Source organism: Streptomyces sp. NBC_00876 (assembly GCF_045207435.1).
GTDB lineage: Bacteria > Actinomycetota > Actinomycetes > Streptomycetales > Streptomycetaceae > Streptomyces.
In genome coordinates this window covers 6,193,943-6,309,285 of record NZ_CP108800.1, presented here as the reverse complement: position 1 = coordinate 6,309,285, position 115,343 = coordinate 6,193,943, and the positions used below count along the sequence as shown (strand labels likewise).

94 protein-coding genes, 1 pseudogene and 1 riboswitch (2 of these 96 running past the window's edge) are annotated in these 115,343 nt (G+C 71.5%); of the genes and pseudogenes, 28 read left to right on the top strand and 67 right to left on the bottom strand.

Translation table 11 applies throughout. The features are described 5' to 3' along the window. The 6 genes from OG782_RS27865 to eccD form a co-directional block, all read right to left on the bottom strand. Window positions 1-175, bottom strand: the start of a protein-coding gene (locus tag OG782_RS27865; RefSeq protein ID WP_406455487.1) for a hypothetical protein. It extends 296 nt beyond the left edge of the window; only the first 175 of its 471 coding nucleotides appear in the window; it begins with the start codon at window positions 173-175; its stop codon lies beyond the left edge, outside the window. A gap of 13 nt (window positions 176-188) precedes the next feature. Next, on the bottom strand, window positions 189-941 hold the full coding sequence (dapB, locus tag OG782_RS27860) for a 4-hydroxy-tetrahydrodipicolinate reductase (protein ID WP_406455485.1): 753 nt from the start codon (window positions 939-941) through the stop codon (window positions 189-191). A gap of 34 nt (window positions 942-975) precedes the next feature. Beyond that, entirely contained in the window at window positions 976-2,355 is a 1,380-nt protein-coding gene (locus OG782_RS27855; RefSeq protein ID WP_406455483.1) for a M16 family metallopeptidase, read from the bottom strand. Continuing rightward, window positions 2,352-4,565 (bottom strand): polyribonucleotide nucleotidyltransferase, encoded by a 2,214-nt coding sequence (locus tag OG782_RS27850; RefSeq protein WP_406455481.1) that lies wholly within the window; start codon window positions 4,563-4,565, stop codon window positions 2,352-2,354. Before OG782_RS27850 ends, OG782_RS27855 begins: the two co-directional genes overlap by 4 nt. Window positions 4,566-4,835: 270 nt before the next feature. Continuing rightward, window positions 4,836-5,126, bottom strand: a complete 291-nt coding sequence (gene rpsO, locus OG782_RS27845) for a 30S ribosomal protein S15 (RefSeq protein WP_018551846.1) — start codon at window positions 5,124-5,126, stop codon at window positions 4,836-4,838. Window positions 5,127-5,302: 176 nt separating this feature from the next. After that, entirely contained in the window at window positions 5,303-6,802 is a 1,500-nt protein-coding gene (eccD, locus tag OG782_RS27840; RefSeq protein WP_406455479.1) for a type VII secretion integral membrane protein EccD, read from the bottom strand. Window positions 6,803-7,005: 203 nt separating this feature from the next. Between eccD and eccCa the strand changes: the two genes are divergently transcribed. Both eccCa and OG782_RS27830 read left to right on the top strand, forming a co-directional pair. Beyond that, window positions 7,006-10,971 carry a type VII secretion protein EccCa gene (gene eccCa, locus OG782_RS27835; RefSeq protein ID WP_406455477.1) on the top strand — a complete coding sequence of 1,322 codons (3,966 nt, stop codon included), beginning with the start codon at window positions 7,006-7,008 and terminating at the stop codon, window positions 10,969-10,971. A 162-nt stretch (window positions 10,972-11,133) separates the two neighbouring features. Beyond that, complete coding sequence (locus tag OG782_RS27830; protein ID WP_406455475.1) at window positions 11,134-11,367, top strand: DUF397 domain-containing protein; 234 nt, start codon at window positions 11,134-11,136, stop codon at window positions 11,365-11,367. A 102-nt stretch (window positions 11,368-11,469) separates the two neighbouring features. Here OG782_RS27830 and OG782_RS27825 read toward each other — a convergent pair whose 3' ends face one another. The 4 genes from OG782_RS27825 to eccB form a co-directional block, all read right to left on the bottom strand. Continuing rightward, a complete protein-coding gene (locus tag OG782_RS27825; RefSeq protein ID WP_406455473.1) occupies window positions 11,470-11,775 on the bottom strand; it encodes a WXG100 family type VII secretion target in 306 nt (101 codons plus the stop codon). Between the two features lie 79 nt (window positions 11,776-11,854). Beyond that, the gene (locus OG782_RS27820) at window positions 11,855-12,205 is read right to left on the bottom strand and encodes a WXG100 family type VII secretion target (RefSeq protein ID WP_406455471.1); all 351 of its coding nucleotides are present in this window, start codon (window positions 12,203-12,205) and stop codon (window positions 11,855-11,857) included. A 246-nt stretch (window positions 12,206-12,451) separates the two neighbouring features. Beyond that, window positions 12,452-13,669, bottom strand: a complete 1,218-nt coding sequence (gene mycP / locus OG782_RS27815) for a type VII secretion-associated serine protease mycosin (protein ID WP_406455469.1) — start codon at window positions 13,667-13,669, stop codon at window positions 12,452-12,454. A gap of 39 nt (window positions 13,670-13,708) precedes the next feature. After that, window positions 13,709-15,241: a type VII secretion protein EccB gene (eccB, locus tag OG782_RS27810; RefSeq protein ID WP_406455467.1), complete on the bottom strand. Its 1,533-nt coding sequence runs from the start codon at window positions 15,239-15,241 to the stop codon at window positions 13,709-13,711. Between the two features lie 215 nt (window positions 15,242-15,456). On the opposite strand from eccB, the gene eccE reads away from it, so the two are divergent. The 8 genes from eccE (at window position 15,457) to OG782_RS27770 (ending at window position 27,079) form a co-directional block, all read left to right on the top strand. After that, the gene (eccE, locus tag OG782_RS27805; RefSeq protein ID WP_406455465.1) at window positions 15,457-16,782 is read left to right on the top strand and encodes a type VII secretion protein EccE; all 1,326 of its coding nucleotides are present in this window, start codon (window positions 15,457-15,459) and stop codon (window positions 16,780-16,782) included. Beyond that, window positions 16,782-17,504 carry a hypothetical protein gene (locus OG782_RS27800; protein WP_406455463.1) on the top strand — a complete coding sequence of 241 codons (723 nt, stop codon included), beginning with the start codon at window positions 16,782-16,784 and terminating at the stop codon, window positions 17,502-17,504. Before eccE ends, OG782_RS27800 begins: the two co-directional genes overlap by 1 nt. Before the next feature lie 308 nt (window positions 17,505-17,812). After that, entirely contained in the window at window positions 17,813-20,872 is a 3,060-nt protein-coding gene (locus OG782_RS27795; protein WP_406455461.1) for an SCO5717 family growth-regulating ATPase, read from the top strand. Between the two features lie 197 nt (window positions 20,873-21,069). Then, window positions 21,070-22,947, top strand: a complete 1,878-nt coding sequence (locus tag OG782_RS27790; protein ID WP_406455459.1) for an ABC transporter substrate-binding protein — start codon at window positions 21,070-21,072, stop codon at window positions 22,945-22,947. Between the two features lie 97 nt (window positions 22,948-23,044). Further along, window positions 23,045-24,130 (top strand): ABC transporter permease, encoded by a 1,086-nt coding sequence (locus OG782_RS27785; protein ID WP_406455455.1) that lies wholly within the window; start codon window positions 23,045-23,047, stop codon window positions 24,128-24,130. Next, on the top strand, window positions 24,127-25,062 hold the full coding sequence (locus tag OG782_RS27780) for an ABC transporter permease (protein ID WP_406455453.1): 936 nt from the start codon (window positions 24,127-24,129) through the stop codon (window positions 25,060-25,062). The genes OG782_RS27785 and OG782_RS27780 overlap by 4 nt, the downstream gene beginning before the upstream one ends. Next, window positions 25,059-26,087 carry an ABC transporter ATP-binding protein gene (locus OG782_RS27775; RefSeq protein ID WP_406455451.1) on the top strand — a complete coding sequence of 343 codons (1,029 nt, stop codon included), beginning with the start codon at window positions 25,059-25,061 and terminating at the stop codon, window positions 26,085-26,087. The genes OG782_RS27780 and OG782_RS27775 overlap by 4 nt, the downstream gene beginning before the upstream one ends. Further along, window positions 26,084-27,079 (top strand): oligopeptide/dipeptide ABC transporter ATP-binding protein, encoded by a 996-nt coding sequence (locus tag OG782_RS27770; protein WP_406455449.1) that lies wholly within the window; start codon window positions 26,084-26,086, stop codon window positions 27,077-27,079. The genes OG782_RS27775 and OG782_RS27770 overlap by 4 nt, the downstream gene beginning before the upstream one ends. Window positions 27,080-27,158: 79 nt before the next feature. Here the strand turns inward: OG782_RS27770 and OG782_RS27765 are convergent, their stop codons facing one another. The 10 genes from OG782_RS27765 to rimP all read right to left on the bottom strand — a co-directional run bounded on the left by OG782_RS27765 (window position 27,159) and on the right by rimP (window position 40,391). Further along, complete coding sequence (locus tag OG782_RS27765; protein ID WP_406455447.1) at window positions 27,159-28,298, bottom strand: XdhC family protein; 1,140 nt, start codon at window positions 28,296-28,298, stop codon at window positions 27,159-27,161. 86 nt (window positions 28,299-28,384) lie between these two features. Continuing rightward, window positions 28,385-29,338, bottom strand: coding sequence for a bifunctional riboflavin kinase/FAD synthetase (locus OG782_RS27760; protein ID WP_406455445.1), 954 nt, complete (start codon window positions 29,336-29,338; stop codon window positions 28,385-28,387). Between the two features lie 43 nt (window positions 29,339-29,381). Continuing rightward, window positions 29,382-33,113, bottom strand: a complete 3,732-nt coding sequence (locus tag OG782_RS27755; protein WP_406455443.1) for a trypsin-like peptidase domain-containing protein — start codon at window positions 33,111-33,113, stop codon at window positions 29,382-29,384. A gap of 187 nt (window positions 33,114-33,300) precedes the next feature. Continuing rightward, complete coding sequence (truB, locus tag OG782_RS27750; protein ID WP_406455441.1) at window positions 33,301-34,200, bottom strand: tRNA pseudouridine(55) synthase TruB; 900 nt, start codon at window positions 34,198-34,200, stop codon at window positions 33,301-33,303. Next, window positions 34,197-34,649, bottom strand: coding sequence for a 30S ribosome-binding factor RbfA (gene rbfA, locus OG782_RS27745; RefSeq protein WP_406455439.1), 453 nt, complete (start codon window positions 34,647-34,649; stop codon window positions 34,197-34,199). The genes truB and rbfA overlap by 4 nt, the downstream gene beginning before the upstream one ends. A gap of 24 nt (window positions 34,650-34,673) precedes the next feature. Continuing rightward, a complete protein-coding gene (locus OG782_RS27740) occupies window positions 34,674-34,970 on the bottom strand; it encodes a DUF503 domain-containing protein (RefSeq protein WP_326739190.1) in 297 nt (98 codons plus the stop codon). 137 nt (window positions 34,971-35,107) lie between these two features. Beyond that, on the bottom strand, window positions 35,108-38,266 hold the full coding sequence (gene infB, locus OG782_RS27735) for a translation initiation factor IF-2 (RefSeq protein ID WP_406455437.1): 3,159 nt from the start codon (window positions 38,264-38,266) through the stop codon (window positions 35,108-35,110). A gap of 143 nt (window positions 38,267-38,409) precedes the next feature. Further along, complete coding sequence (locus OG782_RS27730) at window positions 38,410-38,691, bottom strand: YlxR family protein (RefSeq protein WP_406455435.1); 282 nt, start codon at window positions 38,689-38,691, stop codon at window positions 38,410-38,412. A 159-nt stretch (window positions 38,692-38,850) separates the two neighbouring features. Continuing rightward, entirely contained in the window at window positions 38,851-39,891 is a 1,041-nt protein-coding gene (gene nusA, locus OG782_RS27725) for a transcription termination factor NusA (RefSeq protein WP_406455433.1), read from the bottom strand. 2 nt (window positions 39,892-39,893) lie between these two features. Next, window positions 39,894-40,391: a ribosome maturation factor RimP gene (gene rimP, locus OG782_RS27720; RefSeq protein WP_406455431.1), complete on the bottom strand. Its 498-nt coding sequence runs from the start codon at window positions 40,389-40,391 to the stop codon at window positions 39,894-39,896. Between the two features lie 177 nt (window positions 40,392-40,568). On the opposite strand from rimP, the gene OG782_RS27715 reads away from it, so the two are divergent. From OG782_RS27715 to OG782_RS27705, 3 genes are read left to right on the top strand one after another with little or no spacing between them, the layout of a single operon-like run. Continuing rightward, window positions 40,569-41,108, top strand: coding sequence for a hypothetical protein (locus OG782_RS27715; RefSeq protein ID WP_406455429.1), 540 nt, complete (start codon window positions 40,569-40,571; stop codon window positions 41,106-41,108). Then, window positions 41,105-41,629 carry a ferritin-like domain-containing protein gene (locus OG782_RS27710; protein WP_406455428.1) on the top strand — a complete coding sequence of 175 codons (525 nt, stop codon included), beginning with the start codon at window positions 41,105-41,107 and terminating at the stop codon, window positions 41,627-41,629. The genes OG782_RS27715 and OG782_RS27710 overlap by 4 nt, the downstream gene beginning before the upstream one ends. Window positions 41,630-41,658: 29 nt before the next feature. Then, complete coding sequence (locus OG782_RS27705) at window positions 41,659-42,591, top strand: aminoglycoside phosphotransferase family protein (protein WP_406455426.1); 933 nt, start codon at window positions 41,659-41,661, stop codon at window positions 42,589-42,591. Window positions 42,592-42,657: 66 nt separating this feature from the next. Here OG782_RS27705 and OG782_RS27700 read toward each other — a convergent pair whose 3' ends face one another. The 14 genes from OG782_RS27700 to OG782_RS27635 form a co-directional block, all read right to left on the bottom strand. Next, window positions 42,658-44,358 carry a proline--tRNA ligase gene (locus tag OG782_RS27700; RefSeq protein WP_406455424.1) on the bottom strand — a complete coding sequence of 567 codons (1,701 nt, stop codon included), beginning with the start codon at window positions 44,356-44,358 and terminating at the stop codon, window positions 42,658-42,660. A 36-nt stretch (window positions 44,359-44,394) separates the two neighbouring features. Beyond that, window positions 44,395-45,018, bottom strand: coding sequence for a GNAT family N-acetyltransferase (locus OG782_RS27695; RefSeq protein WP_406455422.1), 624 nt, complete (start codon window positions 45,016-45,018; stop codon window positions 44,395-44,397). An 81-nt stretch (window positions 45,019-45,099) separates the two neighbouring features. Then, window positions 45,100-45,945 carry a GNAT family N-acetyltransferase gene (locus OG782_RS27690; RefSeq protein ID WP_406455420.1) on the bottom strand — a complete coding sequence of 282 codons (846 nt, stop codon included), beginning with the start codon at window positions 45,943-45,945 and terminating at the stop codon, window positions 45,100-45,102. 168 nt (window positions 45,946-46,113) lie between these two features. Then, window positions 46,114-47,268, bottom strand: a complete 1,155-nt coding sequence (ispG, locus tag OG782_RS27685) for a flavodoxin-dependent (E)-4-hydroxy-3-methylbut-2-enyl-diphosphate synthase (protein ID WP_406455418.1) — start codon at window positions 47,266-47,268, stop codon at window positions 46,114-46,116. A gap of 184 nt (window positions 47,269-47,452) precedes the next feature. Continuing rightward, the gene (locus OG782_RS27680) at window positions 47,453-48,763 is read right to left on the bottom strand and encodes a M50 family metallopeptidase (protein WP_406455416.1); all 1,311 of its coding nucleotides are present in this window, start codon (window positions 48,761-48,763) and stop codon (window positions 47,453-47,455) included. Then, entirely contained in the window at window positions 48,760-50,013 is a 1,254-nt protein-coding gene (gene dxr, locus OG782_RS27675; RefSeq protein WP_406455414.1) for a 1-deoxy-D-xylulose-5-phosphate reductoisomerase, read from the bottom strand. The genes OG782_RS27680 and dxr overlap by 4 nt, the downstream gene beginning before the upstream one ends. Before the next feature lie 97 nt (window positions 50,014-50,110). After that, the gene (gene aroA / locus OG782_RS27670; protein WP_406455412.1) at window positions 50,111-51,376 is read right to left on the bottom strand and encodes a 3-phosphoshikimate 1-carboxyvinyltransferase; all 1,266 of its coding nucleotides are present in this window, start codon (window positions 51,374-51,376) and stop codon (window positions 50,111-50,113) included. A 78-nt stretch (window positions 51,377-51,454) separates the two neighbouring features. Further along, entirely contained in the window at window positions 51,455-53,416 is a 1,962-nt protein-coding gene (locus OG782_RS27665; RefSeq protein ID WP_406455410.1) for an acyl-CoA dehydrogenase family protein, read from the bottom strand. A 225-nt stretch (window positions 53,417-53,641) separates the two neighbouring features. Further along, window positions 53,642-54,787 (bottom strand): PP2C family protein-serine/threonine phosphatase, encoded by a 1,146-nt coding sequence (locus OG782_RS27660; protein WP_406455408.1) that lies wholly within the window; start codon window positions 54,785-54,787, stop codon window positions 53,642-53,644. A 221-nt stretch (window positions 54,788-55,008) separates the two neighbouring features. Further along, complete coding sequence (locus OG782_RS27655; RefSeq protein ID WP_406455406.1) at window positions 55,009-58,398, bottom strand: S8 family serine peptidase; 3,390 nt, start codon at window positions 58,396-58,398, stop codon at window positions 55,009-55,011. 145 nt (window positions 58,399-58,543) lie between these two features. Further along, window positions 58,544-59,572: a helix-turn-helix domain-containing protein gene (locus tag OG782_RS27650; protein WP_406455404.1), complete on the bottom strand. Its 1,029-nt coding sequence runs from the start codon at window positions 59,570-59,572 to the stop codon at window positions 58,544-58,546. 220 nt (window positions 59,573-59,792) lie between these two features. Further along, the gene (locus tag OG782_RS27645) at window positions 59,793-61,238 is read right to left on the bottom strand and encodes an aldehyde dehydrogenase family protein (RefSeq protein ID WP_406455402.1); all 1,446 of its coding nucleotides are present in this window, start codon (window positions 61,236-61,238) and stop codon (window positions 59,793-59,795) included. Window positions 61,239-61,380: 142 nt separating this feature from the next. Next, window positions 61,381-62,949, bottom strand: coding sequence for a PucR family transcriptional regulator (locus tag OG782_RS27640; protein WP_406455400.1), 1,569 nt, complete (start codon window positions 62,947-62,949; stop codon window positions 61,381-61,383). A gap of 132 nt (window positions 62,950-63,081) precedes the next feature. Further along, window positions 63,082-65,574: an ATP/GTP-binding protein gene (locus OG782_RS27635; RefSeq protein ID WP_406455398.1), complete on the bottom strand. Its 2,493-nt coding sequence runs from the start codon at window positions 65,572-65,574 to the stop codon at window positions 63,082-63,084. Between the two features lie 225 nt (window positions 65,575-65,799). On the opposite strand from OG782_RS27635, the gene gabT reads away from it, so the two are divergent. Continuing rightward, a complete protein-coding gene (gene gabT, locus OG782_RS27630; RefSeq protein ID WP_406455396.1) occupies window positions 65,800-67,140 on the top strand; it encodes a 4-aminobutyrate--2-oxoglutarate transaminase in 1,341 nt (446 codons plus the stop codon). 168 nt (window positions 67,141-67,308) lie between these two features. Then, on the top strand, window positions 67,309-68,127 hold the full coding sequence (locus OG782_RS27625) for a phosphatase PAP2 family protein (protein ID WP_406455394.1): 819 nt from the start codon (window positions 67,309-67,311) through the stop codon (window positions 68,125-68,127). Here the strand turns inward: OG782_RS27625 and OG782_RS27620 are convergent. From OG782_RS27620 to OG782_RS27585, 8 genes are all read right to left on the bottom strand, one after another. Then, window positions 68,078-69,904: a chitinase gene (locus OG782_RS27620; RefSeq protein WP_406455392.1), complete on the bottom strand. Its 1,827-nt coding sequence runs from the start codon at window positions 69,902-69,904 to the stop codon at window positions 68,078-68,080. The genes OG782_RS27625 and OG782_RS27620 overlap by 50 nt on opposite strands. A 132-nt stretch (window positions 69,905-70,036) precedes the next feature. Next, window positions 70,037-70,492 (bottom strand): hypothetical protein, encoded by a 456-nt coding sequence (locus tag OG782_RS27615; RefSeq protein ID WP_406455391.1) that lies wholly within the window; start codon window positions 70,490-70,492, stop codon window positions 70,037-70,039. Window positions 70,493-70,632: 140 nt separating this feature from the next. Beyond that, window positions 70,633-72,048 (bottom strand): NAD(P)/FAD-dependent oxidoreductase, encoded by a 1,416-nt coding sequence (locus OG782_RS27610; RefSeq protein WP_406455389.1) that lies wholly within the window; start codon window positions 72,046-72,048, stop codon window positions 70,633-70,635. A 23-nt stretch (window positions 72,049-72,071) separates the two neighbouring features. Then, window positions 72,072-72,872, bottom strand: a complete 801-nt coding sequence (locus OG782_RS27605) for an ABC transporter permease (RefSeq protein WP_406455387.1) — start codon at window positions 72,870-72,872, stop codon at window positions 72,072-72,074. Beyond that, window positions 72,872-73,804 carry an ABC transporter permease gene (locus OG782_RS27600; protein WP_406455385.1) on the bottom strand — a complete coding sequence of 311 codons (933 nt, stop codon included), beginning with the start codon at window positions 73,802-73,804 and terminating at the stop codon, window positions 72,872-72,874. Before OG782_RS27600 ends, OG782_RS27605 begins: the two co-directional genes overlap by 1 nt. Beyond that, the gene (locus tag OG782_RS27595; protein WP_406455383.1) at window positions 73,801-74,949 is read right to left on the bottom strand and encodes an ABC transporter ATP-binding protein; all 1,149 of its coding nucleotides are present in this window, start codon (window positions 74,947-74,949) and stop codon (window positions 73,801-73,803) included. Before OG782_RS27595 ends, OG782_RS27600 begins: the two co-directional genes overlap by 4 nt. A gap of 53 nt (window positions 74,950-75,002) precedes the next feature. Next, window positions 75,003-76,253 carry a PotD/PotF family extracellular solute-binding protein gene (locus OG782_RS27590; protein ID WP_406455381.1) on the bottom strand — a complete coding sequence of 417 codons (1,251 nt, stop codon included), beginning with the start codon at window positions 76,251-76,253 and terminating at the stop codon, window positions 75,003-75,005. 43 nt (window positions 76,254-76,296) lie between these two features. Then, window positions 76,297-77,811 (bottom strand): gamma-aminobutyraldehyde dehydrogenase, encoded by a 1,515-nt coding sequence (locus tag OG782_RS27585; RefSeq protein WP_406455379.1) that lies wholly within the window; start codon window positions 77,809-77,811, stop codon window positions 76,297-76,299. Window positions 77,812-78,018: 207 nt separating this feature from the next. Between OG782_RS27585 and OG782_RS27580 the strand changes: the two genes are divergently transcribed. Then, window positions 78,019-78,588, top strand: coding sequence for an NADAR family protein (locus OG782_RS27580; protein WP_406455377.1), 570 nt, complete (start codon window positions 78,019-78,021; stop codon window positions 78,586-78,588). Window positions 78,589-78,691: 103 nt separating this feature from the next. On the opposite strand, the gene OG782_RS27575 is transcribed toward OG782_RS27580, so the two are convergent. Next, a complete protein-coding gene (locus OG782_RS27575; RefSeq protein WP_406455375.1) occupies window positions 78,692-79,486 on the bottom strand; it encodes a DUF4190 domain-containing protein in 795 nt (264 codons plus the stop codon). Window positions 79,487-79,609: 123 nt separating this feature from the next. On the opposite strand from OG782_RS27575, the gene OG782_RS27570 reads away from it, so the two are divergent. The 6 genes from OG782_RS27570 to OG782_RS27545 all read left to right on the top strand — a co-directional run bounded on the left by OG782_RS27570 (window position 79,610) and on the right by OG782_RS27545 (window position 85,475). Beyond that, window positions 79,610-80,644, top strand: a complete 1,035-nt coding sequence (locus OG782_RS27570) for an adenosine deaminase (protein ID WP_406455373.1) — start codon at window positions 79,610-79,612, stop codon at window positions 80,642-80,644. A gap of 24 nt (window positions 80,645-80,668) precedes the next feature. Further along, entirely contained in the window at window positions 80,669-81,373 is a 705-nt protein-coding gene (locus OG782_RS27565; protein WP_406455371.1) for a glycerophosphodiester phosphodiesterase, read from the top strand. A gap of 37 nt (window positions 81,374-81,410) precedes the next feature. Further along, window positions 81,411-82,244 (top strand): SAM-dependent methyltransferase, encoded by an 834-nt coding sequence (locus tag OG782_RS27560; protein WP_406459317.1) that lies wholly within the window; start codon window positions 81,411-81,413, stop codon window positions 82,242-82,244. Window positions 82,245-82,253: 9 nt separating this feature from the next. Then, on the top strand, window positions 82,254-83,459 hold the full coding sequence (locus tag OG782_RS27555; RefSeq protein ID WP_406455369.1) for a sensor histidine kinase: 1,206 nt from the start codon (window positions 82,254-82,256) through the stop codon (window positions 83,457-83,459). Continuing rightward, window positions 83,456-84,121: a response regulator gene (locus OG782_RS27550; RefSeq protein ID WP_406455367.1), complete on the top strand. Its 666-nt coding sequence runs from the start codon at window positions 83,456-83,458 to the stop codon at window positions 84,119-84,121. Before OG782_RS27555 ends, OG782_RS27550 begins: the two co-directional genes overlap by 4 nt. A 139-nt stretch (window positions 84,122-84,260) precedes the next feature. Then, window positions 84,261-85,475 carry a serine hydrolase domain-containing protein gene (locus tag OG782_RS27545; protein ID WP_406455365.1) on the top strand — a complete coding sequence of 405 codons (1,215 nt, stop codon included), beginning with the start codon at window positions 84,261-84,263 and terminating at the stop codon, window positions 85,473-85,475. Between the two features lies 1 nt (window position 85,476). Here OG782_RS27545 and OG782_RS27540 read toward each other — a convergent pair whose 3' ends face one another. From OG782_RS27540 to OG782_RS27530, 3 genes are all read right to left on the bottom strand, one after another. Further along, a complete protein-coding gene (locus OG782_RS27540; RefSeq protein ID WP_406455363.1) occupies window positions 85,477-86,022 on the bottom strand; it encodes a hypothetical protein in 546 nt (181 codons plus the stop codon). Between the two features lie 54 nt (window positions 86,023-86,076). Then, a complete protein-coding gene (locus OG782_RS27535; RefSeq protein WP_406459315.1) occupies window positions 86,077-87,240 on the bottom strand; it encodes a PotD/PotF family extracellular solute-binding protein in 1,164 nt (387 codons plus the stop codon). A gap of 196 nt (window positions 87,241-87,436) precedes the next feature. After that, window positions 87,437-88,876, bottom strand: coding sequence for a gamma-aminobutyraldehyde dehydrogenase (locus tag OG782_RS27530; RefSeq protein WP_406455361.1), 1,440 nt, complete (start codon window positions 88,874-88,876; stop codon window positions 87,437-87,439). Between the two features lie 178 nt (window positions 88,877-89,054). On the opposite strand from OG782_RS27530, the gene OG782_RS27525 reads away from it, so the two are divergent. The 5 genes from OG782_RS27525 to OG782_RS27505 all read left to right on the top strand — a co-directional run bounded on the left by OG782_RS27525 (window position 89,055) and on the right by OG782_RS27505 (window position 94,264). Then, window positions 89,055-89,546, top strand: coding sequence for an Lrp/AsnC family transcriptional regulator (locus OG782_RS27525; RefSeq protein ID WP_406455359.1), 492 nt, complete (start codon window positions 89,055-89,057; stop codon window positions 89,544-89,546). Further along, complete coding sequence (locus OG782_RS27520; RefSeq protein WP_406455357.1) at window positions 89,531-90,910, top strand: aspartate aminotransferase family protein; 1,380 nt, start codon at window positions 89,531-89,533, stop codon at window positions 90,908-90,910. The genes OG782_RS27525 and OG782_RS27520 overlap by 16 nt, the downstream gene beginning before the upstream one ends. A gap of 256 nt (window positions 90,911-91,166) precedes the next feature. Beyond that, window positions 91,167-91,904: an ABC transporter ATP-binding protein gene (locus OG782_RS27515; RefSeq protein WP_406455355.1), complete on the top strand. Its 738-nt coding sequence runs from the start codon at window positions 91,167-91,169 to the stop codon at window positions 91,902-91,904. After that, the gene (locus tag OG782_RS27510) at window positions 91,886-93,070 is read left to right on the top strand and encodes a hypothetical protein (RefSeq protein ID WP_406455353.1); all 1,185 of its coding nucleotides are present in this window, start codon (window positions 91,886-91,888) and stop codon (window positions 93,068-93,070) included. Before OG782_RS27515 ends, OG782_RS27510 begins: the two co-directional genes overlap by 19 nt. Before the next feature lie 72 nt (window positions 93,071-93,142). After that, window positions 93,143-94,264: an LOG family protein gene (locus OG782_RS27505; RefSeq protein WP_406455351.1), complete on the top strand. Its 1,122-nt coding sequence runs from the start codon at window positions 93,143-93,145 to the stop codon at window positions 94,262-94,264. Window positions 94,265-94,277: 13 nt separating this feature from the next. On the opposite strand, the gene OG782_RS27500 is transcribed toward OG782_RS27505, so the two are convergent. The 9 genes from OG782_RS27500 to rpsB form a co-directional block, all read right to left on the bottom strand. Then, window positions 94,278-95,303: an ABC transporter ATP-binding protein gene (locus OG782_RS27500; RefSeq protein WP_406455349.1), complete on the bottom strand. Its 1,026-nt coding sequence runs from the start codon at window positions 95,301-95,303 to the stop codon at window positions 94,278-94,280. Window positions 95,304-95,305: 2 nt separating this feature from the next. After that, window positions 95,306-96,919 (bottom strand): ABC transporter permease, encoded by a 1,614-nt coding sequence (locus tag OG782_RS27495; RefSeq protein WP_406459313.1) that lies wholly within the window; start codon window positions 96,917-96,919, stop codon window positions 95,306-95,308. 86 nt (window positions 96,920-97,005) lie between these two features. Next, window positions 97,006-98,109, bottom strand: coding sequence for a thiamine ABC transporter substrate binding subunit (locus OG782_RS27490; protein WP_406455347.1), 1,104 nt, complete (start codon window positions 98,107-98,109; stop codon window positions 97,006-97,008). An 80-nt stretch (window positions 98,110-98,189) separates the two neighbouring features. Next, window positions 98,190-98,306: riboswitch (TPP riboswitch) on the bottom strand. Between the two features lie 61 nt (window positions 98,307-98,367). Beyond that, entirely contained in the window at window positions 98,368-99,474 is a 1,107-nt protein-coding gene (gene rlmN / locus OG782_RS27485) for a 23S rRNA (adenine(2503)-C(2))-methyltransferase RlmN (RefSeq protein ID WP_406455345.1), read from the bottom strand. 104 nt (window positions 99,475-99,578) lie between these two features. Beyond that, on the bottom strand, window positions 99,579-100,664 hold the full coding sequence (locus tag OG782_RS27480) for a phosphatidate cytidylyltransferase (protein WP_406455343.1): 1,086 nt from the start codon (window positions 100,662-100,664) through the stop codon (window positions 99,579-99,581). Continuing rightward, a complete protein-coding gene (frr, locus tag OG782_RS27475; protein WP_037690170.1) occupies window positions 100,664-101,221 on the bottom strand; it encodes a ribosome recycling factor in 558 nt (185 codons plus the stop codon). The genes OG782_RS27480 and frr overlap by 1 nt, the downstream gene beginning before the upstream one ends. A 166-nt stretch (window positions 101,222-101,387) precedes the next feature. Continuing rightward, window positions 101,388-102,164 (bottom strand): UMP kinase, encoded by a 777-nt coding sequence (gene pyrH / locus OG782_RS27470; protein ID WP_406455341.1) that lies wholly within the window; start codon window positions 102,162-102,164, stop codon window positions 101,388-101,390. 158 nt (window positions 102,165-102,322) lie between these two features. Then, complete coding sequence (gene tsf / locus OG782_RS27465; protein ID WP_406455339.1) at window positions 102,323-103,159, bottom strand: translation elongation factor Ts; 837 nt, start codon at window positions 103,157-103,159, stop codon at window positions 102,323-102,325. A gap of 99 nt (window positions 103,160-103,258) precedes the next feature. Then, window positions 103,259-104,188 carry a 30S ribosomal protein S2 gene (rpsB, locus tag OG782_RS27460; RefSeq protein WP_406455337.1) on the bottom strand — a complete coding sequence of 310 codons (930 nt, stop codon included), beginning with the start codon at window positions 104,186-104,188 and terminating at the stop codon, window positions 103,259-103,261. 274 nt (window positions 104,189-104,462) lie between these two features. Between rpsB and OG782_RS27455 the strand changes: the two are divergent. Next, window positions 104,463-105,176: pseudogene (locus OG782_RS27455) on the top strand (murein hydrolase activator EnvC family protein); the annotation flags it as partial. Between the two features lie 95 nt (window positions 105,177-105,271). Here the strand turns inward: OG782_RS27455 and OG782_RS27450 are convergent. The 12 genes from OG782_RS27450 to lepB (OG782_RS27395) all read right to left on the bottom strand — a co-directional run. Then, window positions 105,272-105,847: a TetR/AcrR family transcriptional regulator gene (locus OG782_RS27450; protein ID WP_406459311.1), complete on the bottom strand. Its 576-nt coding sequence runs from the start codon at window positions 105,845-105,847 to the stop codon at window positions 105,272-105,274. Between the two features lie 117 nt (window positions 105,848-105,964). Next, a complete protein-coding gene (gene whiG, locus OG782_RS27445; RefSeq protein WP_406455335.1) occupies window positions 105,965-106,801 on the bottom strand; it encodes an RNA polymerase sigma factor WhiG in 837 nt (278 codons plus the stop codon). Window positions 106,802-107,092: 291 nt separating this feature from the next. Further along, complete coding sequence (dprA, locus tag OG782_RS27440) at window positions 107,093-108,358, bottom strand: DNA-processing protein DprA (protein ID WP_406455333.1); 1,266 nt, start codon at window positions 108,356-108,358, stop codon at window positions 107,093-107,095. Next, window positions 108,355-109,980 carry a YifB family Mg chelatase-like AAA ATPase gene (locus tag OG782_RS27435; RefSeq protein ID WP_406455331.1) on the bottom strand — a complete coding sequence of 542 codons (1,626 nt, stop codon included), beginning with the start codon at window positions 109,978-109,980 and terminating at the stop codon, window positions 108,355-108,357. The genes dprA and OG782_RS27435 overlap by 4 nt, the downstream gene beginning before the upstream one ends. Beyond that, window positions 109,980-110,339: a YraN family protein gene (locus OG782_RS27430; RefSeq protein WP_406455329.1), complete on the bottom strand. Its 360-nt coding sequence runs from the start codon at window positions 110,337-110,339 to the stop codon at window positions 109,980-109,982. The genes OG782_RS27435 and OG782_RS27430 overlap by 1 nt, the downstream gene beginning before the upstream one ends. An 84-nt stretch (window positions 110,340-110,423) precedes the next feature. Beyond that, the gene (locus tag OG782_RS27425) at window positions 110,424-110,732 is read right to left on the bottom strand and encodes a DUF2469 domain-containing protein (RefSeq protein WP_003965949.1); all 309 of its coding nucleotides are present in this window, start codon (window positions 110,730-110,732) and stop codon (window positions 110,424-110,426) included. A 63-nt stretch (window positions 110,733-110,795) separates the two neighbouring features. After that, entirely contained in the window at window positions 110,796-111,284 is a 489-nt protein-coding gene (locus OG782_RS27420; protein ID WP_406455327.1) for an NUDIX hydrolase, read from the bottom strand. After that, the gene (gene lepB / locus OG782_RS27415; RefSeq protein ID WP_406455325.1) at window positions 111,274-112,023 is read right to left on the bottom strand and encodes a signal peptidase I; all 750 of its coding nucleotides are present in this window, start codon (window positions 112,021-112,023) and stop codon (window positions 111,274-111,276) included. The genes OG782_RS27420 and lepB (OG782_RS27415) overlap by 11 nt, the downstream gene beginning before the upstream one ends. 49 nt (window positions 112,024-112,072) lie before the next feature. Then, entirely contained in the window at window positions 112,073-112,993 is a 921-nt protein-coding gene (lepB, locus tag OG782_RS27410; RefSeq protein ID WP_406455323.1) for a signal peptidase I, read from the bottom strand. A 205-nt stretch (window positions 112,994-113,198) separates the two neighbouring features. Then, window positions 113,199-114,143 carry a signal peptidase I gene (lepB, locus tag OG782_RS27405; protein WP_406459309.1) on the bottom strand — a complete coding sequence of 315 codons (945 nt, stop codon included), beginning with the start codon at window positions 114,141-114,143 and terminating at the stop codon, window positions 113,199-113,201. Next, entirely contained in the window at window positions 114,040-115,116 is a 1,077-nt protein-coding gene (lepB, locus tag OG782_RS27400; protein WP_406455321.1) for a signal peptidase I, read from the bottom strand. Before lepB (OG782_RS27400) ends, lepB (OG782_RS27405) begins: the two co-directional genes overlap by 104 nt. After that, window positions 115,109-115,343: the final stretch of a signal peptidase I gene (gene lepB / locus OG782_RS27395; protein ID WP_406455319.1), read on the bottom strand. It continues 536 nt past the right edge of the window; 235 of the gene's 771 nt are visible here — the last part of the coding sequence; its start codon lies off the right edge, out of view — the gene reads right to left on this strand; it ends in the stop codon at window positions 115,109-115,111. Before lepB (OG782_RS27395) ends, lepB (OG782_RS27400) begins: the two co-directional genes overlap by 8 nt.

Here is a 115,343-nt window from a genome sequence, read left to right as displayed (position 1 = left end):
GGGTGTTCTTCCAGAGGAACCAGATTCCGATGGCCGGCAGGATCAGCACGGCGACCCCGAAGGTCACCGTGAGCAGCGTGCCGTGCTCGATGAGCAGGACACCGCGGCTGCCGACCAGGACGAAGTAGAAGACCAGGACGGCAGCGGTGACGACGTAAGTGATCTTTGCGCGCATGGCGTGGGCTCAGTCAGTTCAGGTCGAGGAAGTTTTCCAGGCCGAACGTGAGGCCCGGAGTGGTCACCACGCGGCGTGCGCCGAGCAGGATGCCCGGCATGAAACTGCTGTGGTGCAGGGAGTCGTGCCGGATGGTGAGGGTCTCGCCCTCACCCCCGAGCAGTACCTCCTGGTGGGCCAGGAGGCCGCGGAGCCGGACCGAGTGGACCGGGATCCCGTCGACGTCGGCGCCGCGCGCCCCGTCCAGTGCCGTCGCCGTGGCGTCCGGCTGGGGTGCGCAGCCCGCCTCGCGGCGGGCCTCGGCGATCAGCTGGGCGGTGCGGGCGGCGGTGCCGGAGGGGGCGTCGGCCTTGTTGGGGTGGTGCAGCTCGATGACCTCGACCGACTCGAAGTAGCGGGCGGCCTGTTGCGCGAACTTCATCGTGAGGACCGCGCCGATCGAGAAGTTCGGCGCGATGAGCACACCGGTCCCCGGCGATGCGGAGAGCCAGGTGTTCAGCTGCGCGAGCCGTTCGTCGGTCCAGCCGGTGGTGCCGACCACGGCGTGGATGCCGTGCCCGGTGCAGAACTCGAGGTTCTCCATCACCGACGAGGGGGTGGTGAGCTCGACGACGACCTGGGCGCCGGTGTCCGTGAGGGTCTCCAGCTTGTCGCCGCGGCCGAGTGCGGCCACCAGCTCCAGGTCTTCGGCGGCCTCGACCGCTCGTACCGCTTCGGAGCCGATACGGCCCCGGGCACCGAGAACGGCCACGCGCAGCTTGCTCATGCTTGCTTCTTTCGGGTGACGAGTGACTGGGTGACTAGGCGACTGACTCGTGGAGGCGGTCGGCCTGCTTGTCCTTGAGCGGGCCGATGACGGAGAGCGAGGGGCGGTGTCCGAGGACCTCGCCCGCCACCGAGCGGACGTCGTCCGGGGTGACCTGTGCGATGCGGGCCAGCATGTCGTCGACCGACATCTGTTCGCCCCAGCACAGTTCGCTCTTGCCGATGCGGTTCATCAGCGCTCCCGTGTCCTCCAGGCCGAGGACCGTGGAGCCGGAGAGCTGGCCGATGGCCCGGCCGATCTCCTCGTCGCTCAGTCCGTCCGACGCGACGCGGTCGAGCTCGTCGCGGCAGATCTTGAGGACGTCATGGACCTGGCTGGGCCGGCAGCCCGCGTACACCCCGAAGAGCCCGCAGTCCGCGAAGCCCGAGGTGTACGAGTAGACGCTGTAGGCGAGGCCGCGCTTCTCCCGTACCTCCTGGAAGAGGCGGGAGCTCATACCGCCGCCGAGGGCGGTGTTGAGTACGCCGAGCGCCCAGCGGCGCTCGTCGGTGCGGGCCAGTCCCGGCATGCCGAGGACCACATGGGCCTGCTCGGTCTTGCGGTTCAGCAGTTCGACCCGGCCCGCGGTGCGCAGCGTGCGGGAGCCCTCGCGCGGCGCCATCGGGGCGGCGTCGGTGCGCGAGAGCGCTCCGGCGCGCTCGAAGGCCTTGCGGACCTGGCGTACGACCGTGGCGTGGTCGACGTTGCCGGCTGCCGCGACGACGAGGTGCGTGGGGTCGTAGTGCTTCTTGTAGAAGCGGGCGATCTGGCCGCGGTTCAGGGCGTTGATCGTGTCGACCGTGCCCAGGACCGGACGGCCGAGCGGGGTGTCGCCGAGCATCGTGTGCGCGAACAGGTCGTGCACGCAGTCGCCCGGGTCGTCCTCCGTCATCGCGATCTCCTCGAGGATGACACCGCGCTCGGCGTCGACGTCCTCGGAGGTGATCAGCGAGCCGGTCAGCATGTCGCAGACGACATCGATGGCCAGCGGCAGGTCCGTGTCGAGGACCCGCGCGTAGTAGCAGGTGTACTCCTTCGCCGTGAAGGCGTTCATCTCGCCGCCGACCGCGTCGATCGCGGAGGAGATGTCCAGGGCGCTGCGCTTGGCGGTGCCCTTGAAGAGGAGGTGCTCGAGGTAGTGCGTCGCGCCGTTCAGGGTCGGGGTCTCGTCGCGTGATCCGACGTTGGCCCAGATCCCGAAGGTGGCGGAGCGTACGGAGGGCAGGGTTTCGGTGACGATGCGCAGGCCGCCGGGGAGGACCGTGCGGCGGACCGTGCCGATGCCGTTGCTGCCCTTGAGAAGCGTTTGGGTACGGGCGACGGCCCGCCCCTCCGAAGAGGGGCGGGCCGTCGTCACGGAACTACGGGACGTCACTTGTCGGTGTCGTCCTTCTTCTCGTCCTCTTCACCCTCGATGACCGGGATCAGGGAGAGCTTGCCGCGGGAGTCGATCTCGGCGATCTCGACCTGGACCTTGGCACCGACGCCGAGCACGTCCTCGACGTTCTCCACGCGCTTGCCACCGGCGAGCTTGCGGATCTGCGAGATGTGCAGCAGGCCGTCCTTGCCGGGCATCAGGGAGACGAACGCACCGAAGGTGGTGGTCTTGACGACCGTACCCAGGTAACGCTCGCCGACCTCCGGCATGGTCGGGTTGGCGATCGCGTTGATCGTGGCGCGCGCGGCCTCGGCCTGCGAGCCCTGCTGGGCACCGATGTAGATGGTGCCGTCGTCCTCGATCGTGATGTCGGCGCCGGTGTCCTCCTGGATCTGGTTGATCATCTTGCCCTTGGGGCCGATGACCTCACCGATCTTGTCCACCGGGATCTTGACGGTGATGATCCGCGGGGCGTTCGGGGACATCTCGTCCGGGACGTCGATGGCCTCGTTCATCACATCGAGGATGTGGAGGCGTGCGTCACGGGCCTGCTTCAGCGCGGCGGCCAGGACCGAGGCGGGGATGCCGTCGAGCTTGGTGTCGAGCTGGAGCGCGGTCACGAACTGCTTCGTACCGGCGACCTTGAAGTCCATGTCACCGAACGCGTCCTCGGCGCCGAGGATGTCGGTGAGGGCGACGTAGTGGGTCTTGCCGTCGATCTCCTCGGAGATCAGACCCATGGCGATACCGGCGACGGCGGCCTTGAGGGGCACACCGGCGTTCAGCAGCGACATGGTGGAGGCGCAGACCGAGCCCATGGACGTCGAGCCGTTGGAGCCCAGCGCCTCGGAGACCTGGCGGATCGCGTACGGGAAGTCCTCGCGGGAGGGCAGCACCGGCACGATGGCGCGCTCGGCGAGCGCGCCGTGGCCGATCTCGCGGCGCTTGGGCGAGCCCACGCGGCCGGTCTCACCGACGGAGTACGGCGGGAAGTTGTAGTTGTGCATGTAGCGCTTGCGGGTCACCGGGGAGAGGGTGTCCAGCTGCTGCTCCATCCGGAGCATGTTGAGGGTGGTGACGCCCAGGATCTGGGTCTCGCCACGCTCGAAGAGCGCCGAGCCGTGCACGCGCGGGATGGCCTCGACCTCGGCGGCGAGCGTACGGATGTCCGTGACGCCGCGGCCGTCGATGCGGACCTTGTCCTTGATGACGCGCTCGCGGACCAGCTTCTTGGTCAGCGCGCGGTACGCACCGGAGATCTCCTTCTCGCGGCCCTCGAAGGCCGGGAGGAGCTTCTCGCCCGCGATCTCCTTGATGCGGTCCAGCTCCGCCTCGCGCTCCTGCTTGCCGGCGATGGTGAGCGCCTTGGCGAGCTCGGTGCTGACGGCCTTGGAGAGGGCCTCCAGGACGTCGTCCTGGTAGTCGAGGAAGACCGGGAACTCACCGGTGGGCTTGGCAGCCTTGGCGGCGAGGTCCGACTGGGCCTTGCAGAGCGCCTTGATGAAGGGCTTCGAGGCTTCCAGACCGGCGGCGACGACCTCTTCGGTCGGGGCCTCGGCACCGTCCTGGACGAGCTGGATGGTCTTCTCGGTGGCCTCGGCCTCGACCATCATGATCGCGACGTCGCCGTCCTCCAGGACGCGGCCCGCGACGACCATGTCGAAGACGGCGTCCTCGAGCTCGGTGTGCGTCGGGAAGGCGACCCACTGGCCCTTGATCAGGGCGACGCGGGTGGCGCCGATGGGGCCGGAGAAGGGCAGGCCCGCCAGGATCGTGGAAGCGGAGGCGGCGTTGATCGCGACCACGTCGTACAGGTGGTCGGGGTTGAGCGCCATGATCGTCTCGACGATCTGGATCTCGTTGCGCAGGCCCTTCTTGAAGGAGGGGCGCAGCGGGCGGTCGATCAGGCGGCAGGTGAGGATCGCGTCCTCGGAGGGGCGGCCCTCCCGGCGGAAGAAGGAGCCGGGGATCTTGCCGGCCGCGTACTGCCGCTCCTCGACGTCCACCGTGAGGGGGAAGAAGTCGAGCTGGTCCTTGGGCCGCTTGGAAGCGGTGGTGGCCGACAGCACCATGGTGTCGTCGTCCAGGTACGCGACGGCGGAGCCGGCGGCCTGCTTGGCCAGGCGGCCCGTCTCGAAGCGGATGGTGCGGGTGCCGAAGGTTCCGTTGTCGATAACGGCCTCGGCGTAGTGGGTCTCGTTCTCCACTAGTGATTTCTCCATACTCGTCGTCTTTCGTCCTGACGCCCGTGTGGCGCAGGACGGTGCGGAGAGGCGCACCTTGTGTGCGGGGCCGGTCTTCGATCGAAGCTCCCGGGCGTTGTCCCGGGGGCCACTACCGAGGACCGGCGGCGGCCGGAGGGCGCCTCTCCTCGTCTGTTGTCGTACGTCCAGGTTACTGAGGTTTCCCCCGGTACCGCACGTACGGCAAAGGGAGCGGCCCCCTAGAAGTGGGAACCGCTCCCTTTCACAGCGTCCTTACTTGGCGCCGCCGGCCGCGCCACGGCGGATGCCGAGGCGGTCGACGAGCGCACGGAAGCGCTGGATGTCCTTCTTGGCCAGGTACTGCAGGAGGCGGCGACGCTGGCCGACCAGGATCAGCAGACCACGACGGGAGTGGTGGTCGTGCTTGTGCGTCTTGAGGTGCTCCGTCAGGTCCGAGATGCGGCGCGAGAGCATGGCGACCTGGACCTCGGGGGATCCGGTGTCGCCCTCCTTCTGCGCGAACTCGGTCATGATCTGCTTCTTCGTAGCGGCGTCGAGCGGCACGCGTACTCCTCTTTGGTGTTCGATGCGCCCACGAGTGCCCCTGGTCTTGATCTCAGGGGAGCTTGTGTGACTCGGGAGCGAAGGTCCGATGAGCGCAGCCCCCAGAGTCAACCGGGAACGCGTACACAAACGGCCACAGCCAGACTACCAGCCGTTCGGAGCGGCCCCTACGGGCCTCAGCCGGTGAGGGCCCTGGCCCGGGCGAAGACGTCGAGGACCGCCAGGCAGAGCGGGACGAGGGAGAGCAGGAGCGCGCTCTCCGCCAGGTCCAGCGCCCGGCCCCAGAAGGGGGACAGCCCCTTGCGGGGAACGCTCAGGCCCGCCGCGGTGAGCAGGGCGGCACCTGCGGCGACGGCTGCGCAGAGCCAGATCGTACGGATGTCGGGGGAAGCGCCGTCGCCGTATCCGCCCGGCGCAGGGGAGGCGGGCGGGTTGAGCGCGAGGCCGAGGATCAGCAGGGCGACCGCGCCGATGCCCGCCGCGAGCACGCAGACGACCTGCGCGGTGTAGCGGAAGAGCCGGGCGCGCAGCAGCAGTGCGAGTCCTGCGGCGAGGGCCAGCAGCTGCGCCCAGGTGTTGCCGGAGAAGCCGAGTACGGCGGCGGCCGCGACGACGACGGCCGCGCATCCGCCGGCCAGGCCGAGCAGCAGCTCGTGGCCGCGGCGGGCCCGTTCCGCGACGAGGGCGGCGTCGACGGGGGTGGCAGGGGCGGCGCTGTCCGTGTCCGGTTCGGCGAAGGGGTCGCTGAGGGGGTCGGTGAACGGGTCGCCGTGGCCGCCCGTGGCGGTGCTCGGCGCCTCGTATCCGATGGGGATCCGGGCGAGGCGGGCCGACAGGCCGGGCAGGAAGGCGACGAGTCCGATGGCGGCCGGGGCGCAGACGGCGGCCGCGGCGGTGGCGGTGGCCTCGGTGAGGATCGCGGCGAAGCTCGCCAGGGTGCCCGTTGTGGCCAGGACGGCCGCCGCGACGAAGGGGGCGTCCTTGTGCGGGGTGAGGGCGACCAGGACGACGGAGGCGGTCAGCACGGCGACGCAGCCGAGCAGGAACTGGAGGCGGCCGGGGCCCTGGCCGGCGTCCGGTCCGATGACGCCGGAGCCCCCGATGAGAACGAGGGGCAGTGCGCCGAGGCCGAGGGCGAGGGCCGTGACCCGGTCCGCGTAGACCCGGGCGCGTACCCCCGCGAAGGCGGTCAGGAGCAGTCCCGCGGTGCCCGCGACGATGCCGGGCAGTCCGTGCATGTCGTGGCGGACCGGGTCGGCGGACCACAGGACGAGGGCCATCAGGACGAGCAGCAGGACACCGCCCGCCGGACCGGCTCCGCGCAGCAGGTCGTCGCTCCACAGGTGGCGCTCGCGCACGACGGCGGAGGCGATGGCGTCCGTGACGTCGTCGAAGACGGCGGGCGGCAGCGATTCGGCGAAGGGGCGCAGGCTGAGGAGTTCGCCGTCGAGCACCTGCTGGGCGGCGAGGGTGCGCGAGCCGTCCAGGACCGTGCCGTCGCGGCGTACGAGGTGGTACCCGGTGGGTGTGGCGACGGCCTGGGCCCGGCCGGTGAGGCGGAGGATCTCCGGCCAGACGTCGGCGACGGCGAGGTCCTGCGGCAGTGCGACGTCGGTCCTGCTGTCGGGCGCCACGACGGTGACACGGCAGAAGCCGCTCGCTGCGGTCGTACTCACGTGTCCGGTCCCCCTGTTTCCGCGCCGATCCGCGGTCGCGCACGATGCGCGGACAACCCTATCGGGAGCGGCGCAGCCGGGAGGGGGCCGTGGCCGCGGGCACTTAGGATCGCGGGGGCCGTCCGTGAGCCGGCCCTTCCCGGGGCGCCGGTGAGTATCCGCCCGGCCCTCCGCCCTTCCGTACTGAGGGAATTGATGCACCGGTGAGCCAGATCGTCGTGAAGCGACCGCCGCGGGCCATGCCGCCGGAAGTCCCCACGGACGAGGTGGTGCTGGAGTCTCCTCCCGCGCTGCCGCGCGCACAGCGGGAGGGTCTGCTGATGCAGGTCCTGCCGGTGCTGGGCATGGGTTCGTCGGTGGTCTTCTTCTTCTCCCCGCAGGCACCTTCGTTCCTGCGGGTCATGGGTGTTCTGATGCTGGTGTCGACCGTGGCCATGGTGGTCGCCCAGCTGGTGCGCCATCGCCGCGGTACGCAGGGGCGGACGGCGGACGTCCGGCGCGGCTACCTCGCGCATCTGGCGCAGGCGCGGCGTACGGTGCGGCGGACCGCGCGGGCCCAGCGTGATGCGCAGTGGTATCTGCACCCGGCTCCCGATCAGCTGTGGTCGGTGGTTGCCGGGGGCCGCCGGGTCTGGGAACGGCGGCCCCACGACCCGGACTTCGCTCTGGTGCGGATCGGGCTCGGGGCGCAGCGGCTGTCGACGCCCCTGCCGGCGCCGGACATCGCGGCTGCCGGCCTCGCGGCGGCGGACGAGCCGGATCCGGTGTGCGCGGACGCGGTGCGGCGGTTCGTCGCGGTGCACGGTTCGCTGGACGGGCTGCCGGTGACCGTTTCGATGCGGGCGTCCTACCGCGTCACGGTGTCCGGCCGGCCGGAGTCGGCGCAGTCGGCGGCGCGGGCGATGGTGGCCCAGCTGGTGACGCTGCACTCGCCCGAGGATCTGGTGGTCGCGGTCGTGGCGGGGCCCGGGGCGGTGGCGCGCTGGGACTGGACGAAGTGGCTGCCGCATGTGCAGGTGCCCGGCCAGGTCGACGGGGCCGGCACCAAACGGCTTTTCGCGAATGATCTGCGCGAGCTGGAGCCGTTGCTGGCGGGCCGGCTGGAGGGGCGTGGGCGGTTCGGCCGGGAGGCCGCTCCGCTGCTGGACCGGCCGCATGTGGTGGTGGTGCTGGACGGCGCCTCGGTGGGGCCGGATTCGCTGCTGGCGGCGCCCGAGGGGCTTCAGGGCGTGACGGTCCTCGAGGTGGTGCCGGGCGAGGCGGATGTACCGCGCGGCGGTCTGTCCTTGGTGGTGCGGCCCGGTCTGCTGCGGCTGGACTCCGGCGCGGGTGCGGTGTACGAGGGGTCGCCGGACGGCATCGCGCTGCCGGTGGCCGAGGCGCTGGCCCGGCAGCTGGCACCGCTGCGGACGGGCGGGGGCGACGGGGGTGAACCGCTGCTGGCCGAACTGGACTTCACCGAACTCCTGCATCTGGGCGATGCGGCCTCGGTCGATGTGGCGCGCACCTGGCGTCCGCGGTCGGCGGCCGAGCGGCTGCGGGTGCCGATCGGGGTGGGTGAGGACGGTCTGCCGGTGATGCTGGACCTGAAGGAGGCGGCGCAGGAGGGCATGGGGCCGCACGGCCTCTGTGTCGGTGCGACGGGTTCGGGGAAGTCGGAGCTGTTGCGGACGCTGGTGCTGGGGCTCGCGGTGACGCACCCGTCCGAGACGCTGAACTTCGTCCTCGCGGACTTCAAGGGCGGTGCGACGTTCGCCGGGATGGCGCGGCTGCCGCACGTGGCCGCGGTCATCACCAACCTGGCCGACGATCTGAGCCTGGTCGACCGGATGGGCGACGCGATCAGCGGTGAGCTGCAGCGCCGCCAGGAGCTGCTGCGGGCGGCGGGCAACTACGCGGGCATCCATGAGTACGAGAGGGCCAGGGCGGCGGGTGCGGCGCTGGAGCCGCTGGCCTCGCTGGTGCTGGTCATCGACGAGTTCTCCGAACTGCTGACCGTCAAGCCGGACTTCATCGACATGTTCATCCGGATCGGGCGCATCGGCCGGTCGCTGGGGGTACATCTGCTGCTGGCCTCGCAGCGGCTGGAGGAGGGCAGACTGCGGGGTCTGGACACCTACCTCTCGTACCGGATCGGGCTGCGGACCTTCTCGGCCGCCGAGTCGCGTGCGGCGCTGGGTGTGCCGGACGCGTACCACCTGCCGTCGGTGCCCGGCTCGGCCTTCCTCAAGGCCGGGACGCGGGAGATGACCCGGTTCAAGGCGGCGTATGTGTCGGGGACCTGTCGCCCGGACGGTCCGGGGCTGCCGGTGGGGCAGGCCGGGCCGGGGCGGCGGGCGGCGTTGTTCGGTGCCCTGCCGGTGCCGGTGCGGGACGCGGGGCCCGGCCCGGCGCCCGTTCCGGCGGCCGGCGGGGACGACGCGCTCGCCGACACCGTGCTCGATGTGATCGTGCGGCGGCTGGAGGGCCAGGGGGTGCCCGCCCATCAGGTGTGGCTGCCGCCGCTGGACCGGGCGCCGTCCCTGGACCAGCTGCTGCCGGGGCTCGCGCCGACGGCGGAGCGCGGGTTCACCGCCGCGGAGTACACCCGGCCCGGCGGGCTGACCGTCCCGCTCGGTCTGGTCGACAAGCCGTTCGAGCAGCGGCGCGAGGTGCTGTACCGGGACTTCTCCGGGGCCGCGGGGCACATGATGGTGGTCGGCGGGCCGCAGTCCGGCAAGTCGACGGTGCTGCGGACGCTGATCTCGTCGTTCGCACTCACCCACACCCCCGGCGAAGTGCAGTTCTACGGGCTCGACTTCGGAGGTGGCGGACTCGCCCCGCTGGCGGAGCTGCCGCATGTGGGGCAGATCGCCTCACGGCTGGACCCCGAGCGGGTGCGGCGTACGGTCGCCGAGGTGGCGGGGGTGCTGAGCCGGCGCGAGGAGTTCTTCCGCGCCCACGGGATCGACTCCGTCGCCACCTACCGGCGCAGGCGTGCCCGCGGTGAACTGCCCGGCGAGCCATGGGGCGACGTCTTCCTGGTCATCGACGGCTGGGGCGGCTTCCGGACCGCGCACGAGCCGCTGGAGCAGGTCGTCACCGACATCGCCGCGCGCGGGCTCGGCTACGGCGTCCATGTGGTCCTCTCGGCCGCCCGCTACATGGAGGTGCGCGCCGCGCTGAAGGACCAGATCCTCGGGCGGCTCGAGCTGCGCCTCGGCGATGTCATGGACTCCGAGTTCGACCGGAAGGTCGCCGCCCAGGTGCCCGCCGGGGTGCCGGGCCGTGGCCAGGTTCCGGAGAAGCTGCATTTCATGGCCGCGCTGCCGCGTATCGACTCCGTCTCCGGCGCCGGGGATCTCGCCGACGGCACGGCCGGGCTGGTCGGGTCGGTGAAGGCGGGCTGGACGGGTGCGCCGGCGCCCGCCGTACGGCTGCTGCCGCGCAGGCTGCCCGCGGAGCAGCTGCCGAAGGGGTTCGAGTTCCCGGACCGGGGCATCGCGATCGGTGTCGCCGAGACGGACCTGGAGCCGGTGTTCGTCGACTTCGACACCGATCCGTTCTTCCTGGTCTTCGGCGAGAGCGAGTCGGGCAAGACGAATCTGCTGCGCCTGATCGCGAAGCAGATCGCGGAGCGCCACTCCCCCGACGAGGCGAAACTCGTCGTCGGGGACTACCGGCGGGGGCTGCTGGGCGCGCTGCCGGAGAGCCATCTGCTGGAGTACGCGCCGTCGGCGGACGCGCTGCGGACACACATGGAGGCGCTGGCCGGTGTGTTCGAGCGCCGGCAGCCGCCGGCGGACGTGACCCCGCGGCAGTTGCGCGACCGGAGCTGGTGGAGCGGGCCGCAGATCTTCGTGGTCGTCGACGACTACGACCTGGTCGCGACGGGCGCGGGCAGTCCGCTGGCCCCGCTGGCGGAGTATCTGCCGTTCGCCCGGGACACCGGGGTGCGTTTCGTCGTCGCCCGGAACTCGGCGGGGGCCTCGCGCGCGATGTACGAGACGTTCCTCCAGCGGATCAGGGAACTGGGCGCGCAAGGTGTGGTGCTGTCCGGCGATCCGGCCGAGGGCGATCTCATCGGGTCCGTGCGCGGGGCGCCGATGCCGCCGGGGCGCGGGCAATTCGCCACCCGGCGCCGGGGGAACCCGCTCGTGCAGACCGGAAGGCTGCCCGAGCGGGGCTGAGCCGGGCCGCGCACCCCACAGCGTCCGCGGGACGCGCCGGTCCGGCGCGTCCCGCGAGCACACATCCGCGCGGTCCGCCCGCGGATCGGCCGACCTGGTCCTTCACCGGCGCGGTGCCTGTACGGTGCCGTGCAGAGCCACGTACGGAGAGGACCCTTGACGATGGGCACGCAGGCGGAGAAGGACGAGCTGTACGCACTCGACATCTCGGGGGTGGAATGGCTGAGTGCGCCCGGGACCGAAGAGGCCGAGGAGCGGGTCGAGATCGCCCACCTGCCGGGCGGGGCCGTGGCGATGCGGTCCTCACTGGACCCGGACACCGTGCTGCGGTACACCGAGGCCGAGTGGACCGCGTTCGTACTGGGCGCCCGGGACGGCGAGTTCGACCTGACGTAGTGACGGTCCGGCCGCACGGCGGAGCACGTTCGGGTGAACGTGCCCCCGGTGGCGGCCGGCCGTACGCGGCGCCGGCTGTACGCGGCGCCGGCCGGCCGGCGGTCAGTACGCCTCGGTGAACAGGCGTGAGGCCCTGAGGTCCGTGGCGCGGTAGTTGTCCTTGCCGGACTCGATGATGCGCGCGACGTGTTCCAGCCGGCCCTTCATGTGGTCGGCCTTGCCCCGGTACTTGTTCTGGAGCGTCACGTACTCGGCGTGGGCCTCACCGTCCCATGTGTCGGTGACGACCTTGAGCGCGGCGTCCATCTCCTCGAGGTCGCGGCAGATGTTCTGCGACACCACACGGATGCGGTTGGCCACCTCCTGGACGCTCGCGTACCTGACCTTGGTGTGGGGGTCGTGTCCCATCCGGGCTCTCCTCCGGCTCGGTTGCGGGTAGATGCTGCGGGTGCAGCGGAACAGCAGGTAGATGGGGCTACGGGACGGGTCAGACGCCGTTCAGCCCGGAGCTGTTGCCCGAGGAGACCGGTTCCTTCACCGCGTTGAAGGCTGCCCGGACCTCCTCGTCGTTGGCGTTGCTGAGGCTCCGGGTGCCGTCGACGGCGCGGTGCAGCACTCCGAGGAGACGGCGGATCTCGTCGTGGTCCTCGTTGATCACGAGCTGTGCGGACGTGAAGCCCGAGGCGCCGGCCCCGGTCCACCCCGCCCCGACCGTCGCGAGGATGTCGGCCAGCTCCCTGGACTGGCCGGACACCGCCTCGGCCGTATTGATGATCTTGTTCTTGGCCTGGACGACCGGATCGTCGGCGAGTCCGAATCCACCCGTGGGGTTGGTCATTCGGAGGTCCTATCTCTCGGTTCACAGACCTGTCCGCCGATCGCGGCCAGGTGTCTTCGTGTCCCTGTGCACCCCGGACACGGAGCGGGGAGCGTGCGGACGGCCGGGGAGGACGGCGCGGGCTCTCCGGAGTCGCTCCGGGCCACGTCGGCTCCCCACGTCACGCACGTGAAGTGCCACACCAGCCTAGCCAGTTCACCCTCTCCCGCCGGCCTCGGAAGGGGCCGGGAGATCAGGAACGGCCGGTCACCGGCCGCGCGTCCTGCGGCGTCTCGCAAGGTCCCGCGCGACGGTCGCCGTACCGGCCACCGCGGCGGTCAGAACGGCCGCGACAGCCAGCGCGTAGGTGGCGTACCGCTTGCTGCGCCGCTGCGGGCTCTCCGTCATCGACAACGGCGCGGGATCGGGGGCCTGGACCCTGGGGGGCGCCGGGTCGGGGTGGGGTGCGTCCTGCGGGGCGTCGTCGCCGGACAGTGAGCGGACCGGGTCGACTACACCCCATCCGATGAAGTCGTCATGGCCGTTGACGGAGCGTTCTGCGGTCTGTTCGATCCGGGCGACGACCTGCCGCGCCGTCCAGCGCGGGTACTTGGCACGCAGCAGCGCGGCGACCCCGGTGACGTAGGGAGCCGCGAAACTGGTGCCGCTGTCGGTGCACTGACCGTTGCCCGGGACGGTGGAGACGATGTCGACGCCCGGTGCGGCGACCCCCACGAAGTGCCCGGTCTGGGAGAAGGGGGCACGTTCGTTGTTGCGGTCGGACGCGGCGACGGCGAGGACACCGTCGAAGGCGGCGGGATAGGTGGGTTTCGGTCTGCCGTCCAGGCCGTCGTTGCCCGCGGAGGCGACCACCACGATGTCCTCGCCGATGGCCCGGGCGACCGCCCGGCCCAGCGCCGATTCACCGGTCAGCGGCCTGGCGGTGTCCTGGGAGATGTTGATGACCCGGACGCCCTCGGCGATCGCGTGGTCGATCGCGGCGGCCATCGTGGCGTCCGTGCCGCTGTTGCGCTCGTCGTTCTGGCGGATCGGGACGATGGTGGCCTCGGGTGCCAGACCGACGAATCCGGTGCCGTCCAGGGGCCGGGCCGCGATGATGCCGGCGACCTTGGTGCCGTGGCCGACCTCGTCGACCGTGCCGTCGCTCCCCGCGCCCCCGATGTAGTCGGCGCCGGCCGAGGCGTCGACGGCCGAGGCGAGCTGCGGATTTGTGTCGTCCACCCCGGTGTCGATGACGGCGACCCGGACGCCCTTGCCCCGGGTGTCCTGCCACAGCTCGTCCAGGAGCACCCGCTGGAGCGGCCAGGGGCGGCTCTCGAACTGCTTCTTCATCGGGAAGGCGCACTCGCCGCCGCCGTCTATGCCCAGGTCGCCGGGGCCCGTGGCGGCGTACACGGCCTGCGGCCCGGCAAGGGCGGCCAGTGCGGCGGCCGCCGTCAGCAGCGAGGCCCTGCGGTACGTCATCGTCTTCGCTCCCCCGTGCCGCCGCCGCGCCCGGCTCCGTCAGGAACCCTGGGGCCGGCGGGCGCTGTTGGTGTCGAGCCGTGGGCCCCTGGACAGGAACTGCGACCACACCACCGGGACGAGGACGGGCGACACCTTCCCGTAGCCGAGCCGAATCTGCGCCTCGCCGGGCCCGGTCGGCCCGTCCGGGCGGTCCGGTCCTGAGCTCTCGGCGCCGCTGTCACCGTTCCCCTGAACCGCGTACCTCAGTCCGGTGTCCGTCACCAGGAAGAGTGATCCGTCGGGGCCGGTCTGCCGGTCCTGCACCTGGGTGTAGAGCAGGCCGCTGCCCGGGGTGACGTACGTGCTCGTGCCACCGGCGCCGACGGATGCGGGGTACCCGGTGCCCGCCCAGGTGCTCAGCGTGGTCCGGCCCTTGCCGTCGGTCCTGCGCAGCACGTTGCAGACGGTGTCGCGGCCGGTGCCGCCCGTCTCGGCGGAGTTGACCCGGGTGGTCCTGTGCACGGGCCAGTGCGCGGCCTGGCCGGCGAAGGGTTCGCGGTCGTACGCGAAGGCCTGCAGACCGGCGGGGCGCGCCTGGCCGGCCTGGTCGAGGATGGCGGTCTGCGGGGAGTTGATCAGCAGCCACGCGGTGAAGGCGGAGACCGGCCGGACCGTGCCGGCGAGGACGACGTAGTACGCGGTGCCCCCTCCGTTCCTGGTCCGCAGGACCGTGCCGATCCGGTTCTCCCGCGCGGACAGGTGGCCCTCGATGTGCGCCGGGGCACCCACGTCGCCGGGGATCACCGGGAAGAGGACGGGGCTGCCGTCGTGCAGCGTGGCCAGCCAGTCGTCGGTGACGGGCTGCGGCTGCGCGCTGCCGACCAGTGCGTCGGTCAGATGGCCGAGGTCGGCGGGCGTCTCGTCGATGCGGTACTTGGTGCCGCGGGCGTCCACGAGGTACCGGGTCATGTCCTGGCCCCGGACGTAGAGGACCTGGCCGCCGGTGAGTCCGTTCGCCCCGTCGGTCAGCCCTTCGTCGCGTCCGGCGAGGACGAACGCGGCCTTCTGCACGGTGTTGCCCCTGCCTCCCGGCTGCACGCACACGGCCCAGCGCTTCGGGGTGCCCGCGTCCTCGTCCTCGGGCAGCCGGTCGGGGGCGTAGGGAATGCCGAGGACCGGACCGCGCGGGGGCCTGCCCGCGTCCAGGACGTCGTCCTCGACCTGGACGACGCCGTAGTGCTGCGGAGTGAGCAGCAGCCGGGCGGACGCGAGGTTCAGTACGGGGTGCAGCCGGGTCTTCCTGTTCGCGCCCTTCCCCGTGGTCAGCACCACATAGCGGGTGGTCGACGTCTTGCCGACGATCACCTTGGCGCCGGGGCGGTCCCAGCCCCTGGGTGCGGCGGGCGCGAACATGCCGTAGGCGCCGAATCCCGCGAGGAGCAGGGCGCCCAGGACGATGCCCGGCAGGACGGCACGCAGCGGGCGCGGGGCGCCGTCGCCGGAGCCGGTGGGCGAGGGCTGGAGGAATGCGGCCACCATGCGCCTCTTCGCAAAGGTGTACGCATTGAGCTCGTCCCGCCGCGTTGCCATGAGTCCGTCCGTCTCCCGTGTCACCCCGCGCGGCAACGGGAGCACCCCCGGCCGCCGCCCCGCACCGGACCCCCGGTACCGGACCGGCCCCCTACTATGCCTGTCGATCCAGGTGTGTTGGGTGCCGGGTAGGCTGATCCGGCCGCCGGATATCTCGGTGGAACGGGTGTGGTGCGGGACAGCCCCCGGCCCGGACGAACGGGGGAACTGCCACGATGACGGCTTCCGTGACGCGCACGCCTCCGTCTGCGGACGGGCACTCCCCCGAGCCTCCCCGGACCGGTGCCCCGACTGCCCGGCGCGGTGTCGGCGGGCGCGGCAGGACGGGTGGGCTGCGGCTGAACCGACGGGCCGGGCCGGTCGGTTCGTTCCGATTGCAACAGCTTGTGCTGCTCGAGATCGCCGCCGCACTGCTGCTCTGCGCCTGGGTCGTCGATCCCGTACTGCTGACCCCGGCGGGGGTGGTGGCCGCGACGCTGGTGGTGCTCGCCGTGGCACGCCGGCACCGCCGGTCGCTGCCCGAGTGGCTGCGTACGGTCCTCGCGCTGCGCGCCCGTACCCGCAGGGCGGCGTCGACGGTACCGCCCGCCGACACCGAACCGGGTATCGCGCCCGCGGTCGAGTGCGAACCGGCCCTGCGTACACAGGTGTTCAGCGAGCGCGACCGGCGGCCGGTCGGGATGATCGGCGACGGTACGTATCTGACGGCCGTCCTGCGCGTCGAGGCGGACGGCACGGCGCTGCGCGCGGACCGGTCCGCGCGACCGCTGCCCCTGGCGCTCGTCCGGGACGCGCTCGAAATCGACGGCATCCGTCTGGAGTCGGCGCAGATCGTGCAGCACACCCGGCCCGCCCCCGCCCCGCACCTGCCGCAGCAGTCGGTCGCGGTACGCAACTACGCGCCCCTGCAGGCGCAGACGGGGGCGCCCGCGGTACGGATCACCTGGATCGCGCTGAAGCTGGACCCCGAACTCTGCCCGCAGGCCGTACGGGCTCGCGGCGGCGGCCTCACCGGTGCGCAGAAGTGCCTGGTGCGCACCGCCGGCCAGCTGGCGGGCAGGCTGACCGGGGCGGGTTTCCGTACGACGGTGCTGACGGAGCAGGAGCTCGGCCCGGCGATCGCCACCTCGGTCTGCGCCGATCCGCCGGCCCCGCCGCCGGCCGGCGGATCCGGGGCGCCCGCCCGCCGCACCCGGGAGACCTCGCGCTCCTGGGAGTGCGACGGGCGGCACCACACCGTCTACTGGGTGAGCCGCTGGCCGCAGCCCGGCGGCGGTGCGCCGATGCCCCGGCTCGTCGCGCTGCTCACCTCGGTCCCCGCACTGGCCACCACCTTCAGCCTCACGCTGGGGCAGGGCGAGGGACAGGAGGTCACCCTCACCGGGCACATCCGGATCACCGGCCGCGACAGCGGGGAACTCCTTACTGCCCGCCAGGAGTTGGAGCGCACCGCGCGTGGGGTGCGGACCTCTCTGGTGCGGCTCGACCGCGAGCAGCTGCCCGGTGTGCTCGCCACGCTGCCGCTCGGGGGTACCCGCTGATGTCCGCATCCGCACGGGGCCGGGGCCTGCCGGGCTTCGGCCTGATCGGCCCCCGCCGGCCGCGGCACACGATCGGACCGGAGCAGTGGGCCTCGCTGGCCCTGCCGGTCGGCGACGACGGCGTGGTGATCGGCGTGGACGGCGAGGGGCGCCCCGCCGTGCTCGGCATCAACCGGCCCGTACCGTACGACGTCACTCTCATCGGTGGGCTGTGGACCGCGCAGGTGCTCGCGCTGCGGGCGGCGGCGACCGGCGCCCGGATCGTCGTGGAGACGGGGCGGGCACCGGCCTGGACCGGCCTGGCCCGGGCGGCGGACGGCGAGCGGCCGTGCATCTCGCTGCACGAGGTGGGCCGGGTGCCGCCGCAGGGCCCTTCGGCCGGCTCACCTGTCGTCGTGGTGCGGGACTGCGGCATACGGCCGCCGCGAGGGCGGGTCGCGTCCGGACCCTGGCAGTCGGTGGTGACGCTGCTGCCCTATCTGAGCCCGGTGGCACCCGCGTTGCTGGAGAAATCGTCACTGGTCGGCATCCAGCGGGTGTCTCCCGATGAGGCGGAGCGGGTCGGCCGGCTCATGCGGCTGCCGGCCGGCGAGACCCGGGCCCTGTCCACCCTGACGGACGGTGTCACCCTCTGGTGCACGCGGCGGGACCGCCGGTTCGTGATGACCCGGGCGACGGACGCGGAAACGGGACTGCTGGGCACCGCACGCCGGACGGACTGACAACCTCGCGAGGAGTGTGCGAAATGTTCAGATTCCCCCACGCGGATGTACGTATTTGACCGCTTTACGCTTCACTCCCCGCCGCACTCAGTCCACTTGGGGGCAGGACGTGACGTACGGGACAGCGCCTGTGGTGCCGTACGGCCTGCCATCGCGGGCCCGATGACGATTAGGGTGGGTCCGGGCGCAGCAGAAGAACCTGCGGGCAGGCCAGCGCGTCCCAGGGGGAGAGCCGGGCGGTTCGCACTACGGGGACGGTCGCCCACACCCCCACGGCACAAGGGTGCTCGACCACACCAGGAGGCAAAGTGAACGGCGATCGGGACGAGATGCGCGGGGGCTGGAACGAGCCCGTCGACGAGTCGTCCGACGCAGAGCCCGCCGAGATGACGGGTGAGTTCACCATCGACTACACACCGCCCGCCTGGTACACGCAGAACGCGCCGGGCGACTCGTCGGGTGGCGCCGGAACGCATCTGGCGCCGCTCTCGCCGCCCCAGGGCACACCGGTGCCCGTGCCCGGGGCTGCAACCGGCGGCGGTACCGACCCCGACTGGACTCCGGCACCCCCCGCACCGTCGACACGGGTGCCCGCCATGGGCGACTCCTACCCGGCGCCGGGTGCGGGAGAGGCGGACGGCGGGCAGGATCCGTTCGCGAGCGGCGACCTGGAGAGCGGCGCCACCATGCGGTTCTCGTCCGCCGCGCTGAAGCGGGAGATCGCGGAGCGCGAGGCGGCTGCCGGGACGGCGAACGGCAGCACGGAGAGCACGACGGCCGGCAACCGGTCCGCCGGTTCCGGTACCGGTACCGACGGTGACGCGTCGGACGCGGTCGATGCGCCGAGCACGTCCGGCCCGGCCGATGCGTCCGGGGCGATCGACGCGTCCCGGACGGATGACGGAGAAATAGACGCAGGAGAAACGGATGCGGGGGAAGACGTGGCCGGCAGGACCGGGGAGTCCGAGGATTCCGTGAACTCCAGCAGCTCCGAGCCGGATCCGGCTCCCGCCGACGCGGTTCCGTCCGATTCCGTGCCCTCCGATTCCGTGCCGGCCGACCCTGTTGCGTCGGACCTGGTTCCGTCGGATTCCGTGCCCGCCGGCTCTCTGCCGGACGCCCCGGCGGCAGCGGCAGCGGGGGCCGCTGAGAGCGACGCCGAGGCCGCGGCGGTCTCCGGCCCGTCCTCGGACGACGAGGCCGCGGCCTCGGCCGACGCCGCGGAGGGCGCCGCCGCCGGCAGTGACCCGCAGGACGACGAGCCTGCCGACTCCGTGCCCTCGGGCGCCGTCGCGGATGCGGCGCCCCTCGGCCCGCCGGCCGACAGCACGCCGCAGGACGCGCCGCCGGCCCCCTGGACCCCCGCGCCGGTGCAGGGCGGACTGCCGCCGCTGCCGCCCGCCTTCCAGCCCGCGGCGCCGCAGCCCATGGCGCCGCAGCCGGCATCCCAGTGGCCGGGCCAGGCCCAGGTACCGGCCCCCGCGAACGAGGGACCCGGCAGTTACGGATTCCCGCAGGGCCCGGCGGCTCAGGCCCCGCAGACTCCCCAGTTCCCGCAGCAGCCGCAGCAGCCGCAGCCGGGAGGCGCGGCGCCGCAGGGTGGGTACGGATTCCCGCAGCAGCCCCAGCCGCAGGCCCAGCAGGCCCTGCCCGGAGCCCCGCTCCCGGCGCAGCTCCCGCAACAGCCCACCCCGCAGGCCCCTCAACAGCCGCAGGCACCTCAGTGGCCCGCGCAGCAGCAGGGCGCCGCACTGCCCCCGCCCGAACTTCAGGCCCCGCAGCAGCCGCAAGGGGGCTACGGCGTCCCCCAGGGTGCTCAGCCCCCGGCCCAGGGCACCCCCAACCTGCCCGCACAGATCCACCCGCAACACCCGCAACACCCGCAACACCAGCAACTCCCCCAGCAGCACGCGCAGCCGCCGCAGCCGCAGCCCCAGCAGGGCCAGCACCCCCAGCAGCAGCTCCCGCAGCAACTCCCGCCGCAGGGGCCGCCCATGGACCCGCGGGCCGGAGCCGCGTGGCCCACGCCGGTCAGCCATGACCAGCGCGAGCGTTCGGTGCCGGGCGCCCCGCTCGGCTACACGGCTGCCGTGGAGCTCTCCTCCGACCGGCTGGTCCGGGGCAAGCAGAAGGCGAAGAGCAGCCGCACGCCGTCGGCCGCGTCCCGCTTCAAGCTGGGCGGCAAGAAGGACGAGATCGAGCGGCAGCGCAAGCTCGACCTCATCCGCACCCCGGTGCTCTCCTGCTACCGGATCGCGGTGATCAGCCTCAAGGGCGGCGTGGGCAAGACCACGACGACCACCGCCCTCGGCGCGACCCTGGCCACGGAACGGCAGGACAAGATCCTCGCCATCGACGCCAACCCGGACGCCGGCACCCTGGGCCGAAGGGTCCGGCGCGAGACCGGGGCGACCATCCGCGACCTGGTGCACGCGATCCCGCACCTCAACTCGTACATGGACATCCGCCGGTTCACCTCGCAGGCGCCCTCCGGTCTGGAGATCATCGCCAACGACGTGGACCCGGCGGTCTCGACCGCCTTCAACGACGAGGACTACCGGCGCGCGATCGACGTGCTGGGCAAGCAGTACCCGATCATCCTCACGGACTCGGGCACCGGGCTGCTCTACAGCGCGATGCGCGGTGTGCTGGACCTCGCCGACCAGCTGATCATCATCTCGACCCCGTCGGTCGACGGTGCGTCAAGTGCCTCCACCACACTGGACTGGCTGTCGGCACACGGGTACGCGGAGCTGGTCCAGCGGTCCCTCACGGTCATTTCCGGAGTCCGCGAGACCGGGAAGATGATCAAGGTCGACGACATCGTCCAGCACTTCGAGACGCGCTGCCGCGGCGTGGTCGTCGTACCGTTCGACGAGCACCTGTCGGCCGGTGCCGAGGTGGACCTCGACATGATGCGGCCGAAGACCCGGGACGCGTACTTCCGCCTCTCCGCCCTCGTCGCCGAGGACTTCGCGCGCGCCCAGCAGCAGCAGGGGCTGTGGACGTCCGACGGCAGCAGCCCGCCGCCGCAGTACGCTCCGCCGATGCCCGGGCAGCACGTACCGGGCCAGCAGCAGTACGCACCCCAGCAGCCGCAGCAGCCGGGCCAGCAGTACGTCCCCCAGCAGCCGCAACTGCCGTACGGCGGACAGCAGCCCTATGCCCCGCAGCCGGGACCCGGTGCCGGGCAGAGCTGGCAGCAGACGCCTCCGCCGCAGAACGGTCAGGCCGCCGGCCAGGCCGGTCAGCCGCCCCAGAACGGCGGACAGCCAGGTCAGCCGGGGCAGCCCGCCCACCCCGAACTCCAGGGTCCCGTGCCGCCCGCCGGGTGGCAGCAGCAGCCTCCGCCAGCGCCTCAGCAGTAAGGCGTCAGAGGTCTGAACCAATGAGGGTCCACATTGCCTCCGCAATGTGGACCCTCTGTGCATTCCCGCAGACCACACGCGGTTTCGATGACCGTTGACGCGGCTCGACCACCGCTGATAAACCTTCGCTTCACCAGCTGGCGAACCACAGATCAACCCGCCTTCTCCGTGCGAGTCATGACGCGAGGTCCCTGACCATGGTCGAAAGAGTTCCACCACCCTCCGCCCAGCCACGCTCACGTCTGCGAATCCTGCTGGCCTCGGGTGCCGCCGCCTTTGCCATCGCGGCCACGTCCGTCGTGCCGGGCGTACCCCTCGGGGCCGCGCCCCAGCAGGCGCAGGCCGCCGACAGCGGCAGGACGACGCTGACCGTCGCGGTCGCGCAGAGCGTCGACTCACTGAGCCCGTTCCTCGCCCAGAAGCTGCTGAGCACCAGCGTCTCCCGGCTCATGTACGACTTCCTGACGAACTACGACCCCAAGGACAACCACGCGGTCCCGGGTCTGGCCACGAAGTGGGAGCCGTCGGCCGACAAGCTGACGTGGACGTACACCATTCGGCCCAACTCCAAGTGGTCGGACGGGCAGCAGGCCACCGCCGAGGACGCCGCCTGGACGTTCAACAAGATGATGACGGACGAGGGCGCCGCGCAGGCGAACGGCAGCTTCGTCACCAACTTCAAGAAGGTCACGGCCCCCAGCCCGACGCAGCTGGTCATCGAGCTCAAGGCGCCGCAGGCCACGATGGCCGCACTCGATGTCCCGATCGTCCCCAAGCACGTGTGGGAGAAGGTCAAGGACTTCTCGAAGTTCAACAACGACACCGAGTTCCCGGTCGTGGGCAACGGGCCCTTCGTCCTGAGCGACTACAAGGTCGACCAGTACGTGAAGCTCAAGGCCAACAAGGACTTCTGGCGCGGTGCGCCGAAGTTCGACGAGGTGATCTTCAAGACGTACAAGGACCAGGACGCCGCGGTCGCCGCGCTGCGCAAGGGCGAGGTCTCCTTCGTCGCCGGCTCGCCGGCCCTGACACCCGCGCAGGCCGCGTCGCTCAAGGGCGACAAGAACATCAAGGTCAACGAGGGTCCGGGCCGCCGCTTCTTCGCGCTGGCCACCAACCCCGGTGCGCAGACCAAGGACGGCAAGAAGTTCGGCGACGGCAACAAGGCCCTGCTCGACCAGAAGGTCCGTCAGGCGCTGTTCCTGTCGATCGACCGCAAGACCATCATCGACAAGGTCTTCCAGGGGCACGCGGTCGAGGGCCAGGGGTACATTCCCCCGCGCTTCTCCGCGTACCAGTGGCAGCCGTCCGCGAGTCAGAGCCTCGCCTACGACCCCGCCAAGGCGGGGCAGCTGCTGGACCAGGCGGGCTACAAGCTCAAGGGCGACCAGCGCGTCGGCAAGGACGGCAAGCCGCTCGACCTGCGCATCCTGTGCCACGCCACGGACCCGAACGACAAGGCGATCGGCAAGTACCTGAAGGAGTGGTGGGGCAAGCTCGGCATCGGCCTGAAGGTCGACTGCCTCGACGACGTCTCGGTGCCCTGGTACGCCGGTGAGTACGACCTCGCCTTCGACGGCTGGTCCGTCAACCCGGACCCGGACTTCGTCCTCGGCATCCACACCTGCGCCGCCCTGCCCGCCAAGGCCAAGGCCAGCGCGTCCACGGACAACTTCATCTGCGACAAGTCGTACGACGAGCTGTACAAGAAGCAGCTCGCCGAGTACGACCCCGCCAAGCGCGCGGACATCGTCGGGCAGATGCAGTCGTGGCTGTACGACTCCGGGTACATGAGCGTCATCGCGTACCCGAACGCGGTCGAGGCCTACCGCACCGACCAGATCAAGTCGATCATGACCATGCCCGAGGCGGCCGGCAACATCTACGGCCAGGACGGGTACTGGAGCTGGTGGTCGGCCGTCCCGGCGGCCGCCGGCGGTGACGCGGACAGCAGCGGCGACTCCGGATCCTCCACCGGCCTCATCATCGGCATCGTGGTCGTCGTCGTGGTCCTCGCAGGTGGCGGTTTCCTCCTTTCGAAGCGCCGTCGCACCACCGCGGACGATCGCGAGTAGGTTCTCGGACGGGACGAGAAGGGCCGGCCGGCGGAGCGAGCAACGGGCCTCCGCCGGCCGGCCCCTCCAAGGGCAGCACGAGTAACGAGAGTTCCCCATGACAGCTGACAGCACTCCGGCGCTCGTGAAACAGGCGGATGCGGACACGGACGGTCCGGCTCCGGCCGTGCCCCCGGCCGCCCGCGGCCCACGGGCGCGCAACACCAAGGCCTATCTGAAGTACGTGGCCGCCAAGATCGCGGGCGCCGCCGTCTCGCTGTTCGCGGTACTGGTCACCAGTTTCTTCCTCTTCCGTCTCATTCCCAGCGATCCGGTGAAGCAGATGACGGGCGGCCGGCCCGTATCGGCCGAGCAACTCGATTCCCTGCGCCACCAGTTCGGCCTCGACCAGCCGATGTGGAAGCAGTTCACCAGCTATGTGGGCGACGCGCTCACCGGCGACTTCGGCACCTCGTTCGCGTATCACGCACCGGTCATCGACAAGATCGTCGAGAAGATCCCCGCGACGCTGCTGCTCACGGGCACGGCCTACGTCCTGTACAGCGTGATCGGCATCTGGCTCGGCACCCGGACCGCGTGGCGCAACGGCTCATCGAGCGACCGGTTCCACACCGCGCTGGCGCTGACGCTCTACTCGGTGCCCTCGTTCTGGCTCGGTCTGCTCCTGATCATCGTCTTCTCGGTGGGAGTCGGCCCGATCCCGGGCATGTTCCCGACGGGCGGTATGACGTCGACCGACGGCGGGTCCGGGCTGTCGTACGTCCTCGATGTCGCGCACCACATGGTGCTCCCGGTCATCACGCTGGTCGCGGTCGGCTATGCGCAGACCCTGCTGGTGATGCGCTCCTCGCTGCTCGACGAGATGGGCAGCGACTACCTGACGACGGCCCGCGCCAAGGGGCTGCGCGACGACGCGGTGCGCCGCAGGCACGCCGTCCCCAACGCGATGCTGCCGACGTTCACGCTGATGTTCGTCAACCTGGGGCATGTGGTCGCGGGGCAGATCCTGGTGGAGACCGTGTTCTCCTGGCCGGGCCTCGGCTCCCTCTTCTACCAGGGACTGAGCACCCCGGACCTGCCGCTCGTCCAGGCCCTGTTCTTCGTCTTCGCCACCGCCGTGATCCTGGCGAACACCCTTGCCGATGTGCTGTATCCGCTGCTCGATCCCCGGGTGGGCCGATGACGACCGAATCCGTGCCCACACCGACGAAGACCGAGCCGGTCAGGAGCGCACGCGCCCTGGCCCGGGCCCGCAAGCGCCGCTCGGCCGCCCGCTTCTGGCGGGAGTACCGCAGCCACAAGGGCGGCATGTGGGGGCTGGCCGGCCTGCTGCTGATCGCACTGATCGCGCTGGCCGCACCCCAGCTGGTCGGCGCCGACTCGCAGAACGTGACGACCGCACCGGGTACCGCGCTGGAGTCGCCGAGCGGTGAGTTCCCCCTGGGTACCGACCAGTTCGGGCGCAGCGTACTGGCGCTGCTGGTGTGGGGCGCGCGCGTCTCGCTCACCGTGGGGCTGCTCGCGGCCTTCCTCTGTGTCGCCATCGGCACCATCGTCGGAATCGTCGCCGGTCACTTCCGCGGCTGGTACTCCACGGTCCTGATGCGCGTCACCGACTGGTTCCTGGTGATGCCGACGCTGGTCCTGGCCATCGCGCTGGCCACGGTGATGGACCGCTCCCTGTGGACGGTCATCATCGCGATCGGCGTCACCACCTGGCCGACCACGGCCCGCCTGGTCCGGGCGCAGACCCTCGCGGTGGAGTCCCGCCCGTACATCGAGCGCGCCCGCGCGCTGGGCGGCGGGCACGGGCACATCATGCTCCGGCACGTCCTGCCGAACGTGATGCCGCTGGTGCTCGCGCAGACCACGCTGGTGATCTCCGGCGCGATCCTGACGGAGGCCACCCTGGCCTTCCTCGGGCTCGGCGACCCCACCATCACCTCCTGGGGCAGCATGCTCCAGGACGCGCGCGCCGCAGGGGCGGTGAGCGCCGGGGACTGGTGGTACCTGGCCCCGCCCGGCATCGCCATCGCCCTGGTGGCCCTGGCGTTCACCCTGTGCGGCCGCGCCATCGAGTCCGTCCTCAATCCCAAGCTGGGGGTGGCCCGTTGAGCACGACGAGCATCCGTACGACGCCTCTTCTCGAGGTACGCGATCTGACGGTGACCTACGCCGGCGGGGCCCGTGCGGTCCGCGGGGTGAACCTGGAGGTCGACGCGGGCCGCAAGCTCGGCATCGCCGGCGAGTCGGGGTGCGGGAAGTCCACCCTGGCACTCGCCCTGCTGCGGCTGCTGCCGGCGGGCACGAAGGTGACCGGCGAGATCCTGCTGAACGGCGAGGACGTCCTCGCCATGAAGTGGGGCCAGGTCAGGGCCGTGCGCTGGGCGGGCGCCTCGATCGTCTTCCAGGGCGCGATGCACTCGCTGAACGCGGTGCACCGCATCGGGGACCAGATCGCCGAGCCGATCCTGCTGCACAAGAAGGTGACCCAGGCCGCGGCGCGGAAGCGGGCGGGTGAACTGCTGGAGCAGGTGGGACTGCCCGCGGCACGGGCGGACGCCTATCCGCACGAGCTCTCCGGCGGGCAGCGTCAGCGCGTGATGATCGCGATGGCACTGGCCTGCGATCCGGGGCTGATCATCGCGGACGAGCCGACGACGGCCCTGGACGTGATGATCCAGGCCCAGATCCTGCGGCTGATCGAACAACTGGTCTCCGAGCAGGACCTCGGTCTGATCATGATCAGCCATGACCTCGCGGTGCTCTCGGACACCTGTGACCGGCTCGCGGTGATGTACGCGGGACGGGTCGTGGAGCAGGGTCCGGCGTCCGAGGTCTACGAGCGCGCGCACCATCCGTACAGCAAGGCCCTGTCGGGCGCCTTCCCGCGCATCGGCGACCCGGCCTCCCGGTTCGCGCCCCGGGGGCTGCCGGGCGATCCGCCCGACCCGGCGGCGCTGCCGGCCGGCTGCACCTTCCATCCGCGCTGTCCGGTGGCCCTGGACTCCTGCACCACGCAGGACCAGGAGCTGCGGGAGGCGGGAGACGGGCGGGAGGCCGCGTGCGTGCTGGTGGGTCCGGACGGGGCCGCTGCCCCGGGCGGGGCGGGCGCCGAGGAAGCAAGGAGCACATCATGACCACGACCACGGACCTGCTCAGTGCGCAGGGGCTCCAGGTCACCTTCCCGGGCCGGCACGGGGCCGACCCGGCGCGTGCCGTGGACGGGGTCGATCTGGACATCCGGCCGGGCGAGATCGTCGCGCTGGTCGGCGAGTCCGGGTGCGGCAAGACGACGCTGGCCCGTTCGCTGCTGGGCCTGGTCCCGCCGACGGGCGGGCAGGTCACTTTCGGCGGCAAACCGCTCGACTACGGGAGCCGTGCGCTGAAGGCGTACCGCAAACGGGTTCAGCTGGTGCTGCAGGACCCCAGCGGTTCGCTGAACCCGCGGCACACGGTGTACGACGCGGTGGCCGAGGGCCTGCGGATCCACCGGTACCCGGGCGACGAGCGCCAGGCGGTGGCCGACGCGCTGTCCCGGGCCGGCCTGCGGCCTCCGGAGCGGTTCTTCCTGCGCTACCCGCACGAGCTGTCGGGCGGTCAGCGTCAGCGTGTCGTGATCGCGGGCGCGCTGGTCCTGGAGCCGGAACTCATCGTGGCCGACGAGCCGGTGGCCTCTCTGGACGCGTCGGTGCGCGGCGAGATCCTGGCGCTGCTGCTGCGGCTGCGGGACGAGCTGGGCCTGTCCGCCCTGGTGGTCACGCACGACCTCGGTCTCGCGTGGAACATCGCGGACCGGGTGGCGGTGATGTACCTCGGCCGGATCGTGGAGACGGGTGACGTCGAACAGATCCTGACGGCTCCGCAGCACCCGTACACCCAGGCGCTGTTGTCGGTGCTGCCGGAGGCGGAGGGCGATCCGGTGGTGCTGACCGGTGAACCGCCGGACCCGTCCCGGGTGCCGTCGGGCTGCCGCTTCCATGTGCGCTGCCAGGTGCTCGCCTCGGGCGAGGCGGAGCGGGCGGGCGTCGCGGACGCCTGCCGTACGAAGGACCTGCCGGTGCTGGCGGGCGGCGGCGAGACCCAGGTGGCGTGCCACTGGGCCGGTGCGGCGGTGGCCGCGCGGAGCTGAGGAGTGTCCTGCGGGCAGGTCCTCGGTTCCGGGCCTGCGCGGTAGCGAGGGCCCGCCCGGCATGAGCGCCGGGCGGGCCCTACCGCTGTCCGGGGTGGTGGATCGCGCCGGACAGTTCGCCGAGGGGCCGCCCGGTGCCGCCCCACCGGTGCTGGATGATCTCCGCCGCGATCGAGACCGCCGTCTCCTCCGGTGTCCGGGCGCCGAGGTCGAGCCCGACGGGTGAGGCGAGTCTGGCCAGGTCGGCCTCGCTCACCCCCTCCTCCCGCAGCCGTGCCAGCCGGTCGAGGTGGGTGCGCCGGCTGCCCATCACACCGATGTACACGGCCGGGGTGCGCAGCGCCGCGACCAGCAGCGGGACGTCGAACTTCGGGTCGTGGGTGAGCACGCACAGAACGGTCCGCGCGTCGACGTCCGTGCCGGAGAGATAGGTGTGCGGCCAGGCGCAGACGACCTCGTCGGCGGTGGGGAAGCGCTCGCGGGTCGCGAACGCCGGACGGGCGTCGCACACGGTGACCCGGTAGCCGAGGAAGGAGCCGATACGTGCGGTGGCCGCGGCGTGGTCGATGGCGCCGAACACGAGCATGCGGGGCGGTGGCGCGTACGTCTGGATGAAGACGGACACGTCCTGCATCCGGCGCTCGCCGTGGGCCCCGTACCACTGCCGGCCGGTCGCGCCCTGGGCGAGCAGGCCGCGGGCGTCGTCGGTGACGGCCACGTCGAGCCCCTCGTTGCCGAGCGTCCCCTGTGCGCCTGCGGCCCGGACGACCAGGCGGGCGCCGCCCTGGCCGGCAACGTTCCGGCCGGTGTCGGGCAGGGCTGCGTCGGGCAGGAGGGTGGCGACGGCGACGGGTTCGCCGCGGGCGACGGAATCGGTGACGCCGAGGAGCCAGGCGCGGTCGGCCGCCGAGGCGAAGGGGGTGACGACGACGTCGATCGTTCCGCCGCAGGTGAGCCCGACGCCGAACGCCTCGTCGTCGCTGATTCCGTAGGACTGGAGCTGCGGGCTGCCCGAGGCGAGCACCTCACCGGCCACCTCGTACACCGCGCCCTCGACGCACCCCCCGGAGACGCTGCCCGCCACCGCTCCGTCGGCCGTCACCGCCATCATGGCGCCGGGGGCGCGGGGGGCGCTGCCCCGGACGGAGACGACGGTCGCCAGGGCGAAGGGGGTGCCGGCCTCGTGCCAGGCACGCAGTTCCGCGAGCAGTTCACGCACGGTCAGGACCTCCTTCGGCCCGGACCGCCCGGCCCGGCGGGCCCACCCTAAGGCTCCGGTGGCGCCGGCCGGTGGAGGCCTGCGGCTCAGCCCCTGTCGTATGCGGCGATCAGTTCGCTGCACCGCTTCACATCGGCGGCCATCGCCACGAGCAGTTCGTCGATCGAGTCGAACTTCAGCATCCCGCGTACGTACGCGAGGAAGTCCACGGCGACGTGCAGGCCGTACAGATCGAGGCCGACGCGGTCGATCGCGTACGCCTCGACCGTCCGCTCGGTGCCGTCGAACTGCGGGTTGGTGCCGACCGAGATCGCGGCGGGCATCGCCTCGCCGTCCACGTGCAGCCAGCCCGCGTACACGCCGTCCGCGGGGATCGCCGTGTGCGGCAGGGTCTCCACGTTCGCGGTGGGGAAGCCGAGTTCGCGGCCGCGCTGCGCGCCGCGGACGACGATGCCCTCGACGCGGTGCGGACGGCCCAGGATCTCGGCGGCGCCTGTCATGTCCCCCTCGGCGACCAGGCGGCGGGTGAGGGTGGAGGAGAACGGCTCGCCGCCGCCCGCCTCGCCGCGCACCCGCAGGTCGATGACCTCGACGCGGTAGTCGTAGGTGGCGCCCAGCTCCGTGAGCAGCTGCACGTTCCCGGCGGCCTTGTGGCCGAACCGGAAGTTGGGGCCCTCGATGACCAGCTGGGCGTGCAGCTTGTCGACGAGCACCTTCACGATGAAGTCGGCCGGAGCGAGCTTCGAGAACTCGGTGGTGAACGGCAGGATCAGCACCGCGTCCACGCCGAGTTCCGCCATCAGCTCCGCACGGCGGTGGTGCGGGGCGAGCAGCGGCGGATGACTGCCGGGCCGGACGACCTCGCTGGGGTGCGGGTCGAAGGTCACGACGACCGACGGCACTCCCAGCTCCCGCGCCCGCTCGACGGCCCGGCCGATGATCAGCTGGTGTCCGCGGTGCACCCCGTCGTAGGAGCCGATGGTGACGACGCTGCGTCCCCAGTCCTGGGGGATGTCCTCCAAGCCACGCCAGCGCTGCACTCTGACCGCTCCTCGCCCGAACCTGTGTACGTGGGTTTGTCTCTTACGCAGGTCTAAGACTGCCATGCTCACGCCCTGCGGCCTGCATCGGCATGGGCATCGGGGCCCCGAGGGCCTCCACCGTCCGCCGGGCACTGGGACCGACGACCGCCGCCCACTCCTGCGGGGCGTCCGCCAGCCACCCGGTCACCAGTGCGCCGAATCCGGGAATGTCCCGGGCCAGTGCGACCAGCCTGCGGTCGAACAGACCGGCCCCTTCGGGGGTACGGACCAGCAGCATCCCGGTCCGGTGGACCAGGGCCCGGGTGCGGGCCGGTGAGCGCCCCGCACAGCCGGTCGCGGCGGCCCGCAGCAGGGCCTCCAGCACGATCGGGTCCCGGTACGCGGCGCCCTGCTCGAAGTCCAGCAGCACCTCGAGCAGTTCGCCCCGCAGCTGCTGCGAGGCGGGTGTGCCGGGCGAGGCGAGCACCCCGGCGAGCGAGCCCCTGACCGGCGCGGGCGCCGGGGGGTCCCTGAGCAGAGCGGTCAGCAGCGGGAGCAGCAGGGCGCGGGCGGCAGGTCCGTGCTCCAGCCTGCGGTCGAGGTACGCGGCGGTGTGCGAGGTGTCCCCGGGGTGGCCGGCGACGAAGGCGCGCACGAGTCCGGCGGCGTGCAGGGCCAGCGCGGGGGCATCGATTCCGGCCAGCGCGCGGAGCACCTCGCCGGCGCCGTCCCCGGGCCGCACGAGGCGGACCCGGTAGGCGGCCAGCACGGGCTCCGGATGGGTGGGCAGGGCAACGGCGAGCGCGGTGGCGGACGGCTGCTGCCCGTCCGACACGAAGGCCCGCAGGGCTTGCGGCAGATAGCGGTCCCTGGTGTCCGGATCGGCCACCAGGTGGGCGAGCGCCGCCCCGTGCAGGTCGGCGTCGGCGGGACGGGACAGCAGGGCGAGGCTCGCCCGGCGCAGCAGGACCCGGTCGGTGTCGCGGGTGAGACGCGGGGCGAGGAGCGCCCCGTACGAGGCGGCCGCGATCCGCCGGCTGCGGCGGTCCTCGTCGCGGGACCACCGCTCGACGGCCCGGCACAGCGCGGCCGGTTCGTCCTCGGCCAGCGCGGCGAGGAGTTCCCCGGCGCGGGGGTGGTCCGTCTCAACGAGCGCGTCGGTCAGGCCGTCCACGGCGAGGTCCCGGCGTGCGTACAGGAGTGCCTGCGCGGCGGCGGCCACGGTCGGCCGCATGCCCACGCCCTCCTCGGCGGCGAGCGGGTGCTCGTCGGTGAACCAGGTGCACAGGAGCGGCTGGAGGGTGCGCGGATGGGCGGCGAGCCGACGGGCCACCGCGTCCAGGAACCGCCCGTCGCCGTCGGCGTCGCCGCGCGGTGGCCCGTCGGCCCTCACGAGCCGCCGGAAGAGATCCATCCGGTCCGCCTCGGGAAGCCGCAGCCGCCGCCAGAACCACGGCCCGAACTCTGCGTACGCGCCGCGCGCACCGGCGCCGCCCGCATCGGCGGAGCTGCGGACGATGCGCCCGGCAAGCAGCCGGAGCACCCCGAGGTGCGGCCGGGCGTCGGGGACCCGCAGGAGCGTCTCGGAGAGCAGATGGACGGCCCACCAGCGGGCGTCACGGAACGGGGGGCCGCTGCCGGGGGCCCTGTCCGGCATGTCCCGGGCGGCGTCCGTCTCCGGGCCGCCGGGGTCCGGTACGGCGGCGGGCGCGTCCTCCCCCTCGGTCCGGGTCGCCCCGTCCGGCCGGGCCGACAGCCGGTCCAGCGCGTCGATCAGGTCGGCCAGCCGGTGGGCCAGCGCGGCCGGACCCTGCCGGCGGCCCAGCAGGAGCAGGGCCTGGATCACCGGGCCGATCCGGTGGCGGGGCACGGGCAGGGTGTGCGGATCGCCCGGTCCGCTCTGCGCGGCCGGAGCCGGTGCGGTGCCAGGTCCGCCGCCCGCACCCGGCTTGCGGGGTTGCGGGACCCGCCCGTCCGGCTCCGCCGCCGGGGCGTGCCAGCGGTGCACGAGGGCCCGCAGCGCCGAGTCGAGGTCCAGATGCGCTCCCTGGACCCAGTCGCCCAGTTCTTCGTGCGCGAAGCGGTAGCCCGCTCCCGCCGGCACCAGAAGCCCTTCGGTGAGCACCGCCGACGCCCAGCCGGCGCGCCACGGGAAGACCTCCTCGAACGAGACCCGGTCCAGCTCCCCCTGCCCGGGTCCCAGGCAGCGCCGGGCCGCCTCGTGTACCTGTCCGGCCACCCGGGCCGCCAGCCGCCGCACCGCGGTACCCCTGGGTGCCGGACGGTTCTGGGCGGCGATACGGACCGCGATGCGCAGGCACATCAGGTCGAGGTGGGCGGCGAAGACCTCTTCCGTGCCGGGCCGCCCCGGCGTGTCCGCCGGCAGTGCCGCGCGTACCTCGGCGAACAGCCGCAGGGTGAGCGGGTGCCGCTCGTGCCCGGCGGCGAGCGCGTCGGGCGGGAGTGCGTACCGCTCCCGGGCGAGCTCGGCCTGGCCCACGGTGAGGTCGCCGATGCGGACGGCCGACGGCAGCCGCCGGGCGGGGCGGGCCGGGCGGTGCAGCGCGCCGGGCGGGCAGAGCGCGCCCGCGGTCTCCCAGTGCTCGGGCCGGCAGGCGACGACGAGCCGCGCCCCGTGTTCCCGCAGCCAGCCGACGGTGCCCGCGGTCCACCCGGCCAGCCGGTGCGCCAGGACCGGCGGCATCTCCTCCGGGCCGTCCAGCAGGACGAGCAGCGGACTGCCGCAGTCCGCTGCCAGCCGTGCCACCCGTTCCGCCGTGGCGGTCGCCATGTCGCCGGTGGCCCCGGCGGCGGTGACGATGCGCCCGGCCCGGCGGAGCGTACGGGCGACGGCGTCGGCGACGGAGGTGTCCTCGGCCAGCAGGTCGGCGCCGCGCAGCCACAGGGTGAACGCCGGCACCGGGCCGCGGGCCCGTCGTGCGGCGAGCGCGGTGAGTTCGGTGGTGCGGCCGGTGCCCGGCTCTCCGACGAGGCCGAGGACGACCGCGGGCCCGCCGGTCCCCGGCGGCCGGCCGCCCGCCGCGAAGGCCTCGAACTCCGCGCTGGCATCGGGCCGTTCGACCGGGTCGGACAGGACGTCCGGGCCACCCGCGGAGCCCACGGACATGGCGGTGAGCTGGAGCGCCCCGGCGGGGTTCAGATCGTGTCCGTAGCCGGGTACCCCCATCGCGTTGCGCCGCAGCAGCTCGCCCAGCGGGCCGTCCCGGTCCGCCCCGGCCAGGGGTACCGCGCATCCGGCGGCGGCGTGTCCGGCCCGCAGTGCGGTGCCCAGCACGGCGATGACGGCGCCGCTCTCCGGGTCGAGGACGGGCCCGCCGACGGCCGCACCGCGGAGCCGGAGCGCGTCGCTGCCGTCCGTTCCGAGGGCCAGTTCCAGCGCCCGGCCGATCCGGTGGGTCAGGCCGCCGGCGGTGTACGTCACCTGGGTGGGGCCGAGAACGCGTGCCTCGCGCCAGCCGTGCGCGGCGATCGTCACATACGTACCGGCGTCGACGCGTTCCCGCAGGGCGATCGGCAGCGGCTGCGCGCCGAGCGTGTCCGGTCCCCCGGTGGGCAGGAGCGCGAGGTCCAGTTCCGGCAGGGCGGTGATGGCGTGGGCCTCGACGCGGCAGCTGCGGCCGTCGGTGCCGTGCAGGAGGAGGTGAGGGAGACCGTCGACCGCCTCGTGACTGGTCACGACCGTGCCCCGGTCGTCCGCGACGAAACCGGTCCCCCGCGGCCGGCCGGCCGGATCGCACAGTCGTACCAGCGTCGCCCGGTCCCCGCATCCCATGATCCGACGTTAGGGCGATGGTGATCGGCGCGAGAACACTCGGGGGAAAAGCGCCCCGTTTGCACCCCTGATTCACTCCGAGCGCCTGCCCATTGGGGTGAATCAGAGGTATTTGCCGGACAGAATCCGGCGGGGGACGTGGAGCGGGCACAGGGGCCCTGCCCGCTCCACGGCGGGGTTCCGGGGGTCAGGCGAAAACGGCGAGGCTCTTGGCCTTGCCCTTCTGTTCCTCGACCAGGACCAGGAACCGCCCGTCGGGCCCGAAGACCGCGACCGGCCCCGGCGGGTATGCGGGCATGTCGAGCCGCACGCCGTTCAGCAGCAGCTTGGCCCGCCGGTCGTCGACGTCCCAGCGGGGGAACGCCGAGGCGGCGGCCTCGGCCACCGGCATCACGGTCAGCTCCTCCTGGTGCTGGTCGAGCGTCCGGGCGGCGTCGATGCCGTACGGTCCGACGCGCGTGCGCCGCAGGGCGGTCAGATGTCCGCCCACGCCCAGCCCGGCACCGAGGTCACGGGCGATGGCCCGGATGTACGTACCGGAGGAGCAGACCACCGAGACGACCAGGTCGACCACCGGCGTGCCGTCCTCGGCGACGGCCTCACGGACGTCGTAGACCTGGAAGGACGAGATGGTCACCGGCCGGGCCGGGATCTCGAACTCCTCGCCGCCGCGCACCCGTGCGTAGGACCGCTTGCCGTCGATCTTGATCGCGCTGACCTTGGACGGCACCTGCATGATGGCGCCGGTCTGGGCGGCGACGCCCGCGTCGATCCCCTCACGCGTCACGCCGGAGGCGTCGGTGGACGAGGTGATCTCGCCCTCCGCGTCATCGGTGACGGTGTCCTGGCCGAGCCGGATCGTACCGAGGTACTCCTTCTCGGTCAGCGCGAGATGGCCGAGCAGCTTGGTGGCCTTCTCGACGCCGAGCACGAGCACGCCGGTCGCCATGGGGTCCAGCGTGCCGGCGTGGCCGACGCGGCGGGTCCGGGCGATGCCGCGCATCTTGGCGACGACGTCGTGCGAAGTGAAGCCGGACGGCTTGTCGACGATGACAAGGCCGTCCGGCGTCTTGTTCTGCGCTGTCATTCGGAGGCGGTGTCCTCGTCGGTGTCGTCCTCCGGCTTGCGGTACGGGTCCGCGTCGCCCGCGTACGCGGCGCCCGAGGACGCCTCGCGCACCTTGGCGTCCGAGGCCCGTGCCCGGTCGAGGAGGTCCTCGATCGCCTTGGCGTTCTCGGGCAGCGCGTCCGCCACGAAGGCGAGGGTCGGGGTGAACTTCGTCCCCGCCGCCGAACCGACCGCGGAGCGCAGGATGCCCTTGGCGCTCTCCAGGCCGGCCGCCGCGCTCGCCCGGTCCTCGTCGTCGCCGTAGACCGTGTAGAAGACCGTGGCCTCCCGCAGGTCGCCGGTGACGCGGGTGTCCGTGATGGTCACGTGCGTACCCAGGCGCGGGTCCTTGATTCCGCGCTGCAGTTTCTCGGCGACCACCTCCTGGATGAGGTCCGCCAGCTTCTTAGCCCGCGCGTTGTCGGCCACTGGTCCGTCTCCTTCTCGCCTTGCTCAATCGTCTTCGTCGCTGTGCAGCCGCCGCCGTACGGACAGCAGCTCCACTTCCGGCCGGCCGGCGACCAACCGCTCGCACCGGTCGAGTACGTCTGTGAGGTGTCCGGTGTCCCCGGAGACCACGGCGAGGCCGATCTCGGCCCTGCGATGGAGGTCCTGACCGCCCGTCTCCGCCACGCTCACCGCGTACTTGCGCTGGAGCTCGGCAACGATCGGACGGACTATGGAGCGCTTCTCCTTCAGCGACCGTACGTCGCCGAGAAGCAGATCGAAGGACAGTGTCCCCACATACATGTGTGTCCGGATATCCCGCCGGTTCGGGTTCGCGCCCCGCCGGTGATTGGCAGGGACACAAGAACCGTACACGGAACGGCCGGGGCCGATCGACGGATATACGTCCCGTCGACCGGCCCCGACTGTTGAGGTACGGGTCAGCCTCGCGGCTTCTCGCGCATCTCGTACGTCGCGATGACGTCGTCGATCTTGATGTCGTTGAAGTTTCCGAGGTTGATACCGCCCTCGAAGCCTTCGCGGATCTCGGTGACGTCGTCCTTGAAGCGGCGCAGACCGGAGATGTTGAGGCTCTCCGCGACGACCTTGCCGTCACGCAGCAGGCGCGCCTTGGTGTTGCGCTTGACCTCGCCGGACCGGACCAGCACACCGGCGATGTTGCCCAGCTTGGACGAGCGGAAGATCTCGCGGATCTCCGCCGTACCGAGCTCGACCTCTTCGTACTCCGGCTTGAGCATGCCCTTGAGGGCCGCTTCGATCTCTTCGATCGCCTGGTAGATGACCGAGTAGTACCGGACGTCCACACCTTCGCGGTCGGCCATCTGCGCGGCACGCCCTGCGGCGCGCACGTTGAAGCCGATCACGATGGCGTCGGAGCCGGTCGCCAGGTCGATGTCCGACTCGGTGACCGCACCCACACCGCGGTGCAGGACCCGGATGTCGACCTCTTCACCGACGTCGAGCTGGAGCAGCGAGGACTCGAGAGCCTCCACCGAACCGGACGCGTCGCCCTTGATGATGAGGTTGAGCTCCTGGACCAGACCGGCCTTGAGCGCCTCGTCCAGGTTCTCCAGGGAGAACCGGACACCCTTGCGGGCGAAGTTGGCGTTGCGCTCACGAGCGGCACGCTTCTCGGCGATCTGACGGGCCGTACGGTCCTCGTCGACGACCAGGAAGTTGTCGCCGGCACCCGGGACGTTGGTGAGACCCAGCACGAGGACGGGGGTCGAGGGACCCGCTTCCTCGACGTTCTCGCCCTTGTCGTCGAGCATCGCGCGGACTCGGCCGTACGCGTCGCCGACCACCATCGTGTCGCCGACCCGCAGCGTGCCTCGCTGGACCAGGACGGTCGCAACGGCACCGCGGCCGCGGTCGAGGTGGGACTCGATCGCAATACCCTGCGCGTCCTGCTCCGGGTTGGCCCGCAGGTCGAGCGAGGCGTCGGCGGTGAGGACGACGGCCTCCAGAAGAGCCTCGATGTTGAGGCCCTGCTTGGCGGAGATGTCGACGAACATCGTGTCGCCGCCGTACTCCTCGGCCACCAGACCGAACTCGGTGAGCTGGCCGCGCACCTTGGTCGGGTCCGCGCCCTCGACGTCGATCTTGTTGACCGCGACCACGATCGGCACGTCGGCCGCCTTGGCGTGGTTCAGCGCCTCGATCGTCTGGGGCATCACACCGTCGTTCGCCGCCACCACGAGGATCGCGATGTCGGTGGACTTCGCACCACGTGCACGCATGGCGGTGAACGCCTCGTGACCCGGGGTGTCGATGAAGGTGATCCTGCGGTCCTCGCCGTTGACCTCGGCGCCGACCTGGTACGCACCGATGTGCTGCGTGATGCCGCCGGCCTCGCCCGCAATGACGTTCGTCTTGCGGATCGCGTCCAGCAGCCGGGTCTTACCGTGGTCGACGTGACCCATGACGGTCACGACCGGCGGACGGGAGACCAGGGCCTCTTCGCCGCCCTCGTCCTCGCCGAACTCGATGTCGAAGGACTCGAGCAGCTCGCGGTCCTCCTCCTCGGGGCTGACGATCTCGAGGACGAAGTTCATCTCGTCCGCGAGGAGCTTCAGCGTCTCGTCGGAGACGGACTGCGTGGCAGTGACCATCTCGCCGAGGTTCATCATCACGCCGACGAGCGACGCCGGGTTGGCGTTGATCTTCTCGGCGAAATCGGTGAGGGAGGCACCGCGCGACAGCCGGACAGCCTGTCCGTTGCCACGGGGCAGCATGACGCCGCCCACCGACGGGGCCTGCATGGCCTCGTACTCCTGGCGCCTCTGCCGCTTCGACTTGCGGCCACGACGCGCGGGACCGCCGGGACGGCCGAAGGCGCCCTGCGTGCCACCACGGCCACCGGGGCCACCGGGACGTCCACCGAAGCCGGGACGACCGCCGAAGCCGCCGCCACCACCGGGACGGCCTGCGCCGCCACCGCCACCGCCGCCACCGGGACGACCGGCGAAACCGCCGCCACCGCCACCGGGACCGGCCGGACGGCCTGCGAAGCCGCCGCCGCCACCGGGACGGCCTGCGCCGCCACCGCCGCCGGGACGACCGCCGCCACCACCGGGACCACGGCCACCGCCGGGGCCACCACCGGGACGCGGGCCGGCAGCGGGACGCTGCGGCATCATGCCCGGGTTGGGACGGTTACCGCCGGCGCCGGGGGCGCCGCCGGGACGAGGGGACTGCGGGCGCGGCATGCCGCCCGGAGACGGACGTGCGCCGCCCTGACCCTGGCCCTGGCCCTGCGGGCGCGGGGCGCCGCCGGGGCCGCCCTGCGGACGCGGGGCGCCGGGGCGCTCCGAGCCGCCACCGGGACGCGGGGCGCCGCCGGGACGGGGCGACTGCGGACGGGCCATGCCCGTCGAGCCACCGGAGGTGAAGGGGTTGTTGCCCGGACGGGGACCGGCCGGACGTGCGCCGCCGGGGCGCGGGGCGCCCTGGCCCGCGGGGCGTGCGGGGCGCTCGGCGCCACGCTCTCCACCGCGGCCGCCGTCACGCTGGCCACCGTCACGGCCACCGTCGCGCTGACCGCCGGCCGGAGCCGGACGGGCCGTTGCGGGGCGGGGGCCCGGGGTGGCACCCGCGGGACGCGGGGCCTGCTGCTGCTGCGGTGCGGCCGGCTGGGCCGGGGCCGGAGCCGAGAACTCGGCTGCGGGCACCGGGGTGACCGGGGCGGCCTTCGGTGCCGGCTTGGGGCCCGGACGCGGGCCCGCGGACGGCGCGGAAGGTGCGGTCGCAGCGGGGGTGGTGCTCGCCGGGGCTTCGGCAGCGGCCGGCTTGGGAGCCGGTGCGCCGGGCTTCGGGGCACCGGGACGTGCCGCAGCGGCCGGGGAGGGCGCTGCGGGCTTCACGGGCGCGGCCTTGCGGGGCGCGCCGGGCTTCGCAGCGGACTTGCCGGCGTTGCCGCCGGGCCCCTGCAGTGCGTCAGTCAACTTGCGTACAACCGGCGCCTCGATCGTCGAGGACGCCGAACGTACGAATTCACCGAGTTCTTGGAGCTTGGCCATGACGACCTTGCTCTCAACCCCGAACTCCTTGGCGAGTTCGTATACCCGGACCTTAGCCACTTCGCTCCTTTTAGGTCCGGGTTACCGCCGGACCGTCGCTACTTCATGGGCGTACTCATCGCGTACTCATCGAGTGCTCATCGCAATCTCGACCTACTTCCAACTCGCGAGGTACCTGACCGCACGGGGACCCGTGCCGTTCGTTATTGCGGTGTCACCCGCTCGACAAACCGCTGTACTGCGGCGGGGTCGAACGGCCCCTTGGCCTTGAAGGCCCGGGGGAATGCCCGGCGGCGAACCGCCAGGTCCAGACAGACGGAGACGGGGTGCAGATATGCACCCCGGCCGGGCAGCGTACCGCGCGGATCGGGGACGCATGCGTCCTCGTCCACCACGATGCGCAGCAGCTCGCTCTTGGCCGCTCGCTCCCGGCATCCCACACAGGTTCGCTCAGGGCAAGCGCGGGCTTGCGTCCGGCCAGACACGTTTAAGTCTACCTCCCCGTATCGACCTCACCCCTTTGGGGCAAAAATCGAACGGATGTTGTCGTGATCTCAGCGGCGAGCCGACGGGATCTGTTCCCGGACGCCGTGTTCCGGCCGGTCCGCGGCGGGCTCGGATTCCCGCCGCGGACCGTCACCGGTTCAGCGTCGTTCGGAGCGCTCCCGGGCCCGCTCGGCCCGCTCGCGGTCGGCGACATCGCGCTCGGCGTCGGTCTCGGTGTCCGGGCGGATGTCGATGCGCCAGCCGGTGAGACGGGCGGCGAGACGGGCGTTCTGCCCCTCCTTGCCGATCGCCAGCGACAGCTGGTAGTCGGGCACGGTGACCCGGGCGGAGCGCGCTCCGAGGTCGACGACCTCGACCTCGCTCACCCGTGCGGGCGACAGCGCGTTGGCGACCATCTCGGCCGGGTCGTCCGACCAGTCCACGATGTCGATCTTCTCACCGTGCAGCTCGGCCATGACATTGCGCACACGTCCGCCCATCGGGCCGATGCAGGCGCCCTTGGCGTTGAGGCCGGAGCGGGTGGAGCGGACCGCGATCTTGGTGCGGTGGCCGGCCTCGCGGGCGATCGCGCAGATCTCGACGGAACCGTCGGCGATCTCCGGGACCTCCAGCGCGAAGAGCTTCTTCACCAGGTTGGGGTGGGTCCGCGACAGCGTCACCGACGGACCGCGCACACCCTTGGCCACCCGTACGACATAGGTGCGCAGCCGCAGGCCGTGGGTGTACTCCTCGCCCGGCACCTGCTCCTGCACCGGCAGGATGGCCTCCAGCTTGCCGATGTCGACCAGGACGTTCTTCGGGTCCTTGCCCTGCTGGACGACGCCGGTGACGACATCGCCCTCGTGGCCCGCGTACTCGCCGAAGGTCCGGTCGTCCTCCGCGTCACGCAGCCGCTGCAGGATGACCTGCTTGGCGGTGGTCGCGGCGATCCGGCCGAAGCCCGACGGGGTGTCGTCGAACTCCTTGGGCTCCTGGCCCTCCTCGAGGTCGGCCGGGTCCTCCTTCGCCCACACCGTCACGTGGCCGCGCTCGTTCAGCTCCACACGCGCCCGGCGGTGGCTGCCGTCCGTGCGGTGGTACGCGATGAGGAGGGCCGACTCGATCGCCTCGACGAGCACGTCGAACGGGATCTCCTTGTCCTGCGCCAAGCCCTTCAGAAGCTTCACATCGATGTCCACGGCTACGCCTCCTCTTCCTTCTTGTCCTTGCGGTTGAATTCCAGCTCCACGCGCGCCTTGGCGATCTCGTCGAAGGCGATCCGGCGGGAGGTGGGCTTGCGGCCCTTGACGCCCGGCACCTCGAGATCGAGGCCCTCTTCGTCGACCGCGAGGATGCGGGCCACCAGCTCGCCGCCCTCGGTGAGGGTCAGCCTGGCGAGGCGGCCGGTGGCCCGTACGTAGTGGCGGTGCTCCGTCAGCGGACGGTCGGCACCGGGAGAGCTGACCTCCAGGACGTACTCGTCCTCGCCCATGGCGTCGGTCTCGTCGAGCTTCTCGGAGATGGCGCGGCTCAGGTCCGCACAGGCGTCGAGCTCCACGCCCTCTTCGGAATCCACGATGACCCGCAGCACCCGGCGACGGCCGGCCCGGGACACTTCGATCTCTTCCAGATCCAGCTGCTCGGCGCTGACGAGCGGTTCGAGCAGCCCGCGCAGCCTCTCGCTCTGGGTGGTGCTCATCCGGGTGACTCCTCGGCCGCGTGTGCTGTTGTGGGGATCGTCGCGTGTCAGGTCAAAGGGTATCCGGTCCCGGGGGGTGTTGCCGTCCGTCGGCCCCGCGACCGCGGGTACGCTCACGTGCGGTGATCACTTCAGGACAGATCCAGTCAACTTAGGTCCAAGCCCGAAGGAGAACAGGTGCGGCGTACGGGGACGACGCGCAGGGGTGCGCTCACGGCGGCGGGAACGATCGCCATGGGTGCCGTGCTGGCCGGCTGCGGAAGCGGCGGCGACGACGAGAGCGCCGGCCGCAAGGGTTCCGCCCGGACCGACGCGCGGACCGCGGCGGACCGGGCTTCGGGGGCGCGGTCGGAGAAGACGCTCCGGGCGAGCGCCGCACGCACCACCGCGACCCTGCTCGCGGGCTATGAACACATCCGCACGGCCCATCCCGCGACCGCCGCCGCGATCACGCCGATGCACGATGCCGTCCGCGCCCATCTGAAGGCCCTCGCACCGGGAACCGGGGACACGCTCGGCTTCGCCCGTTCACGGGCCGGCGGCCCCGCGGCCGCGGTCAGGGAACTGGCCGCGGCGGAGCGCCGTGCCGCGGCCTCGCACACGGAGGCTCTCCTGAAGGCCCCGCCGGAACTGGCCCGGCTGCTCGCCTCGGTGGCGGCGGCCTGCTCCGCCCATGCCTATCTGCTGACCGAACTGGCCAAGGAGACCTCCGCATGAGCGACGGGACGCTTCGGGCGGCGCAGGCCGCGCTGGCCGCCGAACACGCCGCGGTGTACGGGTACGGAGTGGCGGGCGCCCGGGTCGCCGCGGGCCGCCGGGCCGAGGCCACGGCCGCGTACCACGCCCACCGGGCCCGCCGGGACGCGCTGGTGCGGACGGTGCGCGACCTGGGCGGTGAGCCGGTGGCCGCGGACCCCGCGTACGCTCTGCCGTTCGCGGTACCGGACGCCGCGGCGGCGGTACGGCTGGCCGCCGTACTGGAGGACAGGGTCGCGGACGTCTACTCCGACCTCGTACGGGCCTGTGAGGGGCCGTTGCGGCGGTCTGCGGCGGACTCGCTGCGGGAGGCCGCGGTGCGCGCGGTGCGCTGGCGCGGCAGCGGCGTACCCTTTCCCGGGCTCGCCGAGCGGGCCGCCGACGGATCCCGCACCGACGTAACTGATGAGACGGGCGGGACGACGGGGGCCGGAGCGAAGGCCGGGTCCGACGCGAAGGACCGGACCGGCGCGACGCACTGAAGAAGGCTCTGAAAGGGAACACGGCACGTATGGGTTTTGAACCGCCGCAGCGTCTGGTGCGAGCGCTCGGCGAGTCGTACGGGGATACGGCCGCCGGGGACTGGCTCGCGCGGCTGCCCGCGCTGACCGGCGAGGCGCTGGCCGCCACCGGCCTCGAACCGGCCGTGGAACGGGTCGCCGCCCCGGGCGGGCGCAGCAGCCTGGTCCTGCTGGTCCGGGGGGCCGACGGCACCCCGGCGGCGCTGAAGATCTGCCCGTCCGGGGCCGCACCCCAGCTCGAAAGGGCGGCGCTGGCGCACTGGAACGGCTGGGGCGCGGTGCGGTTGATGGTGCCCGGCGACGACGTGCTCCCCGCTCAGGACGGCACCGGCGCACTGCTGCTGGAGCGGCTGCATCCGGAGGTGTCGCTGCGTTCGCTCCCGGAGGCGAAGGCGCTCCTGGAGGCGGCCGGCACGGTACGGCGGCTCTGGGTCGACCCGCCCGCCGAGCACCCCTTCGAGACGGTCGCGGAGCGCACCGGCCTGCGGACCGGAGCGATGCGGGCCGCCGCCGGGGCGGATCCGGCCCTGGAGCCCCTGGTCTCGGCGGCGCTGGCGGCACGCGAGGAACTGGTCGCCCACTCCCCCGAGGCCCTGCTGCTGCACGGCAACTTCCGGCAGAGCAAGGTGCTCTCCGGTGAGCGCGCGCCCTGGCTCACGGTCGGTCCGGAGCCGCTGGTCGGCGAACGGGCCTACGATCTGGCGCGGCTGGTGCGGGACCGGGTCGAGGACCTGATCGCCTCGCCCGGTGGCGCGATGACGGCCCGGCGCAGGATCAAGAGGCTCGCGGACGCCCTCGATGTGGACCGCGAGCGGCTGCACGGCTGGACGCTGTTCCGTGCCGTGGAGTCGGGCACCCGGGCGCTGACGGCCGGGCGCCGCGAGGAGGGCGAAGTGACGCTGGAGTTCGCGGGCTGGCTGTAGCCCCCGCCCTGCGCCGAAGGGCCCCGCACGAAGATCCGTGCGGGGCCCTTCGGCCTGCCGGGAGGGTCAGCTCTGCTCGGTCAGGCGGGCGATCGCCTCGTCGACCGTGAGCTCCTCGCGCTCGCCCGTGCGGCGGTCCTTCAGCTCCAGGACGCCCTCGGCCGAACGGCGGCCGGCGACCAGGATCTTCGGGACGCCGATGAGCTCCGAGTCGGTGAACTTGACGCCGGGCGAGATCCCCGGGCGGTCGTCGACCAGGACCCGCAGACCCGCGGCGTTCAGCTTCTCGGAGACCTCCAGGGCCAGCTCGGTCTGGAGCGCCTTGCCCGCGGCGACGACGTGCACATCGGCCGGGGCGATCTCGCGGGGCCAGCACAGGCCCTTGTCGTCGGCGGTCTGCTCGGCGAGGGCGGCCACCGCGCGGGAGACGCCGATGCCGTACGAGCCCATCGTGACGCGGACGGGCTTGCCCTGCTGGCCGAGGACGTCGAGGGAGAAGATGTCGGCGTACTTGCGGCCGAGCTGGAAGATGTGGCCGATCTCGATGGCGCGGTCCACCTGGAGGCCGGTGCCGCACTCGGGGCAGGGGTCGCCGGCCTGGACGACGACGACGTCGAGGTACTCGTCGACCTCGAAGTCGCGGCCCGCGACGACGTTCTTCGCGTGCTTGCCCTCCTGGTTGGCACCCGTGATCCAGGCGGTGCCGGCGGTGACGCGGGGGTCGGCGATGTAGCGGACCTTCTCCAGCCCCTGCGGGCCGACGTAGCCGCGTACCAGGTCGGGGCGGCCCACGAAGTCCTCGGCGGTGACGAGCTCGACGACAGCCGGGGCGAGGTGCTCACCGAGCTTGCCGAGGTCGACCTCGCGGTCGCCGGGCACGCCCACGGCGACGATCTCGCCGTCGACCTTGACCAGCAGGTTCTTCAGGGTGGCGGAGGCCGGGACGCCGAGGTGGGCGGCGAGGGACTCGATGGTCGGGGTGTCGGGGGTGTCCAGCTCCTCGACGGGGCCGGTCGCCGAACCGTCGACCGGGGTGGCCTTGAAGGTCACGGCCTCGGTGTTGGCGGCGTAGTCGCAGTGCGGGCAGTCGACGAAGGTGTCCTCGCCGGCGGGCGCGGGGGCGAGGAACTCCTCGGAGGCGGAGCCGCCCATGGCGCCGGAGACGGCGGAGACGATGCGGTGGTCGAGGCCGAGCCGCTCGAAGATCCGGATGTACGCGCCGCGGTGCAGCCGGTACGCCTCGGCGAGACCCTCGTCGGTGGTGTCGAAGGAGTACGAGTCCTTCATCTGGAACTCACGGCCGCGCAGCACACCGGCGCGGGGACGGGCCTCGTCGCGGTACTTGGTCTGGATCTGGTACAGGATCACGGGCAGGTCCTTGTAGGACGAGCACATGTCCTTGACGATCTGGGTGAAGACCTCTTCGTGGGTGGGGCCCAGGAGGTAGTCGGCGCCCTTGCGGTCCTTGAGCCTGAAGAGCAGGTCGCCGTACTCGTCGTACCGGCCGCTCGCCTCGTAGGCCTCCTTGGGCAGCAGCGCGGGAAGCAGGACCTCCTGGCCGCCGATGGCGTCCATCTCCTCGCGGACGACGCGGGTGATGTTCTCCAGGACCTTCTTGCCGAGCGGCAGCCAGGACCAGATGCCGGCCGCGGTGCGGCGTACGTATCCGGCCCGGACGAGCAGCTTGTGGTTGAGCGTCTCGGCGTCCGCCGGGTCGTCGCGCAGTGTCTTGATCATCAATCGGGACATGCGCTGGACCTGGGCCATGATGAACTCCTGCTCGGAAGGGTGATGTGCAGGAGGTTAGCCGGGTGGCGGGGGCGGGCGGAAATCGATTGGTGCCGGCCGGTCCCGGTCCGGCACCCGGCGGAGCAGCGGAAGGGGCGCTCCCATGACCGCGTACGGCTTGGGGGCGCTGGGGAACAGCACCTGCCGGGCCAGGTCCTGGTAGCCGAGGGAGCGGTAGAGGGCGCGCGCCGGACTGTCCGTGTCGATGGCGGAGAGGATGGACCGGGGCTGGTCGACGGCGTCCGTGACGGTGGTGATCAGCGCGCGGCCGATGCCCTGGTTCTGGAACTCCGGATGGACGTGCAGTTCGGTGATCACGAAGGAGTCGTCGAGCCAGCGTGCGGAGCCGGTGGCCCGCAGATAGGGCTCGACGACGGTGGACCACCAGTGACCGCGTTCGTTCGGCATGCCGTAGACGAAGCCGACGAGCCGGCCGGTGGGGGTCAGCGCGCCGAGCGCACGGGCGCGGGGGTGGTCGAGGTGTCTGAGGACGATGTGGCGGCGTACTTCGATCTCGTCGGCGCCGAGGCCGAAGGCGACGGCCTGCACGGCGAGCGCCTCGTCCACACGTGCGGCGAGATCGATCGGCCCGACCTGGACGCTGGAGGTGTGGGGGCCGCCCCCCGAAGCTGCTGCCATGGAGAGACCCTACTGTCCGTGGCGGGGGCGCGTGGTACGGACCGGGCGGCTCGTCCGGATCGTGCGGTGCGCCCCGCCGGGTCAGAAGAGCACGCTCATGAACGCGCCGACCTCGCGGAAGCCGATCCGGCGGTAGGCCCTGCGCGCGGGGGTGTTGTAGTCGTTCACGTAGAGGCTGACGATCGGCGCGACATCGGTCAGCGCGTGGCGCAGCACGGCGGCCATACCGGTCTCGGAGTGTCCCCGGCCGCGGAACTCCGGGGCCACCCAGACCCCCTGGATCTGGCAGGCCTGTGCGGTGGTGGCGCCGATCTCCGCCTTGAAGACGACCTTGCCGTCCTCTATCCGGGCGAAGGAGCGGCCGGCTCCGATGAGCTCGGCGACGCGGGCCTGGTAGAGGAGTCCGCCGTCGCCCGCGAGCGGGGAGATGCCGACCTCCTCGGTGAACATGGCCACGCAGGCCGGCATGAGGACGTCCATCTCGTCCCTGCGGACGCGGCGGACGTGCGGATCGGGCGCCACATCCGCGGAGGGGCTCTCGGCGAGCATGAGGGGCTGGTTGGCCCGGACCTCCCTGGCGGGGCCCCAGCCCGGTTCGAGCAGCCGCCACAGCTCTGCGGTGGGCTCGGCCGGGCCGACGATCGAGGAGCAGCGGCGGCCGGCCCTGCGGGCGCGGTCGGCGAAGGCCCTGACGGCTTCGGGGGTCGCGCAGATGGGGACGAGGTTGGCCCCGGAGTAGCACAGGGAGCGCAGGTGGCCGTCGGCGTACCAGCCCCACATCTCGCCGCCCAGGCGCCAGGGGTCGAGGCCGGCGATCTGGACCCGGGATGTCACGAAGGCGTTCGCTACGGGTTCGCTCTCCAGTACGGCGAGGGCGGCGCCGAGGTCGCCGGGTTCGAGGACCCGGGTGGTGGTCTGCGTCAACACGAGGGGGCCTCACCATACGGTCTGCTGATTTCCGCACTGTACCCAAAGAGGCCGGAGGGCGCCGCCTGTGGCCGGGAAGAGCTCCGGCGGGACGCGGTGAGCTCGCTCACGCACGGCGCCCCGCGCGGAGGGTTCCTCCGGCGGGGCGCTGTCACGGGTTTCATGGGTTCAGCTGATGGAGACCTCGGGCTCGCCGGAGGCGATGCCGTCCTTCTCCATCTGTTCGGCGATCTTGAGGGCCTCTTCGATGAGGGTCTCGACGATCTTCGACTCGGGGACCGTCTTGATGATCTCGCCCTTGACGAAGATCTGGCCCTTGCCGTTGCCGGAGGCCACACCGAGGTCGGCCTCGCGTGCCTCGCCGGGGCCGTTGACGACGCAGCCCATCACGGCGACCCGCAGCGGCACCTCCATGCCCTCCAGGCCCGCGCTGACCTGGTCGGCGAGCTTGTACACGTCCACCTGCGCACGGCCGCACGACGGGCAGGACACGATCTCCAGCCGGCGCTGCTTGAGGTTCAGCGACTCCAGGATCTGGAGACCGACCTTGACCTCCTCGACCGGCGGCGCGGACAGCGAGACGCGGATCGTGTCACCGATCCCCTCGCTCAGCAGCGCACCGAACGCGACGGCCGACTTGATCGTGCCCTGGAACGCGGGACCCGCCTCGGTCACGCCGAGGTGCAGGGGGTAGTCGCACTGTGCGGCGAGCTGCCGGTAGGCGTTCACCATCACGACCGGGTCGTTGTGCTTCACCGAGATCTTGATGTCGCGGAAGCCGTGCTCCTCGAACAGCGAGGCCTCCCACAGCGCCGACTCCACCAGCGCCTCGGGCGTCGCCTTGCCGTACTTCTTCATCAGCCGCGCATCGAGCGAACCCGCGTTGACGCCGATCCGGATCGGCGTACCGGCGTCGTTCGCCGCCCGCGCGATCTCCTTGACCTTGTCGTCGAACTGCTTGATGTTCCCGGGGTTCACCCGCACCGCGGCGCAGCCCGCGTCGATCGCCGCGAAGACGTACTTCGGCTGGAAGTGGATATCCGCGATCACGGGGATCTGCGACTTCGAGGCGATCGTCGCCAGCGCGTCCGCGTCGTCCTGCGTGGGACACGCGACCCGCACGATCTGGCAGCCCGAGGCGGTCAGCTCCGCGATCTGCTGGAGCGTGGCGCCGATGTCCGACGTACGCGTCGTCGTCATCGACTGAACCGAAACCGGCGCGTCCCCACCGACCGCCACCGACCCGACCTGGATCTTGCGGCTGACCCTCCGGTCGGCGAGCTTGGTCGGAACGGCGGGCATTCCGAGAGAAATCGCAGTCATGCGCTGAGCATCCCCAAGGTGTGGATCAAGGTCCCGAGATCGGCGGGCTCCGGTCTTCGAGGTTACGGCACCGAGGGCGCCATGGAGCACATGGCGTCCGGCGCCCTCGCAAAAAGTGGGCCACCGGACGCATCGCGCGCATCAGCCGTCGCTCGGGGCGCGGGCGGTGCGTCCGGCGTACCGGTCAGCTGATCTTGACCGGGTTGACGACGTCGGCGACCAGGACGAGCAGGGTGAAGCAGATGAAGACTCCGGCGACCACATAGGCGACCGGCATCAGTTTGGCGACGTCGAAAGGACCCGGGTCGGGGCGCTTGAAGATCCGCGCCGTGTGCCGGCGGAACGCCTCCCACAGGGCGCCCGCGATGTGGCCGCCGTCGAGCGGCAGCAGCGGCAGCATGTTGAAGAGGAACAGCGAGAGGTTGAAGGTGGCCAGCACGAACAGCATCATCGCGACCTGGTTCTGTGCGGGAACGTCCAGGTTCATCACCTCGCCGCCGATCCTGGCCGCGCCGACGACGCCCACCGGGGAGTCGGCCGCGCGCTCACCGTCCGAGAAGGCCGCGTCCCACAGGGCCGGGATCTTGGACGGCAGGGCGATGATCGAATCGACGCCGTTCTCGATCATGTCGCCCATGCGGACGACGGAGTCACCGAAGGAGAGCGGGACGATCTCCGTCTGCGCCGCGAACCCGAGGTAGCCCGCCGAGACGTACTCCCCCGGGACCACCTCGCCGTCGGAGTCCTTCTTCAGCACGGCGTTCTTCTTGAGCACGGCGTGGAGGGTCTTCTCCTGCCCGTCGCGCTGGACCGTGATGGTGGCGGGGCCGGTCGTGTCGCGGATCTTGTCGGAGAGTTCGGACCACTCGTCGATCTTCTGGCCGTTGAAGGCGACGATCTTGTCGCCCACCTTCAGCCCCGCCGCCTGCGCGGGCGAGACCGGGTCGGACTTCTTGCAGGTGTCCCGCTTCTCGCTCTGCGAGATCACGCACTTCTGGACGCCCGCGACGTCGGTCGTCTGCGTCTGGAATCCGAAGGTCATGGCCACGCCGAGGAAGATGGCCACGGCCAGGATCAGGTTCATGAACGGTCCGGCGAACATCACGATGACGCGCTTCCACGGCTTGCGCGTGTAGAAGAGCCGCTTCTCGTCGCCGGGCTCCAGCTCCTCGAAGGCGGCGGATCTGGCGTCCTCGATCATGCTGCGCCAGGGCGAGGTGGACCGCGCCTCCACCCTCCCGTCGGCTCCCGGCGGGAACATCCCGATCATGCGGATGTAGCCGCCGGCCGGGATGGCCTTGATCCCGTACTCCGTGTCGCCCTTCTTCCGCGACCAGATGGTCGGGCCGAAGCCGACCATGTACTGGGGGACGCGGATGCCGAAGAGCTTCGCGGTCGACAGGTGGCCCAGCTCGTGCCAGGCGATGGAGAACAGCAGGCCGACGGCGAAGATTGCGATGCCGAGAATGGTCAGCAGGATCGTCGTCATACTCATGCGCGCGCCTCCGCGGTGGCCTTGGCCGAGAGTTCCCGGGCCCGGGTCCGTGCCCAGGCCTCCGCTTCAAGGACGTCCGCGACCGTCAGCGAAGTTCCCGTCGCGGGTGTTCCGTGCTCGGACACCACTGCGGTGACCGTGTCCATGATGCCGTTGAAGGCCAGCCGTCCGGCCAGGAAGGCGTCCACGCACTCCTCGTTGGCCGCGTTGAACACCGCCGGCGCGGTGCCGCCCAGCGTTCCCACGTGCCGGGCGAGCCCCACGGACGGGAAGGCCTCGGTGTCGAGCGGGAAGAACTCCCAGGAGGAGGCCTTCGTCCAGTCGAAGGCGGGTGCCGCGTCGGGGACGCGCTGCGGCCAGCCGAGGCCGATCGCGATCGGTCCGCGCATATCGGGCGGGGTGGCCTGGGCGAGCGTGGACCCGTCGGTGAACTCCACCATGGAGTGCACGTACGACTGGGGGTGGACCACGACCTCGATCCGGTCGAAGGGGATGTCGTAGAGGAGGTGCGCCTCGATGACCTCAAGGCCCTTGTTCACCAGGGTCGCCGAGTTGACCGTGATGACCGGGCCCATGGCCCAGGTCGGGTGCGCCAGGGCCTGTTCCCTCGTGACGTCCGCGAGTTCGTCCCTGGTACGTCCCCGGAACGGGCCGCCGGACGCGGTGACGACGAGCCGGCGCACATCGGCGCGGGTGCCGGCCGCGAGCGCCTGGAAGAGCGCGGCGTGCTCCGAGTCGACCGGGATGATCTGCCCGGGTGCGGCGAGCGCCTTGACCAGCGGGCCGCCGACGATCAGCGACTCCTTGTTGGCGAGCGCCAGCGTGCGGCCCGCCCGAAGGGCGGCCAGTGTGGGGGCGAGACCGATCGAGCCGGTGATGCCGTTGAGCACGGTGTGGCAGTCGCTGCCGGCCAGCTGTGTGGCCGCGTCGGGTCCGGCGACGATCTCGGGAAGCGGCTCCCCGGGCCCGTACTCGTTCCCCAGCGCCTCGCGCAGGGCCGGTACGGCCCCGGGAGTGGCGACCCCCACCGTGCGCACCCCCAGCCGGTGCGCCTGCTCGGCGAGGAGGCCTACGCGGCCGCCTGCCGCGGACAGCGCGGTGACGCGGAAGCGGTCGGGGTTGCGCAGCACCAGGTCGATGGCCTGGGTGCCGATGGACCCGGTGGAGCCGAGGATGACGAGATCCCGGCGGCCGTCCGTGGCGTCGAAGACGGCGTGCGGGTCGGCGAGGGGGGCAGGACTGTCGCTCATGCCCCCCATTGTTGCCGCTTCCGCTGTGCGTGGGGACAGGGCGTCCCCGGCAGACGCCCGATTGAGATCTTGCCGCTGCTCCGGCGGGCCGGGCGGTTCACGGTCGCGTGGCCGGGCCCCGCCGGTCCAGGATCTCCGCGAACCCGGCGAAGGCCTCGTGGAACCCGGGGAACGTCTTGCGTACGCAGCCGGGGTCGTCGTAGGTGATGCCGGGCGTGCGCAGCGCGGTGACGGCGAACGACATGACGATGCGGTGGTCGCCGTGGGTCTCGACCTCGGTGGGCCGCGGGGTGCCCGGCGTGATCTCGATCCAGTCGGGACCGGTCGCGACCGTGATGCCCATCCGTCGCAGGTTCCGGGCGCACGCCTCCAGCCGGTCGCACTCCTTGACCCGGGTGTTGCCGACGTCCTCGATGCGTACCGGCCCCGAGGCGAAGGGGGCGATACCGGCCAGTGTCGGCATGGTGTCGGAGATGTCGCGCATGTTGACCGTGATGCCGGTGAGACCGCCGGTGGAGCGGACCGTCGTGGCGTCGGCCGTGGTGTGCACCTCGGCGCCCATGCGGCGCAGTACGTCGACGAACCGCAGGTCTCCCTGGAGGGCCCCTTGTCCGAGGCCGGGAACGGTGACCTCGGACCCTGTGAGGGCGGCCGCCGCGAAGAAGTAACTGGCGGTGGAGGCGTCCGGTTCGATCGCGTACGTGGTGGCCCGGTAGCCGCCGGGCGGCACGGTGAAGACGGTGTTGCCGGGGCCGCCCCGGGTGACCTCGACGCCGAAGCTGCGCATCATCGCCAGGGTGATCTCGATGTACGGCGCCGAGACCAGATCGGTGACGGTGATCCGCAGGCCCTCCCGCGTCAGGGGTCCGAGCATCAGCAGCGCGGTGAGGTACTGGCTGGACTCCCCCGCGTCCAGGGTCAGTTCGCCGCCCTTGATGCCGGCCGCCTCGATGCGCAGCGGGTGGTGTCCCTCGGCGTCCTCGTGGCGCAGGTCGACGCCGAGCGTGCGCAGTGCCTCGGTGAGCGGGGCGAGGGGGCGGCGGCGCATCTGCGCGGAGGCGTCGAAGCGGTAGCTGCCGTGGCCGGCCGCGGCGAGGGCCGGCAGGAAGCGCGCGGTGGTCGCCCCGTCGCGGCAGTAGATGTCGGCCTCGCCCGCGGCGGGTCCGCAGGGGCGGCCCGTGAGGTACCAGCGGTCCGGCTCCCGCACCACCTCGTAGCCGAGGCCGGTGAGTCCTGCCGCGAAGCCCTCGGAGTCGTCCGAGCTCAGGGGACGCAGGAGCGTGCTGCTGCCGTTCGCGGCGGCGGCCAGGAAGAGGGCGCGCGCGGTGACGGACTTGGAACCGGGGATGCTGATGACGGTCACGGGCCCCATCCTGCCGTGCGCCGCACCGTGCGGCGGGGCGCGTCCAGCGACTGGACGCGCCCCGCCCGGGGCATCGGCTCAGCGGATCGGCCGGTGCAGGTTCTCCCGGGTGGAGGGCCCGGGGGTGGCGTCGGCGATCCACGGGCCGTCGTCGCTCGGGTCGACGACACCCTCCTCCAGCCAGGTGTACGTACCGGCCAGGACGCCGTCGACCACCCGGCGGTCGAGGTCGTCGGTGTTGGACCACAGCCGGGTGAAGAGCGCCTCGACGCGGACGCGGGACTGGTGGCAGAAGGCGTCGGCGAGCTGGTAGGCCTCGCGGCCGTGTTCGCCCTCGGTGCGCAGAAGCTCGGCCCGGACGCAGGCGGCGCTCATGGCGAAGAGTTCCGCGCCGATGTCGACGATCCGGCCGAGGAAGCCCTGTTTGGTCTCCATCCGGCCCTGCCAGCGCGACATGGCGTAGAAGGTGGAGCGGGCGAGCTTGCGGGCGGAGCGTTCGACGTAGCGCAGATGGGCGGACAGATCGGCGTGGCCGGCCGGGTGGAACTCCCGGTAGGTGAGCGGGAGCTGCCCGGGTCCGGTGACGAGTCTGGGCAGCCATGCGGCGTAGAAGCCGGCCGCGTTCGCACCGGCCTTCGCCTTGGCGGAGAGCGGCTTGTCGGGGTCGATGATGTCGCCCGCGACCTTGAGGTGCGCGTCGACCGCCTCGCGGGCGATCAGCAGGTGCATGATCTCCGTCGAGCCCTCGAAGATCCGGTTGATCCGCATGTCCCTGAGCATCTGCTCGGCGGGAACGGCCCGTTCACCGCGGGCCGCGAGGGAGTCCGCCGTCTCGAAGCCCCGGCCGCCGCGGATCTGGACCAGCTCGTCGGCCATCAGGCAGCCCATCTCGGAGCCGTACAGCTTGGCGAGCGCCGCCTCGATCCGGATGTCGTTGCGGTCCTCGTCCGCCATCTGGGAGGAGAGGTCGACCACCGCTTCGAGGGCGAAGGTGGTCGCGGCGATGAAGGAGATCTTGGCGCCGACGGCCTCGTGCAGGGCCACCGGCCGGCCCCACTGCTCACGGACGGCCGACCATTCGCGGGCGATCTTCAGGCACCACTTCCCGGAGCCGACGCACATGGCGGGCAGCGAGAGCCGGCCGGTGTTGAGGGTGGTGAGCGCGATCTTGAGGCCGGCGCCCTCGGGGCCGATGCGGTTCGCGGCGGGGACGCGCACCCGGTGGAAGCGCGTGACGCCGTTCTCGATGCCGCGCAGGCCCATGAAGGCGTTGCGGTTCTCCACGGTGATGCCGGGGGCGTCGGCCTCGACCACGAAGGCCGTGATGCCGCCCTTGTGCCCCTCCGACCGCGGGACGCGTGCCATGACGACCAGCAGATCGGCGACGACCCCGTTGGTCGTCCACAGCTTCACCCCGTCCAGGACGTAGTCGTCCCCGTCCGGGACGGCGGAGGTGGCGAGCCGTGCCGGGTCGGAGCCGACGTCCGGTTCGGTGAGGAGGAACGCCGAGATGTCGGAGCGGGCGAGCCGGGGCAGGAAGGTGTCCTTCTGCTCCTGGCTGCCGAAGATCTTCAGCGGCTGCGGCACACCGATGGACTGGTGGGCGGAGAGCAGGGCGCCGACCGACGGGCTGGCGGAGCCGACCAGGGCGAGGGCCTTGTTGTAGTAGACCTGCGTCAGCCCAAGGCCGCCGTACTTCACGTCGATCTTCATGCCGAGCGCGCCGAGCTCCTTGAGGCCGTTGATCACCTCGTCGGGGATCCTCGCCTCGCGTTCGATCAGGGCGCCGTCGATCGTCGTCTCGCAGAACTCGCGCAGTCGCGAGAGGTACTCCTCGCCGCGCCGGACGTCCTCGGCGGCGGGCAGCGGATGCGGATGGATCAGGTCGAGCCGGAAGCGGCCCAGGAAGAGTTCCTTGGCGAAACTGGGTTTGCGCCAGTCCTTCTCGCGCGCCTCCTCGGCCACTTGGCGCGCTTCGCGCTCGGAGACCTTGGGCGGGGGCTGCGGTGCGGACGGTCGTTGTGCGGATGGTGCGGACATGAGGAGCTCACCTCGCCGCGTCGTCGGGTGACTGGATCCGGCAGGTCCGCGGGCGGCGCGGGTGCGTGCCGCCGTTGCGTACCTCTCGGTGCTACTCGTCCGTATGTACCCGATTCCTTCCACCCCCACCAGCCTTCCGGCGCCGATCGGGTCGGCCGCCACTCCACTGGCCAGCACGGCGTGCGGATTCCCGGAACGGTCCGGCGCTCCGGACGGGGTGGTGTTCTACGGAGCCTGGTGCGGGGCACGCCGTACGGCGAGGACCGCCAGGTCGTCCTGCTGCACGCCTGCGGTGAAGTCGCGCACATCGGCGATGAGGGAAGTGATCAGCGGGCCGGCGGTGATGTCGCCGCGGCCGCCGAGGCGCGCCTCCAGCGGATAGAAGTCGCCCTCGGGTGAACGGGCCTCGGTCAGCCCGTCGGTGCAGAGCAGCAGCGTGGCCCCCGGGGGGAAGTCGAACCATGCCACCGTGCGGGGATCGCCGACCAGACTCGCGAGGCCCAGCGGCACGTGTTCCTCTCCCGTGCCGACGGCGGTGACGACGCCCTCGTGCAGCAGGTAGGGCGGGATGTGGCCGCAGCCGACGAGCTGGGTGCCGGTACCCGTGTCGACCCCCAGGACGAGCGCGGTGACGAACCGCTCGGGCTCGTCGCGCTGTCCGGCGTAGTCGTTGTGCCGCACGACCGCCGCCTCGAGTGCGTCGACGAGCGCGGTCACCGTCGGCTCGCGGTGGGCGGCTTCGCGGAACGCTCCCACCACGTCGATGGCCATGCCGATGGCGGGCAGCCCTTTGCCCTGGACGTCGCCGATCAGTACCCGGGTGCCCCACGGGGTGGCCACGACGTCGTAGATGTCGCCCCCGACGAGCTTGTCCTCCTGCAACGGCTCGTACACACCGTCCACGAGGACGTCGTCGGTGAGCAGCGGCAACGGCCGCAGGATCTGCCGCTGCATCGCCGCCGCGGTCGACCGCAGCCGGACCAGGGCGCCCTCGCGCGTGATGCGCATCCGGGCGCCGTAGACGGCCAGCGCGCCGAAGCCTACGGCGAACAGCGTCAGAATCACCCGGTTGAGGACCCGCTCCCCGGGCTGGAAGACCACCGGCGCGATGACGACGAGGCTCACCCAGGCGGAGACCAGCGCCGTCTGGCGCGGGCTGCACAGGGCGGCCGCGAACGCCGGCAGGTACACCAGGAGGCCGAGAAGGAGCAGCGCGGTTCCGGTCAGCAGGCCGAGGACGACCACCCCGGCCGTCGTTGCCACCGTCGCCCAGATGACCGTGCCGGTGGAGGGGGTGCGGATGGCCGTGGTGTCGTCGCTGTCCGTCATGCCTTGTGCCGAGGTCAGCGCTGCTCGCAACGGACGGAACATGCGAACATCCTTCGGCTGCGAGGTGGTCAGCGGGTGGAAAGGCCGCAGGCGGCGCCGGACGGGAAGGCCTCGATCATCCATTCCGGCCGGGGAGCCGGCGGGAGGCTGGCCGCGCTCCCGCCGAAGTGCGTCCGTACGGGTGGCGCCCGGAACGCGCCGAAGGGCATGGCGAGGCCGGGCGGTCTCCCTGTCGAGGGGACCGCCCGGCCGGGTGGTGCGGGTTACCGCACGTCGTAGGCGCGGGTGATGGTCTGCGTGACCGCGTTGTGGTGGGAGTCGGTGAGGCCGACCTTCAGCATGACCTGCTGACCGGTGGCTCCGGTGTGGTCGAGGACGGCCGTCCACTTGCCGTCCTGCTGCTTCGTCGGCGCCGCGGTCCAGGTGGCGCCGCCGTCGTAGGAGTACGACAGCGAGGCCTCGGTGATCGCGCCCGGGGTGTATCCGGCGTGACCCTCGGCCGACAGACCGACCTTGATGCCGCCGCGCGCGGGCAGCGTGTTCATCCCGTCCGCCGGCAGGTCGTACGCCGGGAAGAGGATCGGCAGACCGCGGGAGTAGACCTCCGGCTCCAGGTGGGAGCGGAAGCTCCAGGTGGTGGTGACCGAGGTGGAGCGCAGCCAGGGCTTGTCCGAGGTGGGGATCTTGTCCAGGTTCTGGGTGAGCTCGTACGCGGAGTCCTCGGCCGGGACCTCGAACGCGTCGTACGGGTAGGTGCTGGTCGCGATCTGCTCACCGTTGCGCTTCAGCGCGAGGTTGCCGAGGTCGCCGAACGATCCGCCGTAGGACCAGTGGTCACCGGAGCCGTCGACCCACAGGGCGGTCTGGATGCCGATCAGGTCGCCCTGCCGCTCGGCTGCCAGCGCCAGGTTGCCGGCGCGGTCCCGGGCGGCACCCGGCCGCAGGGGGCCGCCGTACCACTCCTCGGAACGCCGCTCCCCGGCCCGGTAGGTGCGGTCCTTGTCGCCCATGAACGCGGCGAACGGGAAGCTGGTCAGCGCACCGTGCAGCCAGACGTCGTCACCGGCCGTGTAGTAGGCGGTACGGGTGCCGGGCACCGGGACCGGGTCGAGCAGGTTGACCGTGATGGAGGTGTTGGGGTTCCAGGAGGGGACGATGAACAGTCCGTCGAGGTAGTCGGTCTCCTTGCCGAGGGCGTTCCACTTCTCGGTGACCTGGGCCAGCTTGGAGTCCCCGACCCGGTAGTTCCGGTCGGACTGCAGCGGGCCCTGGCCCGGGAACGTGAGGTTGTAGACGTAGGGCGAGCCGCCCTCGGAACCGGTCGCACGCCAGGTGGGGCGGAACTCGAAGAAGCCCTTCTTGGCGCGCCCGTCGACGGAGGCGTAGAACTTCTGCACGGCGCTGCCCGCCATGAGCGAGCCGCTCAGCTGCCAGGTGTCGTCCCAGGTGCGGGCGTAGCTGAACGTGGTGTGGCTGATCGTCGAGGGACGGTCGGTGTGCACGCTCAGCCGGTGGGCCTTGCGGGCGTCGAGGACGACGGTGGTGTCATCGGTGACGCGCAGCTGCGGGCGCCCGACGTAGCTGATGGAGTCGGGCGCGTTCTCCGCGTTGTTGGTGGCCACGAAACCGGAGAGGGCGTAGTCACCGGGGCGCACGCTGAACGTCTGCTCGGCCGCGCCCTGGTTGCTGCGGCGCTCGCCCTTGTCGGTGTCGAGGCTGACCATGTCCAGGGAGGAAGCGCCGGCCGCGGGCTTGCCGTTGCGGTCGATGACCTTGACGCGGAGGGTGACGGTTTCCGGCTGGACGTAGAGGGTGACCGGGACGGAGACGTGGGCACCGCCGCCGGACGCCATGATCCGGCCCGTGACCGCGCCGTACTGGGCGGCCTCGAGACGGGCGGTGGGGTCGATCCGCACCGGCACCTTGACCGTGGCCCCTGCGGGAACGGTCACCTTGCCCAGCGCCGGCTTGATGACACCGGAGCGGACGGCGCTGCCGTCGTTGCCGTGCACACCGCTGACCTTGAGGCTCAGGGTGAGGTCGTCGGCGCCGGTGTTGGTGAAGGGCACCTGCACGGTGGTGCGGTCCGAGGCGTCCTGCGGCCAGTTGTAGCTGCCGCCCTGGACAGCGGGCGCGGAGAGCACCTTCTGGTGCACGGCCGTGTACACGTCGAGGACGCCGGCGCCGGTCTGGTCGGCTCCCGCCACCTTGCCGCCGGTGCGGGCGGAGGAGACCAGGGCCGCCTTGATCTGCTGTGCGGTCCAGTCGGGGTGGGCCTGGCGGACGATGGCGGCCGCGCCCGCGACGTGCGGGGTGGCCATGGAGGTGCCCGACATCGACTGGTACGCGTAGACGCCGCGCCCGCCCGCCGCGGCTGCCGAGATGTCGACGCCGGGGGCGGCGATCTCGGGCTTGAGGGTGTGGGTGACGGCCACCGGGCCGCGGCTGGAGAACCCCGCGGTGGTGTCGTCACGGTCGACGGCGCCGACGGTCAGCACACCGGGCGCGCAGCCGGGCGAGGAGACCGTCTCGGTGCCGGAGCCCGAGTTGCCCGCGGCGATCACGAACAGGCTGTGCGTGTTCTTCGAGAGCTCCTGGGCGGCCTGGGCCAGCGGATCGGCGCAGTCACCGATCGCCGGGTTGCCCAGGCTCATGGAGACGACGTCGGCCTGCTGGTCGACGGCCCACTGCATACCGGCGATGATCCAGGAACTCAGGCCGGAGCCGCCGTCGTTGAGGACCTTGCCGATGAGCAGTCCGGTCCCGGGGGCGACGCCCTTCTTCCTGCCGTCGCTGGCCGCACCGGAGCCGCCGACGGTGGAAGCGGTGTGGGTGCCGTGGCCCTGCCGGTCGGCGGTGTCGGGGGAGTCCGTGAAGTTCTTCGCCGCCTCGACCCGGTTCACCAGGTCGGGGTGCTCGGCGTCCACACCCGTGTCCAGCACGGCGACCTTGGTGCCCTTGCCGTCGTAGCCCTCGGCCCAGGCCTCCGGCGCGTGCACCTGCTTGGTGGAACGGTCCAGCGTGGCCTTGACCTTGCTGTCCAGCCACAGCTTCTTCAACGGGGCGGCGGCGCGGGAGCGGGTGTCGCTGATGTCCTGCCAGAAGGCGGCGGCACTGTCCTTGTCCGCCTTGAGCGCGACACCGTTCACCGCCGGGAGTCGCAGGCCCCGCTCGGCCCCACGGGGGGTCGCCGGAGCGGCGGCGGCGACGTCCACACGGTTCTCGTAGGTGGCGATGAGCGGCAGCTCGGCTGCGTGGGTGTCGTCGAATCCCTGGCGTACGAGCTCGCTGACGTTGAACAGCTGCTCGTCGACCCTGCCTTCGGCGATCGCCTGCGAGGCTTCGTCCGGGTAGACGTACAGGTCCTTGCCGAGCTGGAAGGTCTGCACGATCGGCTGCGACCCGTCCTCGCGCGGCAGGACGGCCGCCGAGGTGCGGCCCGACGGGTCCGTGGTCACCAGCACCTTGTCGCCGGTGACGAGGGTGACCGTCACCTGCTTGCCACCGGAAGCCGCGGTTCCGCTGCCGATGAGGGGTTTCTTCGCCGAGGCGCCGTCGGTGGGTGTTCCCGCCGCCCCGGAAGGCGTGACCGCGGTCATGGCCAGGACGGCGGCGGTCGCCGCCCCCAAGGCTATTCGCCCGATTGAATGCATGATTCTCCCTGCTCGAAATACATGAAGATGCCGTGCTGCGGCTGCATCCTGGCAGGGATACGGACATCTCAGGGGTGGTGAGTGTGGCGGGTTTCCCACGTGGCGGTACTCCGACACACAGTCACCGGTCCATGGGCCGGGCGGGTCAGAGCCAGCCGACCCGTGCCGCGTGCCATCCGAGCTGGAGCCGTGACTCCACGCCGGAGAGATCCATCAGACGACGCACCCGGCGCTCCACCGTGCGGATGGAAAGCCCCAGTTCGGAGGCCGCCTTCCGGTCGGAGATCCCGGCCAGCAGGAGCGCGAGGACCTCGAGTTCCTCTTCGGTCGGCTGCTGATCGGCCGCCGGCTCCTCGCGCACTCCCCCGGGGGTGGTGAACATCGGCCGGCCCTGGGCCCATTCCTTCTCGAAGAGATGGACCAGGGCCGTCAGCAGGCCGCTGGGGTGAACCACGATCGCGCTCGGCTCGCCTCCGGTCTCCGTCATGTCCAGGGGCACCATGGCCCGCTCCCGGTCCGAGATGACCATCTTCAGCGGGAGCGAGTCGACGAGCCGCAGTTCGAGGCCCGCCCCGACGGCCTCCCGTACGTCCCGCACCACTTCGTGGCCCGAGAGGTAGCTCTTGGCGGCCACGACCCGGAAGTCGACTCCGCGGTCCAGCAGGGAGCTCTCCGTACCGTCGGTGTCCTCGCGCGGTACCGCGGTGGGCGCGCCGACGAGGAAGACGAGCAACTCCCGCTGGGCTCCGCACTGGAGCTGGTGGAACCGGTGCGCGACCTGTTCCACGCCCTCGACCACCTCCACGACACCGCCCGCGGTGTGCGCGGCCGTGTTGCGGTACTGCTCGGTCAGCTTGGAGAACGCGGTCTCGGCAAGATGCAGGGCGTTGCGCTGCTCGGCGAGGAGAGGGGCCAGGGCCACCGAGGGGGGTGTGAGCCGGTAACGGGCCGAGCGGGGTCCGGGCTTGCGGTCGGCCTGGTCCGGTATCCCGGCCCCGGCCTCGCGGGCGACGGCCACCAGGCCGCGCGCGGCGAGGCCGAGCAGGATCCTGTCGCTCGCGGCCTCCTCCAGTCCGGCCTGGAGGGCGAGTTCCTGTGCGGAGGCGGTGGGACGGGCCAGCAGAGCGGTGTAGATGGCCTCTTCGGACGGGTCCAGTCCCAGCGCCTGCAGCATCCTGCTCCTCCTCGGGGCGGCGCCCGTGTCCGGCCCTGGCGCTACTCGCGCGCACGGAGCGGATTCCTCTCGGCCGAACCCTATCCCCCGGCCGGAAGGGCGCAGCTCCGCAGGTGGGCCGCGCACATGAGAACGGCCCGAGCCCCCGCACAGTGTGGGCTCGGACCGTTCGCCTGCCGCCCGCCGTCTCGCTGTCCGGGCGGAATACGGGCGTCAGGGGCTACAGGGCGAGGCCGGTGAGGACCAGGACGCGCTCGTAGGTGTAGTCGTCCATCGCGTAGCGGACGCCCTCGCGGCCGACGCCGGACTGCTTGGTGCCGCCGTACGGCATCTGGTCCGCGCGGTACGAGGGGACGTCGCCGATGATCACGCCGCCGACCTCGAGAGCGCGGTGGGCGCGGAACGCGGTCTGCAGGTCGTGGGTGAACACCCCTGCCTGGAGGCCGTACTTGGAGGAGTTGACGGAGGCGAACGCCTCGGCCTCGCCGTCCACCTTCTGCACCGAGAGGACCGGCCCGAAGACCTCCTCGCAGGAGAGGGTGACGCCGTCGGGGAGCTCGGCCAGGACGGTCGGCGCGTACGTCGCCCCGTCCCGCTTGCCGCCCGCGAGCAGCCGGGCGCCGGCCTGCACGGCCTCGTCGACCCAGGACTCGACGCGCTTGGCCGCGTTCTCGTCGACCAGCGGGCCGACTTCGGTGGCGTCGTCGGACGGGTCTCCGGTGACCTGGGCCTCGACGGCCGCGACGATCTTCGGCAGGAGCCGGTCGTACACCGCGGCGTCCGCGATGACGCGCTGCACCGAGATGCAGGACTGGCCGCCCTGGTAGTTGGAGAAGGTGGCGATGCGGGTCGCGGCCCAGTCCAGGTCCGCCTCGGAGGCGTAGTCGCCGAGCACGACCGCGGCGCCGTTGCCGCCGAGCTCCAGGGTGCAGTGCTTGCGCGGCACCGAGTCCATGATCGAGTAGCCGACCGGGGCGGACCCGGTGAAGGAGATCACGGGCAGGCGCTCGTCCTGGACGAGGGCGGGCATCCGGTCGTTGGGGACCGTCAGCACGGACCAGGAACCGGCCGGCAGGTCGGTCTCGGCCAGCAGTTCACCCAGGATCAGCGAGGAGATCGGGGTGGCCGGTGCGGGCTTGAGGATGATCGGGGCGCCGACGGCGATGGCCGGGGCGACCTTGTGCGCGCTCAGGTTCAGCGGGAAGTTGAACGGCGCGATGCCCAGGACCGTGCCGCGCGGGAAGCGCCGGGTCAGTCCGAGACGGCCGGTGCCGCCGGCGTCGGTGTCCAGGCGCTGGGCGTCACCGCTGTTGAAGCGGCGGGCCTCCTCGGAGGCGAACCGGAACACCGACACGGCCCGGCCGACCTCGCCGCGCGCCCACTTGATGGGCTTGCCGTTCTCGGCGGAGATCACCTGGGCGATCTCCTCGGTGCGCTCCGTCAGGCGCCGTGCCACGTGGTCGAGCGCGGCGGCGCGGACGTGGGCCGGGGTCGCGGCGAACTCGTCGCGCACGGCGTGTGCGGCGGCGACGGCCTCCTCCACCTGGGCCTCGGTGGGCACGCTGACGGTGCCGACGAGACGCCCGTCCCAGGAGTTGGTGACGTCGAAGCTTTCCTCGCCGGTGGCCTCGCGGCCGGCCAGCCAGAAGGCGTGGGTGGAGGTCATGGAGGTTCCGGCCCTTCGATGTCGTGGGGTGTCCTGTCCCCCACCGTAGGGCCGCGCTGCCCGACTGTTGTTTGTCCGGCATGGAGCAGAGGCGTGCCGGGGTGCGCCGGTTTGTCGGACGAGCGGGTGCGGGCCGGTCCGCCTACCCGGCCGCCGGGGGTGTGGTGACCTTCAGGGCCAGCCACAGCTCCATCCGGACGTCCGGGTCGTCCAGCGAACGGCCGAGGATCTCCTCCACCCGCCGCATCCGGTAGCGCAGGGTGTGCCGGTGGACCCCCAGATCGGCCGCGGCGGCGTCCCACTGGCCGTGGTGGGCGAGCCAGGCCCGGAGCGAGGCGACCAGATCGCCGCGGCCCTTGGCATCGTGTTCGTACAGGGCGCGGAGCATGCCGTCCGCGAAGGCCCGGACCGCGTCGTCGGCGAGCAGCGGCAGCACGGACCCGGCCGCCAGCTCCTCGTGCTCGACCAGGGCCCTGCCCCGGCGGCGGGCCACCGACAGGGACTGTTCGGCCTGTTTGTAGGCGGCCGAGACGGCGATCGGTCCCGCGGGGGCGGAGAGGCCCACGACCACTTCGGCGCCCTCCGCCGCCGGTTCGCGCGGCGGCCGCTCCTCCTGGGCGTCCGCGTAGGCCGTGCAGGCGGCGACCGCCGCGCCGCCGTCGGCGGCCAGGACGACCAGGCGTTCGCCCTCGGGCACCGTCAGCAGGGCCTCTCCGGACCGGGAGGCCGCGGTCTCCATGGCCTCGGCCAGCTGCTGCGTGGCCGAGGGGTCCGCGGCCTCGGCGATGAGCAGCCGGAAGGGCGCGTCGAGCAGCTCGCCGTAGAGGTCTCCGGCGACGGCACGTGCGTGGTCGGGCTGGCCGGCGAGCAGCATGCGCAGCACGGCGGCGCCGAGCCGCTGCTCGGCGCCCTGGAGCGCGCGGGAGCGGGCGGTGGTGAGGGTGAGCAGGGCGACCGCCGAGTGCACCGCGTAGCGCTCCGCGGTGCCGAGTGCCGCTCCGGTGCCCACGGCCAGGGCGCCGCGCACCCGGCGGCCGGTGCCCAGGGACTGGAGCTCGACCCGGTCGTCGGTGTCGCCGACGACGATGCTGGCCGGTGCCGGGCGCTCCCGCAGGCGCTCCACGTCGGGGGTGAGCCGGGCGGCACGGCGGGCCGCCCAGTCGGGGGCGGCGGCGACGACGGCGCCGGAGGCGTCGTACAGCGCGGCCCAGCCGTCGACGTGCGCGGCGAGGCGGGTGAGGAGTTCGGCGGGGCCGTCCCCGGAGAGCGCCGCCCTGGTCAGTTCCCGCTGCGCCTCGAAGCCCGCGGTCACGGCCCGGTACTGGTCGGCGGCGATCTCCGAGGAGACGGCCTTGGCGATGGCGAGGAACGGGGTGCGGCGCGGCACCTCGAGCAGGGGCAGCCCGGCCTCCTCGGCGGCGCCGATCAGCGGCTTCGGCACGTCGTCGTAGGTGACGCCGACGGCGAAGCCGATCCCGACGACTCCGGCCGCGGCCAGCCGGCGCACATAGCGGCCCATCGCCTCCGGGTTCTCGGCGTCGAGGTTCGTCGCGGTGATGAGCAGCAGCTCGCCGCCCTCCATGTAGGGCACCGGGTCGGCCAGCTCGCTGGCGTGGGCCCAGCGCACGGGGGTGTCGAGCCGGTCCGCCCCCGCACGGACCGTGAGCTTGAGCGCCGAGTGCTGGACGAGCGAGGCGAGCGTGGGGGGCATGGGGATGAGGTGACCTTTGGGAGGGGTGGATTTCGCCGTCCCGTATGAACGGCTCCTCCCGATTCTGCCAGGGTGGCAGAGTCCCTGTCACCGCCGCCGGGCCGCCCCCGCGGCTGCTCCCGCGTAACTCCGTCAGTCGCCCAGGCGTACCAGGAGCGGTGCGACGTGCTCCCCGTCGACCGTGGCCAGGGAGAGCACCGCGTGCCCGGCCGGCAGCTCGTACGTGAGCCCGGAGGCGGACCACCGTTCCCGCTCGACCTGGCGCACGGTCACCGCGTCCGTGGTCACTGCCTTGCCGGTGGCCATCTTCCGCAGGGCGTGCATGGCACGGGTGAGCGGCTGGTCGGCGAAGACGCCGTGCTGGGCGACCTCGCGGACCTCCACCCATTCCTTGCCCCATGCCTCGGCGAAGCGCTTGCCGTCCCAGGTGGTGATGCCGGGGAAGGCCATGGTGCAGCCGACGGCGCCGAGCAGCGCGGTGTGCAGCCCTTCGGGTACGTCGTCCAGGGTGCGCAGGGCGAGGACCGCCCCGGCGTTGACGGAGCGCAGCCGCCGGATGCCCCGGACGGTGGTGGCGGTCATGGTGTGGGTCGCGTCGTCCAGGACCAGGCAGACGAAGAGCGAGCGGTCGGTGCGGGCCGCGGCGATCGCGTTGAACTGGGCCAGGACGAGGCGGGCCAGCACCCGGGACGCCTCGGCGTGGGCGCGTTCCGGCAGGTCGAGGCGGACCCGCATCGGGTGCTGCTCCAGGGAGCGCAGCGAGAACGGGCGGGCCTCGCCGCCGGTGGCGAAGAATCCCGCGAAGGCCGGCCGGTCGAGTACGGCGATCCGGTCGGCGAGCACGGCGGCCGGATCGCCCGCGCCTCCCGCCTGCCGGGCCCTGGCGTCCAGTTCCCGCAGCATCGTGTGGTGGCCCGCCGCCTCCAGGGCCTGCCGCAGGCCGTCCAGCGCGGTGGCGGAGCCTTCGAGGAGTTCGCGCAGTTCGGGCACGGCGGGGAACCTGCCGTGGACGGTGCGGTAGGGGCCGAGCAGCTGGCCCAGTGCGGTCGCCGCGCGCCGGGTGTCCAGGCCGGGGACGTCACCGGCCAGGCCCTCCGCGAGGGCCGCCGCGGCCTCGTCGGGGTCGGTCGTGCCGCCGTACAGGTCGAAGTCGTGCACGGACGCGGGGTCGCCGATGCGGATGACGACGTCGTAGGCGTCGTCCGGGCCGAGCCGGTCGCCCGCCCCGCCGACGGCGAGCACGGCGGCCTGGCCGGTGAGCGCCCGCAGGGCCAGGGATTCAACGACGGGCCGCACCACCCGGTCCGTCTTGCCCGAGCCGGGTGGCCCGACGGCCAGCAGGGAGGTGCCCAGCGACGCGGGTTCCAGCGCCATGCCCGAGCCGCGGCGCGCGTAGGGGTTGCGCGGGTCGTCGGCGCAGTCCCCGATCCTGACCTGACCGGTGAGCGGGTCGTGCACGGCGGTGCGCAGGGGCACGTCCCGGCGGCCGGAGGGGTGGAGGTAGGCCTCGGGGCCCTTTCGCAGCACGGTTTCGGTGAAGGCCGAGCGCCGGTCGGGGCGGGTGCGGGCGGTGTCCCAGGCGTGGCGCAGCCGTACGCAGTCCACATCGTTCATCCGGCCGTGGTGCACCGCCGCCGTGAGCGCTTCCGCGGCGTCCGTGTTTCCGGCGGCCCGCAGTTCGGGCCACTGGGCCCTGGACGGGCCGGTGGCCTGCGCGGGGGAGGTCGTGGGGGTGCGGGGGGCGCTGTCGCGGCGGTTGCGGGCCAGGAGGGGGGCGAGTTCCGTGGACCACTGGCCGGTTCGCGCGAAGGGCCAGACGATCGCGGTGCCGATCAGGGCGTAGAGCACGATCGAGACGAGGAGGGCCGCGTACTGGTTGCCGCCGCCCTGCATCCAGCTGGTGGGGACAGCGGGCAGGATCACGTCCGCGAGCGGCACCCGGCGGGTCCAGACGAGCCACAGGGCGAGCACCGCGCCGGAGGCGGAGAGCACAAGCCTGGCCCGGCCGGTGCGGTCGCCGGCGAAGTAGCGGAAGACGCCGGCCCACCCTCCGAGCCGGGCGGCCCAGAAGCCGAGGGCGAGGACCAGGACCTGGTAGTAGAGCGTGGTGGAGTTGACCACGAGCGCGGGCGCGTCGTCCCGCAGGCCGCCGAACACCCACCATTCGGGCCCGGTGATGATCTCGATCGGCTTGGACACGTAGGGCACCGCGCGCTCCGTGAGCAACAGCCACAGCACGATCCAGAGGCCCAGCGTGGCGGCCGGGCCCACCAGCGAGGGGCGCGCCGGCCGCTCGTCGGGCCGTGGCACGTAGGAGTACCGCCACACGCCGGGGCCCGCTGCCGGGCGGGGCGCGTTCAGCCAGTCCGCCGTCGAGGCACGGGTGCCCGCGGCCCGGAACTGCGCGGGGGGTGTGGCCGGGGGCGCGGCGGGCGGCTTCGGAACGGCCGGCGGCCTGGCGGGCGGCACCACGGCGGGAGGGAACGCGGCGGGAGGGAACCCGGGCGGAGCGGAGGGCGGCGGTCCGGCCGGGTGCGGCACCGGGCTCCCGGGCCCGCCGGCACGGTCGTCGGGCGGCTGCGCACCCCGCGTGCCCCACGCACCGTACGTACCGTCGTTGTCCATGAACCGTTGCCCCCTGACCAGCCTGGTCCGACCGCTGCACCGGTCAATCTAGTGCCTCGCCCGGCCGTTGAAGGGGCCTGCGCCCATGCCGTCCCCCGTGCCGTCTTCTGTCCGTCGCGGACAAGGACACGCCCGTCACCACTCCCGTTCGGAGCATGCCGGACCCCCGCTCGCACCCCTAGCCTGCAGAAACAGAAGCGTCCGAAACACCCCCAGGAGCCCCGCATGACCGCAATCCCGCAGGAGCGCCGCGTCGTCACTGCCATTCCCGGCCCGAAGTCGGTGGAGCTGCAGGCCCGCCGTCTGGCGACGGTCGCCGCAGGTGTGGGCTCCACGCTGCCGGTGTTCACCGCCCGCGCCGGCGGCGGGATCATCGAGGACGTGGACGGCAACCGTCTGATCGACTTCGGTTCCGGCATCGCCGTGACGTCCGTCGGCGCCTCCGCCGAGGCCGTCGTGCGCCGGGCGTCCGCTCAGCTCGCGGACTTCACCCACACCTGTTTCATGGTCACGCCGTACGAGGGGTACGTCGAGGTCTGCGAGCGGCTCGCCGAGCTCACGCCGGGTGACCACGCGAAGAAGTCCGCGCTGTTCAACTCGGGCGCCGAGGCCGTCGAGAACGCGGTGAAGATCGCCCGCGCCTACACCAAGCGCACCGCGGTCGTCGTCTTCGACCACGGCTACCACGGCCGGACCAACCTCACGATGGCGCTGACGGCGAAGAACATGCCGTACAAGCAGGGCTTCGGCCCGTTCGCCCCCGAGGTCTACCGGGTGCCGGTGGCGTACGGCTACCGCTGGCCCACCGGTGCCGAGAACGCCGGCACCGAGGCCTCCGCCCAGGCCATCGACCAGATCACCAAGCAGATCGGCGCGGACAACGTCGCCGCGATCATCATCGAGCCGGTCCTCGGCGAGGGCGGCTTCATCGAGCCGGCGAAGGGCTTCCTGCCGGCGATCGCGCAGTTCGCCAAGGACAACGGCATCGTCTTCGTCGCCGACGAGATCCAGTCGGGCTTCTGCCGGACCGGCCAGTGGTTCGCCTGCGAGGACGAGGGCATCGTCCCGGACCTGATCACGACCGCCAAGGGCATCGCGGGCGGCCTTCCGCTCTCCGCCGTGACCGGCCGCGCCGAGATCATGGATGCCGCGCACGCCGGCGGCCTCGGCGGCACGTACGGCGGCAACCCGGTCGCCTGCGCGGGCGCTCTCGGCTCCATCGAGACGATGCGCGAGCTGGATCTGAACGGGAAGGCGAAGCGCATCGAGGAGGTCATGAAGGGCCGGCTCGCCGCGATGCAGGCGAAGCTGCCCAACGGAGACCTCATCGGTGACATCCGCGGCCGTGGCGCGATGATCGCGATCGAGCTCGTGAAGTCCGGCACGAAGGACCCGAACCCGGAGGCCGCCGCGCAGCTCGCGAAGGGCTGCCACGCCGAGGGCGTCCTCGTCCTCACCTGCGGCACGTACGGCAATGTCCTGCGCTTCCTGCCGCCGCTGGTGATCGGCGAGGACCTGCTGAACGAGGGCCTGGACGTGCTCGAGCAGGCGTTCGGCCGGCTCTGATTCCGTCGGGTTCCCGGCTGATTCCGCGCGGTTCCCTCGGGTGGCACGGCGTTTCCTCCGGGGATGGCCGGTGCCCGCGTGAGGGCCTGTGAAGAAGGTGTGCGGGGGCGATGGCGGGATACGGTTCCAGCTGTCGGTCCCGCACCGCCTGACGTACGGTTTCCGCAGATGAGAGAAACACCCCGCCCGCAGGGGACTGCGGGCGATACCGGGTCGGAGCTTCCGCAGCGCCGTCCTGGTTGTGCCTTCGCGCACGCCACTGGAGCCTCCGGCTCCGGAACTCCTCACCGATCGGATGGCCGCCCGCCCCACACCCCCCGGGGCGCGCGGCACACCGGTCCGACCGTCCGTCCCGGAACAACCCCCCCTGTTCCGGGACGGACGGCTCTTCTCGTTTCCGTGGTGTCGGGCCTGCTTGCCCTCTTCGCGCTCACCACCTGGCAGATCGCGTCCGACGGCCCGCTGCGCGGCCTCGACGAGCGCACCGGCCGGGCCCTGGTCGGGCACGGCGGCGCCGGGTTCACCGAATTCCTCGCCGATCTCGGCAATACGCAGGTCGCGCTGCCGGTGCTGGGCTGCGCGATCGTCTGGTCCCTGGTGCGCGGCGCGCGCCGTGAACCGCTGTGCGCGGCCCTCGCGATGGCCGCGGTGCCGCTGCTCGTCGTTCCGCTCAAGGACTGGATCGCCCGCCCGGGACCGCTGACCGGCGCGACCGGCTACTACCCGTCGGGTCACGCGGCCACGGCGGCGGTGGCGTACGGGGCCGCGGCGCTGCTGCTGGCCCCGTACGCGAGGCGTGCGTGGATGATGCCCGTCGCCGCCGTCCTGCCGACGGTGGCGACGGGCATCGGTCTGGTGCTGCGCGGCTATCACTGGCCGCTGGACGTGATGGGCAGCTGGTGTCTGTGCGGGGTGCTGCTGGTGGTGCTCGGGCTGGTCAGCCGCCGAAGTAGGCGTCGAAGTTCTTCGAGAACTCCCAGTTGTTGAAGCGGTCCCAGTTGACCGACCACGTCATCAGTCCGCGCAGTCCCGACCAGGTCCCGTGTGTGGCGTAGGAACCGCAGTCGGTCTTCTTCGTCAGGCAGTTCAGCGCCTTGGTGACCTCGGCGGGCGAGGTGTGGCCGTTGCCCGCCTGGGTGGAGGCCGGCAGGCCGATGGCGACCTGGTCGGGGCGCAGACCCGGGAAGATCTTCGTCTGGTCGCCCGCGACGGGGAACCCGGTCAGCAGCATGTCGGTCATCGCGATGTGGAAGTCGGCGCCGCCCATGGAGTGGTACTGGTTGTCCAGACCCATGATGGAGCCCGAGTTGTAGTCCTGGACGTGCAGCAGGGTGAGGTCGTCGCGCAGCGCGTGGATCACCGGGAGGTAGGCCCCGGCGCGCGGGTCCTGGCCGCCCCACGGGCCCGATCCGTAGTACTGGTAGCCGAGCTGCACGAAGAAGGTCTCGGGCGCCATGGTGAGGACGAACTTCTCGCCGTACTTGGCCTTGAGGGTCTTCACCGCGGAGATCAGGTTGACGACGACCGGTGTGGTGGGGCTGCGGAAGTCGGTGTCACCCGTGTTCAGCGAGAGCGAGTGGCCCTCGAAGTCGATGTCCAGGCCGTCCAGACCGTACTCGTCGATGATCTTGCTGACCGAGGAGACGAAGGTGTCGCGGGCGGCGGTGGTGGAGAGCTGCACCTGGCCGTTGGCGCCGCCGATGGAGATCAGCACCTTCTTGCCCGCGGCCTGCTTGGCCTTGATCGCCGCCTTGAACTCGGCCACGGACTCGACGTTCGGGCACTCGGTGACCGGGCAGAGCGAGAAGCGGATGTCGCCGGAGGTGACGGAGGTCGGCTCGCCGAAGGCCAGGTCGATGACGTCCCAGGAGTCGGGCACGTCCGCCATCCGGGTGTAGCCGGATCCGTTGGCGAAGCTGGAGTGCAGATAGCCGACGAGCGCGTGGGCCGGCAGGCCCGCGCCGCCGCCCCCGCCACCGCCCGCCGTGGTGGTGGCGGAGACGGCGGCGGACTTCGCGGACTCACCCGCGGAATTGGTGGCGGTGACCTGGAAGCTGTACGCGGTCGAGGCGGTCAGGCCCGTCACGGTCGCCGAGGTGCCGGTGGCGGAGAGGACCTTGGTGCCGCCCCGGTAGACGTTGTAGCCGGTGGCGCCCGTGGCGGCGGTCCAGGACAGCGGGACCGAGGAGGCGGTGGCCGTGCCCGCCCTGAGACCCGCGGGGACCGCCGGGAGCGCGACCGGGTCGCCGCCGGGACCGACGAGGCTGAGGTCGTCGGCGTAGTAGGCGGGGGTGCCGTACCAGCCGTGCGTGTACACGGTGACCGAGGTGGTGGACGGGCCGGTCTTGAAGGTGGTGGTGAGCTGCTTCCAGTCGGCGGCGGACTGCGTCCAGGTGGACACGTCGGTCGTGCCGGTGCCGTCGGCGCCCAGGTAGACGTAACTGCCCTGCACCCAGGCGCTCAGCGTGTACGTGGAGTCGGGCTTGACCCGGACGGCCTGGGAGCACTTGGCGTTGTCGCTGCCGGCCGGGGTCGCCTTCAGCGCCGAGGTGCCGCCGTGCACGGGTGTGCTGACGGCTGCTCCGCTGCCGCCCGTACAGTTCCAGCCGGTCAGACCGGCCTCGAAGTTTCCGTTGCTCGCCAGATCGGCGTCGGCCGCGGCGGCGCTCGGCGCCGTGGCCGCCAGGCCGCCGGCGGCCAGCAGGGCGGCCGAGAAGGCGGCCAGAAGTCCGGTCATGCGGGCGGGGGGTCCCGTGCGTTCCACAACGGCCTCCGTGCAGGGGGGAATTGAGTGTGGCGCACAACATGGTCCAGACCAATCGGGTTGTCAAGACCTCTGGCATCGCCGGACCCCCACAAGACGGGGCGGAACGGGTCGCATCGGACCCGGGAGCACTCATTCGCCCGCCGCCGCGCCCCCCGCTGCCTCATGCATCGCGAGCTCCAGCAGCGTGGCGTCGGTGAGCGTGCCGGAGCCGTCCGGCGGGATCAGCCAGCGCACCGGGCCCGCGGCCGCCCGCCCCGGATGGGGCACCACGATCCAGGTGCCCCGGCCCGCGCCCCGCACCCCCGTCCCGACCCAGCGGGCGACGGTGCCCGGGGGCACGAAGAAGCCCAGGCGGGCGTCGCCGAAGTCGGAGAGGACCGGCCCCGGCCGGTCGATGAGCCGGGTGAGCACATCGAGCGTCGGATAGCCCAGCTCCCCCGGAAGAATCAGCACGTCCCAGCGCCGGCCGGCGGGAAGGAGCGCGATCCCCCGGGGACTGCGCTCCCATTCCCACCGGCAGGCGGCAGGATCCGGTGCCACCGAAGTGAGCCACTCGACTGCTGCCTTGATCCCCGAGCCAGTCATGGCCGGCCTCCCGTTCCGTGTCGCACCGGCAGGGAGTTGCCGGTGCGTTCACCCGGGAGACAGGGGTCGGGCCGATCCATTACGCGGGTTCGGCTACCAATCAGTAGTGAACTGGGTCACGCCGTCCGCGCCCGCGTGGCTCAGCTGTCGAAGCCGAGGCCCATGCGGTCCATCGTGCGCAGCCACAGATTGCGGTGACCGCCGTTGTCGTCCGCCGCGGCCATCGACCGCTTCGTGAGCTCGATGCCGGCCCAGGCCAGCGGCTCCGGCGGGAACGGCATCGGCTTCTTCCGCACCATCTCCAGCTCGGTCCGCTCGGTCCGCTCGCCCGCGAGGAGGTCGAGCATGACATCGGCGCCGAACCGGGTGGCTCCGACGCCGAGCCCGGTGAATCCGGCGACGTAGGCGACGCGCCCCTGATGGGCCGTTCCGAAGAATGCGGAGAAGCGGGAGCAGGTGTCGATCGCACCGCCCCAGGCATGAGTGAAACGCACGCCCGCCAATTGCGGGAAACACTCGAAGAACTGCCCGGCGAGTTTCAGGAACGTCTCGGGACGCTGGTCGAGTTCGGCGCTGAGCCGGCCCCCGTACGGATAGATCGCGTCGTATCCGCCCCACAGGATCCGGTTGTCCGCGGAAAGCCGGAAGTAGTGGAACTGATTGGCGCTGTCGCCGAGCCCCTGCCGGTTCTTCCAGCCGATGGCGGCGAGCTGGTCCTCGGTCAGCGGCTCGGTCATCAGCGCGTAGTCGTAGACCGGGACGGTGTAAGGGCGCACGCGCTTCACGAGCGAGGGGAAGATGTTCGTGCCGAGGGCGACGCGGCGGGCGAGGACCTTTCCGTACGGCGTGCGGACCGCCATTCCGGTTCCGGTTCTGGCCAGTTCCAGCCCCCGGGTGTGCTCGTAGATCCGCACACCGAGGTCGAGACAGGCCTGCTTCAGGCCCCAGACCAGCTTGGCCGGATGCAGCATCGCGACCCCGCGCCGGTCCCAGAGGCCGCCCAGGAATGTCGGTGAGTCGACTTGCTCGCGCAGCGCGTCGCGGTCGAGGAACTCGGATCCGCCGAGGCCGTTCCGCTCGGTCTCCTGGTGCCATTCCCGCAGCTCTTCGAGCTGGTGGGGCTGGGTGGCGACATCGATCTCGCCGGTGCGCTCGAACTCGCAGTCGATGGAGTAGCGGGCGACGGCCTCCTCGATGGCGTCGAGGTTGCGCGCGCCCAGCTCCTCCAGCTTCTTGATCTCGTCCGGCCAGCGCTCCAGCCCGTTGGACAGGCCGTGAGTGAGGGAGGCGGCACAGAATCCGCCGTTGCGGCCCGAGGCGGCCCAGCCCGTCTCGTGCCCCTCGATCAGTACGACATCGCGTTCCGGTTCGCGCTCCTTGGCGAGCAGCGCGGTCCACAGTCCGCTGTAGCCGCCGCCGATGACGAGGAGGTCGCAGCGCTCGTCCCCGATGAGCGCGGGAAGAGCCTCGGGCCTGCCGGGATCGTCGAGCCAGAACGAGACCGGCTTCGCGTCGGCGAGTGATTGTGCGGCAATACGCATGGCAGCTGGGGCCATGGTTTCCAACTCCTTCGGGACTTTCAGGGTTGTGCGTTCTTCCGCCGGTTCGCGATCAGCTGGCCGACGAGAACCACCAGTACCGCAATGATGAACATCGCCGTACCGATGACGTTGATCTGCACGGGCGTGCCGCGCTGTGCCGAACCCCAGACGAACATGGGGAAGGTCACGGTGGAGCCCGCGTTGAAATTGGTGATGATGAAATCGTCGAAGGAGAGCGCGAAGGCGAGCAGCGCTCCCGCGGCGATTCCGGGGGCGGCGATCGGCAGGGTCACCCGCAGGAAGGTCTGCACGGGCCCGGCGTACAGATCGCGGGCCGCCTCCTCCAGCCTCGGATCCATCGACATGACGCGTGCCTTGACGGCCGTCACGACGAAGCTGAGGCAGAACATGATGTGGGCGATCAGGATCGTCCAGAAGCCCAGCTGCGCGCCCATGTTGAGGAAGAGCGTGAGCAGCGAGGCGGCCATGACGACCTCGGGCATCGCCATCGGCAGGAAGATCAGCGAGTTGATCGCGCCGCGCGCCCGGAAGCGGTAGCGGACCAGGGCGAACGCGATCATCGTGCCGAGTGCGGTCGCTCCGATCGTGGCCCAGACGGCGATCTGGAGGGAGAGCGAGAGCGAGCCGCACATGTCGGCGACGCCGCAGGGGTCCTTCCAGGCGTCCAGCGAGAAGCGCTGCCAGGAGTAGTTGAAGCGCCCGTTGGGCTTGTTGAAGGAGAACACCATGACGACGATGTTCGGAAGGATCAGGTAGGCGAGGGTCAGCAGACCCGCGATGACGATCAGATGGCGTCGCAGCCAGCGCAGTACGGGCATCAGACCAGGTCCTCCGTCCCGGAGCGGCGGATGTAGACGGTGACCATGATCAGGACGACCGCCATGAGGATGAACGAGAGCGCGGCCGCCGTCGGATAGTCGAGGACGCGCAGGAACTGGGTCTGGATGACGCTGCCGACCATCTTGGTGTCGGTGGACCCCAGCAGTTCCGCGTTGACGTAGTCGCCGCTGGCCGGGATGAAGGTCAGCAGGGTTCCGGAGACGACGCCGGGCATGGAGAGCGGGAACGTCACCTTGCGGAAGGTGGTGGCAGGGGTGGCGTACAGGTCCCCGGCCGCCTCGTGCAGCCGGCCGTCGATGCGCTCGAGCGAGGTGTAGAGCGGCAGGATCATGAACGGCAGGAAGTTGTACGTGAGGCCGCAGACCACCGCCATCGGGGTGGCCAGGACGCGGTTGTTCTCCGTCCAGCCGAGCCAGCTGGTGACGTCCAGGACGTGCAGCGTGTTCAGTACGTCGACGACCGCGCCGCCGTCCGCCAGGATCGTCTTCCAGGCGAGCGTACGGATCAGGAAGCTGGTGAAGAACGGTGCGATGACCAGCACCAGCACCACGTTGCGCCAGCGGCCGGCCTTGAACGCGATGAGGTAGGCGAGCGGGTAGCCGAGCAGCAGGCACAGGATCGTCGCGGTGCCCGCGTACAGCAGGGACCGGATGAACTGCGGGTAGTAGTCGGCCAGCGCGTCCCAGTACGTCTGGAAGTGCCAGGTGACCTCGAACCCCTTCTCCAGGGATCCCGTCTGTACGGAGGTCGAGGCCTGGTAGACCAGCGGCAGCGCGAAGAAGACGACGAGCCACAGGATGCCGGGAAGCAGCAGCCAGTAGGGGACGAGGCGCTTGCGGGTGGAGGGTTTGCGCAGTTCGGGCTCCGGTGCGGGTGCCGGTGCCGGTGGCGCTTCCTTGGTGAGACTCACGCCGCGTCCTCCACCGTCTCCACACCGGCGTCGATGTCCTGGGCGGCATCCAGGCCGAAGGTGTGCGCCGGGTTCCAGTGCAGGACGACCTCGGCGCCGGGGGTGAGGCCGGTACGGGATTCGACGTTCTGCTCGTAGACGTGCAGCGCCTTGCCGGCCGGGCTCTCGACCACGTACTGCGTGGAGACGCCGATGAAGCTGGAGTCGACGATCCGGCCGGTGACGCGGTTGCGGCCGTCCGCTATCGCGTCGGCCTCGCCGGCGTGGGCGAGCGATATCTTCTCCGGGCGGATGCCGAGCAGCAGCTTGCTGCCCGTCCCGGTGGGCCCTGCGCACCGGTCGGCGGGCAGCCGGAGCCTGTCGCCGCCGGCCGCCACGACGAGGTCCGTGCCCGAGGAGACGACTTCGCCCTCGATCAGGTTCGAGGTGCCGAGGAAGTTGGCGACGAAGGTCGTCTTCGGGTTCTCGTACAGATCGGCGGGGGCGCCGAGCTGTTCGACCCGGCCCCCGTTCATCACCGCGACGGTGTCGGCCATGGTCATGGCCTCCTCCTGGTCGTGGGTGACGTGGATGAACGTGATGCCGACCTCGGTCTGGATGCGCTTGAGTTCGAGCTGCATCTGGCGGCGCAGCTTGAGGTCGAGGGCGCCGAGGGGTTCGTCGAGCAGCAGCACCTGCGGGTGGTTGATCAGGGCGCGGGCGACGGCGACGCGCTGCTGCTGGCCACCGGAGAGCTGATGGGGCTTGCGCTTCGCGAAGTCGCCGAGCTGGACGAGCTCCAGCATGTCGTCGACCTGCTTCTTCACCGATTTGATGCCGCGCCGGCGAAGTCCGAAGGCGACGTTCTCGGTGATGTCGAGGTGCGGGAAGAGCGCATAGCTCTGGAAGACCGTGTTCACGGGCCGCTTGTACGGCGGCAGGCCGGTGATGTCGCGGCCGCCGAGGGTGACGGTGCCGGTGGTGGCCTCCTCCAGGCCCGCGATCATCCGCAGGGTGGTGGTCTTGCCGCAGCCGGACGCGCCGAGCAGCGCGAAGAAGGAGCCCTGCGGGACGGTCAGATCGAGCGGCTGTACGGCGGCGAAGGAGCCGTACGTCTTGCTGATCCCGGTGAGGCGGACGTCGCCGCCTGTCTGCTGCTGTGTCATGGATCGCAGTCCCAGTGGTGTCAGAGGGAGGTCGGGGGAGGAGGGGCCTGGCGTCAGGCGCCGATGAGCTTGGCGAACTTCTCCTCGTACGCCGTCTCTTCCTTGGAGGTGAGGGAGCGGAAGGCGTGGGAGGCGGCAGCCATCTTCTTGTCCGGGAGGATCAGCGGGTTGTCGGCCATCGACCGGTCGATCCTGGCGAGTTCCTCGCGGACGCCGTCGACCGGGCAGACGAAATTGATGTAGGCGGCGAGCTCGGCGGCGACCGGTGGCCGGTAGTAGTGGTCCATCAGCTTCTCGGCGTTCGTCTTGTGCCGCGCCTTCACGGGGACCAGCATGTTGTCACTGGATATGACATAGCCCGCTGCCGGGATGGCGTATTTGATGTCGGGATTGCCGGCCTGGAGCTGGATGATGTCGCCTGCCCAGGCGACGCAGGCGGCGATGTCGCCCTTGTCGAGATCCGCGGTGTAGTCGTTGCCGGTGAAGCGGCGGATCTGGTTCCGGTCGACGCCCTTCTGGAGGCGGCCGATCGCGGCGTCGTAGTCGGCGTCGGTGAAGGTGCCGGGGTCCTTGCCCATGTCGAGCAGGGTCATGCCGATGGAGTCGCGCATCTCCGAGAGGAAGCTGACCCGGCCCTTGAGTTCGGGATCGTCGAGGAGCTGGCTGACGGAATCGATCCTGCGGCCGCCGGTCGCCTTGGAGTTGTAGGCGATGACGGTGGGGATGCCGGCCCAGGGGTAGGAGTATGCGCGTCCGGGATCCCAGTCCGGGGAGCGGAACTGGGACGAGAGGTTGGCGTAGGCGTGCGGCAGGTTCGACGGGTCGAGCTTCTGCGCCCAGCCGAGGCGGACGATGCGGGCCGCCAGCCAGTCCGTGACGCAGATGATGTCGCGGCCGGTGTCCTGACCGGCCGCGAGCTGCGGCTTGATCTTGCCGAAGAACTCGACGTTGTCGTTGATGTCCTCGGTGTACTTGACCTTGATCCCGGTCCGCTCGGTGAACTGCTCAAGGGTGGGCCGGTGCTTGCCGTCCTCCGTGACATCCATGTACTCGGTCCAGTTGGAGAAGTTGACCTGCTTCTCCTCGGCCGAGTGGTCGTCCGATGCGGCCGCCGCGTCGCCCTCACGCTTGGCGGGCGGGATACCGCACGCGCTGAGCGTGCCCAGCCCACCGATCGCGAGCGCGCCGAGGCCTGAGGCGCGCAGCATCGACCGGCGGGTGAGTGCTCCCCTGCCGTTGGTCAGACTCCGGCGTATCGCGGCCAGCTGGGCCGCGGAGAGACGCTCGGGCTCGTACTGCTCCATACGCGTTGCCCTTTCGGGTGGGTGTGCGGCCGGACCGGCCTGGTTATCGGTCCCCGAAGATCGTGCGGTGCCAGTCCTTGCGGGCCACCGCGGTGTTGTCGTACATGACGTGCTTGACCTGTGTGTACTCCTCGAAGGAGTACGACGACATGTCCTTGCCGAAGCCGCTGGCCTTGTACCCGCCGTGCGGCATCTCGCTGATGATCGGAATGTGGTCGTTCACCCAGACACAGCCCGCCTTGATCTCGCGGGTGGCACGGCCGGCCCGGTACAGGTCGCGGGTCCAGGCGGAGGCGGCGAGTCCGTAAGGGGTGTCGTTGGCCAGGGCGATGCCTTCGTCGTCGGTGTCGAAGGGCAGGACGACCAGGACGGGGCCGAAGATCTCGGACTGGACGATCTCGCTGTCCTGGGCGGCCCCGGCGACCAGGGTCGGCCGGTAGTAGGCGCCGTCGGCCAGCTCGCCGCCCGGGATCTCGCCGCCGGTGACGACGGTGGCGTAGGCGCGGGCGCGTTCGACGAAGCCGGCGACCCGGTCGCGGTGGATGTGGCTGATCAGCGGGCCGAGGTCGGTCTCCGGGGCGAACGGGTCGCCGACCCGGACGGTCTCCATCAGCGCGGCGACGCCCTGCACGAAGGCGTCGTACAGCGGCCGCTGGACGTAGGCGCGGGTGGCCGCCGTGCAGTCCTGGCCGCTGTTGATGAGGGAGCCGGCGACGGCTCCGTTGACCGCTGCCTCCAGATCGGCGTCGTCGAAGACGACGAAGGGGGCCTTGCCGCCGAGTTCCAGGTGGAGGCGCTTGACGGTGGAGGTGGCGATCTCCGCGACCCGCTTGCCGACGGCGGTGGACCCGGTGAAGGAGGTCATCACGACGTCCGGGTGGCCCACGAGGTGCTCGCCCGCGTCCTTGCCGGCGCCGGTGACGATGTTGATCACACCGTCCGGGATGCCGGCCTCGGTCGCCGCCTGCGCGAACATCAGCGAGGTCAGCGGGGTGATCTCGGCGGGCTTGAGCACGATGGTGTTGCCCGCGGCGACGGCCGGGAGGACCTTCCAGGCGGCCATCTGGAGCGGGTAGTTCCAGGGGGCGATGGAGCCGATGACACCGATCGCCTCGCGACGTACGTACGAGGTGTGGTCGCCGTCGTACTCGCCGGCGGACTTGCCCTCCAGGTGGCGGGCGGCGCCCGCGAAGAAGGAGGTGTTGTCGATCGTGCCGGGGACGTCGAACTCGGTGGAGAGCTTGACCGGCTTGCCGCACTGGAGGGACTCCGCGTAGGCGAAGTCGTCCGCCTGCTCGGCGAGGACGGCGGCGAAGCGGTGCATCGCCTCGGAGCGCTCGGCCGGGGTCGCCCCCGACCAGCCGGGGAAGGCGTCGCGCGCCGCGGCGACGGCCGCGTCGACATCGGCGGTGCCCGCCAGCTCGTAGCTGTAGACGGTCTCCCCCGTCGCCGGGTTCACCACTTCGTGCCTGCGTCCTGATGTGCCGGACCGCAGCCTTCCGCCGATGTACTGCGCGCCGTCCGCGAAGCGGTCCTGCACCTGGAAGCTGTTGCCCATCACGCTCTCCTCCGCCGCTGTCCCCGCAGACCGGGGGCGGCGTAGCTTCTGCTCGAATTGACTGCCGATCCTGACAGAGGAGACCGAGCCCAACAAGTGATTCCGTTGTTGCCTTTTGGTTACGCGACGGAATCTGTCGACCATGTGTCGTGTCGGTGCGGAATTCCCCGTACGTAGTGTCAGTGGCGGATGCCAGAATCGCGTGTCATGGAACACATCGGGGATGTCGGGCATGTCGCCGGGCGCGTGTCGCTGGGCGGGCGAGTGAAGTACCTGCTGTTCTGGGGGCACCGGCCGCGCCCGGACGGCCGGATCGGCGCCAGCTGCCTCAGTCAGTGGTGGCCCTCGCCGTTCACGGTCGACGGGGTGACGTATGCGTCGGCCGAGCACTGGATGATGGCCGGCAAGGCGCGGCTGTTCGGTGACGCGGAGTCCGCGGAGCAGGCGGTGGCAGCGAAGAGCCCGGCCCAGGCGAAGAAGGTGGGCCGGCTGGTCCGCGATTTCGACGAGAGCCTCTGGGAGCGCGAGCGGTACGGGCTCGTGGTCAAGGGCAGCATCCACAAGTTCGGCCAGAACCCGGAGCTGCGGACGTTCCTGCTGGGCACGGGCGACCGGATGCTGGTCGAGGCGAGCCCGATGGACCGGATCTGGGGCATCGGGCTGGCGGCGGACGATCCGCGTGCGGAGAATCCGGCGACCTGGCGGGGCCTGAATCTGCTGGGGTTCGCGCTGATGGACGCGCGGGCCGCGCTGCGGGACGGGGCGAGCGGCATATGAAACGGCCCGCGGGGCGGCGGGAGCTGATCCCACCGCCCCGCGGGCCGGTTGTGTGCACCGCCGCGCGGCCGAGCTCCGGGGCTGCCGGACCGGCTGCGCCGTGTCAGACGCCGGCCGGGCTCTCCCGCGCCGCATCGACGACCAGGGACAGTGACGTCGACCCGGAGACCGAGCCGCTGTCCTCCTCGAAGTCGTCGGTGGTGACGGCCCAGATGAAGAATCCGAGGAACGCCGCGCTGATGACGATGCCGATCGAGCCGAGGATGATGCCGGCCAGGGCCACACCGCCGTTGTTGGCCTCGCCCCGGCTCGCCCGGCCGCGGCCTATCAGACCGAAGATCAGCGCAAGCACGCCGAGGACGATGCCGAGGCCGTACATGCAGAAGCCCACCACCGCGATGATGCCGAGCACCAGGGAGGCGATGCCCATCCCGTTCGCCGGCTGGGGGCCGCCCCAGGCGTTCTGGCCGTATCCGGGGTAGCCCGGGTAGTCGCCGTACGGCTGCGGCGGTGCTGCCGGGTAGCCGTACTGCGGGGTCGGGGCCTGGGCCGGGTAGCCGTACTGCCCCACGGGCGGCGGGGCCGGCTGCCCGGGGCCGTGCGGTCCGACCGGCGGTGGCGGCACCGCCCCGGGGCCCTGCCAGTCAGCGGGACCGGGCTGCTGACCGGTGTCCGGTGCGCCGAAGCCGGCCGTGGGCAAGGGCCCCGTTCCGGCGCTCGGCATCGAGGTGACCGTCTGCTGGTCGTGCACGGGGGACGGTCCGGGGTGACCGGTTGCGCCGTCCGTCTGCGGGCCGGTGTCCCCGGTGTTCTTGTCCAGGGGCACCCTGTTGTCCGGCGGAGCCCACGGATCGCGCGGCGCGGACCCGTCCGCGGGCCGTTCTGTGTTGTCTGACATGGGCCTCCCCCATCGTGATGCCCGTCATGCTACGGGCCGCCCCCGTCCTACGATGACTCCCGTCCCCTGCCCGGTTCCGCGACGTACCCGGGCCCCGCTCCACCCATGCCCCCGGAGGATCCGATGACCGACCTGCACCCATTCATCGCGGGGCTGCCCAAGGCCGAGCTCCATGTCCACCATGTCGGTTCCGCCTCGCCCCGCATCGTCGCCGAACTGGCCGCGCACCACCCCGACTCCAAGGTGCCCACCGCCCCCGAGGCGCTGGCCGACTACTTCTCCTTCACCGACTTCGGCCACTTCATCGACGTCTACCTCTCGGTCGTGGACCTGATCCGCACGCCGGAGGACGTCCGGCTGCTGACCTTCGAGGTCGCCCGCGACATGGCGCGGCAGAACATCCGCTACGCGGAGCTGACCGTCACCCCCTTCTCCTCCACCCGCCGCGGCATCCCCGAGCAGGCCTTCATGGAGGCCATCGAGGACGCGCGCAAGTCCGCCGAGGCCGAGCTCGGGGTCGTCCTGCGCTGGTGCTTCGACATTCCGGGCGAGGCCGGGCTCGAGGCCGCCGAGGAGACCACCCGGCTCGCCGTGGACCTGCGGCCCGAGGGGCTCGTCTCCTTCGGTCTCGGGGGCCCGGAGATCGGCGTGGACCGGCCGCAGTTCAAGCCGTACTTCAACCGTGCCATCGCCGAGGGTCTGCACTCCGTGCCGCACGCCGGGGAGACCACGGGACCGCAGACGGTCTGGGACGCGCTGACCCACCTGCGCGCCGAGCGCATCGGCCACGGCACCAGCTCGGTCCGCGACCCGAAGCTCCTGGATCACCTCGCCGAGCACCGCATCGCCCTGGAGGTGTGCCCCACCTCGAACATCGCGACCCGGGCGGTGACGGACATCGAGCAGCACCCGGTCCGGGAGATGGTGGAGGCCGGCGTCCTGGTCACCATCAACAGCGACGACCCGCCCATGTTCGGCACCGACCTCAACAACGAGTACGCGGTGGCGGCCCGCCTCCTGGGACTCGACGAGCACGGTCTCGCCGCGCTCGCGAAGAACGCCGTCGAGGCCTCCTTCCTCGACCCGGCCGGCAAGCGCGCGCTCGCCGGTGAGATCGACACGTACACCACGGACTGGCTGGCGCGCACCGGCCGGTGACCCCTCGGTGGTGACAATGGCCCCATGGCCACCTCTGTCACCGCCGTCGCCCATCGCGGCGATCCGTACCGCGTCCGTGAGAACACCCTCCCCTCGATCCGCTCCGCCCTCGAACGGGGGGCGGACGCGGTCGAGATCGATGTCCGCGTCACCCGTGACGGTGTGCCGGTCCTGCTGCACGACGCCACGCTGGAGCGGCTGTGGGGCCACGACCTGCGGCTGGACCGGCTCACCCATCAGGAGCTGACCGAGCTGACCGGGGGCGGTGTGCCGACCCTGCGCGAGGCGCTGCTCGCCGCCGGGGCGCACCGCCTCATGGTCGATCTGCCGGGCGCCACCGACGCGTCCGTGCAGAAGACCGTCGGTGTGGTCCGGGAGTGCGGGGCGGGTGAGCGCGCCTACTACTGCGCGGGGCCCGAGGCGATGCTGCGGGTGCGCGCCGCCGATCCGTCCGCCGAGATCGCGATGACCTGGACGACGCTCGCACCGCCCCGGGCGGCGCTGCTGGACGTGGTGCGGCCGCGCTGGCTGAACTACCGGTTCGGGCTGGTGAGCCGGGAGCTGACGGACCGCAACCACCGGGACGGGCTGCTGGTGTCGGCGTGGACGGCGGACACCGGGCGGACGATGCGCCGGCTGATCCGGGACGGCGTGGACTCCATTACCACCAACCGGATCGACGTCCTGCACAGAATGAAGGCCAAATCCGCTTCCCGCGCCGCCTCTTGATCGGTCCGGCATCATGGACGGCACCGCATCGTCCCCGATGCCGGGCCCGCGCCGAGGAGCAGACGTGACCGTCCCCCGCAGCAACTCCCTTCCTTCCCGCGTCCGTTCCGACATCGCGCACAACGCCCGGGTCTGGAACTACTGGCTCGGCGGCAGTGACCACTTCCCGGTGGACCGGGTGGTCGGCGACCAGGTCACCGGCATGTATCCGAGCATCGGCGAAGTGGCGCGGGCCGACCGGGCGTTCCTGGGGCGGGCGGTGCGGTATCTGGCGGGTGACGCGGGGATCGGGCAGTTCCTGGACATAGGCACCGGCCTGCCGACCGCGGACAACACCCATGAGGTCGCCCAGCACACCGCGCCCGACGCCCGCATCGTGTACGTCGACAACGACCCGATCGTCCTGGCGCACGCCCGCTCGCTCCTCACCAGCTCGCCGGAGGGCGCGACCGAGTACATCGACGCGGACGCCCGTCACCCCGAACAGATCCTGCGGGCCGCGCAGCCGACCCTCGATCTGGAGCGGCCGGTCGCGGTCATGCTGCTGGGGATCCTGAACTTCGTCCTCGACACGGACGAGGCGCTGCGCATCGTCCGGCAGCTGATGGCCGCGGTGCCCTCCGGCAGCTATCTGGTCCTCACCCACCCCACCCTGGAGCTGGGCGGCGAGGGCAACGAGGCGGCGATGCGGTTCTGGAACGAGAACGCGACGCCCCCGATCACCGCCCGCAGCCGTTTCGAGTTCGCCGCGTTCCTGAGCGGGCTCGACGTCGTGGAGCCGGGCATCGTCTCGTGCGCGCACTGGCGTGCCGCCCCGGGCGCGGGCGCGCCCGGGGTCGCCCAGTTCGGCGCCGTCGCGCGCAAGCGCTGACGACGCCCGATGCGTATACGCGACTTCGCGGCGCGGTCGCGGCGGGCCGGTCCCCGCACCGCCGACCTGCTCATCGCCCTGCTGGTCCAGGCCGCCGTGACCATGCCCTTCGTCGTCCCGCGCGCCCCGGAGCTGCCGGACGCGACGTGGACGGCGTACGGGCTGACCACCCTGATGGTGCTGCCGCTGGCCGTCCGGCGCCGGGCGCCGGTCGCGGTCCTGCTCGCCGTGCTCGCGGCGGGCGCCGTGTACCGGTTCACCATCGACGGTCCGGGCCAGCCGCTCCCGTACACCGGCCTGGTGGCCTTCTACACGGTGGCCGAGCTCTCCTCGCCGCCGAAGCGGATCGCCGTCGCGGCGCTCACGGGCCTGGGGGTGCTGGTCTCCGTCGGACTCGACAGCGACGCGCTCAGGGAGCTGCTCTTCTCCCTGTTCGTGTTCGCCGCGGCGTACGCCTTCGGCCGGCTCGCCGTGACGCGCAAGGCCTATCTGCGGGCGGTGGAGGACCGGGCGCGCCAGCTGGAGCTGACCCACCGCATCGAGGCCGAGCAGGCGGCGGCCCGCGAACGGGCCCGGATCGCCCGGGAGATGCACGACATCCTGTCCCATGCGGTGAGCCTGATGATCGTGCAGGCGGAGGCCGGGCCGGTGGCGGTGCGTACGGCTCCGGAGCGTGCCGAGGCGGCCTTCGACGCCATCTCGGAGACCGGCCGGGACGCGATGGTGCAGCTGCGCGGGATGCTCGGCGTGCTGCGCGAGGACGAGGGTTCGCCGGGTGCGCCGCGGGAGCCCCAGCCCTCGCTGGCCGGGCTGCCCGCTCTCGTGGAGCGGGTGCGCGGCAGCGGACTCGCGGTCTCGTACGAGGTCACGGGTATGCCCCGGCCGCCGGGCCTGGCGGTCGAGGCCGCCGTCCACCGGATCGTGCAGGAGGCCCTGACGAACGTGGTCAGGCACGCGGACGCGGCCGCCGCCCGCGTACACCTGGATCACGGCCCCGGTGTACTCGCTCTCACCGTCACCGACGACGGACGCGGCTCCCGGGGCGGCCCCGGGCTCGGGCTCGTCGGCATCCGGGAACGCGCCGCGGCGCACGGCGGCACGGCCGTCACCGGCCCGGGTCCGGGCGGCCGGGGCTTCCGGGTCGGTGTGACGATCCCGCATCCCCGGCCGCGGCCGGAACCAGAGCCGGAACGACGTACAGGAGTGGAAAGTTGACGATCCGCGTGGTGGTGGCCGACGACCAGGAGCTGGTGCGCAGCGGCTTCGCGATGATCCTGGACGCGCAGCCGGACATCGAGGTGGTGGCCGAGGCGGGTGACGGCGCCGCGGCGGTCGAGGCGGTGCGGCGGCTGGCACCGGAGGTGGCGCTGCTCGACATCCGGATGCCCGGCACGGACGGCATCGAGGCCTGCCGCACGATCAGCGCCGGGACCGGCTGCCGGACGGTCATGCTGACCACCTTCGATTCGGACGAGTACGTCTACGAGGCGCTGCACGCGGGTGCGAGCGGCTTCCTGCTCAAGGACGTCCGCCGCGACGACCTGGTGCACGCGGTGCGGGTGGTGGCGGCCGGGGACTCGCTGCTGGCGCCTTCGGTGGCCCGCAGGCTGATCGCCGAGTACACCTCGCGCCCGGCCGCCCGGGCGGTGGCACCGTCGGCGCGGCTGGACGCGCTGACCGCCCGGGAGCACGAGACGCTGCTGCATCTGGCGCGCGGGCTGTCGAACGCGGAGATCGCGGCGGCGCTGGTGGTGAGCGAGCACACGGTGAAGACGCATGTCGGCAATGTGCTGTCCAAGCTGGGCCTGCGCGACCGGATCCAGGCGGTGATCTGCGCGTACGAGTGCGGTGTCGTCACTCCCTCGCCGGAGGGATGACCGGCCGCCGCCTCCCCCGCGCAGGTGAGGAATCCGCACGGCGAGGACCGCCCGGCCAGGTGATCCGCGCGGGCGCCCGCTTCAACAGGATGGAGTCCGTAAGCAGTTGAGCGGACACCACGCCCAGGAGGCACCGGACATGAACGCCCGCACGTCCCGCACCGTCATCGCGGCAGCACTGGTCCTCGGCATCGCCGCGGGCCCCGCCGCACCGGCCCTGGCCGTGGCCGGCACCCCGGCGGCCGCAGGCCACGCCGCAGGCCACGCCGCACCGCGGGACGCCGCCCGCGAGGCGCCTGACGCCGAGGCCCTGCGGGCCGCGATCAGCGGCCTCCCGGCGCACGACGCCACCGCCGCCCTGGTGCGGGTCTCCGGCACCGGTGGGGACTGGCGGGGCAGCGCCGGCGTCCACGACCTGGTCTCCGGGCGGCCGGCGGACCCGGACGGGCGCTTCCGGGCCGGTTCGGTCACCAAGGTCTTCACGGCGGCCGTCGTACTGCAACTGGCCGGCGAGGGAAGGATCGGCCTGGACCGGCCGGCCCGGCACTATCTGCCGGACCTGATCCCGGCGGCGTACGCGAAGGTCACGGTGCGCCAGCTGCTGAACCACACGAGCGGCATCCCGTCCGTGGACCCGGGCGACGGCGACACGCTGGAGGACTGGTACGCGCACCGCTTCGACGTGACCGACCCGGTGGACGTCGTACGCCGGGCGACCGCACAGCAGCCGGACTTCGCGCCCGGCACCCAGCAGCACTACGCCAACATCGGCTACACCGTGGCGGGTCTGCTGATCGAGCGCGTCACGGGTGACTCGTACGCCTCCGAGGTCTCCCGCCGCGTCCTGAAGCCCCTGCACCTGAAGGACACCTATTTCCCCGGCTCGGACCCGGCGATCCGCGGCCCGCACAACCGCGGCTACCAGCTCTTCGGCACCGGCGGGGAGCTGCGCGACGTGACGGTGTGGGGGGCGAGCGACGCCTGGGCGGCGGGGGACCTGATCTCGACCACGGCCGATCTGGAACGGTTCACCCGGGCGCTGTTCGGCGGGCGGGTGGTGCGCGGGCCGCTGCTGAACGCGATGTTCACGCTGCCCGGCGAATCGGTGCGCGAGTACGGCACCGGCGCGCCCGCCGCGTACAGCGCGGGTCTGTCCGTGATGAAGCTGGGCGGGCGCGAGGTCTGGGGCAAGACGGGTGGCCGCTGGGGCTACAACACGGCCGTCGCGGCCACCCGTGATCTCTCGCGGACCCTGGTCTACAGCGTCAACTCGACGGACGCGAAGGGGCAGGACATGAATGCCACGGCGATGGGCGTCGTGGTGGCCGCCTTCGGCGCCCCGTCGGCCGGGTGACTCAGACCGCCGCTGCGGCCTCGTGGGCGGGCGCCGGATCCGGTGTCCGCTCCATGGCCTCCAGCCGCTTGATCTTGCGGTGCACGATCAGGAGCGGAATCACCCCGACGACGCCGAACGACATGTCGATGACCGACCACCAGAAGGGGATGTCGCGGATCGGTCCGCAGATCAGGGCGAGCGGGATGATCCCGGCGCAGGCGATCATGCCGAACTCGATGACCCAGATGTTGCGGACCGGATCGCGGTAGGGGCCGTAGAAGGCGACCGCGATGACGAGGTGGGCGAAGGCCAGCCAGTCGGTGCCGTAGAGCACGAAGGGGTACTCGGCGTCGGCCGTGTCGAGCCCGGTCCGGACCCGGGTGATCCACTCCATGAGGGCCGGGACGTGCTCGGGGACGGGCGAGGCCGAGGAGCTCAGCAGCTCCTCGGCCCAGCGCAGTTCATGGACGAGCGGGAAGGCGGTCAGCCCGCTCAGAACCAGACACACGATGAAGACGGCCAACCACACGCGTATACGCCTCTGCAGGGCGCCTCGCTCGCTCATGTCCGCAGCGTACGCCCGGGTTTACCGGCCCTTTACGCCACCCCTGGTACGGCCCTACAGGCCGACGATGGAGTTCCACTTCTTGGCGAATTCCGGGCGCTCCTCGGACGTGATGTCCCGGGCGATCGCGAGCCGCTTGCGCATGGCGTCGTCGGGGAAGATCAGCGGGTCCTCGGCGAGCGCGGCGGTCTCCTCGTCCTTGGAGGAGGCGAGCACCTCGCGGGCGGCCGGCACCGGGCAGACGTAGTTGACCCAGGTGGCGAGCTCGGCGGCGGCCTCGGGCTCGTAGTAGTAGTCGACGAGCTTCTCCGCATTGCGCTTGTGGCGGGCGAGGTTGGGGATCATGAGCGATTCCGCCCAGAGCTCGGCACCCTCCTCGGGCACCACGAACTCGATCTCGGGGTTGTCCGCCTGGAGCTGGATGACATCGCCGGAGTAGGCCTGGCAGGCGAGCACATCACCGGTGGAGAGGTCCTTGATGTAGTCGTTGCCGGTGAAGCGGCGGATGTGCCTGGACTTCACCAGCTTCTCCACCTGGTCGCAGACGTCGTAGAAGTCGTCGCGCTTCCAGCGGGTGATGTCGACGCCGTTGCCCTGCATCAGCAGCGCGAGGGACTCGTCGAGACCGGACAGCAGTGTCACCTTGCCGCTCAGGTCGTCCGCCCAGAGATCACTCAGGTGCTTGATCTCCCGGCCGAGCCTCTTGCGGTTGTACGCGATGCCGGTGATCCCGGACTGCCAGGGCACGCTGTGCGTCCGGCCCTCGTCGAAGGCGGGCGAGCGCAGCTGCGGGTCGAGGTACTTCGCCACGTTGGGCTGCTTGGCCCGGTCCATCTCCTGGACCCAGCCGAGCCGGACGAAGCGGGCGGCCATCCAGTCACTCATGACGATCAGGTCCCGGCCGGTCTGCTGGTGGTTCATCAGCGCCGGGCTGATCTTGCCGAAGAACTCGTCGTTGTCGTTGATCTCCTCGGTGTACGTGACGGAGATCCCGGTGCGCTTGCTGAACGCGTCGAGGGTGGGCCGCCTCGACGCGTCCTCGTCGTCGGTGTCGATGTAGAGCGGCCAGTTGGCGAAGTGCAGGGAGTGATCGCCTGCGGAGTAGTCGCGTCCGGCACGGTCGCCCGGCTCCACATAGGCGGCGGGCACTCCGCAGCCGGCCAGTGTGACACCGGCCGCCCCCGCCCCGAGGGCGCGGAGCAGGGACCGGCGGGACATGGGGTTCTTCGGGATCGCTCGCACCTGCGCAGGATGCACGCCGCCGGGTGCGCCGGGCAATGGACCAACCGTCCAGCGGGGCCCGCCCGGTGCGCACACCCTGTCGAGGGCGGGCGGGGGCCGGGAGGTACGGAAACGGCCCCCGGGCACTCGCACAGTGCGCCCGGGGGCCGTATCCGTACCGCTGCGGTGACGCTCAGCCGTCGAGCGAGGTCATGACGTGCTTGATGCGGGTGTAGTCCTCGAAGCCGTAGGCGGAGAGGTCCTTGCCGTAGCCGGACTTCTTGAATCCGCCGTGCGGCATCTCCGCGACGAGCGGGATGTGGGTGTTGATCCACACACAGCCGAAGTCGAGGTTCTTGGACATCCGCATGGCGCGGGCGTGGTCCTTGGTCCACACCGAGGAGGCCAGCGCGTACTCGACGCCGTTCGCCCACTCCAGGGCCTGGGCCTCGTCGGTGAACGACTGGACGGTGATGACCGGGCCGAAGACCTCGTTCTGGATGATCTCGTCGTCCTGCTTGAGCCCGGAGACGACGGTCGGGGCGTAGAAGTAGCCCTTGTCGCCGACCCGGTGGCCGCCGGCCTCGACCTTGGCGTGGGCGGGGAGCCGCTCGATGAAGCCGCTGACCTGGGCCAGCTGGTTGGCGTTGTTGAGCGGGCCGTAGAGCACGTCCTCGTCGTCCGGCAGGCCGGTCTTCGTGTCGGCGGCGGCCTTGGCGAGCGCGGTGACGAACTCGTCGTGGATGGACTCGTGGACCAGGACGCGGGTCGCGGCCGTGCAGTCCTGCCCGGCGTTGAAGTAGCCCGCGACCGAGATGTCCTCGACGGCCTTGGCGAGGTCGGTGTCCTCGAAGACGACGACGGGCGCCTTGCCGCCGAGCTCCAGGTGGACGCGCTTGACGTCCTTGGCGGCGGACTCGGCGACCTGCATGCCGGCCCGTACCGAACCGGTGATGGAGGCCATCGCCGGGGTCCGGTGCTCGACCATCGCGCGGCCGGTGTCGCGGTCGCCGCAGATGACGTTGAAGACGCCCTTGGGCAGGATCTGCCCGATGATCTCGGCGATCAGCACGGTGGACGCCGGGGTGGTGTCGGAGGGCTTGATGACCACGGTGTTGCCCGCGGCGAGGGCCGGGGCGAACTTCCAGACGGCCATCATCATCGGGTAGTTCCACGGCGCGACCTGCGCGCAGACACCGACCGGCTCGCGGCGCACGATGGAGGTCAGACCCTCCATGTACTCGCCGGCCGAGCGGCCCTCCAGCAGCCGGGCGGCGCCCGCGAAGAAGCGGATCTGGTCCACCATCGGCGGGATCTCTTCGGTGCGGGTCAGCCCGAGCGGCTTGCCGGTGTTCTCCGACTCGGCCGCGATGAGGTCCTCGGCACGCTCCTCGAAGGCGTCCGCGATCTTCAGCAGCGCGCGCTGCCGCTCGGCGGGCGTCGCATCGCGCCAGGCGGGGAAGGCCGCGGCGGCGGCGTCCATGGCCGCGTCGACATCGGCCTCGCCGGAGAGCGGTGAGGTCGCGTAGACCTCCTCGGTCACCGGGTTGACCACCTCGATGGTCCGCCCGTCGGCAGCGTCGCGGAACTCTCCGTTGATGTAGTTGCGCAGACGGCGCACCTCGGTGGTCACAGCCGGCACTCCTGCTCTGAAGTCCAATGGGTGAGACATCCAGCCTAGTCGCACGAGTATCGCTTTCGACATAGCTACCCGCCGTGAACTTCGGATTCAGTGAGATTTGATCCCCTCAACAACGAATTTCATCGATTGAGGGTTGCAAGACTGACGAGTCCCGGTGCAGAGTGGCTCCGTGGCCAGTCGCAGCGCAGACTCCAGGACCGGGAGCGGATCGTCCCCAGCGGTCGATTCCGTGTCCCTCGCAATCATCGAACAGCTCCAGGAGGACGGCCGGCGTCCGTACGCCGCGATCGGCAAGGCCGTCGGCCTCTCGGAGGCGGCCGTGCGCCAGCGCGTCCAGAAGCTGCTCGATCAGGGCGTGATGCAGATCGTCGCCGTCACCGACCCGCTCACCGTGGGATTCCGGCGGCAGGCGATGGTCGGCATCAACGTCGACGGTGATCTCGATCCCGTCGCCGAGGAGCTGTCGGCCATGGCCGAGTGCGAGTACGTGGTGATGACCGCGGGCTCGTTCGACCTGATGGTGGAGATCGTCTGCGAGGACGACGACCACCTGCTGGAAACGATCAGCAAACGCATCCGGGCCATCCCCGGAGTGCGCTCCACCGAGAGCTTCGTTTACCTCAAGCTCAAGAAGCAGACCTATATGTGGGGAACCCGATAGCCGTGAGCAAGGACCTCAGCCGGACCGCGTACGACCACCTGTGGATGCACTTCACCCGCATGTCGGACTACGAGAACGCGCCCGTTCCCACCATCGTGCGTGGCGAGGGCACCTACATCTACGACGACCAGGGCAAGCGCTACCTCGACGGGCTGTCCGGCCTGTTCGTGGTCAACGCCGGCCACGGCCGGCACGAGCTCGCCGAGGCCGCGTACAAGCAGGCCCAGGAGCTCGCCTTCTTCCCGGTGTGGTCCTACGCGCACCCCAAGGCGGTCGAGCTGGCCGAGCGCCTCGCCGACTACGCCCCGGGCGACCTCAACAAGGTCTTCTTCACCACCGGTGGCGGCGAGGCCGTCGAGACCGCCTGGAAGCTGGCCAAGCAGTACTTCAAGCTCAAGGGCAAGCCGACCAAGTACAAGGTCATCTCGCGTGCGGTCGCCTACCACGGCACCCCGCAGGGCGCCCTGTCCATCACCGGTCTGCCGGCCCTCAAGGCCCCCTTCGAGCCGCTGGTCCCCGGCGCGCACAAGGTGCCGAACACCAACATCTACCGCGCCCCGCTCTTCGGCGACGACCCGGAGGCCTTCGGCCGCTGGGCCGCCGACCAGATCGAGCAGGAGATCCTCTTCGAGGGCCCGGAGACCGTCGCCGCGGTCTTCCTGGAGCCCGTGCAGAACGCCGGCGGCTGTTTCCCGCCCCCGCCCGGCTACTTCCAGCGCGTCCGCGAGATCTGCGACCAGTACGACGTGCTGCTCGTCTCCGACGAGGTCATCTGCGCCTTCGGCCGGCTCGGCACGATGTTCGCCTGCGACAAGTTCGGCTACGTGCCGGACATGATCACCTGCGCCAAGGGCATGACCTCGGGCTACTCGCCGATCGGTGCCTGCATCATCTCGGACAAGCTCGCCGAGCCGTTCTACGAGGGTGACAACACCTTCCTGCACGGCTACACCTTCGGCGGCCACCCGGTCTCCGCGGCGGTCGGCCTCGCCAACCTCGACATCTTCGAGCGCGAGGGCCTCAACCAGCACGTCCTGGACAACGAGAACGCGTTCTTCACCACGCTCCAGAAGCTGCACGACCTGCCGATCGTCGGCGACGTCCGCGGCAACGGCTTCTTCTACGGCATCGAGCTGGTGAAGGACAAGGCCACCAAGGAGACGTTCACCGACGAGGAGACCGAGCGCGTCCTGTACGGCTTCCTCTCCAAGGCGCTGTACGACAACGGCCTGTACTGCCGGGCCGACGACCGCGGCGACCCGGTCGTCCAGCTCGCGCCGCCGCTGATCTCCGACCAGTCGACGTTCGACGAGATCGAGGGCATCCTGCGGTCCGTCCTGACGGAGGCCTGGACGAAGCTCTGACCCGTAGCCCGGACGGCCTCCCGGCCGAGCCCGGCTTGACCACCGCTTGACCGTCCCGCGACGGCCCTCCCGTGGTCATTTCATACGGTCCAACGCGGCCCGGATGCGCCCATTCGAGTGGGAAGAAGCGCACCCGGGCCGCGTGCTGTGCGCCTCCCGTGGTTCGAATCCTTACGGTGCCGAGTGACCGATCGGCCCCCTCTTCGTTCCCCCGTACGGGGGAACGGGATATCTGATCTGAACCGAGGTGTACGCCATGGTGGCCCCGCCGGACAACGACGTGATCTGGGCACGTTCCCTGCAGCACTCCCACAACGGCTCACCCGCGCTCGGCGGAGTCTCCCTGGGGATCCGCGACGGCGAGATCCTCGCGGTGACCGGACCGCGAGGCAGCGGCAAGACGACCCTGCTGCACTGCCTCTCCGGCCAGCTCGTCCCCCAGCAGGGCGAGGTGTGGTTCAACAGCGTCCCCGTGCACACCATGGGCCCGCGCCTGCGCGAGCGGCTGCGCCGCGACAAGTTCGGCTGGATCGCCCCGGAGCCCCAGCTCGTCCCGGAGCTGAACACCTGGGAGAACACCGCCCTGCCGCTGCTGCTGCGCGGCTGCTCGCACCGTGAGGCCAAGAAGGCCGCCATGGAGTGGCTGGAGCGCCTCGACATCGGCGCGTGCGCCAGGAAGCGCCCGCACACCCTCCAGCAGAGCGAGCGCCAGCGGATCTCGGTGGCCCGCGCCCTGGCCGCCGCACCGTCGGTGATCTTCGCCGACGAGCCGACCGCGACCCTGCACCGCACCGACCGCACCCATGTGCTGCGGACGCTGACGAGCGCGGCCCGCTCGCACGGCATCACGGTGGTCCTCGCCACGCACGACGCGGAGATCGCCGCGCTCGCCGACCGCGCCGTGCCCCTGCTGGACGGACGCCGGGTCGCCACGGTCGCCCTGCCCGCCGTGACCGATACGGAGGGCCGCGCGGCGTGCTCGCTCTCCGTCTAGCCCGCGGTTCCCATCCCCTGGTCCTGATGCGGCGGCTGCTGGTCGCGGCCGCCTCCGCCGGGGTCGGCTTCCTTCTGCTGTGCACCCTCGGCTACGCCTCCGGGCACCCGGCGCACTCGGCCGGTTCGGTGCTGCGGCTGCTGTGGTGCTTCGTACCGCTGGCCGCCACGGTGCAGTTCGCGGTCGCGGTGGCGCGTACGGACCCGAGCACCCGGCCGCGCTCCGGACTGTCCGCGGTGGGCCTCGGACCCGTCCGGCTCAGCGTGCTCGCAGCGGTCTCCACCGCCGTCTCGTGCACCCTCGGCTCGATGGTGGCGCTGCTCTTCTTCCTCCACCTGCGCGGCGACCTGGCCGGGCTGCCCTTCGACGGTGCGGCCGCCGGGCTGCTCGACGCGGACGCCCCGCTGCCCCTGGCCGCCGTCCTCGTACTGCTGACCCTGGTGCCCGCGGCCGCCGCCACGGCGAGCGCGCTGGCGCTGCGCACCAGGCCGTTGCGGGACGCGGGCGTGCAGGACGACACCGAGGACCTGGTGCCGGCCGAGCAGATCCCGGCCCCCGCGGCCGCGCCGACCGGGCTTCCCTGGGGTGTGGCGCTGACGGCCGCCGGTCTCGCGGTCGAGGCGTACGCGAGCCGGGGTTCGGCCGGCAGCCCCTTCCCGCTGCCCGGAAAGCTCGACGCCACGCCGGCCTGGGTGCTCGCGGGATGGACGCTGACGGCGATCGGCCTGGCCATGGCGGGCCCCGGACTCACCTACCTGTCCGGCCGGCTGCTCCAGGCGGTGCGCCCCGGCGCCGTACGCCTGCTGGCGGGCCGGGTCCTGATGGACGAGGCGCGCCGGATCGGCCGGCCGCTGGGCGTCGTCTGCGCGGTCCTCTCCGCCGTCATCGCCGCGTTCGCCCTGTACGGGACGGGGCCGCGCCCCTTCGGCCCGCTCACCGCACTGGGCGCCGTCCTCGTCATCGGCTGCACCACCGCGACGCTGCTGACCTCGGCGCTGGAGGCGAGGCAGGCCCGCGCCGAGACGGCACGGGCGCTGCTGCGGATCGGCGCCCCGGCCGCGGCCCTGCGCGCGGCGACGGCGCTGCGTGCCGCCGTGCTGCTGCTCGTCTTCGCCCCGCTGACCTGGGCGATCGCCGAACTGGCCGCACTGCCGCTGACCGCCTGAACGGACCGGCCGGGGGCGCCTCTCCCGGCCGGTCCCCCGAGTCGTTTCGGCGCGAGGCCCTAACATGAGGGCGTGGAGAGCCCGCAGGACGCCCTTCCCGCACCCGGCACCGAGATCGAGTCGCTCGCCGGGTTCGACGCGGCGGCCGCCGCCGGTTCGCTGGCCGGACACCGCGTCCAGTCCCTGGACCTGACGGACCGCAGCGCGGCCCTGCTGGCCGCCGACACGTCCGGCACCGTGTTCCTCGGCTGCCGGATGGAGTCCCGGGCGGCGGAGAAGGTACGGGCCGACGGCGCGTTCGTCTTCCCGCCGGTGCCCGGACTCCCCTTCGACCCGTACCGCGGTCTGCTGTACTCCCCCGACGCGCTCTACGACGGGCTGACGCAGGGCGGTTACGAGGCGACGCCCGATGCCCGCGCCTACCGCTGGTTCCAGCGCACGCGCTCGGACGGTGACGCGTTCGCCTCCATGCTGCGCGCGCTCCACGACGACGCGGTGTCCGACGCCCTGGACGAACTCCTCGCCGGGGCACGGGTGGTCGGTGTGATGGGCGGCCACGCGACGCCCCGCGGCAGCGCCCCGTACACCTCGGCCGCCCGCCTCGGCCGGACCCTGGCCCGCAGCGGTCTCACGGTGGCCACCGGCGGCGGCCCGGGTGCGATGGAGGCGGCGAACCTCGGCGCCTACGCGGCGCCGCTCCCCGACCCGATGCTGGACGAGGCCTGCGGACTCCTGGCCGCGGTCCCCTCGTTCACCCCGTCCGTCACCGACTGGGCGACGGCCGCGTTCGGCGTGCGGGAGCGCTGGCCCGGCGGGGGCGGTTCGGTCGCGATCCCCACCTGGTTCTACGGCCACGAACCGCCGAACCCGTTCGCCGGCCGCATCGCCAAGTACTTCGCCAACGCCCTGCGCGAGGACGGGCTGCTCGCACGCTCCACCGCCGGCGTCGTGTTCCTCCCGGGCGCGGCCGGCACCGTCCAGGAGATCTTCGACAGCGCCACCCCGAACTACTACGGCTCGCGCGGTGAGCCGTCCCCGATGGTGCTGGTGGGGCGCGACCACTGGACGCGGGAACTGCCGGCCTGGCCGCTGCTCCGGGCGCTGGCCGCGGACCGGCCGATGGAGTCCCGACTCGCCCTGGTCGACACGGTGGAGGAGGCGCCCGGGGCGCTCGAGCGGCTGTCGCGGAAGTAGCGTCCGCCACCGGTCACACGAGGGCGGGCAGTACGACACTCTCCGCCGCGGCGAAGGTGACACCGACCCGCGCCCCCTCGTCCGGTGTGCTGTTCAGCGGGCACTGCGCGTCCAGGGCCGGTCCGTGGTCGGGGTGCAGCGTCACGGCGACGTGGTTGCCGCGGAAGATGCGGGCACCCACGGTGCAGCGCAGACCGTCCCCCGGGTCGCCGATGAGGACTCCGGCCGGACGTACCAGCAGGTCGCAGGCGCCCTGCGGTGATCCGGCGGGCACCGGCACCTTGCCCCAGTCCGTGTCGGCCGCCTCGCCGGTGACCGTCGCCCCGACCACGTTGTCGAAGCCGAGGAAGCGGGCGACGAAGGCGGACGCGGGACGCTGCCAGACCTCCAGAGGGGTGCCCACCTGGGCGATGCGGCCGTCGCGCATCACGACGACCCGGTCGGCCAGCGCGAAGGCCTCGCCCTGGTCGTGGGTGACGGCGAGCACGGTCGTACCCAACCGGCCGAAGAGCGTGCGCAGTTCGACGACGAGCCGTTCGCGCAGGCTGCGGTCGAGCTGGCCGAGCGGCTCGTCGAGCATCAGCAGCTTGGGCCGGGGGGCGAGGGCCCGCGCGAGGGCGACGCGCTGCTGCTCCCCGCCGGAGAGCGTGGCGACGGCGCGGCGTCCGGCGCCGGGCAGGCCCACCAGGTCCAGGAGTTCGGTGACCCGGCGGTCCTGCTCGGCGCGGTTCACGCCGTGCATGCGCAGCCCGAAGGCGACGTTGGCACCGACGTCCCGGTGCGGGAACAGCTGGTGGTCCTGGAACATCAGCCCGAGCCCGCGCCGGTGCACGGGCACACCGTCCTGGTCGGCGCCGTCGAGCAGCACCCGCCCGCCGTCGGGCTCCTGGAGTCCGGCGACCACCCGCAGCAGAGTGGACTTGCCGCTGCCGCTCGGCCCCAGCACGCAGACGATCTCGTGCTCGGCGACCTCCAGGTCCACCGCGTCGAGCGCCGCGCGCTCACCGAAGCGGACGGTGGCCGATTCGAGTGTCAGCATCTCTAGAACTCCCCGGATCGGTCGGTGCGGATGCGTTCGAGCAGCAGCAGCGACACCGCGCACACGAGCATCAGGATGGTGCTGAGGGCCATCGCCTGGCCGTAGTTGAGTTCTCCGGACCGCCCCAGCAGCCGGGCGACGGCCACCGGGAGCGTCGGGTTGTCGGGCCGTGCGATGAACACGGTGGCCCCGAACTCCCCGAGTGACACGGCGAACGCGAATCCGGCCGCGACCAGCAGCGCGCGGCGCACCAGCGGCAGGTCCACCTCGCGCCAGGCCCGCAGCGGCGAGGCGCCGAGCACCGCGGCGGCCTCGCGCAGCCGCCCGTCCACCGCTCTGAGGACCGGCAGCATGGTCCGTACGACGAAGGGCACCCCGACCAGCGCCTGGGCGAGCGGCACCAGGATCCAGGAGGTCCGCAGGTCGAGCGGCGGTTCGTCGAGGGTGATCAGGAAGCCGAAGCCGACGGTGACGGCGGAGACCCCGAGCGGCAGCATCAGCAGCGCGTCGAAGCCCCGGACCAGCCGACCCGCCTTCCGGGTCAGGGCCGCCGCCGCCAGTGCGCCGACGACCAGTGCGATGGCGGTAGCGACCAGGGCGTACCGCATCGAGTTCCAGATCGCTTCGACCGGCGCGACCAGGAACGTTCCGTTGTTGGCCTCCGCCGATCCGAGGGCGCGGTAGTACGCGAATCCGTGGCCGCCGGACACGTCCAGCGACCGCTCCACGAGAACGGCGAGCGGCAGCAGGATCAGCACCAGCACGGTCAGCAGCACCGCGCCGAGCAGCGCCCACTGTCCCGCACCACGCGGTCTGCGGGCGGTCTGCGCCGGGTCGACCAGCTTCAGCGCCCTCTCCCTGCGGCGCACGGTCCACGCGTGCACGGCGAGGACGGCGCCGACCGCGACGAACTGCACGAGTGTCAGCACGGCGGCCGTGGGCAGGGCGAGCAGCTGCGCGGTCTGCCGGTAGATCTCCACCTCCAGCGTGGAGTAGCCGGGGCCGCCGAGGATCTGCACGACACCGAACGAGGTGAAGGTGAACAGGAAGACCATCAGCGCGGCGGCCGCCACGGCGGGGGCGAGCGCGGGGAGCGTGACCCGGCGCCAGGCGGTGAACCGTCCGGCGCCCAGGACCCGCGCTGCCTCCTCCTGCCGTGGGTCGAGCTGCGACCAGAGTCCGCCGACGGTGCGCACGACAACCGCGTAGTTGAAGAAGACATGGGCCAGCAGGATGGCCCACACGGTGGTGTCGAGCCGTACGCCCCACAGCTCGTCGAGGAAGCCGCCGCGTCCCAGCAGCGCGAGGAACGCGGTACCGACGACGACGGTCGGCAGCACGAACGGCACGGTGACGACGGCCCGGAGCAACTGTTTGCCGGGGAAGTCGAAGCGGGCGAAGACGTACGCGCCCGGCAGCGCGAGCAGCAGGGTCAGCGCGGTCGAGGCGAGGGCCTGCCAGAAGGTGAACCAGAGGACGTCCTGGATCTCGGGCCGGCTCAGCACCTCGCCGAACCGTCCGAACTGCCATACCCCGCCGTCCTTGAGCCCGCGTCCGACGATCGCGATGACGGGGTAGGCGAAGAACAGGGCGAAGAACAGGGCGGGCACGGCCATCAGGCCGAGCCGCACCGCGCCCCCGCGCAGCGACCGGGCGCGCGCGGTTCTCCCGCGCGCGCCCGGTCCGCGTACGGGAGTCTTCGCTACTTCACTACGAGCGAGGACCATGACTGGACCCACTGCTCACGGTTCTTGGCGATCGCGTCCGGGGCGACGGTCGTCGGCCTGTCGGCCGTGGCGCCGAACTTCGTGAAGAGGTCCGGCACCTTCGCGCCCTTGGTGACCGGGCTGACGAACATGTTGAGCGGCATGTCCTCCTGGAACTCCTTGCTGATCAGGAAGTCCAGCAGGGCCTTGCCGCCCGCCTCGTTCTTCGCGCCGTCGAGCAGACCGGCGAACTCGATCTGGCGGAAGCACGTACCGGTGGAGACACCGGTCGGGGCGGCCTTCGGCTGCGGGTCGGCGTACAGCACCTCGACGGGCGGGCTGGAGGCGTAGCTGACGACCAGCGGCCGGTCGGCCTTGGCCTTCCTGCCGCCCGCGGAGCCGGAGAACTCCTCGTTGTACGCCTGCTCCCAGCCGTCGACGACCTTGACGCCGTTGCTCTTCAGCTTCTTCCAGTAGTCCTGGTAGCCGTCCTCGCCGTAGGTGGCGACGGTGCCGAGGAGGAAGCCGAGGCCGGGCGAGGAGGTCGCCGCGTTCTCGGTGACGAGGAGGTTCTTGTACGCCGGCTTCGCCAGGTCGTCGAAGGTCTTCGGCGGCGCGAGCTTCTTGTCGGCGAAGTACTGCTTGTCGTAGTTGACGCAGATGTCGCCGGTGTCGACCGGGGTCACCCGGTGCTTGTCGGCATCCAGCTGCACATCGGCCGCGACCTGGTCGATGCCCTTGGCCGCGTACGGCGTGAACAGGCCGTTGTCGAGGGCGCGCGAGAGCAGGGTGTTGTCGACGCCGAAGAACACGTCACCGCGGGGCGAGCCCTTGGTGAGGATCTCCTGGTTGAGGGCGGCGCCGGCGTCCCCGCTCTTCAGCACCTTGACGGTGTAGCCGGTCTGACGGGTGAACTCCTTCAGTACGGCCTTGGAGGCGTTGAAGGAGTCGTGGCTGACGAGGGTGACGGTCTTGGAGCCGGAGCTCCCGGTGGGTCCGGAACCGGACGCCGAGTCGTCGGAACTTCCGCAGCCGGCGAGGGCGGTCACGCCGAGTGCGGCGGCGACGGCCGTCACCGCGATCTTCTTGGTGGTGCTCATGTGATTCCTCCTGGAGTGACCAGGAAGAGACGCGGCCCTGCCCGCGCCGGTGGAAACCGGAAGCGGGCAGGGCGCAACAGCTTGAGTAAGGTCCGAACTTCCTACCCGGAATGACCCGGGCGAGGTTCAGAGGGTCTGCGGCCAACCTGTCCTTGGTGCCGCACTCTCAGCGCTGTGGCGCTCCCCTGTCGGAATATGAAGTTGATTTCGAGCTGTGAAGTTGTCTTCCGAGCCCAGGCTACACGGCCCTTTTCGGCCTCAGCGCTCGGATGCCGCCAGCTGTCCGCAGGCCCCGTCGATCTCCTGGCCGCGGGTGTCCCGGACGGTCACCGGCACCCCGTGGGCGGCGATCGCCTCGACGAACGCCTTCTCGTCCTCGGGCCGCGAGGCGGTCCACTTCGAGCCGGGCGTCGGGTTCAGCGGGATCAGGTTGACGTGCACGCGCTTGCCCTTGAGGAGCCGGCCGAGCCGGTCGCCGCGCCAGGCCTGGTCGTTGATGTCGCGGATCAGCGCGTACTCGATGGAGATGCGGCGGCCGGACTTCTCCGCGTACTCCCACGCGGCGTCCAGGACCTCGCCCACCTTCCAGCGGGTGTTGACGGGTACGAGGGTGTCGCGCAGCTCGTCGTCCGGGGCGTGCAGCGAGACCGCGAGCCGGCATTTGAAGCCCTCGTCGGCGAACCGCAGCATGGCGGGCACGAGGCCGACGGTGGAGACCGTGATCCCGCGCTGCGACAGCCCGAGGCCGTCGGGCTCGGGGTCGGTCAGCCGGCGGATGGCGCCGACCACCCGGTTGTAGTTGGCGAGCGGTTCGCCCATGCCCATGAAGACGATGTTGGAGAGCCGGGCCGGACCGCCCGGGACCTCGCCGTCGCGCAGCGCCCGCATGCCGTCCACGATCTGGTGGACGATCTCCGCGGTGGACAGGTTGCGGTCGAGACCGGCCTGCCCGGTGGCGCAGAACGGGCAGTTCATTCCGCAGCCCGCCTGCGAGGAGATGCACATCGTGACGCGCTCGGGGTAGCGCATCAGGACGGACTCGACGAGCGTCCCGTCGTGCAGCTTCCACAGCGTCTTGCGGGTGGTGTCGTCGTCGCAGCTGATGTGGCGGACCACGGACATCAGGTCCGGGAACATCGCCTCGGCGAGCTTGTCCCGCGATCCGGCCGGAATGTTGGTCCACTGGGCCGGGTCGGGCGCGTACCGCGCGAAGTAGTGCTGCGAGAGCTGCTGGGCGCGGAACGGCTTCTCGCCGACCGCGGCCACGGCTTCCCTGCGCTCGGCGGGCGTGAGGTCGGCGAGGTGCCGCGGGGGCTTCTTGGCTCCGCGGGGCGCGACAAACTGGAGTTCTCCGGGCTTAGGCATGGTTCTTCCAGTGTCGCAGACAGAACAGTGAGGGCCCGCCGCCCTGTGGACAACGGACCCTCACTCGTAAAAACGCAGGTCAGACGGGGTGACCCAAGAGCTTCTCAGCCGGAGCCGACGAAGATCACCATCAGCAGCCAGACCACCGGCGCGGTCGGCAGCAGGGAGTCCAGCCGGTCCATGATCCCGCCGTGCCCCGGCAGCAGCGTGCCCATGTCCTTGATCCCGAGGTCCCGCTTGATCATGGACTCGCCCAGGTCACCGAGGGTGGCGCTGGCCGCGACCGCCAGGCCGAGCAGCAGACCCTGCCACCAGGAACCGTCGTCGATCAGGAACTGCATGCACAGCGCGCCGGCCACCATCGCGAAGGCCACGGCTCCGAACAGGCCCTCGCGGGTCTTCCCGGGGCTGATGCGCGGTGCGAGCTTGTGCTTGCCGAACCGCCAGCCGACGGCGTACGCACCCGTGTCACTGACCACGGTCAGCAGCAGGAAGGTCAGAACCCGCTGCGGCCCGTCGTCGGCGGTCAGGAGCATGGCGACGAAGGTCGCCAGGAACGGCACGTAGAACGCGGCGAAGACTCCGGCCGTGACGTCCTTGAGGTAGCCCTCCGGCGGCTCGGTCATCCGCCAGACGAGCACCGCGAGGGCGGTCAGCGCCATGGCGATCCACGCGCCCTCGGCGCCGCGCGCGTAGCCGGCCACGACCATGGCGGCGCCACCGATCGCGAGCGGCACGAGCGGTGCCTTGATGCCCTTGCGCTCCTCCAGCCGGGAGGTGAGCTCCCAGAGGCCCACGACGACGGCGACGACGACCACGCCGACGAAGACGGCCTTGACGATGAAGAGCGAGGCGGCGACAACGGCCCCGAGTCCCAGGCCGACCCCTATGGCGGCTCCCAGATCACGGCCCGCACGCTTCTTCTGCGGGGGTGGCGGCGCGGTCGGCATGGGCTCCTGCGGCTTCTCTTCGCGGAACAGGGGGCCGCCGCTCAGGCGTGCGGCTCCCTGGTCCCGGTCATCACGGTCGTCAGCGTCTCTACCTGCGTCGGGAACGTCCGGCACGATGGGCATGGGCCGAGTCTGCTGGGCTTCATGCATATCGTATGCAGGACCCGCCGGAACGGCCCGCATCTCGGGCACGGCCCGGTGGCCGGTGGCCTGCGGGGCGCCCCAGGAGGAGTCGTTCATCAGACTTCGAGCAGCTCGGCTTCCTTGTGCTTCAGCAGCTCGTCCACCTGCGCGACGTACTTCGCGGTGGTGTCGTCGAGCTCCTTCTCGGCGCGACGCACCTCGTCCTCGCCGGACTCCTTGTCCTTGACCAGCTTGTCCAGCGTCTCCTTGGCCTTGCGGCGCACGGCGCGGATCGAGATCTTGGAGTCCTCGGCCTTCGTCTTCGCGACCTTGATGTAGTCGCGGCGACGCTCTTCGGTGAGGTCGGGGAAGGTCACCCGGATGATATTGCCGTCATTGCTCGGGTTGACGCCGAGGTCCGAGTCACGGATGGCCTGCTCGATGTTGCGCAGCGCGGTCTTGTCGAACGGCGTCACGACGGCCATACGGGGCTCGGGCACCGAGAACGAGGCCAGCTGGTTGATCGGGGTCAGCGCGCCGTAGTAGTCGGCGACGATCTTGTTGAACATCGCCGGGTGCGCGCGGCCGGTACGGATCGCGGCGAAGTCCTCTTTCGCGACGACGACGGCCTTCTCCATCTTCTCCTCGGCCTCGAGGAGGGTTTCTTCGATCACCACGTGCTCCTGCGTGTCTTGAGTGGGCCCGGCATGCTCGGGCCCGGCGGATCCTGCGTCGCGTCCTCACCTGCACGGTGTCCGACCGGCAGGCCGTTGTCCATCGTCCGGGGCCGTCCCGCAGCCCCGGGATTGCACCGGGACTCCCGGTGCGATCCCCCGGTTGTCAGGCCCGGGTGCCCTGGTCACTCACGAGCGTGCCGATCTTCTCACCCTTGACCGCGCGGGCGATATTGCCCGCGGTGGTCAGCTCGAAGACGAGGATCGGCAGCTGGTTGTCACGGCAGAGCGTGATGGCGGTGGCGTCGGCGACCTTGAGATCGCGGGCGAGCACCTCGCTGTACTCCAGGGCGTCGAACTTCACCGCTCCGGGGTTGGTCTTCGGGTCGGAGTCGTAGACCCCGTCCACGCCGTTCTTGCCCATCAGCAGCGCCTCGGCGTCGATCTCGAGGGCGCGCTGTGCGGCAGTGGTGTCGGTGGAGAAGTACGGCATGCCCATGCCGGCGCCGAAGATCACGACGCGGCCCTTCTCCAGGTGCCGTACGGCGCGCAGCGGGATGTACGGCTCCGCGACCTGACCCATGGTGATGGCCGTCTGGACGCGGGAGTCGATGCCCTCCTTCTCCAGGAAGTCCTGGAGCGCGAGGCAGTTCATGACGGTGCCGAGCATGCCCATGTAGTCGGACCGGGCCCGGTCCATGCCGCGCTGCTGGAGCTCGGCGCCGCGGAAGAAGTTGCCGCCGCCGATGACGATCGCGATTTCCGCGCCGTCCCGGACGACAGCGGCGATCTCGCGGGCGATGGCGTGCACGACGTCGGGGTCGACACCGAGACCCCCGCCGCCGGCGAACGCCTCTCCGGACAGCTTCAGCATGAAGCGTCCGGGCACCTTGCCGTCGTCGCGCTTGTGGTCACCTGTTGCGGCGTCCGCGCCCTTGTTCATGGAGATTCTCCTCGTGCACATACGAAGAAGGCCATTGCCTGTGGGTCTGGTGTCCCTCAGCGGCAATGGCCTCCTCGTCAGATCTGCGGTCGTACGGCGGTGTGCGGCCGTCGACTGCACCAGACCCTATCGGGGTCCACCGTTTTTCGCGGACGGACTCAGATGCCGACCTTGATGCGCGTGAAGCGCTTCAGGGTGACACCGGCCTCGTCCAGGACCTTCTGGACGGACTTCTTGTTGTCCAGCGCATACGGCTGGCCAAGGAGGGTGGCCTCCTTGAAGAAGCCGTTGACGCGACCCTCGACGATCTTCGGGAGCGCGGCCTCGGGCTTGCCCTCGGCGCGCGTGGTCTCCTCGGCGACGCGGCGCTCGGCCTCGACGATCTCGGCCGGGACGTCCTCGCGGGACAGGTACTTCGGCGCGAAGGCGGCGATGTGCTGGGCAAGACCCTTCGCCAGCTCGGCGTCGGCCTTGTCCAGCTCGACCAGGACACCGATCTGCGGCGGCAGGTCGGGCATGGTGCGGTGCATGTACACGGAGACGTAGGCGCCGTTGAACTGCGCGAAGCGGTCCAGGACGATCTTCTCGCCGAGATTGGCGTTGGCCTCGTCCACGAACGCCTGGACGGTCTTGCCGGGCTCGATCTCGGAGGCGAGAAGTGCCTCGATGTCGGCCGGGGAGGTCGCGGCGACGTGAGCGGCGAGCGTGTTGGCGACGGCCTGGAACTTGTCACCCTTGGCGACGAAGTCCGTCTCGCACTTCAGCTCGAGCAGAACGCCGGACGTCTTGTCCTCGGAGATGACGGAGACGACCGCGCCGTTCTCGGCAGAACGGCCTTCGCGCTTGGCGACGCCCTTCTGACCCTTGATACGGAGCGCCTCGACGGCTCCGTCGACGTTGCCGTCGGCCTCGTCGAGCGCCTTCTTGCAGTCCATCATGCCGGCGCCGGTGAGCTCACGGAGCTTCTTGACGTCAGCGGCGGTGTAGTTCGCCATGAGTCTGTATTTCTCTCTCGAAGTCTGAAAGATCTACGGGTGAACGGCGGGGGCGGTGCCTGTGGCACCGGCCCCCGCCGTCTTCAGCCGTGACGGGTGTCAGGCCTGCTCGGCGTCCGCGTCCGCGGCCGGAGCCTCGGCCTCGGCAGCGGGGGCCTCGGCAGCAGCCTCGGCGGCGGGGGCCTCGGCGGCCTCGGCGTCGGCGACCTTCTCGGTCTCGGCGGAGGTCTGCACCTCGGCGTCGGCCTTCTTGTCGCCCTCGAGCAGGTCACGCTCCCACTCGGCGAGCGGCTCGCCGGCGGCCTTCTCGCCCGGCTTCGAGTCGCCGGTCGCAGCGCCGGAGCGGGCGATGAGGCCCTCGGCGACGGCGTCGGCGATCACGCGGGTGAGCAGGGTGACGGAGCGGATCGCGTCGTCGTTGCCCGGAATCTTGTAGTCGACCTCGTCGGGGTCGCAGTTGGTGTCGAGGATCGCGACGACCGGGATGTGGAGCTTGCGCGCCTCACCGACGGCGATGTGCTCCTTCTTGGTGTCGACGATCCAGACGGCGCTGGGCACCTTCTGCATCTCGCGGATACCACCGAGGGTCTTCTCCAGCTTGGCCTTCTCGCGGGAGAGAACCAGGAGCTCCTTCTTGGTGAGGCCGGAGGCGGCCACGTCCTCGAAGTCGATGAGCTCGAGCTCCTTCAGACGCTGAAGGCGCTTGTAGACGGTGGAGAAGTTGGTGAGCATGCCACCGAGCCAACGCTGGTTGACGTACGGCATGCCGACGCGCGTCGCCTGCTCGGCGATGGCCTCCTGGGCCTGCTTCTTCGTACCCACGAACATGATGGAGCCGCCGTGGGCGACGGTCTCCTTGACGAACTCGTAGGCGCGGTCGATGTACGACAGCGACTGGAGCAGGTCGATGATGTAGATGCCGTTGCGCTCGGTGAAGATGAAGCGCTTCATCTTCGGGTTCCAGCGACGGGTCTGGTGACCGAAGTGGACGCCGCTTTCCAGCAGCTCCCGCATCGTGACGACGGCCATGGCCGTACTCCTTGGTGCTCGGTTGTCGCGACCGCAGGTTTGCTGTCGCGCCTGACGCCCCGACGCGCCGTGCCACGAGGGACCGAGGGGCGCGGCCACCTCCGCAGAGAGGGAGGTGGCGGGGCGTGCGAAGTCGACCCGGTGACCCGGATCGCCATAGGAAGTGTACGGGACCCGCCGGGTGCCGGGTGACGGCACTGTCCACAACCGGCCGGTGGTCCACAGATCCGGTCCATGATCCCCGCAGAACCGTGTGCCGGGGGACGGTTGTGCCATGCGATGCACAACTGACCGGGCGGTTGCCCGGATCCGGACGGGGGGCCGCCGCGCACCGGGCGGCGGGGCGGGGTGGTGGGCGCGGACGGCTTCGGTGGCGGCCGCCGCGGGGCTGCTCGCGACGGGGTGCGGCGGACCGCCGGCCAGGGCCCCGGAGTCGCCGCCGGCCGGCTACGTGACCACGCGGGCGTCCGCACTCGGTTCCGCGGGAACGCCGGCGCCCGGACCCGCGCCCGTCCCCGTGGAGCCGGACGGTGCACATGTCTGGCCGCTGGCGGGAAGGCCCGTGGTGGTACGGGGGTGGGAGCCGCCGGCCACCGAGTACGGGCGGGGACACCGCGGGGTGGACCTCGCCGCCGGACCGGGCACGGAGGTGCTCGCCGCGGCTGCGGGGCGGGTCTCGTTCGCGGGCGGGGTGGCCGGCCGCGGGGTGGTGGCGATCGAGCTGGCGGGGACGGGTGATCCGCCGCTGCGGACCACGTACGAGCCGGTGCGTCCCCTGGTCGCGAAGGGCGAACAGGTCATCGCGGGGCAGGCCGTCGCTGTCCTCGGCCGGGGGCCGTTCCACTGTTCAGCCGGCTGTCTGCACTGGGGGCTGCGCCGCGCGGCGGCTTATCTGGACCCGCTGTCGCTGCTGCCGCCCTCGCTGCTGCGGCGCGGGCCCTCGCGGCTGCTGCCGGTGTTCGGAGTGCCGCTGCCCGGGGCCCAGGGGCCGGCGCCGGACAACGCCCCGGCGGATACGGATCCGGCTCATCGCGCGTCCGTCGCATCTCCGGCGGCGGCCGGCGCGGTGGTGCGGCGCCGGTGTCAGTCCTGCTCGGCGGGGGCGCCCCGGAGGCCGTGCAGGATCATGGCGACGGCGGTGTCCGCGATCACGGCGGGCTCCTCCGCCACGCTCAGCTCGATCCGCCGGACCGCGGCGTCCACGGAACCCTGGAGCAGCATGGCCGCCAGCCGGGGCTGGTGGTGGCCGAGGTCGCCGAGCGCCTCGACGATCATGGCGATCAGACCGCCGTGCGCCGCCCGGATCTTCTCGCGGGCGCCCGCGTCCAGCTCGCTCGCGGAGATCGCGACAACGGCCCGGTGGCGGCGGTCCCCGACGAGGTCCAGCTGGCGCCTGATGTACGCCTCGATCTTCTCCTCGGGCGTCCCCGCGCGGTCCATCGCGTTCTCGACCTCGGCCGCCCAGACGGGGAAGTCGACGGCGCAGAGCTCTTCGACGACGGCGGCGCGGGAGCGGAAGTACTCGTAGACGGAGGACCGGGCGAGGCCCGTGCGTTCGGCGAGGGCGGGGAAGGTCAGCGCCTCCGTGCCTCCCTCGGACAGCAGGGAGCGCGCTGCGTCCAGGAGGGCGCCGCGCTGCATGGTCCGGTGCTCGGCCACGGAGGCCGCTCGAATCCTGGGCACGCATCCACTCTACGGCGGCCCGTGCCCGGGAGGGTGCGGGTGGCCCCCGCCGGTGGCCGAAGCCCTCCGGCCGGGCGGGATCCGCCCCCGGTCTCAGCGTCCCGCGTCGGCCAGCTTCGCGCGCAGCTGGAGCACCGACTTGGTGTGGATCTGGCTGACCCGGCTCTCGGTGACCCCGAGGACGTTGCCGATCTCGGCGAGGGTGAGTCCCTCGTAGTAGTAGAGCGTGACGACCGTCTTCTCGCGGTCCGGGAGGGTGTTGATCGCCCGGGCGAGCAGCCTCCTGAGCTCGTGGTCCTCGGCCACTTCCACCGGATCGTCGGCGGCGGTGTCCTCGAGCGTGTCCATCAGGCTCAACCGGTCGCCGCCCTCGCCGCCCACATGGAGCAGCTCCTCCAGCGCGACAACGTTGGCCAGCGACAACTGGCTGAAAACCGCGTGCAGATCCTCCAGCGCGATGCCCATCTCGGCAGCCACCTCAGCCTCCGAGGGGGTGCGCCGCAGTTGCGCCTCCAGCGTGGCGTAGGCGCGTTCCACGGCCCGCGCCTTCTGGCGCACGGAGCGCGGGATCCAGTCCAGCGCCCGGAGTTCGTCGATCATCGCGCCGCGGATGCGGGTGATCGCGTACGTCTCGAACTTGATCGCGCGCTCGATGTCGAACTTCTCGATCGCGTCGATCAGCCCGAAGACCCCCGAGGAGACGAAGTCCGCCTGCTCCACGTTGGGCGGCAGTCCCACGCTCACCCGGCCGGCGACGTACTTCACCAGAGGTGAGTAGTGCAGGATCAGCTGCTCCCGCAGCCTCCCGTCCCCCGTGGTCTTGTACGAACGCCACAACTCGTCGAGCGAGGCGGGGGCGGGAGGACGCACAGTGCCACGCGCAGCCGGTGGTACTGCCGCGCGGTCAGACCCGGAGGTGTGCTGGGGCATGTGGTGCCTTGAGCCGTTCTGCCGTGAAGTGCTGGGGACTTGTGTCTGGGGCGGAATCCTTGTGAGCGTAGCGTGACTGAGTTGTCGCGGTGCGCGCAGGATAAGGGATGGGTGCGGTCCGCTCCCGGCCGAACGGATATGACGCGGGACCCGGCGGCGGACATGACAGCACACACACGAGCGTGGACATGACTGCCGTCCGGGGCCACTGCCGCAGGCGGCGGCCCCGGAGGCGACGCTGAAGGATCCACCGAGGTCATCGGCATCACCTTTTCACCCGAATGCCCCAAATCAACAATCGCCTCGCCGCGCGTCGTCATTGCCAGTCGGCCGCCGCGTCAACTTCCATCCATCGCCATCGCGTTCGACGAACCCCAGTGAGTGCAGTTCGTACAGCTTGCCAAGCGCCTCGTCGGCGCTCGTTCCCGCGGCGCGTGCCACCTCGCGCCCGTTGACGGCGCCCCCGGCAGGAACCGCGTCCAGAACCCTGCCGCAGACGGCGTCCAGAAGGTCCCTGGGCAGCACCGGACCGCGTCTGGGAGGGGCCAGTTCCCCTATGTCACCCACCAGTTCAGCGACTTCGGCGGCGTCCGTCACCAGGACGCCCTCTCCCCGCAGGAGTTCATGGACGCCTGCCGACAGACCGCTGGTGGCGGGCCCCGGAACTCCCATGACGAAGCGGCCGAGCCGCTGGGCGCCGCGGGCCGTGGCCAGTGAACCGCTGCGGTATTCGGCCTCGACCACGACGGTTCCTCTCGTCAACGCGGCGATCACTCTGTTCCGGAGGATGAACCTGCTGCGGGTCGGGTGATCGGCCGGCGGCAGCTCGCCGATGACGAGCCCCTGTTCGGCCATGCGCCCGATCAGTTCGGCATGTCCGCGGGGGTAGGCGACGTCAACCCCGCAGGCCAGGACCGCCATCGTCGCTCCGCCGGCCGCCAGGGCGCCCCGGTGGGCCGCCCCGTCGACCCCGAAGGCCGCCCCCGAGACGACCACCCACCCCAGCTCCGCGAGCCCCGCACCCAGCGTCGTCGCCATGTGTGCCCCGTACGGCGTGCAGGCGCGGGCGCCGACCACGGCGACCGAACGCAGGGCCCAGAGCCGCAGATCGGCCTTCCCCCGCACCCACAGCCCGGTCGGCCTGGCGTCGCCCAGATCGTCCAGCTGGCTCGGCCACTCCCGGTCACCCGGGCAGACGAAGCGCCCGCCGACCGCGGCGACCGCCGCCAGGTCCCGCTCCGGGTCGACGCCCACGGCCCGCAGCCGATAGCCCGCCAGCCGCCGCACCGTCATACCGCTGAGCCGCTCGGCCGATCCGTCCCGGTCCGTGATCCGCCGCATCAGCTCGGCGCCACCGCACTCCCGCAGCCATCTGCCGCCGCGCTCGTCCCCCGGTTCCAGGACCCTGGTCAGTGCCGCCCGTGCCAGCCGCTCCCGTTCGCTCACCCCGCCGGGCATCCGCACCCGGTGCTGCGGGGCGGCCCCCGCACCGTTGTCCCCCGCCGGACCGGCTCCCCCGGCGGCCGCCCCGCGCCCCTCGGCCCCCGTCCCCGTCATGGCGCCCCCGCCGCCATCGAGACCCCCCGGGGGATCCCGCTCCGCAGTTCCAGCGCCATCGCGATGTCCGAGGCGTCGGGGCGGTCGGCCCCGCGGAGGTCCGCGACGGTCCACGCCACCCGCAGGACCCGGTCCAGGCCGCGCGCGGTGAGCAGGCCGCGCTCCATGTCCCGCTCGGCCGCCATCAGCGCGCCCGGCGCCGCGGCCAGCCTGGTCCGCAGCTCATGCCCCGGCACCTCGCTGTTGGTGGTCCAGGGCGTGCCGGCCAGCCGCTCGCCCGCCCGCTCCCGGGCTTCGCGCACCCGGGCGGCGACGGTCTCGGTCGGCTCACCGCGGCCACCACGCCCCATCAGGTCCTCGCGCCTGACCGGGTCCACGACCACACGCAGGTCGACCCGGTCGAGCAACGGCCCCGAGAGTCTGGCCTGGTAGCGCCGGACCGCGGACGGCGGGCATTCGCAGCCGGCCCCGCTCAAGGTGTGCCGCCCGCACGGGCAGGGGTTGGCGGCCAGCACCATCAGGAACCGGGCCGGCAGCCTCACCACCCCGGCACTGCGCGCCACCACCACATGCCCCGACTCCAGCGGCTGACGCAGCGCGTCCAGCGCCCGGACGGAGAACTCCGGCGCCTCGTCCAGAAAGAGAATCCCGCGATGAGCCAGCGAGACCGCGCCGGGCCGCGGCAGGCCGTTGCCCCCGCCGACCAGCGACTGCATGGTCGCCGAGTGATGCGGAGCGCAGTACGGGGCGCGGGCGACCAGGGGCTCCCCCGGCGGCAGGATGCCCGCCACCGAGTGCACGGCGGTCACCTCGAGGGACTCCTGCCTGGTCAGCGGCGGCAGGATCGCCGGCAGCCGCTCGGCCAGCATCGTCTTGCCCGCGCCCGGTGGGCCGGTCAGCAGGAGATGGTGGCCGCCGGCCGCGGCGACTTCCAGCGCCTTGCGCGGCCGCTGCTGTCCCGCGACGTCCGCCAGGTCCGGCCAGGCGCCCTCGCCCGCCGCCCGGCCCCTGGCGATGCCGGTGCCCATCCCGGCGCCGGGCATCATCAGCCCGGCCAGCATGGTGTCGGGACGCCCCTGTTCGCGGGCCTCCGGTTCGTCGGGCACCGGCTCGTCGCACAGGACGGCGATCAGCTGCCGCAGGCTGCGCACTCCGAGCACGGAGACCCCGGGGACCAGGGCCGCCTCGCCCGCGGTCTGTTCGGGCACGACAACCTGCCGGTACCCGGCCTCCGCCGCCGCCAGGACGGCGGGCAGTACCCCGCGCACCGGCCGTACCCGGCCGTCCAGCCCCAGCTCCCCGATCATCACCACGTCGGCGATCGACGCGGGATCGATCCGCTCGGCGGCGCCGAGCACCGCACAGGCGACAGCCAGGTCGAAGCCCGAACCCGACTTGGGTACCGAGGCGGGGGACAGGCCGACCGTGAGTTTCTTCTGCGGCCACTCGGCCCCGGAGTTGACCACCGCGGCCCTGACCCGGTCCCGGCTCTCCACCAGGCTCTTGTCCGGGAGCCCGACCAGGGTGAACGCCGCCACCCCGGCCTCCAGGTCCGCCTGGACCTCCACCACCACGCCCTCGACACCGACCAGTGCCACCGAGCAGGCACGCGCGAACCCCATCAGGCCACCCCCCGCGCATGCTCGGCCAGGGGCGCGCCACGCCTGGGCAGCACCACGCCGACGAGGTCGATCCGCACCCCGCCCGGCGGCGGACCGCCGTGCCGGTCCAGCCAGAGTCCGGCCAGCCGCCGCAAACGGTCCGCCTTGGCCGGGGTGACAGCGGCCATCGGATGCTCGAAGGCCCCCGCCCTGCGGGTCTTCACCTCGCAGATGACGAGCGCGTCACCGTCCCTTGCGACGATGTCGATCTCACCGGCGCGACAGCGCCAGTTCCGTTCCAGTACGGACATGCCCGCGTCGGCCAGCAGCCGCGCCGCCACGTCCTCGCCGTACCGCCCGAGTGCCCCCCGTGCGTTCATATCGGCACCACCTCCGGTACCGACTCTGACGCTTCGGCCCCCCGTCAGTGGATCTTGGTGGACAAGCAGGCGATTGTGGAGAACTCAGCCACCCGGAAGCTCGAGATCGCTCTTGTTGAGCTCCTCGATGTTGACGTCCTTGAACGTCAGCACCCGTACCTGCTTGACGAACCGTGCGGGCCGGTACATGTCCCAGACCCAGGCATCCGCCATGGACACCTCGAAAAACACCTCGCCCTGGACCGAGTGGACCTGCATCTCGTAGTCGTTGGTGAGGTAGAAGCGCCGTTCGGTCTCGATCACATATTTGAACAGACCGACGACATCGCGGTACTCCCGGTAGAGCTTCAGCTCCATCTCGGTCTCGTACTTCTCGAGGTCCTCGGCGCTCATTGACATGTTCCCCTTCAGCCGTGCGTTCCCCCATTGTGCGCCAGGCCACGGCGCCCCGGATGCTCAGGCGATTTCGGGGGCCAGGACCAGTGGCGTACGCGGAGGACCCTCGTCGAGCAGTGTGCGGAGCAGCCCGGCGAGTCTGGTCGGGTACACCGTCTCACGCGCCACCGACAGTTCGGCGGAGGTCCACCACCTCAGACCCGAGACACTGCGGCGTTCCAGCCCGGTCTGACCACTGGTGTCCGTCGTGGTCCGTGCCGTCCGGGCCAGGAAGTACCACTCGTCCTGCTCCCAGCGCCGTCCGTCGAACGGAAAGGAGCACATCCGCTGCCAGAGCAGCGGACCCAGCTCGACCTCCGTGATCCCGGTTTCCTCGGCCAGTTCGCGCAGTGCGGCCTGCTCGCGGGTCTCGTCGCCCTCGAGACCGCCGCCGGGAGTGAACCACCAGGTGCTCGCCGGATCCTCCGGTTCGAAGCCGTGCATCAGCAGAATGCGGTCGTCCGGGTCCAGGAGCACCAGGCGGGCGACCTTCCGCACCTCAGCCGACACCGGCGGTCGCCTTGTCCTGCTTGCTCCGCTTCGACCGGGAGGACCGGGCCGCGAGGGGGCCGTACACGGAACCGCCCAGGATGAGCACCACGCCCACGGCCATGGCTCCGAGCTGGAGCTTCAGCGGCCCTTCGGACGAGACCCCGCCCGGCAGCGCGGCAAAGGCCTGCGGCCGTCCGATCATCCCGCCCATCGGCCAGGCGACCGCATCCACCCGGGCCTGCACGGCGCTGCGCGGCACCGACCCCTGCCCGCCGTCCTCCAGATGGACCCGGGAGTCCAGCGAAACCCTGCGGTCGTCGCCCAGGAGGAAGAGCTTCCCCTTCGGCACCTCGGCCGTGAAGTCGCTCGCCGAGGCCGGGTCCACCGTCTGCAGATACGGTTCGTCGACGGGTATGCCGTTGACCGTGAGCCGGCCGTCCTTCCCGCAGCAGGCGACCTTGTCGCCGCCGATCCCGACGACCCGCTTCACCATCGGCATGTCACCCCACGCGGGGTCGGTGAACACGACCACATCGCCCCGGCGCACCTCGCCGCCGTCCACCCGCTGCGCCAGGACCCGGTCGCCGGCGTTCACCGTCGGCGTCATCGACTCGGTCGGCACCGTGTAGGGCCGGTACACCACGGCTCCCCAGGCGAAGCCGCCGAGGAAGAGCACACAGCCGACGGCCACGGCCAGTCCGGACAGCATGCTGCCCAGCCGTCCGCGGCCGTCATCGTCACGTCCTGTTCCACTCATCCCAGCGTCCCCCATCGGAGATCGACAATCGCTGATCCGAGTCGGCACCCTACCCGGCGGTACGTCCCTCGGTCAGCCTCCGCCGGCGCAGGAGCACGATCGGCAGCGCGCCGGCGAGTCCGGCCACACCCGGCGCGGCGGCGGCCACGGCGCTCACGCCCGGCTGGTCGAAGGTGTCCGGGACGGACAGCGCCGCCCAGTGGTTCAGCGGCCAGGCCACCACCACGGCCCGGCCCACGACCTTGTCGACCGGCACGAAGCCCTTGTTCGCGTCGTTGGTGTGGTAGCGCGAGTCCGAGGAGTCCTGCCGGTGGTCGCCCATCACCCAGATCTTGCCGTCGGGCACCTTGAACGGGCCGAAGGGCGCGTCGTCGCAGGCCGACCCGCCCGGGAAGATGTACGGCTCGTCGAGCGCCTTCCCGTTGACCTCGACGGGACCGCCCTTCTTGCACTCCACGGTGTCACCGCCGATCGCGATGGTCCGCTTGATCAGGTCCTTCTCCTCGGACGACGGCATCAGCCCGACGAAGCTCAGAAACTTCTGCACCACATTGGGCGTAGGGGTCGGCTCCCCGTTCAGCCAGCCGGCCGGATCGTGGAAGACGACCACCTCGCCGCGCTCCGGCTCCGAGCCGAACCACGGCGTCAGCTTGTCGACCAGCACCCGGTCGCCCCGCTGAAGGGTGTTCTGCATCGAATCCGACGGAATCGAGAACGCCTGCACCAGAAACGTCTTGATCAGCAGCGCGAGAATCAGCGCGATCCCGATCAGCAGCGGCAGCTCCTTCCAGAACGAGCCGGGCTTCTTCGCCTTCCTGCCGCTCCCCCGCGGACCACGCGCGCTCCCCGGCGCGTCCTGATCCGGTGTCACCCCCGCAGGATCGGAGCCGGACCCGGCGGCCCGCTCGGGCTGCTTCGTGGACTGTCCCTGTTCAGAACGTGCTCCGCCTGCCACGTCACTCACATTCATTCCTCACTCTGCGCCAACGCCTGCCCACGGGGCCGTGTCGAGGACAGGCCCGCCGTCCTGGATAACGAGTGGGGGTTCCGCAGGGCCGCTCCGTCTCCGGACCGCCTCTGCCGTCCGGGGCCGCCGGGCACGCGGCCCGCCCACCACGGACGACCGCCTCCGGCGGTCCGGCGTGCTCGCCGGTCCACCGGAGGCGGCTCATCGGTTACTTCGTCTGCCCGGCCGCGGTGCGGCTCCGCCTGCGCCAGAGCACGATCGGGAGCGCGCCCGCGATGCCGAGCGCACCCGGCGCCAGCGCCGCGGCGGCATTCAGCCCCGGCTGGTCGAAGGTCTTGGGCACCGGAAGGGTCGCCCAGCGGTTGACCGGCCACGCGATCACGATGGCCCGCCCGACGACCTCGTCCGTGGAGACGGTGCCACCGCCCGGAAGATCCTGGTGATACCGCGAGTCGAGGGAGTTCTGACGGTGGTCGCCCATCACCCAGATACGGCCCTTGGGGACCTTGACCGGACCGAACGGATCGTCGTTGCAGGGGGTGTTGCCCTCGAAGATGAACGACTTGTCGTCCAGCGCCTTGCCGTTGACCGTGACCGGGCCGTTCTTCTTGCACTCCACCGTGTCACCGCCGATCGCGATGACCCGCTTGATCAGGTCCTTCTCCTCGGCGGACGGCATCAGCCCGATGAAGCTCAGGAACTTCTGCACCACATTGGGATCGGGAGCCTGGGTGTCCTCCAGCCAGCCGCCCGGATCGTGGAAGACGACCACCTCGCCGCGCTCCGGCTCCGAGCCGAACCACGGCGTCAGCTTGTCGACCAGCACCCGGTCGCCCCGCTGAAGGGTGTTCTGCATCGAATCCGACGGAATCGAGAACGCCTGCACCAGAAACGTCTTGATCAGCAGCGCGAGAATCAGCGCGACGCCGATGAGAAGCGGCAGTTCCTTCCAGAAGGGGCGGGGCGTCTTCCGGGCCGTGCTGCCACTGCCCGCGGAGCCGCCGTCACCCTGCGCCCCGTCACTCTGCGCTCCGTCGTCCTGCGCCGCGTCACTCCGCGCTCCGTCCGCCGTCGTCCCGGCGGGCTCGGCATTCCCCGGAATGCCCGGCCGGTCCTCGGGCTCCTCGTGTCCGGATCGTGCGCCGACCGCCAAATCCCCCACATCCACTCCTCACTCCGTGCGACCGCCTGCGTCCTAGCCGGTGCAGGCCCACCACTCCCATAACGAGCGGGAGTTCCGCAGGGGTCGGGAGCCGGATCATTCCGTTGGGATCCTGGGACACACTATTCGACGGTGCGGAGGCCGCCGCCGTCCTGGCGCGCGCGTCCGGGACCGAGGAAAAAGCCGAGCGTTCCTCCAGCCCGCTCCAGTGCCCGAACGGCCAGACGATCCACATGGCCCGTCCCACTACCGCATCCTCGGAAACCGTGCCGTCAGCCGTCTTGTCGAGGTGGAAGCGCGAATCGGCGGAATTGGAACGGTGGTCGCCCATGACGAAGAGACGCCCCTGAGGAACCTTTACCTCGAATTTGATCGTGGAAGGGGAATCCCCGGGAAAGACATAGGGCTCGTCGACCGCCACCCCGTTGACGATGAGCCTGCCGTCCCTCTCGCAGCATCTCACCGTGTCGCCGCCCACCGCGACCACCCGCTTGATCAGATCCTGCTCGTCGTCGGAAGGAAGCAGGCCGATGAAGGTCAGCACCTCCTTCACCTGCTTGATGACGACGGGCGACCTCTTCTCCGTCACCGGATTCGGCGGCGGCCAGTCGGCGGGGTTCTTGAACACGACGACGTCGCCGCGGTGCGGCCTGGCCCCGAACCAGGGCGTCAGCTTGTCCACGAGCACCCGGTCACCGATCCGGATGGTCTGCTCCATCGACCCCGACGGGATCACGAAGGCCTGCACCAGGAACGTCTTGAGGACCAGCGCGATCAGCAGCGCCACCGTGATGAGGAGCGGTATCTCCTTCACGGCCGACCTGCGCCGTCTCCTCTTCACCTTGCGGGCCAGTTTGCGCCGCTCCGCCCGGGTGGGCAGCGAACGCGCGGCAGTCGGCCGGGTGCCGGTGGGCAGCGGTATGTCCGGGTCCGCCGCGCCGTGGCCCCGCCCGCGGTTACCCATGGTTCGCCGCCGGCGCCGGTACGCCGTCGAAGGCGGTGGTGCCCGGCAGTGAGCCCACCCGGCCCAGCGGCCAGCCGAACCAGTCGACCCGGCCGATCACCTTGGAGACCGGCACCATCCCACCGCCCGGCCCTCCCAGATGGTCACGCGAGTCACTGGAGCGACTGCGGTGGTCGCCCATCATCCACAGCGTGCCGTCGGGAACGACGATGTCGAAGGGGACCCGG

What these genes read in the sequence shown, in the direction of transcription:
- dapB (WP_406455485.1), bottom strand. Translation starts at nt 941, where the DNA reads ATGAGCAAGCTGCGCGTGGCCGTTCTCGGTGCCCGGGGCCGTATCGGC.
- OG782_RS27830 (WP_406455475.1), top strand. Translation starts at nt 11,134, where the DNA reads ATGGGCACGCAGGCGGAGAAGGACGAGCTGTACGCACTCGACATCTCG.
- OG782_RS27825 (WP_406455473.1), bottom strand. Translation starts at nt 11,775, where the DNA reads ATGGGACACGACCCCCACACCAAGGTCAGGTACGCGAGCGTCCAGGAG.
- OG782_RS27820 (WP_406455471.1), bottom strand. Translation starts at nt 12,205, where the DNA reads ATGACCAACCCCACGGGTGGATTCGGACTCGCCGACGATCCGGTCGTC.
- mycP (WP_406455469.1), bottom strand. Translation starts at nt 13,669, where the DNA reads ATGACGTACCGCAGGGCCTCGCTGCTGACGGCGGCCGCCGCACTGGCC.
- eccB (WP_406455467.1), bottom strand. Translation starts at nt 15,241, where the DNA reads ATGGCAACGCGGCGGGACGAGCTCAATGCGTACACCTTTGCGAAGAGG.
- eccE (WP_406455465.1), top strand. Translation starts at nt 15,457, where the DNA reads ATGACGGCTTCCGTGACGCGCACGCCTCCGTCTGCGGACGGGCACTCC.
- OG782_RS27800 (WP_406455463.1), top strand. Translation starts at nt 16,782, where the DNA reads ATGTCCGCATCCGCACGGGGCCGGGGCCTGCCGGGCTTCGGCCTGATC.
- OG782_RS27790 (WP_406455459.1), top strand. Translation starts at nt 21,070, where the DNA reads ATGGTCGAAAGAGTTCCACCACCCTCCGCCCAGCCACGCTCACGTCTG.
- OG782_RS27785 (WP_406455455.1), top strand. Translation starts at nt 23,045, where the DNA reads ATGACAGCTGACAGCACTCCGGCGCTCGTGAAACAGGCGGATGCGGAC.
- OG782_RS27780 (WP_406455453.1), top strand. Translation starts at nt 24,127, where the DNA reads ATGACGACCGAATCCGTGCCCACACCGACGAAGACCGAGCCGGTCAGG.
- OG782_RS27770 (WP_406455449.1), top strand. Translation starts at nt 26,084, where the DNA reads ATGACCACGACCACGGACCTGCTCAGTGCGCAGGGGCTCCAGGTCACC.
- OG782_RS27755 (WP_406455443.1), bottom strand. Translation starts at nt 33,113, where the DNA reads ATGGGATGCGGGGACCGGGCGACGCTGGTACGACTGTGCGATCCGGCC.
- truB (WP_406455441.1), bottom strand. Translation starts at nt 34,200, where the DNA reads ATGACAGCGCAGAACAAGACGCCGGACGGCCTTGTCATCGTCGACAAG.
- OG782_RS27740 (WP_326739190.1), bottom strand. Translation starts at nt 34,970, where the DNA reads ATGTATGTGGGGACACTGTCCTTCGATCTGCTTCTCGGCGACGTACGG.
- rimP (WP_406455431.1), bottom strand. Translation starts at nt 40,391, where the DNA reads ATGAGCACCACCCAGAGCGAGAGGCTGCGCGGGCTGCTCGAACCGCTC.
- OG782_RS27710 (WP_406455428.1), top strand. Translation starts at nt 41,105, where the DNA reads ATGAGCGACGGGACGCTTCGGGCGGCGCAGGCCGCGCTGGCCGCCGAA.
- OG782_RS27705 (WP_406455426.1), top strand. Translation starts at nt 41,659, where the DNA reads ATGGGTTTTGAACCGCCGCAGCGTCTGGTGCGAGCGCTCGGCGAGTCG.
- OG782_RS27700 (WP_406455424.1), bottom strand. Translation starts at nt 44,358, where the DNA reads ATGGCCCAGGTCCAGCGCATGTCCCGATTGATGATCAAGACACTGCGC.
- OG782_RS27695 (WP_406455422.1), bottom strand. Translation starts at nt 45,018, where the DNA reads ATGGCAGCAGCTTCGGGGGGCGGCCCCCACACCTCCAGCGTCCAGGTC.
- ispG (WP_406455418.1), bottom strand. Translation starts at nt 47,268, where the DNA reads ATGACTGCGATTTCTCTCGGAATGCCCGCCGTTCCGACCAAGCTCGCC.
- OG782_RS27680 (WP_406455416.1), bottom strand. Translation starts at nt 48,763, where the DNA reads ATGAGTATGACGACGATCCTGCTGACCATTCTCGGCATCGCAATCTTC.
- dxr (WP_406455414.1), bottom strand. Translation starts at nt 50,013, where the DNA reads ATGAGCGACAGTCCTGCCCCCCTCGCCGACCCGCACGCCGTCTTCGAC.
- OG782_RS27665 (WP_406455410.1), bottom strand. Translation starts at nt 53,416, where the DNA reads ATGTCCGCACCATCCGCACAACGACCGTCCGCACCGCAGCCCCCGCCC.
- OG782_RS27660 (WP_406455408.1), bottom strand. Translation starts at nt 54,787, where the DNA reads ATGTTCCGTCCGTTGCGAGCAGCGCTGACCTCGGCACAAGGCATGACG.
- OG782_RS27655 (WP_406455406.1), bottom strand. Translation starts at nt 58,398, where the DNA reads ATGCATTCAATCGGGCGAATAGCCTTGGGGGCGGCGACCGCCGCCGTC.
- OG782_RS27650 (WP_406455404.1), bottom strand. Translation starts at nt 59,572, where the DNA reads ATGCTGCAGGCGCTGGGACTGGACCCGTCCGAAGAGGCCATCTACACC.
- OG782_RS27645 (WP_406455402.1), bottom strand. Translation starts at nt 61,238, where the DNA reads ATGACCTCCACCCACGCCTTCTGGCTGGCCGGCCGCGAGGCCACCGGC.
- OG782_RS27640 (WP_406455400.1), bottom strand. Translation starts at nt 62,949, where the DNA reads ATGCCCCCCACGCTCGCCTCGCTCGTCCAGCACTCGGCGCTCAAGCTC.
- OG782_RS27635 (WP_406455398.1), bottom strand. Translation starts at nt 65,574, where the DNA reads ATGGACAACGACGGTACGTACGGTGCGTGGGGCACGCGGGGTGCGCAG.
- gabT (WP_406455396.1), top strand. Translation starts at nt 65,800, where the DNA reads ATGACCGCAATCCCGCAGGAGCGCCGCGTCGTCACTGCCATTCCCGGC.
- OG782_RS27625 (WP_406455394.1), top strand. Translation starts at nt 67,309, where the DNA reads ATGAGAGAAACACCCCGCCCGCAGGGGACTGCGGGCGATACCGGGTCG.
- OG782_RS27615 (WP_406455391.1), bottom strand. Translation starts at nt 70,492, where the DNA reads ATGACTGGCTCGGGGATCAAGGCAGCAGTCGAGTGGCTCACTTCGGTG.
- OG782_RS27610 (WP_406455389.1), bottom strand. Translation starts at nt 72,048, where the DNA reads ATGGCCCCAGCTGCCATGCGTATTGCCGCACAATCACTCGCCGACGCG.
- OG782_RS27605 (WP_406455387.1), bottom strand. Translation starts at nt 72,872, where the DNA reads ATGCCCGTACTGCGCTGGCTGCGACGCCATCTGATCGTCATCGCGGGT.
- OG782_RS27595 (WP_406455383.1), bottom strand. Translation starts at nt 74,949, where the DNA reads ATGACACAGCAGCAGACAGGCGGCGACGTCCGCCTCACCGGGATCAGC.
- OG782_RS27590 (WP_406455381.1), bottom strand. Translation starts at nt 76,253, where the DNA reads ATGGAGCAGTACGAGCCCGAGCGTCTCTCCGCGGCCCAGCTGGCCGCG.
- OG782_RS27585 (WP_406455379.1), bottom strand. Translation starts at nt 77,811, where the DNA reads ATGGGCAACAGCTTCCAGGTGCAGGACCGCTTCGCGGACGGCGCGCAG.
- OG782_RS27580 (WP_406455377.1), top strand. Translation starts at nt 78,019, where the DNA reads ATGGAACACATCGGGGATGTCGGGCATGTCGCCGGGCGCGTGTCGCTG.
- OG782_RS27575 (WP_406455375.1), bottom strand. Translation starts at nt 79,486, where the DNA reads ATGTCAGACAACACAGAACGGCCCGCGGACGGGTCCGCGCCGCGCGAT.
- OG782_RS27570 (WP_406455373.1), top strand. Translation starts at nt 79,610, where the DNA reads ATGACCGACCTGCACCCATTCATCGCGGGGCTGCCCAAGGCCGAGCTC.
- OG782_RS27565 (WP_406455371.1), top strand. Translation starts at nt 80,669, where the DNA reads ATGGCCACCTCTGTCACCGCCGTCGCCCATCGCGGCGATCCGTACCGC.
- OG782_RS27560 (WP_406459317.1), top strand. Translation starts at nt 81,411, where the DNA reads ATGCCGGGCCCGCGCCGAGGAGCAGACGTGACCGTCCCCCGCAGCAAC.
- OG782_RS27555 (WP_406455369.1), top strand. Translation starts at nt 82,254, where the DNA reads ATGCGTATACGCGACTTCGCGGCGCGGTCGCGGCGGGCCGGTCCCCGC.
- OG782_RS27545 (WP_406455365.1), top strand. Translation starts at nt 84,261, where the DNA reads ATGAACGCCCGCACGTCCCGCACCGTCATCGCGGCAGCACTGGTCCTC.
- OG782_RS27540 (WP_406455363.1), bottom strand. Translation starts at nt 86,022, where the DNA reads ATGAGCGAGCGAGGCGCCCTGCAGAGGCGTATACGCGTGTGGTTGGCC.
- OG782_RS27535 (WP_406459315.1), bottom strand. Translation starts at nt 87,240, where the DNA reads ATGTCCCGCCGGTCCCTGCTCCGCGCCCTCGGGGCGGGGGCGGCCGGT.
- OG782_RS27515 (WP_406455355.1), top strand. Translation starts at nt 91,167, where the DNA reads ATGGTGGCCCCGCCGGACAACGACGTGATCTGGGCACGTTCCCTGCAG.
- OG782_RS27500 (WP_406455349.1), bottom strand. Translation starts at nt 95,303, where the DNA reads ATGCTGACACTCGAATCGGCCACCGTCCGCTTCGGTGAGCGCGCGGCG.
- OG782_RS27495 (WP_406459313.1), bottom strand. Translation starts at nt 96,919, where the DNA reads ATGGCCGTGCCCGCCCTGTTCTTCGCCCTGTTCTTCGCCTACCCCGTC.
- OG782_RS27490 (WP_406455347.1), bottom strand. Translation starts at nt 98,109, where the DNA reads ATGAGCACCACCAAGAAGATCGCGGTGACGGCCGTCGCCGCCGCACTC.
- rlmN (WP_406455345.1), bottom strand. Translation starts at nt 99,474, where the DNA reads ATGCCTAAGCCCGGAGAACTCCAGTTTGTCGCGCCCCGCGGAGCCAAG.
- OG782_RS27480 (WP_406455343.1), bottom strand. Translation starts at nt 100,664, where the DNA reads ATGAACGACTCCTCCTGGGGCGCCCCGCAGGCCACCGGCCACCGGGCC.
- pyrH (WP_406455341.1), bottom strand. Translation starts at nt 102,164, where the DNA reads ATGAACAAGGGCGCGGACGCCGCAACAGGTGACCACAAGCGCGACGAC.
- tsf (WP_406455339.1), bottom strand. Translation starts at nt 103,159, where the DNA reads ATGGCGAACTACACCGCCGCTGACGTCAAGAAGCTCCGTGAGCTCACC.
- rpsB (WP_406455337.1), bottom strand. Translation starts at nt 104,188, where the DNA reads ATGGCCGTCGTCACGATGCGGGAGCTGCTGGAAAGCGGCGTCCACTTC.
- whiG (WP_406455335.1), bottom strand. Translation starts at nt 106,801, where the DNA reads ATGCCCCAGCACACCTCCGGGTCTGACCGCGCGGCAGTACCACCGGCT.
- dprA (WP_406455333.1), bottom strand. Translation starts at nt 108,358, where the DNA reads ATGACGGGGACGGGGGCCGAGGGGCGCGGGGCGGCCGCCGGGGGAGCC.
- OG782_RS27435 (WP_406455331.1), bottom strand. Translation starts at nt 109,980, where the DNA reads ATGGGGTTCGCGCGTGCCTGCTCGGTGGCACTGGTCGGTGTCGAGGGC.
- OG782_RS27430 (WP_406455329.1), bottom strand. Translation starts at nt 110,339, where the DNA reads ATGAACGCACGGGGGGCACTCGGGCGGTACGGCGAGGACGTGGCGGCG.
- OG782_RS27425 (WP_003965949.1), bottom strand. Translation starts at nt 110,732, where the DNA reads ATGAGCGCCGAGGACCTCGAGAAGTACGAGACCGAGATGGAGCTGAAG.
- lepB (WP_406455325.1), bottom strand. Translation starts at nt 112,023, where the DNA reads ATGAGTGGAACAGGACGTGACGATGACGGCCGCGGACGGCTGGGCAGC.
- lepB (WP_406455323.1), bottom strand. Translation starts at nt 112,993, where the DNA reads ATGAATGTGAGTGACGTGGCAGGCGGAGCACGTTCTGAACAGGGACAG.
- lepB (WP_406455321.1), bottom strand. Translation starts at nt 115,116, where the DNA reads ATGGGTAACCGCGGGCGGGGCCACGGCGCGGCGGACCCGGACATACCG.